The following is a 112,816-nucleotide window of genomic DNA, read 5'->3' on the forward strand; positions in this document are numbered from 1 at the left end:
GTCTTGGTCATCCTGGCTAGAAAGCTCGCCAGAGTCGCATTCGCCTTGATGAAAACTCAAGGCGAGTACATCAGCAGAAGGACATAAAGGCATTGCCCTAAACCATAGAATCTCCTACGCAAGTGCTCTGTGGGAGTGGTCTAGCCGCGATGACCGATTTCATCGGTGCAAACGCACCCCAAGGACATGCAATGAACGCGATAAAACAACCCGTCAAACCCGCCGCCGAGCGCGCGCCGTCCTATTACTCGGCCTCGCTCAATTTCGAGAGCGACTACCCGACCCTGCAAGGCAGCGTGACCGTTGACGTGGCCATCATCGGCGGCGGTTTCACCGGCATCGCCACGGCAGTGGAGCTGGCCGAGCGCGGCCTCAAGGTGGCCGTGGTGGAAACCCACAAGGTCGGCTGGGGCGCCAGCGGGCGCAACGGCGGCCAGGTCACCGGCAGCCTCTCCGGCGACGAAGCCATGCGCAAGCAGATGCGCAATACCCTGGGCGAGGCCGTGGACGATTTCATCTGGCAGCTGCGCTGGCGCGGCCACGCGATCATCGAGCGTCGAGTGGCCAGGTACGGCATCGCCTGCGACCTCAAATACGGCCATCTGCATACCGCGATGAAAGCCAGCCATCTGGACGAGCTCAAGGCCACCCATGACGAAGCGCTACGCCGCGGTATGGCGGGCGATGTCAGCCTGCTCGACGCCGCTGGCGTGCGGGCGCAACTGGGCAGCGACCTGTACTGCGGCGCGCTGAAGAACACCCGTAACATGCACCTGCACCCGCTCAACCTGTGCCTCGGCGAGGCCAGGGCTGCCGAAAGCCTGGGCGCGCTGATCTTCGAACATTCCGAGGTGCTGGAGATCGTCCACGGTCCGCGTCCGGCGGTGGTTACCACGGGCGGGCGCATCGAGGCCAAGCAGGTGCTGCTGGCCGGCGATGTCTACCACAAGCTGGAGCGCCGCCAGCTCAAGGGCCTGATTTTTCCGGCCATGGGCGGTATCGTCACCACCGCGCCGCTGGGCGAGCTGGCCCGCGAGATCAACCCGCAGGACCTGGCGGTGTATGACTGCCGCTTCGTGCTCGACTACTACCGCCTGACCGGCGATGGCCGCCTGCTGTTCGGCGGCGGCGCCAATTACTCGGGGCGTGATTCACGGGATATCGCCGGCGAGCTGCGGCCGTGCATCGAGCGCACTTTCCCACAGCTCAAGGGCGTGCCGATCGACTTCCAGTGGAGTTGCGCCATGGGCATCGTGATGAACCGCATCCCGCAGCTGGGCAAGCTGTCCGGCAACGTCTGGTACTGCCAGGGCTATTCCGGCCACGGCGTGGCGACCAGTCACATCATGGGCGAGATCATGGCCAAGGCCATCACCGGTGACCTGGAGCAGTTCGACACCTTCGCCGCCTGCAAGCACATCAAGGTGCCCCTGGGCGACCAGCTCGGCAACCCGATGCTGGCGGCGGGCATGTGGTACTACCAGATGCTGGAGAAGCTGCGCTGACGGCAGTTCGCCAGGGTGATCGTCACCCTGGCAACACTGATTCTTAGTCGTCGCGTTCGGCCTTGGCCGCACTCTCCGGCAAGAACCAGTTGAGCACCAGCGCACAGATGCCGCCGGTGGCCACGCCGGATTCCAGCACGTTGCGCAGGGCCGCCGGCATATGGGCGAGGAACTCCGGTACCTGGGAAACGCCGAGGCCGAGGGCCAGGGACACGGCGATGATCAGCAGCGCGCGGCGGTCCAGCTCGATGCCGGCGAGGATGTTGATGCCCGACGCCGCCACGGCGCCGAACATGACCATTGCCGCGCCGCCGAGCACCGGCTCGGGCACGGCCTGGATCACGCCGGCTACGGCCGGGAACAGGCCGAGAATCACCAGCACCAGGGCGATCCACACACCGATGTGGCGGCTGGCGATGCCGGTCAGCTGAATCACCCCGTTGTTCTGGGCGAAGATCGAGCTGGGAAAGGTATTGAACACGCCGGCCAGCAGCGAATTGACGCCGTTGACCAGCACGCCGCCCTTGATGCGTTGCATCCACAGCGGGCCTTCCACCGGCTGGCGCGACACCTTGCTGGTGGCAGTCACATCGCCGATGGCTTCCAGGGACGTCACCAGGTAGATCACCAGCATCGGGATGAACAGGCTCCACGAGAAGCCCAGGCCGAAGTGCAGCGGCGTCGGTACCTGGAACAGTTCGGCCTGGTGCATGCCGGTGAAGTCCAGGCGGCCCAGGTAGCCGGCCAGCGCATAGCCGACCAGCAGGGCGATGACGATGGCGCAGCTACGCATCCACACCACCGGGATGCGGTTGAGCACCACGATCACCGCCAGCACCACGCCGGACAGCAGCAGGTTCTCGCCGTTGGCGAAGGTGCCACCCGCCATCGCGCCGTAGCCGCCACCCATGCTGATCAGACCGACCTTGATCAGCGTCAGGCCGATCATCAGCACCACGATGCCGGTCACCAGCGGGGTGATCAGCTTCTTCACGAACGGCAGAATGCGCGAGATGCCGATCTCCACGAACGAGCCGGCGATCACCACGCCGAAGATCGCCGCCATCACGCCTTCCACCGGCGTGCCCTGCTTGACCATCAGCGCGCCGCCGGCGATCAGCGGGCCGACGAAGTTGAAGCTGGTGCCCTGTACCACCAGCAGGCCCGCGCCCAGCGGCCCGAAGCGGCGGCATTGCACGTAGGTGGCGATGCCGGAAATCACCAGGCTCATGGACACGATCAGGTTGGTGTCGCGGGCCGACACGCCCAGCGCCTGGCAGATCAGCAGGCCCGGCGTGACGATCGGCACGATGATCGCCAGCAGATGCTGCAGGGCGGCGAGGATGGCCACCAGCGGGCGCGGGCGGTCTTCGAGGCCGTAGATCAGTTCGCCGTTACGCGGGGAGTCACCTGGTTGCATAGTCGTGATCGCCTGGAAAAACGGCGGATTCTACTGCCTGCAAAGGGCAATCCCAAGTAGCGGTCGACCGGGTGATCGAGGTCCGGCTATCGGCGCGTTTTGCTGTAACCGGAGTCGCCTTGTGCTAGCGCTGCCGCTCTAGCTCGCGGCTGTGACAGGCGGCTCTAAGCTAATCATTAAATGTTATTGGAAGGATATTTTTTATAACCATAAATTTCTCGCAACAGCGCCACTGAGGCGCAGGCAGCCGGGACGGCTCGGTGCCCATTGCGAGGAGTTGCTCATGAAACATGCCTTAAAGACCCTGCTGCTCGCCGTCGTGGCTGCCACCAGCCTGCAGGCCCAGGCGGCCGATATCGTGATTGGCTACCAGACCGGCGTCGACCCGTCCAAGGTCGCCCAGGCCGACGGTGCCTACGAGAAAGCCATCGGCGAGAAGCTCGACTGGCGACGCTTCAATTCCGGCCCCGAAGTGGTGACCGCCCTGGCGTCCGGCGACGTGCAGATCGGCAACCTCGGCTCCAGCCCGCTGGCTGCGGCCACCTCGCGAAAATTGCCGCTGGTGACCTTCCTGGTCGCGGCGCAGATCAACGCCGCCGAGGCGCTGGTGGTACGCAACGGCAGCGGCATCGACACACCCGAGCAGCTGGTTGGCAAGACCATCGCCACGCCGTTCGTGTCCACCTCCCACTACAGTCTGCTCGGTGCCCTCAAGCACTGGAACATCGACCCGAGCAAGGTGAAGATCGTCAACCTCAACCCCGCCGAGATCAACGCGGCCTGGAAGCGCGGTGATATCGATGGCGCTTTCGTCTGGTCGCCGGCCCTGGGCGAGATCAAGCGCAGCGGCAAGGTGCTGACCGATGCCGCCGAAGTCGGCAAGTGGGGCGCGCCCACCTTCGAGGTGTGGGTCGCTCGCAAGGATTTCGCCGAGAAGCACCCCGAGGTGCTTGCCGAGTTCGCCGGCGTGACATTGGGCGCTTTTGCCGACTACCAGGCCAACGCCACCAAGTGGACCGCCGACTCCGAGCAGGCCAAAAAGATCGCCAAGCTGATCGGCGCCAATGCTGCCGATGTTCCCGAGTTGCTGGCCGGCTCGACCTATCCCGATGCGCAGCAGCAGGTGAGCGCCGAGCTGTTGGGCGGTGGTACCGCCAAGGCCACTGCGCGCACTGCCGAGTTCCTCAAGGAACAGAAGCGCATTCCCGCCGTCCTGCCGGACTACTCGCCCTACGTGAGCGCCGAGTACGTGCCCAAGGCGCAGTGAACCCGAATCACCTTCACGACAGGTTTGCCCCTCTTCGGAGGGGCTTTTTTAATTGAGGAGTCGACCATGAGCCGACTGAATGCCGAGCGGGTCAGCTTGAGCTTCGAGCGCCGCGGTGCTGCGCAGGTGATCCTGGATAACTTCGACCTGCAGATCGACAAGGGTGAGTCGGTGGTCGTGCTCGGCCCGTCGGGCTGCGGCAAGTCGAGCCTGCTCAACGTGCTGGCCGGTTTTCAGCCAGCGGACAGCGGCCGTGTGCATATCGACGGCAAAATCCTGCAAGGCCCGGGCGGTGAGCGCGGCGTGGTGTTCCAGGACGACGCGCTGATGCCCTGGCTGGATGCCCTCGACAACGTCGCCCTGGGCCTGCGCCTGCGGGGTCTGAACAAGGCCGAGCGCCATGCGCGGGCGCGGCAGGTGCTGGAGCTGGTCGGCCTGGCCAGCCATGCCCACCATCAGGTCGGCGAGCTGTCCGGCGGCCAGCGCCAGCGCCTCGGCCTGGCCCGCGCGCTGGCAGTCGATCCGGATTTCCTGTTGCTCGACGAACCCTTCGGCGCCCTCGATGCACTGACCCGCGAGCGTATGCAGGTGCTGCTGCTCGACGTCTGGAAGCGCACCGGCAAGGGCCTGTTCCTGATCACCCACAGCGTCGACGAGGCGCTGTTCCTGGCCACCGATCTGATCGTGCTGGATGGCCCGCCCGCCCGTGCGGTGCTGCGCCGGCAGTTGCCGTTCGCGCGCCGTTACACCGCCGGCGAGCCGGTACGTTCGATCAAGGGCGATCCGGCTTTCGCGCAGTTGCGCCAGGAGTTGCTCGATATCTTCCTGCAGGAGCCTGCCGACCATGCCTACTGAAGCGCTACGCAGCACTCTGAACGTCCGCCGTCGCCACCTTGTCATCGGCCTCGACCGCCGCCGCGGGGCCGCCTTCGGCACCCTGGCCGCGCTGGCGAGCCTGTGGTGGCTGGCCACGCACCTGGGCTGGATCGATACCATCTTCCTGCCGGCGCCCGAGCAACTGCTGGTGGCGCTCAAGGGCTTGCTGCACGACGGCTACCTGGACGCCACCCTGTGGCAGCATCTGAGCACCAGCCTGTGGCGCGTGCTGGTGGCCTTGCTGGCGGCGGTGATCACCGCCGTGCCGCTGGGCATCGCCATGGGCCTGAACCCGACCCTCAACGCCGCGCTCGACCCGCTGGTGGAGTTCTACCGGCCGATTCCTCCGTTGGCCTATCTGCCGTTGATGGTGATCTGGTTCGGTATCGGCGAGCTGTCCAAGGTGCTGCTCATCTACCTGGCGTTGTTCGCGCCGCTGCTGATCGCCACCGTGGGCGGCGTGCGCCGCGTCGACAAAGCGCGTATCCAGGCGGTGCGCTGCCTGGGGGCCAGCCGTCTGCAGGTGGTGCGCCACGTGATTCTGCCCAGCGCGTTGCCGGACATCCTCACCGGGCTGCGCATCGCCCTCGGGGTGGGCTGGTCGACGCTGGTGGCTGCCGAGCTGATCGCCGCCAATCAGGGCCTGGGTTTCATGGTGCAGTCCGCTGCGCAGTTCCTCGCTACCGACGTGGTGGTGGTCGGCATCCTGCTGATCGCCGGCATCGCCCTGGCTATCGAGCTCGGTTTGCGGGCTCTGCAAAAACGTTTCGCGTCCTGGAGTTGAGCACATGACTATCCAATTCGAGCGGATCGGCCAGGCCCTGGGCGCCCGCGTCACCGGTATCGATCTGGCGCAGCCGCTGACACCCGCCGACCATCAGGCGCTGCATCAGGGTTTGCTCGAACACCAGGTGCTGTTCTTTCGCGATCAGTTGCTGACGCCCGCGCAGCAGCGCAATGCTGCCGCGCTGTTCGGCGACCTGCACATTCACCCGATCTACCCGAAGATCGCGGAGCAGCCGGAAATCCTGGTGCTGGATACCGACCTCAACGACCTGCGCGACAACGCCCTGTGGCATTCGGACGTGTCGTTCATCCAGTCACCGCCGCTGGGCTCGCTGCTCAGCGCCCGGCACGTGCCGCCCCACGGTGGTGACACGCTGTGGGCCAGCTGCTCGGCGGCATACGACGCGCTTTCCGCGCCGATCCGCGGGCTGCTCGACGGCCTGACCGCGGTGCATGACCTGGCCCTGTCGTTTCCGCTGGAGCGCTTCGGCAATACCCCGGACGCCCTGGAAAAATGGAACGCCGCCCGCGCCGCCAATCCGCCGGTGATCCATCCGGTGATTCGCGTGCACCCGGAAACCGGGCGCAAGGGCCTGTTCGTCAGCGAGGCGTTCACCACGCGCATCAACGAGCTGGAGCCGGGCGAAAGCACCGCGCTGCTGCAGATGCTCTTCAAACAGATCGCCCGACCGGAATTTTCCGTGCGCTGGCAATGGCGCCAGGGCGACCTGGCCTTTTGGGACAACCGCCTGACCCAGCACTACGCCTGCGACGACTACCGCCCGCAGCGGCGCATCATGCACCGCGCGACGATTCTCGGCGATCGGCCGTTCGGCTCGGGCGCCGCGTCGGCCTGAGCCGTCCGCCAATCCCTGGCCGCGTCGTAAGCGCCACTCCCGAGGACCCATCAGTAAGCGATGATGCCGTGCCGCCACGCCTGTTTATGCTGGCGTAGTGACGTCGTGCTCAATACCGCTCTCCCTCGCAAGCGAAAACCTGAACTTAGCAGCGTCCTCCAGTGACTGATTGATTAAGGGCGATCAGCCCACCTGAATTCACAGCCCTGGAGGCGAATATGTCGGATCATCACACCTACAAGAAGGTCGAGCTGGTTGGCTCGTCCACTTCGAGTATCGAAGATGCCATCAACAATGCCCTGGCCGAGGCCAGCAAGAGCATTCGGCATCTGGAGTGGTTCGAAATCACCGAAACCCGTGGTCACATCGCCGACGGCGCAGTGGCTCACTATCAGGTAACCCTGAAGGTTGGCTTCCGCATCGCCAACAGCTGATCGCGGGCATCGCAGCCGCACGACTTGCCAGACCGGCAATCAGCGGCTTTCATTGAGCCGGGCCAATTTCAGCCCGGCGTTGTTCACTGGTACGAGGGAGCGTTTGTGATGAAGAACGTGTTGTTTGCAGCAGCCCTGATGGCATTCGCTGGCTCGACCTTCGCGGCGGCCAAAGACTGCGAAACGCTGAAAGGCGAGATCGATGCGAAGCTCCAGGCCAAGGGCGTTGCGTCCTACACCCTGGAAATCGTTGATAAAGGCAGCGTGACCGACCGCCAGGTCGTGGGTACCTGCGGTGGTGACACCAAGGAAATCGTCTACCAGCGCAACTGATGACGATGGCCTGAAGCCGGCTCGCAGCCCTCTGCGGTGCCGGCTTTTTATTGCCTGCAATTTGCCATGAGGTGGCCTGAGCTGGACGGGAGGCGTAGGATAAGACCTACTGTTTTACTCGGATAAGGCCCCGGCGTTATCCATCAGCAAGGATCTTTTCATGTCCGCACTCGCCAAACTTCCTTTCTCCGTTCTCGATCTGGCACCGATTCGCGACACCGGCAGCGCCCAGCAGGCGCTGCACAATTCGCTGGCGCTGGCCCGGCACGTCGAGTCGCTGGAATTCAACCGCTTCTGGGTCGCCGAGCACCACAACATGGATGGCATCGCCAGTTCGGCCACCGCCGTGCTGCTCGGCTACCTGGCCGCCGGCACCTCGCGCATCCGCCTGGGCTCGGGCGGGGTGATGCTGCCCAACCACGCGCCGCTGGTGGTCGCCGAGCAGTTCGGCACCCTGGCGACCCTGTATCCGGGACGCATCGAGCTGGGCCTGGGCCGCGCACCCGGCGCCGACCAGTTCACCGCCCATGCGCTGCGCCGCGAGCGCTCCGGCAGCGCCGACGACTTCCCGCAGGACGTTACCGAACTGCAGCGCTATCTCGGCCCGCGCACCTCGGATCAGCGTGTGATCGCCATGCCTGGCAGTGGCACCAACGTGCCGATCTGGTTGCTCGGCTCCAGCCTGTTCAGCGCCCAGCTGGCCGGTGAGCGCGGCTTACCCTATGCCTTCGCTTCGCACTTCGCGCCGCGCTACGTACATGAGGCGATCCGCGTCTACCGCAACGCTTTCAAACCGTCCGAGGTGCTCGACAATCCCTATGTGATGCTCGGCGTGCCACTGCTGGCCGCCGATACCGACGAGCAGGCGCAGTACCTGGCGACCTCCGCCTATCAGCGCATCCTCTCGCTGATCCGCGGCCAGAGCCTGGTGCAGCGCCCGCCGGTGGAGTCGATGGAAGGTTTGTGGTTGCCCCATGAGCGCGATGCGGTGGGCAGCTTCCTGGGTATGGCGGTGATCGGCGGGCCGCAGAAGATTCGTGCGCGCCTGGAGGTATTGCTGGAGCAGACCGAGGCCGACGAGCTGATCTTCACCTGCGACCACTACGACTTCGCCGACCGCCTGCACGCCTTCGATATCCTCGCCGGCCTGCGCTGAGCAGCCGGTCACCCGGCAAAAAACTCGAACTTGCCCGGCCGCTGTCCCTCTGAATTCTGTACCCCTTATCAACAGGAGCGTAAAGATGAAGAAGACAGCATCGGCCCACTGGCAGGGCGGCATCAAAGATGGCAAGGGCACCATTTCTACCCAGAGCGGTGTGCTTTCCGAACAGCCTTACGGCTTCAATACCCGCTTCGAAGACAAGCCAGGCACCAACCCTGAAGAGCTGATCGGCGCGGCCCATGCCGGCTGTTTCTCGATGGCACTGTCCAAGGAACTGGGCGAGGCGGGCATGACTGCCGAGAGCATCGACACCAAGGCCGAAGTGACCCTGGACAAGCAGGACGGCGGTTTCGCCATCACCGCCGTGCATCTGTCGCTGAAAGCCAAGATCCCGGGTGCTGACCGCGCTGCCTTCGAGAAAGCAGTGGAAACCGCCAAGACTGGTTGCCCGGTATCCAAGGTGCTGAACGCCGAGATCACCCTGGAAGCCGTGCTGGAAGCCTGATGGTTCCCCCTGAGCCGCATTGCGCGGCTCAGTCGCTTTTATCCCCTCAGATTAAAAAGTGCCGCAGCGCAGATTCTTGCCCTGCGCCAACGCGTTGCGGTCAGCATCGTAGAGCACGGTATAAGCACGCATCGCTGCCGAGCGGGCCTCGACGCGATAGCGCTGACCAGCCTTGAAGTCGTCATAGCGAATTCGCACATCACAGGTCAGCTGCTGCGGCTCTGAGATCATCGACACGCCACCGCCGCCAGCAATCTCGAAGCGATAGCGCATCTCCAGTTCATGGGCGCCAGGGGTTACCTGGAAATAGCGGCCGTCATTGACGCGCTCGCGATCCAGGCGCTCGGCCATCAGCAGGTCGATACCTTCGCCCTTGAGATCGATCCATGCCATGTTCGGATCGGCAGCCGGCAGCGGCGACGCACAGGCGCCGAGGAGCAGCAGGCTGGCAAGCAGGAGGGGCTGGCGCATGGTAGTGTCTCCCGGTGAGACGATTCATGGATGACGGCAGTATCGCGCAAAGCGGCCGCGACTTCGCGGTAGGATGAGCCGATCCCCTTTGCATGACGACCGCCATGTTCAAGCAGTGCATTTCTTCTGTAGTCGACCTGTCGCGGCGCGCCGCGGTTCCCCTTTTGGCCTCGGCGCTGGCCGGCTGCAGCACGGTCGATTATTACGGGCAACTGGCCCGTGGGCAGCTGCAATTGCTGAGCGCGCGTCAGCTGGTGCAGGCGCTGATCGAGGATCCGGCCACCGAGCCGAAGTTGCGCGAGCGCTTGGAGCTGTCCCAGCAGGCGCGGCGCTTCGCCAGTGAGAAGCTGGCGTTGCCGGATAACCGCAGCTACCGACTGTATGCCGATCTGCACCGCCCCTTCGTGGTGTGGAACCTGTTCGCCACCGACGAGTTCTCGCTGCAGCCCCAGCTGCACTGCTTTCCCATTGCCGGCTGCGTGGCCTACCGCGGCTTCTACGAGCAGAGTCGGGCCCGTGGCGCGGCGGCTCTGCTCAACGCCCAGGGGCTGGATACTTATCTGGGCGGCGTGGAGGCCTATTCGACCCTAGGCTGGTTCGATGACCCGATCCTCAACACCATGCTGCGCTGGAGCGATGAGCGCCTGGTGGCGGTGATCTTCCATGAGCTGGCGCACCAGCAGTATTACCTGGCCGGCGACACGGCGTTCAACGAGTCCTACGCCACCTTCGTCGAGCAGGAAGGTTTTCGGCAATGGCGCACGGCGCGTGGGCTGCCGGCGCCCAAGGAGGTCGGCGTGCAGCCCCGCGAGCAGTTCACCTCGCGGGTGCTGGCCAGCCATGCACGCCTGGAAAAACTCTACGCCAGCGGCCTGGATGCCGAGGCGATGCGCGCCGGCAAGCAGGCCGAGTTCGAGCGCCTGCGCGCCGAGTACCGACAGCTCCGCGCCAGCCAGTGGAACGGCGTCGGCTACTACGACAGCTGGATCGACGGGCCCCTGAACAACGCCAAGCTGTTGCCTTTCGGCCTCTATGATCAGTGGGTTTCAGCCTTCGCCGGGCTGTTCGCCGAGGTGAATGGCGACTGGCCGACGTTCTACCGGCGCGTCGCCGAACTGGGCGCCTTGCCGCAAACGCAACGGCAGATACAACTGCAGGCGTTGTCCGTTGTCCGAGAGTAGGGTCCGAATAACCAGACGCAGAGGAAGGTCGTGATGAGAGGATGGATGGTAGCGATGCTCTTGCTAGGCATGCTCAGCAGCAGTGCCTGGGCGTCGCCCAAATCGTGCGAGGAGCTCAAGAAGGAAATCGAGGTCAAAATCCAGGCCGCGGGCGTCACCAGCTATACGCTGGAAATCGTGCCCAACGAAGAGGTCGAGGATGACGCCATGGTGATCGGCACCTGCGACGGCGGCAGCAACAAAGTGATCTACCAGCGCAACGACCTGACCGGCTCGCGGATGATGTAGCGGCCTGGCCCGCTATCGTTTTAGCCGACGAACGCCTGGTGCAGCTGAGCCAGTGTCTGCACATGGTAAGCCGGGCGCTCGCCAGCGAGCTCTTCCAGGCTGCCGAACCCGTAACCCACCGCCACCGCCTGCAAACCGTTGCTGTGGGCGCCGATCAGGTCATGCTTGCGATCGCCGATCATCAGCGTATCCGCCGCATCCAGACCTTCCTGTTCGAGCAGGTGGGCGATCAGCTCCACCTTGTTGGTGCGCGTGCCGTCCAGTTCGCTGCCGTAGATGGCCTTGAAGTAACGGGCGAAGTCGAAGTGACGGGCGATCTCGCTGGCGAATACGGTGGGCTTGCTGGTGGCGATGTACAGGGTGCGGCCCTGCGCCTGCAGCAGCTGCAACAGCTCGATCACGCCGTCGAACAGCTGGTTTTCATACAGGCCTACCTCACGGAAACGATCGCGGTAGTGGTTCACCGCCTCCCAGGCGTGGGCTTCGCTGAGGCTGTAGGTGTGCATGAAGCACTGCAGTAGCGGTGGGCCGATGAAGTGCTCCAGTGCCACCAGGTCGGGCTCGTGGATATCCAGTTTCGACAGCGCATATTGCACCGAGCGGGTGATGCCCTCACGCGGGTCGGTGAGGGTGCCGTCAAGGTCGAAGAGAACGGTGCGCTGCTGCATGTCGGGGTATCCGCTGGCCTGAATCGGTGCGGATTGTCCCGCACCGCAAGGCGCAGGGGCAAATCAGGCAGCGAGTGGACGGTAGACCCAGCGTAGGCTCAGGTGGGTCAGCGGCCAGAGCATCGCCAGCAACAGAACGCCGAACAGCACCATCAACACCAGCACCAGAAACTCCGAGCCGGCATACAGCGCTACCAGCAAGACGAACGCCAGCACGGCGGCCACCAGCAGCCAGATCGCCATGCACAGCAGTACGCTCGCCAGCAGACGGCCAACGGCCAGCCTTGCCAATTGCGCCGGCAGCGAGCGGTAGGCAGCAATCATCGCCACCAGCCCATACACCAGGCCGACCACGTTGCTAAGCCCCAGCAGCCACTCCATGCCGTAAGGGCTGATCATGTGGGTGGGCAGTAGCGTCAGCAGCTTGGTGTAGAACACGATGAACAGCAGGCCGAAGGCCAAGGCGGCTTCACCGCGGCTCACCTGGGTAAGGCCGCTCTGGAACTGGCCCGCGCGGCGCATCAGATAAAGGCTCAGCCACAGCGGCAGCAGCGTCGCCAGCATGAACGAAACCAGGTTCAGCGGCAGCATCAGCAGCGTGGGCGAAAGGCCGCTGGCGTTTTCATACAGTGAAGGCGCCAGCTGAGCCCACAGTAGGTTGTAGAGCAGACCGACCACGAAAATGGCAATCAGATACAGGCCCACGAACAGCGCGACAAGCAAAGCCGGGCGGCTGACATCCACCAGGCTGTGGCGCTGCAGGTAATAGCGGGCGAGCAGCAGCGCACTGCAGCCGTCGACGGCCAGAGCGCTGAGCCAATAACCGCCCAGCTGCCACAGGTTGTTCAGGTAGGCCTGGAAATACTCCGGCTCCAAGGTCAGCCACATGATGACCCAGCGAATGACGATGCTGGCCGTGCAGCACGCGAGCGCCGTGAACAGCAGGCGCATGGGCAGTTGCGACCCTTGGCGAGCTTCATGGGAAGCGCCTGGCTCGGCCGGATTAATCGCGTAGGGATTGACCATGAAGGTTCCTGATTAGACTGGAGAGCTACGGTTGACGGTATGGCAATTCAGGCGGTGCCTTATCGCGGCGGTGGCGGCAGCCATTGCGAGCGGCCGAACCGATCGCGCAGCCAGGTGAGCGGCCACATGAAGGCCGACAGAATCAGCAGATACTCGAAGAACCGAAAGGGCACCACTATCCAGCTGCTCAGCTCACCCACCCGCTGGCCGCTGGCATCGACGAAGTGGAAGTCGTAATTCACCCCGGTACTGGCGCCGCCGTGGGAGACGATCTCCCGGGTCTGCAAATGCGCGCCTGCCGGGGCGAACAGCCACTCCAGCGGCTTGTTGTAGACCGGGTTGCCACGGGCATCGAGGAGCATGGCGACATAGGCGGTGATGGCTATCAGTAACGCCGCCGCCACCGGCTTCGCCCAGGTGACGCGACCCTTCCAGGCAATGGTGGCGAATATCAGCAATACCGACACGCTGGCTACGCCATCGATAAAGATCGCCCCCGTGAAGAACAGGTAGAAGGCCAGGCCAATCAGGCAGAACCCGCCGATCGCGGCGGTGGCGATGGCGAAGATGTAGAGAACGGTCAGGAAGTTGGAGCGTGGTTTTTTCATGGGGGCGATTCTAGCGCAGGGCAGAGTGGTTCAGGTGCCGTCGGTATGCAGCCGGTGGGTGCCGCACTGCACGCAGCGAAACAGGTAGCCGGTCGGGCTGTCATCCGCGCTCAGCGCCTGCACATAGGCAGGAGAAAGATCCTGCAGATCACCTGTCAGTTGCGGGCGAAGCTGTTCTATCTCGGCAGCACCGACATACCCGATGAACTGGCACAGCTGCCCGCAATGCACCAGCCATTCGGCCTGCTGCCAGGCCAGGTAACCCGGCGTGCGGTCACACACCTCGGCGATCAATTCTTCACCCGGGGCGTTAGCCGAGGCCGATGGGTCCGGTTCCCAGCCTTCGATGCACAACTCGTCGTTGAATTGCCCTTCGTAATACCTGGCGGCGCTGCCATCGGCGATGCACCAAGGGCAGAGGTAGTCGGGTTTTTGTATGGCGTAGAACGGACCTTGGTACTTCCAGTCGCGCTGCTCGCCGCAGCACGCGCAGGTGCCGGCTTCTCGCTCGAACAGGTCCAGCTGATAAACATTGGGATGCAGGCGGAAGGTGGGTAGATCCTGTGTCACTGGTCATTTCCCGCTGGGTATTGGATCGTTGACAGGCTTCGGCGAAAGCCATGAAGGTAAGCACTGTACCGGTATTTCTGGAGTATTGGATTTGATGGCCAAGCGTAAGCGCAAGACCTTGCCCAAGGATTTCGGCCAACTGCTTGAGCAGGCCTCACTCGAGGAGCTGATTGCCGTGTTCGACCAGTGCGAACTCGAGGCTACCGGCGGCTACAGCAAGAGCACGGCACTGGGCTTCTACAACTGCCCTGATGAGCTGGTGCGCTGGCTGGTTGAACAGGGCGCGGGCATTGATGCCCGCGACACCTATCAGCGTACGGCGTTGCACCATCGCAGCTCCAGCTGGAAGGGCGGCGTTGATCTGTTGCTGGATCTGGGTGCCGATATAGAGGCGCAGGACTACCAGGGTGATACGCCACTGCATGCAGCAGCCAAAAGTCACAAGGTGCAAGCGCTCGCTGCGTTGATTCGTCGTGGCGCTGACATCGATGCCAGGAATCGTCAGGGGCATGGCGTACTGCAGATCGCGCTGGCCACCACCAGCAACGCCGACATCGAGGCAACCGCGAAGATTGCCCAGATCCTGCTGGATGCAGGCGTGCCGGCAGACGATGCCATGCTGGCCGAGGTGCAGCGTATTGGCCGTGAATTCGAATTTCACCGCGCAGGCTTCAACCCGGACTATCTCGAGGCGACGGATGCAGGACTGGCCTGTCTGTATGGCCTGTTCGGCGTCACGCCTGTCGCCTCGCGCCAGCTTCACGATGGCAAGGCTGCCATCAGTGTCGCGGACGGCCCCTGGCACAACCAGCACCAGCAACTCTGGCAACTGCTGGTGCCATCTAACGGCCCGGCCGCCACCGTGCAGGGTGAGGTGATTCGCCTCAGCGGGCGTATTTCCCGAGAAATACATCACAACGGTGCGGCCAACTGGGATGCCGACTTCAAGGCCATGTTGACGGCGCTGGTCCGTCATCTGGGTAATGCCGTGCCGCTGCCGCCTGGCGAGCTGGCCGAAGCCCAGGCGCTGGCGGCCGCGCTGTGCGGCGGTGACGATGACGTTGCACGTACAGACCGGCTCAGTGCGCTGGCAGTGCAATGGGTAATCGCCAACCCGCAGCCTTTGTCGTTGCCTCTACCGGCTTACCGCCGCTGAGCGGTCCTGGACTGACCGGCGAGTAGCCGGCTCAAGCGTTGCGTCAGAGGAGCGCGCGCCTTGCGGGTTTTGAACACGCCAGGCACGTGCAGCAGCATGGCGGCCCAGCGGTAGTCACGCAGCTTGCGGTCGCTGGACAGCAGATAGTCGCGCAACTCCAGAGCCGACTCGCGGTGGTAGGCCCAGAGCAGATGGTGCTTGTAGTCCACGGCGTAATACGCCTCGCCTGGCCAGGCCAGCTGGTGGCGACTGCGCAGGCCGCAGGGGGCACAGATCAGGGCACCGAGCGTATGGCCGTACTGTTGGCGCAGGTAGCGCGAATGGCACCAGTCCGCTGCCTGGTAGCCCTCGGGTAGATCATGTAGCGCCTGCCGCGGGTCACCGTGCAACCCTTGGAAGTACACGGCCATGTGCTGGAAATGACCATCGCGGCTGGGGCGTAACTGGTACTCGAAGGCCGAATGAGCCTTAAATAGCGGCACCTCCAGCTTGCGTCGTATCACCCGTGCTTCGGCGAATTCGAACGAGGCTTCGCGGCTGCACCGGGGGCAGCGTACCGCCAGTTGATAAGGCATCGGGTTCCATTCGTAGAGCCCGGTCACGGCTTGCTCTCGATCAGCTGTACCCAGGCATCGACTTTTAACTCGGCCCAGGGCGCCAACTCGACCTGCGGCAGGTAGATACTTTCAAGGCGCAGTTGGTGTGCGGATGCTGCATCGGTATGGCGCGCCGTGCGGGCACGGTGAGGATTGTTCATGGGCATGACAAGGTCTTCGAGGTGGCGAAAAGGTTGGCTCAGCCGTCGAACCAGCTGTCGTGAATCCCTTTGGAGCGCCGGTACAGCAACAGTCCGATCCTGGCGCCCAGCACAAGCACAACGAAGATGCCTACCGTCAGCCAGCTGTCACCAAAGTAGTGCTCCAGCACGACGTAAAGCAGCGCCACGGGAATGAATAGCGCGGTGTAGATCAGGTAGCGTTTGATCACTGGGGTGGACACTCCTCTTGCTCGTCTTTCAATGGGCACTTGACCACGGCCTTGCCTGTTTGCCATGCCGCCTGGACTGCCACGGCCTCCTTGATGGTGCTACGGTGCGCGGCCTTGCGCGCCGCCAGCTTGGCCGCGCGGTTGGCGGTATTGGCAGCTTGGCCGGAGAGTGCTCTTAGCGCCTTGCTCGACTGGTAGACCGTCTTGCCAGTGCTCAGCATGCCGGGGGCGACGGTGCCAATGGCCGCCGAGGCCGCTACGTGTTTCCAGTTGATGTCGATGCAGCTCAGTTTGATATCGGTCAGCGAACGGTCATTATCCCAGTTGTCCTTCATTTGGCCGATGATCTGCTTACCGCCTTGCATGCCCACCTCGATGGCGGCACCTAGTGCCGCGCGGCCAAGGAAGCCGGCCACGATTACCAGTGGCACGATCAGGCCAGTGGGGTCGTAGGCCACCACCGGGTTGGCATGGGCGTATTGGTAGGGATTGGCGCCTCCTGCGAGGCCAATAGGATCCTGGCTGGTATAGCGACCCAGCTCCGGTAGATAGTAACGATGACGGTTGTAGTACAGCCCGCTCTCCCTATCGTGGTACTGGCCCTGGAACCGGACGGGTTGGTCACCCGGGCCGGTTTCATCGCGCACGGCGAGCCAGTCGTCAGGCTCGGCGTGCCAGTGCTCCAAGCCTCCGTCGTCACTAAGGCGCAGGGGCGTGCCGATCTGGTCATTGTGGAAGAAAGTGATGTGCGGGGCTTCCATTGCCGGCCGACAGGCATCGGGCAAGGCCTGGCCCTCCAGCGCCAGTGTGCGGCGTACCTGCAACAGCTCTTCGCTTTGCGGCGTGCACCGTTGCTGCAGACGTAGCAGAGGTACGTAGCTACCGGGCTCGTGTACCAGCGTGCGAACCTGCGTGTCGTCGACCTCGGCACATTGGCGATCGTCGTCCCAGCCGAAGCGCGTCAGCGTGTCATGGTCTCCGCGGCGTACCAGTTTGGTAATGCGTCGGCCCAGACCATCATAGCGGTACTGGGCCTCCAGGCTGCTGCCATCGGCCTCATAACGCGTGAGCTGCACCAGCCGCTGCGCACCGTCGTAGCCCAGCAGCAGGCGGCTGCCATCGGCGCCAATGCGTTCAACCAGATTGCCGGCGGCATCGAAGCGATACTGGTTTCCACCATAGCGCGTGACGCGATTGCCTACCCACATCGTATTGACCTGAGAGGGCCCTGTTCCTTGTCGCTGCTCCGTGTGCTGGTAGCCGGAGCGGTACAGCTCATTGTGTTGATGACTCGACTGTCCTTGGCCGCCAGCCAGCTCGTCGAGAAGGTCCAGGCGATTTCCCGCGGGGTCAAAGTAATAGCGGTACGGGGTGGCGTGGCCCTGCTGGCTGGCGACCAGACGCCCGCCGGGCTCGTACTGGTAGCGGCGAGGCAGGTAGTGGTCATCATCGACGGCCGTCAACTGACCCCAGGCATCGTGTCGATAACGGCGTTGCCAGCCGGCGCCTTTGGCGGCGCTGAGCCGCTGTTGGGCTAGCCGGCCCAGCGGGTCGTAGCCTTGCGTTTGTTCGAACAGCACGCCGGGCTGGCCCAGGCGACGCGCATCACGGTGTCTCTCGCGGTGTAGTGCATCACGTTCGAAAGCCATCTCCACATGAGCCACACGTATGCCGTGGAGATGCCCGGGGCCGTAGGTCAACCAGGCCAGCGGTGGGGCGTCGCCGTAGCGGCTGAGTTGGCGCACGCCCTGCTCATCGTGCTCATGGGCAACGTCATAGACCCAGCCATCGGCATGAATCTGGTTTTCCAGACAGAGATTGCCAGCTTTGTCGTAGACCAGATGAACCTGGCATTCGGGATTGCTGACACTGGCCAGGCGACCATCGGCGTGCCAGCAATAGCATTCACGGCTCGGTGCCGCGAAAGGCGTGCCTGGCAGCTCGCGGGCGATCAGGCGACCATCGCGATCATAGGCATAGCGGGTTTCCAGGCCGTCGGCATCCACTCGCGCTATGCATTCATCGGCGGCATTGTACTGATAACGCTGCACGCGACCGTCGAAGCCGGTCTGTTCCACCAGGCGGTCCACGGCATCGTAGACGAAGCGGGCCTGTGCACCGTTTTCATCGATCATGGCGCACAAGCGTCCGGCCGCATCGTAGCGATAATGCTGCGTGCGGCCAGCTGGGTCGGTCGCCTGTACCAGGCGACCTGCATGGTCCCAGACGAACTGAGTGGCATTGCCAGCGTCGTCGCTGATCGCGATCTGCCGGCCCTGAGCGTCGTAGCGATAGTGCAGGCGGGTTCCATCGGCAAAGATCACTGCCGTTACTTGGCCGAGTGCATCGTATTGCCAGCGGGTAATCTGCCCTAGTGCATCTTGGCTGGCGACAAGCTGTCCTTCTGCATCGTATTCGTAGCGGGTTGTATGGCCAGAGCAGTCGGTGTGGCTGGTCAACTGGCCAAGCGTGCTCCACTGCAAGATGCGCACGCTACCCGTGGGAGTTGTGATGGAGGTCGGGCGATCCGGGAGCCTGAGGTCACCATAGGTGTAGTGCGTCACGCCTGAGGGGCCTTCGACACGCAGCACGTTGCCTCGCGTATCGCGCTCGAAGCGCCAGGTTCGCCCCTCTACATCCACCAGTTCATCGAGCAGGTCGGTTTGCTCGTTGATAACCTGGCGATAGCGGTGCCGAGCCGGCGACTGCTCTTCGCGCAGACGCCCCTGGCCGTCGAGTCGCCGACGTGTTTCGCGGCCAAGTGGATCGCGGAAAGCCACTTGGCGGCCGAACAGGTCGTATTCGAACTCGAACCTGCTGCCATCGGCGCGCGTCAGCGCCGTCCAGCGCTGTTCTCCACTCGCACCCGTGAAGTGGTAGCGCTCCATACGCCCGAGGCTGTCGACGACCTTGGTGCTGTCTTTCTGGTAGTGGAACTCGCGAACCAGACCGTCCTTTTCGGTTTGCCGTATCACCCGCCCGGTAGGTGTATGCTCGTCCCATTCGTAGCGCACCTCCAGCCCGCCCGGCTCGCCGTGGGCGATCATGAGGTGATTGCACCAGGCGAACACCCTGACCACTTCGCCCTGGCGATTACGCACCGCGATTAGGTCACCGCTGTCGTTGAATTCATAACGCACCAGCCAGTCGAGGCCAGGTGCCTGTGGATCGATGATCGGCGTGGGGCCGGCATGGCTGGCGAGTACCACACCGAACAAACGCATGCCGTCGTCGTTATCGCCGGGCGCGCAGACCATCTGGTAGACCAGCACATAGCTGCGCCCGGCGCTGTCGCGGATGCTGGTCAGATGCCCCCGCTCACCCCAGACATATTCCGTGCGATAGCCATTGCGTCCAAACGTGGCATGCAGACGCCAGACACCGTCAGACTGGCGTTGAAACTGGTAGTGGTCGTTGCCGTCGAGCAGGAATATCGCGCCTTCGTCTCGCTGCTGAGGCTCAGCTATTGCGGCCCAGCGGGCGCCCCATGGTTGCCAGGGCTGGGCTGATGAGTCATTCAAGCCACCACGGCGGATCCACAGACGTTCGCTGCCGGAATAGAAGGACATTCCAGGCGCCAGGGGGGGAAAGCTGATGCGCCGTGCCTGAGCATCCACCAGCACACAGGCCTGTTCGCTCAGCTCCAACTGCATGCTTTCGCCTAGCAGCCACCAGCCTTGCCCCAGGCTGCCCACACGCGCATTACTGGACAGATAACCGCGCGCGAATGTGAAGGTGTCCGGGGCGGTGAGGGCGAAATCGATCTCTTCAGGCAGCAGCTTGCAGCCCAGCATCGGGTTGACGGGCTGGCCGACACTCGGCAGGCAGGCTGATACGCGATCTGCGATCCCCACCGCGGTGCTGCCCACATGCACTGTCGGCGAGCCTGTGGCGATCACCCCGCCGGCGACCTTTTCGCCGACATGGGATACCGGCAGACCGGAACCACTCATAACCCAATTCCCCGGAACGGGTTTGGCGCAGCTTGCTCGGATTCACCAGGTCGGGCGCCGTAGACGCGCTGCGCATGCGATGTACCGACTGTCGCGATCAGGCTTCTCAACCTATCCATCCGCTGCGATGCCCCTGCATTAACAGTTGATATCCACCTTCGGCGAGAGGATCTCGATCTCGCCGGCGGTGATGCGGATGGTGCTCTGCCCACAGCTCAGGCGGATTTCCTGGTCGGCAGTCAGTTCGATGGTCTGGGCGCCGAGGCGAATGCTCTTGCCGTCCAGGGTGACGCTGGAGCCCGCGTCGTTGCCGCCAACGCTGATGGCGTACTGTTCACCCACCGAAGTGGTTTTCTTCTTCGCCACCTGGGTGCTCTGATTGAGGCCCACCAGGGTGTTCATCATCATGCCGACGTTGAGGCTGTAGCCCAGGCCGACGTTTTCCATGCGCCCCATGCCGACGTTCTGCAGCGAGGCCATGAGGATGGTCTCGGATTTGTTCATGCCGATCTTGACCGTCTCGTTCTTGTCCACCGTCTTGCTTCGGTTGCCATGCACGGTGATGGTCTCGTTTCGATCCACGGTCTCCGTGCGGTCGCGCTTGACCTTCACGGTCTCGTCGTTGTCGATGGTCTTGCTGCGGTCGTGGCCGACCCAGTGGGTCTCGTCGTTCTCGACCTCGATGTCCTGGTTTTTCTCGGCGTGGATGAACAGCTGCTCTTCGCCCTTCTTGTCCTCCATGCGGATTTCATTGAAGTTGGCCGGCGTGCCACCCTTGCTGGAGCGGCTTTTCACCCCGCTCTGGGTGGCATTGGCGGGCAGGTCGTAGGGCACCGTCTGCTCGGCGTTGTAGACGCGACCGGTGATGATCGGCCGGTCGGGATCACCTTCCAGAAAGCTGACGATGACTTCCTGGCCGATGCGCGGAATCTGGATCGCGCCCCAGTTCTTGCCCGCCCAGTTCTGCGACACGCGAATCCAGCACGAGCTGTTCTCGTTGGATTGGTCGTGGCGGTCCCAGTAGAAATGCACCTTCACGCGGCCGTATTGGTCGGTCCAGATTTCTTCGTCCCTGGGGCCGACCACCATGGCGGTCTGCGGGCCCTGCACGATGGGCTGCGTGGTCAGCGGCAGCGGGCGGAACACCTGGCTGGCGTCGATGCAGGTCAGTGCGCTGTCGAACTGGAACGCCACGCTGTCGCTACCGCTCTCGTAACGCTCCTGGGTGATCAGGTAGTCGGCGGCGACGATCAGGTATTCGCGGTTCTGATCCTCGCGCGGGTAGCCGGTCATGCTGAACAGGTTGCCGGCGCCGAGCCCCCGTGCGTTGGTTTTCAGCTGCACCCGCTCATGCTGGGTGTGGATGGCCTCGATGCGGTTGCGGGCGTATTGCTCGCCGTCCTTGCTCTGCACGTATTCGCCCGGGTAATCGTAGAGCGGATAGTCGGCGTTGCTGTGGGCGCGGGCGATGCTGGAGCGTACTTCCAGGCGCGCGCTGGGGCGCTGGAAGTCGTAGTCGTTGAGCTCCAGGGAGCCGGGCTGCACCTCGCGCGCCATGCGCCAGTCGTGAATGTGGTCACGCTCGCGCATCTGGTCGTCGAGTGGGTAGAAGGGCACGCTGGCATAACCGGGCGCCGTGTGGTGGGCGCCGTAGGCATCGCAGAGCACCAGCACGTGACGGGATTTCTCGTGGCGGAAGTAGTAGTAGATGCCTTCCTGCTCCATCAGCCGGCTGACGAAGTCCAGGCTGGTCTCGCGGTACTGCACGCAGTACTCCCACTCGCGGTAGGAGCGGGTCAGGGCATCCTCGAAATCGGAGAAGCCCAAGTCGCGAAACACCTGCTTGATGATCTCCGGCACCGTCTTGCTCTGGAAGATCCGGCAATCGGAGGTGCGCGACAGCAGCCACAGCCAGGGCTTGAGCGTCACCTGATAACTGGCGAACTGGCCACGGTGGGCGGTCTGGCTGCAGCGCGCGACGATGCCATGGAAATAGCGGTCGCTGCCGTCGGCCAATTGCACGGCCAGGCCCATGGGCTTGCCGAGCAATGCGTCCAGCGACAGGCCGTCATCTTCAGAAATCAGCGCCAGCTCATGGCTGAATGGCCGTCCCAGTTCGTCGTGGCCCTCGAGCCGCTCCAGTACCAGCGTGTCACCGCCCAGGGGGCTGGTGATCACGGCCATGCGGGCTGCCTGGGTGATTGCCATCATCTTCCCCTATCGATTACTGCGCAGCTGCGAACTCATAGTGCAGATCCTGGTTCTGTACGCTCACCTGCACGCCGGCGAGCGGCTTGCCTTCGAGCAGGCGGCCGAGGAACTCGCGGCTCATGTCCGGCAGCATGCTGTTGGTGAGGATCGCGTCGATCTGCCGGCCACCGCTCTCGTTCTCGGTGCAGCGCGACACCACCAGGTCGACCACCGCATCGTCGTAGCTGAACGGCACCTTGTGGGTGCTTTCGATGCGCTTCTTGATGCGCTCTAGCTGCAGGCGGGTGATGGCCTTGAGCATGTCGTCCGACAGCGGGTAGTAGGGGATGGTCACTAGGCGGCCGAGCAGGGCCGGCGGGAAGATCTTCAGCAGCGGCTCGCGCAGCGCCTTGGCGATGCCTTCGGGCTCGGGCATCAGCTCGGGGTCGCTGCACAGCCCGGCGATCATCTCGGTGCCGGCGTTGGTGGTCAGCAGGATCAGGGTGTTCTTGAAGTCGATCTGGCGGCCTTCGCCGTCCTCCATCACGCCCTTGTCGAATACCTGGAAGAAGATCTCGTGGACGTCCGGATGCGCCTTCTCGACCTCGTCGAGCAGCACCACGCTATAGGGACGACGGCGTACCGCTTCGGTCAGTACGCCGCCCTCGCCGTAGCCGATGTAGCCCGGTGGCGCGCCCTTTAGGGTGGACACTGTGTGGGCTTCCTGGAACTCGCTCATGTTGATGGTGATGACGTTCTGCTCACCGCCATACAGGGCTTCGGCCAGGGCCAGGGCGGTCTCGGTCTTGCCCACGCCGGAGGTGCCGGCGAGCATGAACACGCCGATCGGCTTGTTGGGGTTGTCGAGCCCGGCGCGGGAGGTCTGGATGCGCTTGGCGATCATCTCCAGGGCGTGGTCCTGGCCGATGATGCGTTTCTTCAGGTGCGCATCCAGCTTGAGAACGGTCTCGATCTCGTTGCGGGCCATGCGCCCGACCGGGATGCCGGTCCAGTCGGCGACCACCGAGGCCACGGCCTGGTAATCGACGGTCGGCAGGATCAGCGGGTCTTCGCCTTGCAGGGCGCTCAGGCGGCTCTGCAGATCGGTGAGCGTGCTGCGCAGGGCGGCGTGCTCCTCGTCGCTCAGGCGGGCAGCGCCGGCCTCGCGGCTGGTGTCGTCCACCGGTTCGGCGGCGGCGCGCAGGCTGGCGCGGGTGGCCAGCAGCTCGTCGACCAGCGCCTTCTCCTCGCTCCAGCGCGCCTCCAGGCCCGCCAGGCGGCTACGCTCCTCGGCCAGCGCCGATTCGCTGTCGCGGCGGCGGCTGCCGATGTTCACACCGATGGCCTCTTCACGGCCGATGATCGCCAGCTCGGTTTCCAGGGCTTCGATGCGTCGACGGCTGTCGTCCACCTCGGCGGGCACCGCGTGCAGGCTGATGGCCACGCGTGCGCAGGCGGTATCGAGCAGGCTGACCGACTTGTCTGGCAACTGGCGCGCCGGGATATAGCGGTGCGACAGCTTGACCGAGGCTTCCAGGGCCTCGTCGAGAATCTGCACCTGGTGGTGCTTTTCCATGGTCGAGGCGACGCCGCGCATCATCAGGATGGCGCGATGCTCGGAGGGCTCGTCGACCTGCACCACCTGGAAGCGACGGGTCAGGGCCGGATCCTTCTCGATGTGCTTCTTGTACTCGGCCCAGGTGGTGGCCGCCACGGTGCGCAGGGTGCCGCGGGCCAGGGCTGGCTTGAGCAGGTTGGCGGCGTCGCCGGTGCCCGCCGCGCCACCGGCGCCGACCAGGGTGTGGGCTTCGTCGATGAACAGGATGATCGGCTTGGGCGAGCTCTGCACGTCCTCGATGACCTGGCGCAGGCGCTGCTCGAACTCACCCTTCATGCTGGCGCCGGCCTGCAGCAGGCCGACGTCCAGGCTGCGCAGCTCGACGTCCTTGAGGCTTGGCGGTACATCGCCGGCGACGATGCGCAGGGCGAAGCCTTCGACCACCGCCGTCTTGCCCACGCCGGCTTCGCCGGTGAGGATCGGGTTGTTCTGGCGGCGGCGCATGAGGATATCGACCAGTTGGCGAATCTCGTCGTCACGGCCGACGATGGGGTCGAGCTTGCCGCTGCGCGCCTGTTCGGTGAGGTCGACGGTGAAGCGCTTGAGCGCTTCCTGCTTGCCCATGGCGCTCGGCGCGATGGCGCCGCTGGCCTCGCCCGGCGCGGCGCCGGCCTGGAAGCCGTCGGTGGCGGTCAGTGCGTTTTCCGGCGAGGCGCCGACCACTTCGTCGAAGCGCTCGGTCAGGGTCTCGACCTTGAGCTTGTCGAACTCACGGGAGATGGCCAGCAGCGCGTTGCGCAGGCTCGGCGTCTTGAGGATGCCGACGATCAGGTAGCCGGTGCGCACCTGGCTTTCGCCGAACATCAGGCTGCCGTATACCCAGCCGCGCTCGACCGCTTCCTCGACATGGGAGGACAGGTCGGTGATCGAGGTGGAGCCACGCGGCAGCCGGTCCAGGGCTTCGGTGATGTCCTTGGCCAGGCGCGCCGGCTCGATGCTGAACTGGCGGATGATCTGGTGCAGGTCGGAATCCTGCAATTGCAGGATCTGGTGCAGCCAGTGGCTCAGTTCGACATAGGGGTTGCCACGCAGCTTGCAGAACACGGTGGCGGCTTCGATGGCCTTGTAGGCGACGCTGTTGAGCTTGCCGAACAACGCGGCGCGACTGATTTCACTCATTTTCCTGTCCTCTAATTCGGGGTAGTGAGCGGCTGGGTAACGACGTGGTGTCTATCCAGCAGTAGATCCTTTGCATCCTCGCTCGGCTTGCCGAGCCAGGTATCGAAGCCGAGTCGGCAGCCGCCATCCAGCGATGCGGGCGGTACCTCCTCCTGGTTGAGCACCAGGTTGGTGTCCCAGTCCAGCTCCATGCCGACGTACTCGGCCACCCAGGCCGCCAGCTCGGCGAGCAGCGGCTGGTCGGGCAGAAAACGGCGGTATTGCGCCAGGCTCAGCGGGCCGATACGCAGGCGGAATTTGTGTTGCCGGTCCCACACGTGGGTGCCCAGGCACAGGTCCATGCCCAGGGTGCAGGTGCTGGCGCCCAGGCGGCTGTACTCGGGCAGCGGCAGCCACTGGCCGACGTATTCCTCGAGCGCCACCGGCACGCCGAAGTACTCGGCGAGGATCGCCTGCAGGCCATCGGGGTAGCGGGTCTGGGCGGCCAGGTGACCGGTGAAGTAGTAGCGCGCGGCGTCCGGGATCGGGCCCTGGCCGAGCAGGCTTTCAATGCCACGGCCAGACAGCGCGCCGAGGCGCGGCGACCAATAGTCGTCGGTGGCGCGATCCTGGGCCACCGTTGGCCGGGCTTCCGCCCAGGCGCGGTAGAACAGGGTCAGCAGGCGGTGGTTGAAGACGTCGAGAAAGCGCTTGAAAGTGGCGTCGCCGTGGTGGCGCTGGCGCTCGCGGGCGTGCTCGGTGAGGTGGATCGGCAGCGGCCCATTGGGCCCGGTCAGGCCGAAGAAGAACTGCTCGATACGCGGCGTGCCAGTGCTGTCATGGATGACGCTGGCCAGGGTCGAGGGCGCGAAGCCGCAGTCCGGCTTCTGGCCGAGGCGCAGCGGGTCGTCGACCAGGCGCACGGAATGGCCCAGGCGCGGGCTTTGCGGGTATTCGCACTCGATGCGCCGCATGGCCTGGAAGAAGTCGTAGTTCCAGGGCGTTTCGGCCATCGCCGCCAATGTGTTCACAGCGTCGGCCGACATCCGGGCTTGGCCCTCCAGCGCATCACTTCGCCGCGTTCGGTGGTACGCAGCACCGTCTCGGTGAAGCTGTTGATCGACACGTATCGGGTCAGGAAGCGCTCCAGCACCGAACCGAGCAGGAACACGCCGGTGCCGCGGAAGGCGTTCTCGTCGAACTCCAGGCCGATCTCCAGGCCACGCCCGAAGACGATGGGCCCCGGCATCGGCAGGCGCCGCGTGCATGGCTGGGCGGTGACCTTGCGCAGGCCGTCGATCTGCAGCTGCAGGGCGTTGTCGCCGACATCACCGTACAGGCGCAGCAGTTCGCGCAGCGCGGCGGCGCCCTGGCCTTGCTCGCTGAGCGACAGATAGTTGAGCGACAGCTGGCTGATCAGACGCCAGGCACTGGCGTCGTGGGCGCGGCTGGCCCGTGGGCGGCTGGGGCCGGCCAGGCAGCGCACGGCTACCACGGGGGCGCTATCTTCGAGGGTGAAGTCGCTGCGCGTGCCGCCGATCGGCATCGACAGCGGCAGGTCGCGGTTGGTGCACAGTGTGCCGATACCCAATTGGCGCAGGTCATGGCGGTAGGGCGCCTGGTTGGCGTCGACCAGCGAGATGAAGGTCTCGCTGCCCACGTAGGTCGAGCGCGGGCCGTTGCGCCGTTGCTTGCTCGACAGCACGCGAGGCTCGCGGCGCAGGCTGTACCAGGCCTGTTCGCGGCCATAACGCGACGGATCGCGCACCGCATAGAACGGCTGGAACGGCTGCTCGGGGCCGCTGCCGTGGCCGCTGACCTCGGTGACCGAATGGATTTCGAAATCCTGCGGGCGGGTGCGGTCGGCGATGATCTGATGCTCGTGGACGCGATCGCTCAGGTGAATGCGGTCGGCACGGCGGGCGAACAGGTTGATCGCCGGGGTGCAGAACAGCCGGAACTGCTCGGCACCGATGCTGTTTTCCAGGCTGTTGTCGAGGCGGTTGAACAGCACCACGAGCTCCAGTTCCTGGCTGGCGTTGCGCTGCACGGCGCGCTTGAGGCCGGTCAGCTCGACGAACAGGAAACGGTTGGGCAGGGCGAAGTATTCCTGCAACAGGCGATAGCCCTGGAAGGCGCGGGGCACCACCGGCAGGGCGGCGTCCTGGTCATCGAAGCCACGCGCGCGCAGGTTGTCCGGCGGCAGGCGTTCGACCCAGGAACCATCCACGGCACGGACGAACAGTGCGCAGACGTTGCCCATCAGTTGTTCGTAGAGGCGGAACGGCTGCTCGTCGGCACCATGCAGGAAGAAGGTCAGGTTATCCAGATCCAGCGCATTGAACGGCAGCCCGGCACCGGTGCGCAGACGCAGCCGCACGGCGGCCTTGGCGCCCGGTTCGCTGGCCGCCAGGCGGCCGAGCTGGGTACTCGGGTTGCCGAAATAGCTGGCCTGGGTGACCTCCAGCGGCCACAGGGTGACTGGCTGGCAGGTGCGGTATTCGCAGGCGGTCTGCGCCTCGCTGCCCAGGGCACCGCGCAATGAAGCGCCGCGCTCCAGGGTGAAGCCGCTGCTCAGCGAGCCTTCGTTGGGGTCGGCGCACAACTGCACCACGGTCATCGACGGCGTCGGTGCCAGGTAGTGCGGATAGGCGATTTCCAGCAGATTGTGGGTGAAGGTCGGGTATTCGGCGTCGAGTTTGAGCTGCACCCGCGCGGTCAGGTAGGCGAAACCTTCTAGCAGGCGCTCCACGTAGGGGTCGGCGCACTCGACGCCGGACAGGCTCAGGCGGCTGGCGATCTTCGGGAATTCACGGGCGAACTCCTCCGCGCTTTCGCGGATGTGCTGCAGCTCCTGATTGTAGTAACCGAGCAGGCGCGGGTTCATCGGCGTCTCCGTGAGGCGTCGGCGGGCAGTACCTGGACGTGCCCGGTTTCCAGATCCAGTTCGGTGGTCAGCAGCAGACGCAGCGGCATCGGGTGGGCCCAGAGATCGCCTTCGATCTCGAAACTCAGGGAGTTGTGGTTCATTTCCTCGGCCTCCTGGCGGGCGCGCACGCGCAGCGACGAGCGCACGATGCGCGGTTCGAAGTCGGCGATGGCCTTGGTCAGCAGGCGCTCGACCGCAGGAATGTCGATGCTCGAGGCGCTATGCCCGGCCAATGGCGGTAGGCCGAAATTGACCACCGAACTGCCGGCCCGGGTCAGGGCCTCGTCGTCGCTGGTCAGCGGGGCGATGGTGTTGAACAGCCAGGCCAGGTCGCGCAGCACCGAGGCGCGCAGCTGGTTGAGGGTCAGCACGCGCTTGTCGACGCTCTCTGCCGGGTTGCTCGGGTCGTCGTCGAGCAGACGATCGAGCAGGGCGGGCTGCAGGCGCTCCTGACGTTTCAGGTCGGCCATGCCGCAGCATTCCCGTGCTCGAAACTCAGCGTGCGCAGATCGAACAGCGCCTGGTCGCCGCCATCGAAGGCCAGCAGGCGCTGGCCAAGCGGCACGCCGTCGTCCTGCCATTCGGTCTTGCGGGCCAGGCGCAGCGCGCCGTCGCTACTGGCGTGAGTACCCGGGTAGCGGCTGGGGATCAGCGCCACGGTGCTGCCGCCATTGGTCAGGGTCAGCTGGGCCGGCAGCCAGACCAGGTCACGCAAATCACTGGGTGCTTCGACGCTGAGGCTGGCGATATTTTCCATGGGCAGCCAGACGTAGCGGCCGTTGACGATCAGCTCCAGCACCGGGCCAAGGCGCGGGTCGGCGTCGGCCAGCCAGGTGAAGGCGGTGTCATCGAGCTTGCCCGGCACCGCGGCAGCGGCTTCGAAGGCCTGGTCGCGCAGGCTCTGGGCTGCGGCGGCGTTGCCCTGGGCGTCCTGTTCGAGGGCGAGAATCAGCGGCGCGACCCATTCGGCCGGCTGGCCGAGTACCACAGGCGTGGTCTTGCCGGCGAACACCTGCTCGCGCAGGGCTTCGCAGTTCAATGCCGTGCTGTAGGTCTGCACCATCGGCAGGCAGGCAGCATCCAGCTCGCCGGCGACCTTCAGCTGGTTCTGCGCGCGGCTCCATTGGCCCATCACGGCCAGCAGTTGGAACAGGAACACGCGCAATTCGGCCTTGGCGGGTTGCGCCCGAACCTGGTCCTGCAGCGCCTTCAGCGCGTCGTCGAGCTGTGCGTTACGCAGGTATTGTTCGGCAGTCATCGTCGGTCCCTGTACTGGCGCGGTCACCGCGTTCGTGCGGTGATCCTTCGACGCGCTGCGCCTGCGTTGGCAGTGAGCAGCGCATCATCGAAAATTCGTTCTGGTCAGAACCAGCGATGCCCGGCGCAGTGCCGGGCATCGCTGTGTACCCGCAAGGCGGGTGGTGTTACACCTTGACGTTCTGGCGGATGTTCCAGCCGTACTTGACCGGGCCGCCGTCTTTGGCGCCGTCGGCTTTCTGCGGCTGGTAGTCGACCAGCACCTGAGCGAAGTTCAGGGTGACGTTCTCGGTCAGGCGATCTTCGCCACCGCTGCCGCCGGTGCTGATGGATGACACCAGCACTTCCTTCAGGGTGATGATCAGGTACTCGACCTGAGAGTCGCCGCCGGCCTTGCGGACGGTTAGCTTGGCTTCCGGATAGTGCTTGCCGCTGGAGCAGGCCATCATCAGGTTGGGGCTGGATTTGTCGACGTACTTGGTCAGCGACAGATCCTGGATATTGACCTTGCCGGCACCGCCGCCACCGCCAACGTGCATGGAACCGGACTGGCTCATGCCCCAGCTCCAGGCCAGTACGTCGATTTCGTCGGCGTGGGCCTTGTCTTTGGACTCGCCCTTGACGTCGCCAATCTTGATGAACATATCAACAGCCATCATTCCTCCTTTCGTGGCTTTTGCCACTCTGTTTCAGCTACGCCCGCCAATGCGGGCGCCACAGTGACGAGCCTCAGGCCCCCTTGGCCGAAGGCAGTTTGGATACCAGGCGCAGTGACACGGTCAGCCCTTCGAGCTGGTAGTGCGGGCGCAGATAGAACTTGGAGCTGTAGTAACCCGGGTTGCCCTCGATTTCCTCGACCACCACTTCCGCTTCGGCCAGCGGGTGCTGGGCCTTGGTGGTTTCGGTGGAGTGCGCCGGGTCACCGTCGACGTAGTTGAGGATCCAGTCCTGCAACCAGCGCTGCATCTCGTCGCGCTCTTTGAACGAGCCGATCTTGTCGCGCACGATGCACTTCAGGTAGTGAGCGAAACGGCAGGTGGCGAACAGGTACGGCAGGCGCGCGGCCAGGTTGGCGTTGGCGGTGGCGTCCGGATCGTCGTACTCGGCCGGCTTGTGCAGCGACTGGGCGCCGATGAAGGCGGCCAGGTCGGTGTTCTTCTTGTGCAGCAGCGGCATGAAGCCGTTCTTCGCCAGTTCCGCTTCGCGGCGGTCGGAGATGGCGATCTCGGTCGGACACTTCATGTCCACGCCACCGTCGTCAGTGGGGAAGGTATGCGCCGGCAGGTTCGGCACTTCACCGCCCGACTCCACGCCACGGATGCGCGAGCACCAGCCGTACAGTTTGAACGAACGGTTGATGTTGACCGCCATGGCGTACGCCGAGTTGGCCCAAGTGTACTTGCTGCTGTCGGCGCCGTCGGTTTCTTCCTCGAAGGCGAACTCTTCGACCGGATCGGTCTTCGCACCGTAAGGCTGACGCGCCAGGAAGCGCGGCATGCTCAGGCCGATGTAGCGCGAATCCTCGGAGTCACGCAGCGAACGCCAGCCGGCGTATTCGGGCGTGGTGAAGATCTTGGTCAGGTCGCGCGGATTGGACAGCTCCTGCCACGAGCCCATGCCCATGACCGTCGGCGAGGCCGCGGAAATGAACGGCGAATGCATGGCCGCGGAGATCTTGGCGATTTCGCCTAGCAGTTCGACATCGGGCGGCGACTGGTCGAAGTAGTAGTCGCCCACCAGGCAGCCATAGGGCTCACCACCGAACTGACCGTATTCCTCTTCGTAGAGCTTCTTGAAGATCGGGCTCTGGTCCCAGGCGGTGCCCTTGAATTTCTTCAGGGTCTTGTGCAGTTCGGGCTTGGAGATGTTGAGCACGCGGATCTTCAGCTGCTCGTCGGTCTCGGTGTTGTTGACCAGGTAGTGCAGGCCACGCCAGGCGCTTTCCAGCTGCTGGAAGTCCGGGTGGTGCATGATCAGGTTTACCTGAGCGGTGAGCTTGGCGTCGATCGCGGCGATGATCGATTCCACCGACTTGATGGCGTCGTCGGAGATCAGGTCGGTCTTGCTCAGGGCATGCTCGGCCAGGGTGCGCACAGCGGTTTCCACCGCTTCACGGGCACGCTCGGTCTTGGGTTTGAATTCCTGCAGCAGCAGCGAGGCGAATTCGCTGGTCTGTTCGGAGGTGGCAAGCGACTGTTCGGACGCCTGGGTCTGTTGGCTCATCGTGGCGTCCTCTTAGGCTTGCGGCTCGTTGTCTTGGGGCTTGGGTGCACTGGCCAGGGCCTGCAGCAGGGCCGGGTCCTTGATCGCCTTGATGATCAGCTCTTCGGCGCCGGTCTTGCCGTCCATGTAGGTCAGCAGGTTGGCGAGCTGGGTGCGCGCTTCGAGCAACTGGTTGAGCGAATCGACCTTGCGGGCGATGGCCGCCGGGCTGAAGTCGTCCATGCTCTCGAAGGTGATGTCCAGGCTCAGGTTGCCCTCACCGGTCAGCGCGTTGGGCACGTGGAAGGCCGCGCGCGGCTTCATGGCCTTGAGGCGCGAGTCGAAGTTATCAGCGTCGATTTCCAGGAACTTGCGGTCGGCGACGGCGGCCAACGGCTCTTCCGGCTTGCCGGCGAGGTCGGCCATCACGCCCATGACGAAGGGCAACTGCACCTTTTTCTCGGCGCCGTACAGCTCCACGTCGTACTCGATCTGCACCCGCGGGGCGCGGTTGCGCGCGATGAATTTCTGGCTGCTGGTGGTGTTACTCATGTTGCTCCTCCTGTGCATGGGCACTGGCTTCTGCGGCCAATGGCCGGTAGCTATGTGCGTGGGGCTTCCCTGAAGATCCGCCGCACGTTAGTCGTATTCGGGGCCGCGCAGGTTTTCGAACTGCGACATACCGTCGGGAATCAGATTGCGCACGATTTCCGCAAAATCCGCGGTGACCAGCTTCTGCGCGCGCGTCAGTAAGACCGGGACCGGGCTGGAAGGTTCGTGCTGGGCGTAATATTCGAGCAGGCGGTCGAGGGTGCGCAGCACATCGTCGCGGCTGGCGATGCGACCGGGTGCGGCAGGCGCCTGGCGCGCTGCTGGTGGCGCACTGCTCGCGTCATCAGCGGCGTCGCTGTCGGTGGGCATCTCTTCGCTGTAGGACGAGTCATCGCCGGCCACCGGTGCCTGGTCGTTGAAGATCTGCCGGGTGTGGCGCAGCACCTGCTTGAGGGATTCGAGGTTGGCACTTTGCGCCGAGCCGACGCGATCGCTGAGCAGACCTTCGATATCGGCCAGGGCCGCGGCGGCCTCGTCAAGGGCTACGCGGGTGCTGTTGAGCAGCTCGGCGTCGGTATCCAGAAAGGCGCCACGCAGTTGTTCGGACGACAGGGTTTCGCTGGCGAAGCGCTGCAGGTCGGCGGCATTCAGGGCTGCGCGGATGCTTACCGCACCGAAGGCCCGCGAGCGGGTGATGCTGGCTTCGCGCAACAGCACGATCACCGGCTCGGCGCTCAGCGCATTGAGCGCGTTGATGCGAATGGTCGGGTCGTTGTCATCGTCGGTGTCGAGCTGCGGGTAGACGCCTTCCCAATACTGGGTCAGCAGCTCTCGCACCAGGGTCAGGCCCTGGGCCAGGCCATTCAGGCCCTCGAGGGCGATGGCGCTCTGCAGGTACAGGCTGGCCAGGCGCAGGTCCTTGCTACGGACGAACAGGTCGCTGGCGCGCTCGCGCACCTGGCGCCAGTCCGGCGGCTCGGCAGCGATGACCGACTGGCCCATTTGGCGCTCGGGCTGGCCCAGGGCGAGACGCTCGAGCTCGAGAAATTCGGCGTCGTATTCGAGGTCTTCGCCGTGCGGCGTCTCGTCGGATACCGGGTTGAGCAGGTGCGACACATCCACCACGTAGGTGCTCTCCATGTCAGGCCCAGGGGTCGAATGAGCGCTCGCCGCCTAACAGCCTGGCGGCCCGTGCTCATGACGAAAAGCGGCGAAATGCCACTATTCAGGCGGGGTTCGGTGCAGATCGGCGCCATTCTCTGAGCGGCCTTTGAGCATTGTCAAGCGAGGGCAAGGCGGTAGAAACTGTAGTGATGCACAGTATTTCGGTCTTCTGTGCGGTGACTCACAACCGCCTCGAATTTATTCCCGTCCGACCATTGAACCGTCTTGATTAAGGGAAAAAAATAGAGCGCTTTGGCTATTGACGATTGTCCTCGTCAATGGCGTTTCTGTTTTTCCGGCCGCACTGCAAGGAGTCGCAATGCCGTTGCGCTTGTTCATCACCACGTACCACAAGCTGACCCCCGGGCAACGGGCGGAGGTCGAGCTCGATCGCGGTGAGCTGAAGATCGGGCGCAGCGCCGGCAACGACTGGGTGCTGCCCGATCCCGAACGCCTGGTCTCCAGCCAGCACTGCGTGATCCAGTACCGCGACGGTACCTACTACATCACCGATACCAGCACCAACGGCGTGATTCTGCAGAACGCTGGCACGCGCCTGCGCCGCGGCAGCAGCGAGCCGCTGGAAGACGGCGAAGTGCTGAAGATCGGCGAGTACGAGATCCGCGTGCAGATCAGTGGGATCAGCGTCGCGCCTGCTGCGCCACCGGCATCCGGCATGGCTGACGATCCGTTCAACAGCTTTGAGGCGCTGCTCGGCCGCACTGCCCAGCCACTGGAAATGCCACCGGTCAATCCTGCGCCGACCGCCCCGGCGCCGCGCCGCGATTCGCCATTCGATACCAAGCCGGATCTGTTCGATTTTCTCAGCCCGCCGCCGGCCGTGGCGCCGTCGGTGTCCGATCACGTGCCGGCCCAGCAGCATGACTTCCGACCGCCGCGCCCGACGCAGCCGGCGCCTGCCGTGGTGCCTGAAGCAGCGCCGTCCTCGGTGATCCCGGCAGACTGGGACCCGTTCGCCGACTTGCAGGCCGCGGCGAAGCCCCAGCCGATTGCCGATCCCTTTGCCGCGCCGCCCAGGGTGGACGCGTTGCAGATTCCGGACCCTTTCGCCGAACCGCCGCAAGCCGAGGCGCCGCCGATCCCGGATCCGTTTGCCGACCTGGCGCCGATGCCGGCCGTGGAAATCCCGGCGTTCACCTTGGGGCAACCGCCGGTTGAGCCGGTTCAACCGCCGCTGGTTGCCGAGCTGGTGGCGACATCCCAGCCTGCACCTGCACCTGCACCTGCACCGCCGACTGCCGTTGACGATGGCGAGCTGATGGAAGCCTTTCTGCGCGGCGCCGGCCTGCAGCACCTGCGTCTGGACCGCGCGGCGGCCGCGGCGCAGATGGAGGCCATCGGCCGCAGCTATCGGCTGATGGTCGAGGGGCTGATCGATGTGCTGCGCGCCCGTGCCAGCCTCAAGGGCGAGTTCCGCATGGCGCAGACCATGATCCAGCCGGTGCAGAACAACCCGCTGAAATTTGCGCCCAACGTCGACGAAGCGCTGCTCATGTTGCTGCGCCACGACAACCAGGCGTTCATGGCGCCGGACCAGGCGGTGGGCGAGAGCTTCGACGACCTGCGCGCCCACCAGCTGGCGCTGATGGCGGGCGTGCAGGCAGCCATCAAATATTTGCTCGCGCGCTTTGAACCGCGTGAGCTGGAAGGGCGTCTGAACAAGCCGAGCGGGCTCTCGGCACTGCTGCCCAATGGCCGGCGGGCGCATTACTGGGAGTTGTTCACCGAGCTGTACGCGACCATCTCCCAGGAGGCCGAGGACGGTTTCCAGGAGCTGTTCGGCCGTGAATTCAGCCGTGCCTACGAAGAACATATTGCGAGATTGCGAGGCCGTTGAGGCCCTGTGGCCTGCCGCGTCGTGGCGGGCCAGCGGTAACCATCGAGGAAGCGTTATGCCAAGGATTCTGACACTGCTGGTCTTTCTGCTGCTCGGCGCCTGCGCGTCGGGGCCGAAGGAGCCAGCGCCCACCACCGTCGAGCTGCAGCTACAGGCCAGCCGCGACCTCAACCCGGCGCTCGACAGCGCGGCCTCGCCGGTCTGGGTGCAGATCTACCAGCTGCGCAATGCCTCGACCTTTTCCCGTGCCGACTTCTTCTCGCTGGTCGACCGTGCCGACGCCACCCTGGCGAGCGAGCTGATCGAGACCGAGCGTTTCGTGGTGCGCCCTGGCGAAACCCAGCGCAAGTCACTGACCCTCGACGATGCCACCCGCCACCTCGGCGTGGTGGTGGCCTACCGCGCCCTCGACCGTTCGATCTGGCGCCAGGTCATCGAAATTCCTGCCCATCAGGCAAGCGCCCTGCGCCTGCAGCTGGACGCCTATGCCATCAGCGCCGCGCCGCTGACCCCTCTTGAGTGACTGGAGACCCGTTCATGTCCTGGAACAATCGTGTGGTTTGGTCGGAGGGGATGTTCCTGCGGCCGCAGCACTTCCAGCAGCAGGATCGCTACATCGAAACCTTGGTCGAAAGCCGCAATCATGCCGTGCAGCCCGGCGCCTGGGGCTTTTCCCAATTGCTGATCGACAGCGCCCTGCTTGCCCAGGGCAAGCTGGCGATCCTCTCGGCGCGCGGCCTGCTGCCGGACGGCACGCCGTTCAACATTCCCGAGAACGACGCTGCGCCAGCGCCCTTGAACATCGATGAGAACCTGCGCGACGGCATTGTCTACCTGGCCCTGCCGCTGCGCCGTGCCGGCCTGCGCGACACCGTGGAGGCTGGCGAGCCGCTTGGCTCGGCGCGCTACCTGAGCAGCGTGCACGAAGTGCGTGACGACAATTCCTCGCTGGAAAGCCGCGCGCCGGTGGCCATTGGTTCCCTGGCGCTTCGCCTGATCACCGAGCGTGACGGCCTCGACGAGCATGCCGCCGTCGGCGTGGTGCGCGTGGTGGAGAAGCGCGAGGATCGCAGCCTGCTGCTCGACGACAGCTACATCCCGCCGCTGCTCGACGTCAGCGCCTCGCGGCCGCTGTCCGGCTTTCGCAACGAACTGCTCGGCCTGCTGCACCAGCGCGGTGAAGCCCTGGCCGGGCGGGTGGTCGCCTCCGGTGCAGGCGGTGCCTCGGAAATTGCCGATTTCCTGCTGCTGCAACTGGTCAACCGCGCCCAGCCGCTGGTTGCCCACCTGGCGCGCATCGCCCCGCTGCACCCGGAAGTGCTGTACCGCGAACTGGTGGCGCTGGCCGGTGAGTTCTCGACCTTCACCGCCGCCGAGCGCCGGCCGGGTGAGTACCCGGTATACGAACACGACGACCTGACCACCACCTTCGCTCCGGTGATGCTGGCGCTGCGTCAGGCACTGTCGATGGTCATCGACAGCCGCGCGATCCCGATTCCGATCATCGAGAAATCCTACGGCGTGCACGTGGCGATGCTCGCCGACAAATCGCTGCTCGATTCGGCCAGCTTCATCCTCGTGGTGCGCGCCGATGTGCCGGGCGAAAGCCTGCGCGGGCATTTCCCGCAGCAGGCGAAGATTGGCTCGGTGGAGCACATCCGCGATCTGGTCAACCTGCAGCTGCCGGGTATCGGCCTGCTGCCGCTGCCGGTGGCGCCGCGCCAACTGCCGTACCACGCGGGTTCCAACTACTTCGAACTGGACCGGGGCAGCGATCACTGGAAACAGCTGATCCACTCCGGCGGTTTCGCTTTCCATATCGCAGGCCAGTTCCCGGGCCTGAATCTGGCCTTCTGGGCCATCCGAGGCTGACGCGCGATGACCATCGACGATCCATTTGGCGCCTTGCCCGGCCAGCCCGGCAAGGGCAGCGACCCGGCTAACGACCGCACCATGATCATGCCACGCCCTGGTGGCCGCGCGGCTGAGCCGGCGCGCCCGGCTCCCGCCGGTTCGCCACCGCCACAGATGCCCAGCGCGCCGCCGCTGGCCGCCCGTGGCCTGGGCCTGAACCCTATCGAAGCGGCGGCCGGCCCCATGCTGGCGCTGCTGACGCGCCTGCGCAGCACCATTTCCCATCCCGCGCCGGCCAGCCTGCGCGCCCAGCTGCTCGGCTACCTGCGCCAGTTCGAGGACAAGGCCCGCGCCGCCGGCGTGGCCCAGGACGAAGTGATGCTGGCGCGCTACGTGCTGTGCACCGCGTTGGACGAAGCGGTGATGAGCACGCCCTGGGGCAGCAGCAGCGAGTGGAGCAAGCAGAGCCTGTTGATCACCCTGCACAACGAGGCGTGGGGCGGCGAGAAGGTGTTCCAGCTGCTCGACCACTGCCTGCAGAACCCCCGCCAACGCCTCAACCTGCTGGAGCTCCTGTACCTGTGCATCAGCCTTGGCATGGAAGGTCGCTATCGGGTCATGCAGGACGGCCGCAGCCAGCTCGACGCCTTGCGCGAGCGAGTGGCGGCGACCATCCGCAGCACCCGTGGCGAGATCGAGCGCGAGCTGTCGCCGCACTGGCGCGGCCTGGTGGTCGCCCGTGATCGTCTGCGCCAGTTCCTGCCGCCCTGGGTGGCCGTGGCCATCGGCCTGGCAATCCTGCTGGTGCTGCTGTTCGGCCTGCGCATGAAACTGGCCGCCGAGGCCGAGCCGGTGTTCCGCAACCTGCATGCCCTGGGCGACGTGCCGGTGCAGACCATCGACCGCCCAGCGCAACAACCGCGCATCGTCGAGCGACCACGCCTGGCCGGTTTCCTGGCCGAGGAGATTCGCGCCCAGAAGGTGGCGGTGGAAGATGCCGTCGACCGCTCGGTAGTGACCATCCGCGGCGACCAGCTGTTCGCCTCCGGCAGTGCGACCATCGCCGATGACTTCCAGCCGCTGCTGCTGCGCATCGCCGAGGCGATCCGCAAGGTCAACGGCCAGGTGCTGGTCACCGGCCACAGCGACAACCGGCCCATCGCCACGCTGCGTTACCCGTCCAACTGGAAGCTATCGCAGGACCGCGCCCAGCAGGTGATGGACGTGCTGGTGGCCAAGACCGGCCAGCCCGCGCGCTTCCGCGCCGAAGGGCGCAGCGATACCGAGGCGGTGGCCTCCAACGACACGGCAGAGGGCCGCGCGCGCAACCGCCGGGTGGAAATCACAGTTTTTGCGGAGGGCGTCGAGTGAAGGCGTTTTTCGGTTTCATGGCCCGTTGGGTCATGCCGGTGCTGGGCCTGGTCGCGCTGGCACTGGTGATCTGGTTCATCGGCCCGTTGATCGCCATCGGCGGTTTCGAGCCACTGGCGAGCAGCACCGCGCGCTGGACGCTGATCATCCTGCTGTTCGCCGCTTGGGCAGCCTGGCGGGTGATGCGCATTATCCAGGCACGGCGCAATGCCGCCAAGGTCATGCAGGGGCTCGTCGAAGTGGCGCCGGACCCCACCAGCGTGGCCACCGCCGAGGAGCTGGCCACCCTGCGCGAGCGCATGGACGAGGCCCTGGGCCTGCTCAAACGCGCCAAGCTGGGCGGGGGCGAGCGGCGCAATCTCTACGAACTGCCGTGGTACGTGATCATCGGCCCGCCCGGTTCCGGCAAGACCACCGCCCTGGCCAACTCCGGGTTGCGTTTCCCGCTTGCCGAGCAGATGGGCGCCGGTGCCGTGCGCGGCGTGGGCGGAACCCGCAATTGCGATTGGTGGTTCGCCGACGAGGCCGTCTTGCTCGACACCGCCGGGCGCTATACCACCCAGGACAGCCACGCCGCGGTCGACAAAGCCGCCTGGCTGGGCTTTCTCGACCTGCTGAAGAAGCAGCGTTCGCGCCGCCCTATCGATGGCGCCTTCGTGGCCATCAGCCTGTCCGACCTGCTGCTCGGCAGCGAAAGCGAGCGCGCGGCCCACGCGGTGGCCATCCGTTCCCGGGTCCAAGAGCTGTATACCCAGCTCGGCGTACGTTTCCCGGTCTATGTGATGCTCACCAAGCTGGACCTGGTGCCCGGCTTCATGGAGTTCTTCGAGGGCCTGAGCAAGGAAGAGCGCGCCCAGGTCTGGGGCATGACCTTTACCCTGGACGACGGCAAGAGTGCCGAAGGCCCGCTGCAGGTGTTGCGCAGCGAGTTCGACGCGCTGGAGGCGCGCCTCAACGAGCGGCTGGTCGAGCGCTTGCAGCAGGAGCGCGATCCGGCGCGGCGCGACCTGATCTACGGCTTCCCGCAGCAGTTCGCGGCGCTGCGCGAAGCGCTGGCCGGTTTCCTCGATGGTGTGTTCAAACCCAACCCGTACGAGGAGCGAGTGCTGCTGCGCGGGGTGTACCTGACCAGCGGCACCCAGGAAGGCAGCCCCATCGACCGGCTGATCGGCGCCATGGCCCAGAGCATGAGCCTGGATCGTCAGCACCTGGCGCGCCAGACTGGCACCGGGCGCAGCTATTTCATCGAACGCCTGCTGCGTGACGTGGTGTTCGGCGAGCGTGGCCTGGTCGGCGCCAACCCCAAGGTCGAGCGGCAGAAGCGCTGGCTGGCCCGCGGGGTGATCGCCGCGACCGTGGTGCTGGTGCTCGGTACCGCCGCCGTCTGGTTCGCCAGCTTCCGCGCCAACCAGGCCTACATCGCCGCCGTGGATGCCCGCGTGCAGCCGCTGCGGGGCGAGCTGCAGGCGCTCAGCCCGGCGCAGCGCGAGGTGCTGGCGGTGCAGCCGCTGCTCAATGCCATCCGCAACGTCAGTGGCGATGCGCCGAGTTGGGCCGAGGGCTTCGGCCTGTACCAGGGCGACATGCTCGACAGCGAGGCCTCCAGTGTCTACCGCAAGCTGCTCATCGCGGTCATGGCGCCGCGGGTGCTGGCGCGCCTGGAAGAGCAACTGCGCACCGGCGGCAATTCGGACTTCCTCTACGAAGGGCTCAAGGCCTACCTGATGCTCGGTGAAGCCGAACGCTACGACGCCGACTTCATCAAGGCCTGGATCGCCCTGGACTGGGACCGCAGCCTGCCGCGCGACCTGCTGCCCGAGCAGCGTGAAGCGCTCAACGCGCACCTGGCGGCGCTGTATGACCGCCAGCCGCCGGTGGTGCGCCTCGACGAGCACCTGATCGAGGACGTGCGCCGCCAATTACAGCGCCTGTCCGTCGCCCAGCGCGCCTACGACCGGGTCAAGCGCCAGAAGCTGCCCGATGGCATCCCCGACTTTCGCATCAGCGAAGCGGCCGGGCGTGACGCCGCGCTGGTCTTCACCCGCAAGAGCGGCAAGCCGCTGAACGAGCCGCTCAGCGGCTTCTACACCCAGCGCGGTTACCGTGAAGCCTTCCTGGTCGGCAGCGCCAGCCAGGCCGGTACGCTGGCCGAGGAGCAGTGGGTGCTCGGCCGCAGCCTGGACGATGGTCAGAACGCCGCCGCCCTGGCCCTGGAAGTGCGCCGCCTCTATGTGCAGGACTACATGCGCCAGTGGGATGCGCTGCTCGCCGACCTCGACTTCGTGCCGGTGACCAGCGTCGCCCAGGCCGCCGACGTGCTGCGCGTGCTGTCCGGCCCGACTTCGCCGCTCAAGAAGCTGCTGCAGGCAGTGGCCAAGGAAACCGACCTGCAGAAGGAGGAGCGCCTGGTCGCCGAGAAGCTCAAGGAGCGTGGTGGCGATACCGTCGACCGTCTCAAGCAGCAGCTCGGTTCGCTGGTCGGGCAGTCGGAAGAGGGCGCGGCCCAGGTGCTGGCCACCGAGATGGATCCGATCACCGCGCACTTCGCCGAGCTCAACGGCCTGGTCGAGGACGCTGACGGCCAGCCGCCGGCCATCGATGCGCTGCTGCAGGACCTCAACGCGCTGTACGTGCAGGTCAGCGCCATGAGCGGTGCCAGTGGCGATGCGCTGCTGGGCGAGTCGCGCAACCAGACCACCGCGGCCGCCGACCAGGTACGCCTGAGCGCCGAGCGTCAGCCGCCGGTGGTGCAGGGCTTCCTGAAGTCGGTCGTGGGTTCCACCACGGGCACTATGATGGGGGGTATCCGCAACCAGCTGAACGCTGCCTGGATGAGCGAGGTGGTCAGCGTCTACCGCCAGTCCCTGGCTGGGCGTTATCCGCTGGATCGCAGCAGCAGCCGTGACGCGACCCTGGACGACTTCGGTCACTTCTTCGGCCAGGGCGGGGTGCTCGACAGCTATTTCCGTCGCTACCTGCAACCCTATGTCGATACCTCCGCCAGCACCTGGCGCTGGCAGCCCGGCGCCGCGCAGAAGCTCGGCATCGGCAGTGGTGTACTGCAGACCTTCCAGCGCGCAGCGAGCATTCGTGAGGCGTTCTTCCGCTCCGGGGGTACCCAGCCGATGGTGCGTTTCGAACTGCGCCCGGTGGCCATGGATTCCGCCATCGAGCAGTTCCAGCTCGACCTCGACGGCCAGCAGTTCAGCTACGACCATGGCCCGGCACGCCCGGTGGCCATGCAGTGGCCGAGCGCCAACGGCACTGGCGTGGTACGCCTGAACATCTCGCCGGCATCGGTCACCGGTCGCTCGGGCATCACTCTGGAAGGGCCGTGGGCGTGGTTCCGCCTGCTCGACCAGTCGGATCTGGCCCAGGGCAATTCGCCGGATCGCTTCACCCTGCGCATGCGGGTGGACAACGCCAGTATTTCCAGCGAGCTGCGCGCCAGCAGCGCGTTCAATCCATTCCGCCGCCAGGTGGTCAGCGGTTTCAGCCTGCCGGAGCGTCTGTGAGTACACCAGGTTTCTACGGCAAGTTGGCCGTACGGGGAGATTTCATTCATCGCGGCCTGAGCCCGGCGTTCATCGAGGCCTGGGATGCCTGGCTGGCGGCGGGCCTGGCAGCCAGCCGGCAGACCCTCGGCGAAGCCTGGCTGGACGCCTATCTGGTCAGCCCGCTGTGGCGCTTCGCCGTGGCGCCCGGCTTGCTCGGCCCGGACGCGGTATGTGGGGTGATGATGCCCAGCGTCGATCGGGTCGGTCGCTATTTTCCGCTGACCATCGCCCTGCCGCTGCCGGTCGATGCCGATATCGGCCAACTGGTCAGCAGCCGTGACGACTGGTTCGAGCGCGCCGAAGGCCTGTTGCTGTCGACCCTCGACGAGGGCGCCGATGCCGAGGCGTTCGAGCGCAGCGTCGAAGCCCTCGGCAGCCCGCTGCCGGCAACCAGCAGCGAACAGCGCCGGGATGCCAGCGGCGCGACGATCTGGCCGGTGGACACCCCCCAGGATCGCGGCCTGGCCCTGATGCAGCAGGCCTGGAACGGCGCCAGCCTATGGTGGGGCCATGGCTCTGAGCGCGTGGCGCCGGGGCTGGTGCGCTTCACCGGGTTGCCGCCGGCCCAGGCGTTCTGCCGCCTGCTCAGCGAGTCTGCAGGAGGTCAGCCATGAGCCCGTCGAGCGTGACGCGCTACCACTCGGCCAGCCATAGCCATGTCGGCATGGTGCGCAAGATCAACGAGGACGCCTGCCTGGATGCCCCGGACAACGGCCTGTGGGCCGTCGCCGACGGCATGGGCGGGCATGCCAGCGGCGACTTCGTCAGCAGCCTGATCATCGACAGCCTGCGCGCCCTGCCGCCCAGTGCGGTGCTCGACACCTACCGCGGGGCGATCATCGATACCCTGGATCACGTCAACGGGCAGGTTCGCGTCGAAGCCGAGAAACGGGGGGGCGCGACCATGGGCAGTACCGTGGTGGTGCTCGCCGCCCGGGGCGCCGAGGCGCTCTGCCTGTGGGCCGGCGACAGCCGCCTGTACCGGCTGCGCAATGGCGACCTGCAGCCGATCAGCCGCGACCACAGCTACGTGCAGGAACTGGTCGACAGCGGCCTGCTTGACGACGAAGCCGCGCGCAGCCACCCCATGGGCAACATCGTCACCCGCGCCCTCGGCGTGCAGGACGAGCTGGAGCTGGAAACCGCGGCGCTGGAGGTGCGCCCCGGCGACACCTTCCTGCTGTGCAGCGACGGCCTGAACAAGACGGTCGAGGATCATGAACTGCGTGAGGTGCTGGGCCACGAAGACCCCTACCAGATGGTGCGCAGCCTGGTGCACCTTGGCTTGACCCGGGGCGCGCCGGATAATATTACCGCCGTGGTGATCAAGGCCGCGTAGCAGCCTGCTAGGCCGTCACGGCGCTTGCTCAACTCACCATCCAGACATCCGCCGCACCCGGGGCTCCCGGGGTGGCCTCGGAAGACCAGACAGCATGGACATGCAAATACCGGGTTACGACATCGAACGCGAGCTGGGCGATGGCGCGATGGCCGTGGTCTACCTGGCGACCCAGCGCTCCCTCGACCGCAAGGTAGCGCTCAAGGTGATGGCCGCCTCGCTGGCCGCCGACCCGACCTTCTGCGAGCGCTTCCTGCGCGAGGGCAGGACCCTGGCGCGGCTGTCGCACCCCAATACCGTGACCATCCACGACATCGGCAATGTCGGCAGCCTCTATTACATGGCCATGGAATACCTGCCCAACGGCACGCTCAAGGAGCGCATCGCCGCGGGGCTGAGCATCGACCAGGGGCTGGTGTGGATTCGCCAGATCGCCTCGGCCTTGGGGTATGCCCACGCTCAGGGCATGGTGCACCGTGACGTGAAGCCGGCCAACATCCTGTTTCGCGCCGACGGCACCGCGGTGCTCAGCGACTTCGGTATCGCCAAGGCGCTGGACGATCGCACCCAGTTCACCCAGGCCGGCTTCGCCGTCGGCACGCCCAGCTACATGAGCCCCGAGCAGGCCCGCGGCCTGGACATCGATGGCCGTGCCGACCTCTACGCCCTAGGCGTGGTGCTCTATGAAATTCTCACCGGCAAGCTGCCCTATACCGGCAGCGATTCATTGTCCACAGCCCTGGCGCACCTGACCGAGCCGCTGCCGGCGCTGCCCATGGTGCATGGCCGCTACCAGCCGATCCTCGAGCGCCTGCTGGCCAAGGATCCCAGTGCACGTTTCGCCGACGCCGCCGAGCTGATCGCTGCCCTGGATCGCCTCGATTCGCCGACCGACGATGCCACGCTGTTCCAGCCGCTGGTGCTGCCAGGGGCCGAAAAAACCAGCGACATCAGCCCGCCGCCCTTGGCGCCGGTGACCGTGGACATCCCCACCCATGCACCCGCCGCCGAGCCCATGGCAGCGCCGCGCCCGCAGCCGTCGCCGCTGGCCGCTTCTGTACGCCAGGGCAATGCCGGCGCCAGCAGGAAGCCGCTGATTCTCGGCGCCTCCCTGGCGGGCGTGCTGGTGCTGGCCGGTTGCGGCTACTGGCTGTTCGGCTCGGATGCAGCGGGGCCTGCGCCGCCGCCGGTGGCCGGCCAGCCGGCACAGAGCCAGTCGCAGGCCCAGTCCCAGTCCCAGGCACTGGCCCAGCCCAGCGGCGAGGCCGGGCCGATCTCGGCGGCGGCCAACAGTGACGGCGGTGATCGCCCGCTGCTGATGCCCGGCAAGAAAACCCTGTTCCAGCGCGTGCTGACCAAGCCGGGCGCCAAGCTGGCCGATGCGGCTGGCAGCAGCGGTGGCAAGGACATGCCGGCGTTCTCGGTGTTCTACGTCTACGCCCGCCAGGACATCGACGGCCAGCCATGGCTGCAGATCGGCGCGTCCACCGATGGCCGCCGTGACGGTTGGCTGCCGGCCAATGCGGTCAGCGACTGGAAGCAGAGCCTGGTGCTCAAGTTCACCGAACGCTCCGGCCGTTCGCCGGTGATGTTCGTGCGCGATGCCTCGGCCCTGGAGCAACTGCTGGCCGAGCCGGCGCGGGCTCGCAAAGCGCTGCGCGAGGCGCTCAAGGGTACCGGCCACAACGTGGTGGCGGTCGAGCCAGGCGGCAGCGCCGTGCCCCAGGATCAGTTCTACCTGCTGCCGATCTTCGACTCCGAGGAAACCTTCGACGCCAACGGCCAGCCGCTGCAACTGCTCAACGTCGCCTCCATCGACCCGGGCAGCGCCCCGCAAGGCGGGGCCGACAGCACGCCAGCGGCGATGCCGGAAGGCTTCAGGACGGCCATCGTGCTGGTGGTCGACACTTCGGTGTCGATGCAGCCCTACATCGACCGCGTGCGCGACGTGGTGCACGAGCTGCAGGGGCAGATCGCCAAGCGCGGCGACCTGGACAGCGTCAGCTTCGGCATGGTCGGCTTCCGCAGCAACACCAGCAAGACCCCGGGCCTGGAGTACACCGCCAAGACCCTGGTCAGCCTGGAGCAGGGCCGCGATCCCGAGCGCTTCCTGCAACTGGCGCAGCAGATCAAGGCCACCGACGTGTCCAGCCACGACTTCAACGAAGACGCCTTCGCCGGCGTCATGCAGGCGGTCGACGGCATGGACTGGAATGGCTACGGCGGCCGTCTGATCCTGCTGGTCAGCGATGCCGGCGCGCTGCGCAAGAGCGACCCGCTGGGCCTGACCCAGATGAACGAGGCCGAAGTGCGCGAGGCCGCCCTGCGCAAGCAGATCAAGATCTACGCCCTGCACCTGAAAACCCCGGCCGGCAAGCGCAACCATGGCTTCGCCGAGCAGCAATACCGCAGCCTGACCGCCGACCCCAACCCGCGCATCGGCGACCTTTACGTGCCGGTAGCTGGCGGCGACGTCAACGCTTTCGGGCAGAGCGTGTCGCAGATCGGCAACGCCTTCGCCGACCTGGTGCACAAGGTGCGCACCGACAGCAGCCTGCCCGAACCCAAAGGTGGTTCGAGCATCGCTGACAAGTCGGCGGCGGTCGGTTACGCCATGCATATGGATTTCCTCGGCCACCAGAGCCAGGCCCGCGCGCCCCAGGTGGTCACCGCCTGGACCAGCGATCGCGACATTACCGACCCGGCGCTGCCGGCCTTCCAAGTCTGCGTGCTGCTCACCAAATTGCAGCTCAACGACCTGCAACAGTCGCTGCGCATGGTGGTTGACGCGGCGCGGCGTACGCAGAGCTCGCCGAAGGATTTCTTCCAGGAAATCGCCAGCGCCAGTGCGCACATGAGCCGCGACCCCTCGGCGCTGGTCAAGGGCGGCAACCTGGCGCAGAGCGGCGTGCTCGGCGAATACCTGGACGGCCTGCCATACCGCAGCAAGGTGCTGAACATGAGCCAGGACCTGTGGCTGTCGCTCAGCGTCGCCGAGCAGGAAGATTTCATCGACGAGCTGGATTCCAAGATCCGCCTCTACGAAACCTTCCACAATGACACCGCCAACTGGGTTCGCTTCGGCGATGCCGCGCCTGGCGACGCGCTGTACCGCGTGCCCTTGTCGACGTTGCCCTGATGCTCAGCCTCGAGGCGATCAGCAAGACCCGCGGTGTCGACGGGCAGCGCTATCGCCTGGAAATCCCGGTGCTGCAGCTGCGCGCCGGACGACGCATCGCCTTGATCGGCACCAGCGGCAGTGGCAAGAGCACGTTGCTCGACCTGCTGGCCCTGGTGCTATCGCCCGACCCGGGCGGCGTCCAGTGCTGGGACGACGGCGCGCAGTCGCTCGACCTCGCCGAGCTGTGGCGCCAGGGCCGGCATGACCAACTGGCCGCACTGCGCGCCCGAGCCTTTGGCTATGTGCTGCAGACCGGCGGGTTGCTCGGCTTTCTCAGCGTGCGCGGCAACATCCAGCTGCCTCGCGAGCTGCTCGGTCTGCCGCTGGGCAATGCCGTCGAGCAACTGGCCGAGCAATTGGGCATCGCCGATCTGCTCGACCGCCAGCCGGGGCGCCTGTCGGTCGGCCAGCGCCAGCGAGTGAGCATCGCCCGGGCGCTGGCCCATCAACCGGCCATCGTGCTCGCTGACGAGCCGACTGCATCGCTCGATCCACTGAACGCCGAGCGGGTCATGCAGTTGCTGGTCGAGCAGGCCGCTGCCCGAGATCTATGCCTGGTGATTTCCACTCACGATCAGGCGCTGGCCGCACGCTACGACCTGACGCCGATGCAACTGCAGGTCGAGCCCCAGGGTGACGGGCTGGTGGTCGCGCGGCTGGCGGAGTGCGGCTGATGCGCCTGGCGCTGTTCGCCCGTCTGGCCTGGCAGGACTATCGTTGCGACGCGCGGCTATCCTGGTGCGCGATCCTCGCTCTGGTCGCGGTCATTGCGCCGCTGCTGGTGCTGTTCGGCCTCAAGTTCGGCCTGGTCACCACCTTGACCGAGCGCCTGGAACGCGACCCGGCGGTGCGCGAAATCATCCCTCTGGGCGGCGCCCGCTTCAATTTGCAGAGCATCGAGGCACTGGCTTTGCGCCCGGATGTCGGCTTCGTGATTCCGCGTACCCGGCAGATCGCCGCGACCGCCGACCTGCAGGGCCCGGCGCAGATACTCACCGTGGAAATGCTGCCAACTGCGAACGGCGATCCGCTGCTCGATGGCCGGCCGGCGCCTGCAGATGAACATGCCGTGCTGCTCAGCCAGAGCGCAGCGGAAAAGCTCGGCGTGGCAGCAGGTGATGACCTGCCGGCGAATTTCGGACGAAGCGTGGCCAGTCAGCCGCAAGTGGCCCAGGTCAGCCTGCGGGTGCAGGCCGTGCTGCCGGTGACGACCTTTTCCCGGGATGCGCTGTTTGCCTCCCTGAGCCTGCTGGAGGCCGCCGAGGATTATCGTGACGGCCTGGCGGTTCCGGCATTTGGCTGGCCGGGCGAGCAACCGGGCGCGCAGCGCGAGCGCATCTACCCGAGTTTCCGCCTGTACGCCCGGGATCTGGATGGCGTGGAAAGCCTGCGCCAGTACTTCCAGCAGTCGCACCAGGCGGTAGCTACCCAGGCTGAGGCGGTCGCTCAGGTGCGGGCGTTGAGCCGTAATCTGGCGTGGGTGTTCTGGTCGGTGGCCTGCCTGTCCCTGACCGGCGCCTTCGCCGCGTTGGCCGCCGGCACCCTTGGCGCGGTGGCGCGCAAACGCCATGAGCTGGCGGTGCTGCGGCTGCTGGGTTTCCCGGCCGTGGCGCTGGTCGCGTTCGTGGTGCTGCAGGCGCTGTATACCGGCATCGCCGCCCTGGCGCTCTCGGCGCTGCTATACGGCTTGGCCGCCAGCGGGCTGAACCTGTTGTTCCAGTCGGCGCCGGGCGAATATGCTTGCCGACTGTTGCTCTCCCATTATCTGCTCGCAGCGATGGCTACTCTGCTGTGCTGCATGCTCGCCGCCGCTGCCGGTGGCTGGCGGGCGGCTCACCTGGAAGCCTCGGAAGGATTGCGTCATGTATAAGGTGCTCAGCGCCACCCTGGTTCTCTCGTGCCTGGCCGGCGCTGCCTGGGCCGAGCCCGATGCCGATCCGCTCTACAACCCCAAGCCGCTGGCCGGTGACGTCAGCCTGCCGCTGCCTTGCGACGGGCAAATGGTGTTCCGTTACGTCTACGTGCTGGCCAAAGGCGCGCTGGACGATCACGAAGTGACCCTCGGTTACCCGTTCAGCGAGGGTGAGCCCGGCTATCAGCAATCCTTCATTTCCGGTTACCGGCGCGATTACATCAACGGCCAGTTCACCCTCAGTGATCTGTCCAAGGACTGGCAGGCCAAAGTGCGCGGCGAACTGCCCAAGGCCGATGGGGTGACGCCGCTCAAACCGATGCTGTACTTCATCGGCAAATACGAAGTAACCCAGCGCCAGTACGACCTGGTGATGGCCCAGGCGCCGTCCCTGGCTGGCGAGGGCGAGCCGCCGGCCTGCGAGGCGGCGTCCGGGATGGCCGCGCGGTTGCCCAAGGTCAACCTGTCGCGTTTCGACGCCGAGCGTTTCGCCGCGGTGTATAGCGCCTGGCTGCTGAAACACCATCGCGACCTGCTGCCGATCAGCGGGCGCACTGGTAAGGGTGAAGACGGCGGTCAGGCCTTCGTGCGCCTGCCCACCGAAGTGGAATGGGAATACGCGGCCCGCGGTGGTCACGCGGTAAGCCGCCAGCAGCTGGAAGCGCGGCTGTTCCCGCGCCCGGTGGAGGGCAGCGAGAGTGACGGCCCGCTGGGCGACTGGGCAGTCTTCAACCAGGTCGCCGGCGGCACCGGACAGAATGCGCGGCTGCTGCCCATCGGCCTGAAGAAGCCCAACCCGGTCGGCCTGTTTGACGTCATCGGCAACGCCGCGGAAATGGTCCAGGAATCCTTTCAGCTGGTGCACGCCGGGCGCCGTCAGGGCACTTATGGCGGTTTCGTGGTCAAGGGCGGCAATTACCTGGAAGGTGAGATGACCCTGTTCACCGGCATGCGTCGCGAGTACCCGCTGTTCGCGGCCGACGGCACCGAGCAGCGCAACGAGACCACCGGTTTTCGGGTGGCCATCGGTGCGCTTTCTGCGCCGCGTTCGCGATACAAGGAACTGTTTGCGCAATGGAAGGACGAAGGACGAGTCAGCACGCTTACCGATGAGATCGACGAAGACCAGGACGCCACCAAACTGCTCGATGGGCTGATCGCCAACAGCGACGATCCGCAGCTGCGCGATCGCCTGGGGATCGTCAACGAGGAGCTCAAGCGCAGCGTCTCGCTGATCGCCAAGCAGCGTGAGGATGCCGCCGGCAACCTGATTCAGTCGGCAGCCCTGGTGGCCGAAACGATCAACAACTACAACATTCGCCTGACCAATCTTCGCAAGAGCCGTGACGAGGCTCGCAGCGCCAAGGACGAAGCCTCGGCGAAACTGTTCGAAGCGGCCATGGCCAATGGGCAGAGCGCTCTGGACGGTGCTCTGGCGATTTACATCGACAACCTGGCCAACGGCACGCGCTACAGCGATGCGGTGATCCAGGCGCAGTTCCAGCGCACCAAGGAAGAGCTGGCGCGCAAACCGGTACTGGGCAAGAGCCTGGTCACCCGTGCCACCTTGTTCGTGCGCCACGTGGGCGAATACCGCAAGAACCGCAAGGCGGATGCGGATGTGATTCTCAAGCAATTGCTGGCACCCTGATCGGGTTGCCAGCCGTTACGGATAAAGGCACTGGCGAGCGGCCGGTGCCGATTGTGCAAATCAACGGCGTTAGCCGTGACAACGCAGGTGGTGTCACCCGGCCCCGCCTGAATGGAATAAACGCTCACTCAAGTACGAGATCGACGACGATGCAAACTTTCAACAAGGCTCCCGCTTTTTCCTCGATACGCACTGCGCTGCTTTCTGCCGTCACCTGCACCAGCGTGTTGCTGGTCGGCTGCGCCGGTTCGCCAAGTTCTCAGGTCGCCTCGACCACCAAGGCCGAATACTTCCCGCAGTGCTACGAGCCGGTCACCCAGCTGCGCAGCTCCGACGAAGCGATGAGCCGCAGCGTGGCCATCGGCGCCGTTACCGGCGGCCTGATGGGCGCCATCGGTGGTGCTCTGGTCGATGACGAGAAGCGTGGCCGCAATGCCGCCATCGGTGCTGCCGGTGGCGCCCTGGCCGGTGGCGCCCTGGCGTACTACAACCAGCGTCAGCAGCAGATCAGCGACGACAATGCACGCCTGGCCTCCTACGCTACCGACATCGACACCAACAACCAGAACATCGACCGCAACATCCGCTACGCCAGCGCTGCGCAGAGCTGCTATCAGCAGGCGTTCACCCAGCTGCGCGCTGATCGCAAAGCCAACAAGATCAGCGACGCCGATGGCCGCAAGCGCCTGGCCGAGATCGTCAGCGGCCTGAACGAGACCAACGCGCTGCTGGCCAAGGTCGACGGCCGCACCGGCGAGAACGTCAACACCTACACCCAGGCTTACGAGAAAGACCTGCAGACTGTGGGTGTCGAGCGCAAGGAAGTGACCAAGGTGGCCACTGCCAAGCAGCCGAAGCCAACTGCCAAGGTCACCAAGGAAGTGATCACCACCGAGCAATCGCTGCAGAAGGCCCAGGCCAAGCAGAAGGAAAGCCAGCAGGTGGCCAGCCGTGGCCGTACGCTGGTCAGCGACGTGTGCAACAACCCGGACATGGGCGACTGGGCACCGGCCAGCTGCAAGGCCTGATCCACGTCCCATCGAAGAAACCGCGCCTGGCGCGGTTTTTTTATGCCTGGCATTTCTATTTTGTTGTCAGTTGGGCGGGCGAATTGAACGGTAATCTGCACCGGGAATTGATGCCGGTCATTATCGCGCCTGCCTTGCTGGGCAATCATGGCGGGTGCCGAGTGGATAACCAGGCTGTTAGGGTGCCGGAGTGGAGGAACGTGCTAATCGTCGCGTTTGCATCCGCCCATACCGCCCCAAGGTTCGTGCAGAAACGCGCGGCTTGAGTATTTTCGCACTGCCATGCATGACATGGCGGGCGGAACGCCCCGGTTCACAACACTTCTCTTAGCCGTTTGGATGAGCTGATGAACAAGACAATAGTGAGTCTGCTGCTGGCGCTGGGCCTGGTCGGGGCTGCCCAGGCGGCGGGTGACCCGGCCGCAGGGCAAGCCAAGGCGGTGGTTTGCGGGGCCTGTCATGGCGTCGATGGCAACAGCGCGCTGGCCAATTTCCCCAAACTGGCCGGCCAGGGTGAGCGCTACCTGCTCAAGCAGATGCAGGACATCAAATCCGGCGCCCGGCCAGTGGTGGAAATGACCGGCATGCTCGAGCCGCTGAGCGAGCAGGACATGGCCGACGTCGCCGCCTACTTCGCCAGTCAGAAGATCAGCGTGGGGGCGGCCGATCCGGCCCAAGTCGAGCGCGGCCAGGCGCTGTTTCGCGGCGGCAAGCTGGCCGAAGGCATGCCGGCCTGTACCGGGTGCCACGCGCCCGACGGCGCCGGTATCGCCACGGCGGGTTATCCACACCTGGGCGGCCAACACGCCGGTTACGTCGCCAAGCAACTGAGCGCCTTCCGCGAGGGCGAGCGCAGCAATGATGGCGACGCGATGATCATGCGCGATATTGCCGCCAAGCTCAGCAACAAGGATATCGAGGCGCTGTCGAGTTACATTCAGGGCCTGCACTGAGGCGTCGATGGCATTTGCCAGACGGTGAAAAAAGGGTGGCGAAGGCCACCCTTTTTCGTTGGCGAGCCCGCTACAATGTCAGGAACCTGCCGGGTGGCGACCAGTCGAACCAGAGCTGTCCGCAGCACCTTCATCGTTAGGAGTCATGCATGCGTAATCTGATCCTCTCCGCGCTTCTGGCCACTGCCAGCCTGTTCGGTGTTACCGCCCACGCCGCCGATATTGAGGCTGGCAAACAGTACGTCGAGCTGAGCAACCCGGTCCCAATCTCCAAACCCGGCAAGATCGAAGTCGTCGAGCTGTTCTGGTACGGCTGCCCGCACTGCTACCAGTTCGAGCCGACTCTCAATCCCTGGATCGAGAAGCTGCCGTCCGACGTCAACTTCGTGCGCATTCCTGCCCTGTTCGGCGGCCTGTGGAACGTTCACGGTCAGCTGTTCATCACCCTGGAAAGCATGAAGGTCGAGCACCAGGTTCACGACGCCGTGTTCCGCGCCATCCATAAGGAAGGCCGCAAACTGGCTACTCCGGAAGAAATGGCTGATTTCCTGGTCACCCAGGGTATCGATCGTGACGCCTTCCTCAAGGCCTTCAACTCCTTTGGCGTGAAGAGCCAGATGGAGAAGGCCAAGAAACTGGCCATGGCCTACCAGATCAACGGCGTGCCGGTGATGATCGTCAACGGCAAGTACCGTTTCGATATCTCCAGCTCGGGCGGCCCGGAGCAGACCCTGCAGGTCGCCGACTTCCTGATTGCCAAAGAGCGCGCCGCCAAGTAATCGACCTCCGGAGCGCCTGCCATGCTGCGTCGCCGCTCGATGCCCCGTCAGGCTGGCCTGTGTGATCCACAGGTCAACCCCGACTGCACGCCTGACAGCGAGTGGCCGCAGGACGGACGCTTGCGGTTGCTCAGCTTCAACATCCAGGTCGGCATCAACACCGAGCGCTACCATCATTACCTGACTCGCGGCTGGCAGCACCTGCTGCCGCATCAGGGCCGTGCCGGTAACCTGCAGCGCATCGGCGAGCTGCTTGGCGATTACGACATCGTCGCCCTGCAGGAAGCCGACGGTGGCAGCGTGCGCTCCGGCTTCATCAACCAGGTTGAACACCTGGCGCGCATGGGCGAGTTTCCCTACTGGTATCAGCAGCTCAACCGCAACCTGGGGCGTTTCGCCCAGCACAGTAATGGTCTGCTCAGTCGTTTGCGACCGACCCTGCTGGAAGATCACCCGCTGCCCGGCCCGGCCGGTCGCGGGGCGATCCTGCTGCGTATCGGCGAGGGCGACGATGCCATCGCCGTGGTCATGATGCACCTGGCGCTGGGCGCGCGTACCCGCACCCGGCAGTTGGCCTATATCCGTGAGCTGATCGGCGGCTATCGCCACCAGATCCTCATGGGCGACATGAACACCCACGCCATCGACCTGCTTGAGCATTCGCCGCTGCGCGATCTCGGCCTGCTCGCACCCCAGGTCGAGGCGACCTTTCCGAGCTGGCGCCCGCAGCGCTGCCTCGACCATATTCTGCTCAGCCCAGGCCTTGAGCTCGAGCGCTTCCAGGTCTTGGCCCAGCCGATCTCCGACCACCTGCCGGTGGCTGTGGAGATTCGCCTGCCCAATGCCCTCACGCCTTCGTTGACGCCCCGTGTACAGGAGCCCTGAGCATGGCCGACGACGCCAAACGCTGGCGCGAGAAGTACCTTGCCAATATCGAGCAGCAGGAAAAGCTCGAGCGCCGCTGGGACATGCGTGTCGACCTGCTGCGGCGTGGCCTGGTGCGCAGCAGTCTGGCGGCCGAGGGCTCTGACAAATCGGTTGACCAGTGCATGCAGGAACTGCGCGAATTGCTGCGTCGTGATGACATGGACGCCGGCCTCAGCGCACTGATTCCTCGCCTGGAAAAGACCGTTCTGGATTCCGAGCAACGCCGTCAGCAGCGCATCGAACAGGTCGCCAGTGGCATGGCGAGCCTGGTGGCGCAGCTGTTGAAGACGGATTTGCCGAGCGATGTACGCAAGCCGCTCAAGCGCTTTGCCAAACAGGTCGAGCAGCGCGCCCGGCAGTCGCGGGAAATGCCGGCGCTGCTGGCCGAGCTCGGCCAACTACAGCAGCAGGCCTTGCAGGCGCTGGGCGGCGAGCAGGTCGAACGTCCGGGTTTTATCGAGCGGCTTTTCGGTAGCCGTGACAATGCCAGCCCGGCGGCCAACACCGAGCCGGACGCGTCTGCTGCGCCGGTGGCAGTGGGCGAGCAGGCGGCGGCGACTGCCGACGACGAATCTGTCGAGCAGTCAGTGACTGAGCGAGTGATGGCTGAGCCGCAAGCGCAAGCCGTAACTGCCAAAGCGGAGACCGTACCTGCGGTTACCGCCGAAACTGTCTCGCCATCGCCATCGCCATCGCCATCGCCATCGCCATCGCCATCGCCATCGCTGGAAGCTTTCCCGCAGCCTGCCATTCGCCCAGTCCCCGTCTCTGCCAGCGCGCCTGCCGTGGTCAGCCGTGTGATGCTGGACAGCCTGCCGCTGCCGTCCGCCTTGCTGATGCCGTCGCCCGAGGCCAAGGCGGCTGCCGAGCCGGCCAACGAGAGCGTCGCCGTAGCGGAGTCTGCTGAGGAAGTGGCGCTCGAGGCTGTCGTCGTCAATGCGGCAGTTCCGGCCGATCCCGACTATGCGTTATCGCCGGCGCCCGAGCCGGGCTACAGCGCCATCGCCAGCCATGTGGAAGGCAGCCTGCTCAAGTTGCTTGAGGAGTTGCCGCTGCCCGAGCGCCATCAGGGCCAGGCCGATGCATTGCGCCAGCGCATCACCGCTGGCCTGAACATGTACGAGCTGGTGCCGGTACTCGATGACCTGGCCGTGCTGATGCTGGCGATCGCCGATGTTGGCCAGCGCGAGTTCGAGGGCTACCTCAAGCAGCTTAACGAGCGCTTGGCCTCCTTCCAGGGCAGCTTGCAAGACGTCCATACCGACTACACCGAATCCGCTGAGGCGGCGCGTAGTCTGGACAGTGAGCTGCGCCAGCAGGTCGACGGCTTGCACAGCAGTGTGCAAGAGGCCACCGATCTGAACAACCTAAAGGAGCTGGTGGAAAGCCGCCTCAGCGGTTTGCTTGGCACGATGAGCCAGTACCAGCAGCAGCGCGATGCCCGCGAGCTTCAAGTCGGTGAGCGCCTGCAGATTCTGGTCGACCGGGTGGCCAGCATGGAGGTGGAAGCCAAGGGTTTTCGCGACCACCTCGAAGAGCAGCGGCAGAAGGCGCTGCTCGATCCGCTTACCGGCCTGCCCAACCGGGCTGCCTGGACCGAGCGCCTGGATCTGGAACTGGCGCGCCTGCAGCGTTACGGCGGCGACTTGCTGCTGGCGGTGCTGGATATCGACCACTTCAAGCGCATCAACGACGACTATGGCCACTTGGCCGGCGACAAGGTGTTGAAGATCATCGCCGGCGAGCTGTTCAAGCGGCTGCGCAAGACCGACTTCATCGCCCGCTTCGGCGGCGAGGAGTTCGTGCTGCTGATTCCGTCCACGCCTATGGACGGCGGCCTGAAGCTGCTCGACACGCTGCGCACGGCCATCGAGAACTGCCCGTTCCACTTCAAGGGCGAGCGGGTGACCATCACCCTGTCCGGCGGCATCAGCGCGTTCAGCAGCGCCGAGCGTAGCGAGCAGGTGTTCGAGCGCGCCGACCAGGCCCTGTACCGCGCCAAGCGTGGCGGGCGCAACCGCATCGAGGTGGGTTGAGCCTCAGCCGAGGCCTGACCTTGCCGCCATTCATCCCTTCTGTGCGTCAGGCACGCCCGGCGTGTGCCGGTTGTCGCAAAGCGCAGCGCCGGCAGTCGCCTGGCCATCACAGCGCTGCTAGTCTTGCCCTGCCGAACACTTGATAACCAGATCGACTTCTTATGCTAGGGCGCCTCTCACTGCTGCTGGGGCTTGCCGCGTTCGCCTGTCAGGCGAGTGCGCTGACCGTCTACAAATACACCGATGCCAATGGCGTGGTCACCTACAGTGACCAGGCTGCGCCCGGTGCGAAGGTGTTCGTGTTCAGCGATCGCATGGTCGAGAAGCTCGACAATCAGGTGAAGTTGGAAACCCGCAAGCACGCCGCCGGCGAAACCCTGCTGGTACGCAACGACCTGTTCGCGCCGGTGCAGGTGGAACTCAAGCTGGAGCAACTGAGCAACGTCAGTGGCGCGCCGGGCAAGCCGATCAACTGGGTATTGCCGCCGCGCAGCGAAATTCGCCTGGCCACCCTGGCGCCGCTGGACCCGGCCAAGCCGCTGCGCTACACCCCGAAACTCAGCTACGCCCTGGGCGACCCGCGCTTGCTGCCCATCAAACAGGCCTATCCGCTGCCCTGGCGCGGCGGCCCGTTTCGCCTGACCCAGGGCGCCAACGGCCAGTACAGCCACTTCACGCCCAAGGGCCGTTACGCCCTGGATATCGCCATGCCCGAGGGCACACCGATCATCGCCGCGCGCGCCGGTATGGTGGTCAAGACCGAGAACGACCAGAGCGGGCGCGGCACCAACCCATCCGGAAATTTCGTACGCATCCTGCATGACGACGGCACCATGGGCGTCTATCTGCACCTGATGCAGGGATCGGTCAGCGTGCGCGAGGGGCAGCGGGTTGCCGTTGGCGCGCCGATCGGCCGTTCCGGCAATACCGGCAACAGTACCGGCCCGCACCTGCACTTCGTGGTGCAGCGCAACGTCGGCATGGCGCTGGAGTCGATCCCCTTCGAGTTCGCCCAACCGGTGGACAGCCTGCCCAATTTCGCCGTGGGCGGCGACTGAAGCCGTCAGCCCCTGCGGTCAGGCGTTGCTCAGGCGACAGCTCAGCGCGCAGTGATCGGATACGCCAGTGCTCAGTCTGGCGTTTTCCAGCCGATAGCCCGGCGTATGAAACAGCCCATCGACCATGAACGGAATCTCGCCGGCGCGGTGCAGTGAGCCGTCGATGCTGCTGGCGTAGTGCGCCGGTACGCCATCGATGAAGTGCTCGGCGATCAGGTCGAAGGTGGCGCGTCCGCGCGGCGCATTGAAGTCGCCGGTCAGCAGCAGGCCGCCCGCTGCCTGAGCTTGCGCCTGAGCCAAGTTGATCAGTTTGCCGGCGCTTTCGCGCTGGTACGGCGTGGAGCTACCGAGCGGGGTGACGTTGAGGTGGGTAGTGGCGATGCGAAAGCCACCAAGCGTGGCGCTGAGCAGCACTTCGGCGATGCTCCGCGGGTCGGCCACGCGTCGGCCCTCGGCCACAAAGAAAGTCATCTCCTGAATATGCTCCGGGCTGCCCGAGTAGTATTCGGTCGCGACATCGAGCAGCGCCTCGCCACGGGCCAGCATGCCGACGCCCACTACGTTGGCCGGGCCTTCGTCCGGGTAGCGGGCCATCGGGGCGAAAGCCATGGGCGCGCCCATCAGCGCCTCGAAGAACGCAATGTCGCGCTCGCAGACTTCCTGCAGGCAGAGCAGATCCGGGCGTTCACGGTCGATAAAGGCTTCGACGCGACCCAGATGGCGGGAACGTTCGATATTGATGGAGGCGATGTTCAGGGACATGGAATCAGCAGGTGCGAAGAGGGGGCGTGATCAGCCGCGCAGTATACCCGACGGCCATGGCCGACATGCGCCGGCCCCAACGCAAATCGCCCGGCGAGCCGGGCGATTTGTTTACAACAGCGTGATCAGAACGCCAGACCGACCTTCAGGCCGACCTGCTCCTGCTTGAGCTTGCTGCGCTCGGCCAGCTCGGAGTTGCTGTCCAGCTCGTAGCGAGTCTGGGTGTAGTACAGGCTGGTGCTGATCGGCAGGTTGTTGATGCCCTTGTTCCACAGCACGCTCAATTCGCCATACGGGTTGACCTTGTTCTTCAGGTCCACCGAATCGCTGTCGCCATCGACCTTCAGGCGTGCTTCGGAATCCACCGAGTAGCGGGCGCCGACTTCCAGGCGCACGGTGTAGTCGTTGGTCAGGTAGTTGTAGCCCAGGCCGGCCTTGGCGAACGGCGATTTGCTGGTCAGCTTGACGTTGCTGTCCAGCGGGCCGACGTCGTCCTGCTCGATACGGCCCCAGTCGTAACCGCCACCGACCAGCACGTCGACATACTGGTTGCTGCTCAGCGCCGCGCGCAGACCCAGGTCGAGATCGGCACGGGCCGACTTGTATTCCACGTCGTCCTTGTCGCGGTACTGGCCTTCGATACCGGCCTGGTAGATGAAGCCTTCCTGGCCGGTCAGCTTGTTGCCGAAGGTGTAGAACAGGCCGCCCTGGTTCAGGCGCTCCTTGTCGCTGTCGTCATCCACGGTGAGCTTGTACTGGTTGTGGGAGCCGATTACGCCGATGGTCGAGATCGGGTCGGTGATGGAGTCGGCGTAAGCCTGGGACGCGCCGGCCAGGCAGAGGGCGAGGGCGGTTTTCGAAGTAATTCCATTGAGTTGCATGGCTGAATCCTTGGCAGTCTGTTCATGTGATGGCGTACACCGATCCAATCGGTGCACGCGGTGGACTGCCCGGTTTTGCGCAACATTCGAGTATGCCGACGAACGGTCGTAAGTGATTGTTTCAGAAGGCAGGACCCATGACGGCAAGAAGGATAGATGACCGCTTGGTCAGCTTGCGGGAAGGTTTGCGGCGGCACGTTCCCGGGCGCTTACATGCCCGGGAACACGCGGCTTCAGTCGAGCTTGATGACCTTGGCCAGGACGATCTTCGGACCTTTCATCTTCTTGACGATCAGGCGCAGGCCGGCGACTTCCAGGGATTCCTCTTCCTCGGGCACACGCTTCAAGGTTTCGTAGATCAGCCCGGCGAGGGTTTCCGCCTCGATATGGTCCAGGTCGATGCCCAGCAGGCGTTCGAGCTTGAACAGCGGGGTATCGCCGCGCACTAGCAGCTTGCCGGGCTGGTAGGCGAGGATGCCGCGCTCGGTCTTGCGGTGCTCGTCCTGGATGTCGCCGACCAGGGCTTCGAGGACGTCTTCCATGGTCAGGTAGCCAATCACCTTGCCGTCGGCTTCTTCGACCAGGGCGAAATGCGCGCTGCCCTTGCGGAACTGTTCCAGCAGCTCGGACAGCGGCAGGTTGCGGCTGACCTTTTCGATGGGCCGCATCAGCTCGGCCAGGCGCAGGGTCGAAGGCAGCATCTCCAGCAGCGACAGGTGCAGCAGCAGGTCCTTGATGTGCAGCACGCCGACGAACTCGCCCGCGCCTTCATCAAAGATCGGGAAGCGGCTGTACTTGTGGCGGCGGAACAGGCTGAACACCTCCTCCAGCGAGGCGTTGAGTTCCAGGTAGACCAGATCTTCGCGGGAGTTGGCCCAGTCGACCACTTCCAGCTCACCCAGCTCCACGGCGGAGGCGAGCACGCGCATGTCCTGGTCGGTCGGGTCGCTGGCGCGGCTGGAGTGCAGGATCAGCTTGAGCTCGTCGCGGCTGTAGTGGTGCTCGTGGTGGCCGGCCGGCAGGTCCTGGCCGGCGATGCGCAGGATGGCGTTGGCGCTGGCGTTGAGCAGGAAAATCGCCGGGTACATGGCCCAGTAGAACAGGTACAGCGGTGCAGCCGTCCACAGCGACAGCAGCTCCGGCTTGCGGATCGCCCAGGATTTCGGGGCCAGCTCGCCGATCACGATGTGCAGGTAGGAGATGATGAAGAATGCGGTGAAGAAGGCGATGCCGTGGATCAGCTTCTGCGACTCGATGCCGACCGAGGTCAGCAGCGGTTCGAGCAGGTGCGCGAAAGCCGGTTCACCGACCCAGCCCAGGCCCAGGGAGGCCAGGGTGATGCCCAGCTGGCAGGCGGAGAGGTAGGCGTCGAGCTGGCTGTGCACGGTGCGCAGGATATGGCCGCGCCAGCCGTTCTTCTCGGCCAGGGATTCGACCTTGGTGGCCCGCAGCTTGACCATGGCGAACTCGGCGGCCACGAAGAAGCCGTTGAGCAGTACCAGAAAAAGGGCGAACAGCACGAGGCCCATGTCAGCGAAATAACTGGAGAAGGAGACGCTCGTAGAGGGATCCATAAGGGGTTCGTGTGACCGGATGTTGCTAAAGGGTGGGGCCTGGACGGGCGCTTTGCAAGAGGGCTGCGGTCAGTGGCCTGACGCGGCGATCTGCGCCGGCTGGAAATGGCAGGTGAACAGGCTGCCCTTGCCCAGCACGCTGGTGATCTCCAGCGTGCCGCGGTGGCGCAGCAGTACGTGCTTGACGATGGCCAGGCCCAGGCCGGTGCCGCCGGTGTGGCTGGCGCGGCTGGAGTCGACCCGGTAGAAGCGTTCGGTCAGGCGCGGCAGGTGCTTGGCCTCGATGCCGGGGCCGGTGTCCTGCACCGACAGGTGCGCGCCCTGGCTGTCCTGCCACCAGCGAATGCGGATCTCTCCGTCGGCCTGGGTGTACTTCACGGCGTTGAACACCAGATTGGAAAACGCGCTGCGCAGCTCCGACTCGCTGCCCTTGAGCTTGAGGTCGGCGTCTGCCTCCAGGCTGATGCGGTGATTGCGCTCGGCGGACAACGCCAGGGCGTCGTTTCTGATCGCTTGCAGCAGTGTGTCGACTGCCACGGGCTGGTTGTCGGAGGGGTAATCGGTGGCTTCCAGCTTGGCCAGCAGCAGCAGGTCGTTGAGCAGGCCCTGCATGCGCGCGCCTTGCTGCTGCATCTGCTGCAGGGCGCGGCGCCAGCGTGGATTGATGTCCTCGACGTTGTCCTGCAGGGTTTCCACGTAGCCGGAAATCACCGTCAGTGGCGTGCGTAGTTCATGGGATACGTTGGCGACGAAATCCTTGCGCATCTGCTCAAGATGGTGGAGGCGGGTGACGTCGCGCACCAGCATCAGGTGTTCCTGATTACCGTAGCGGGTGATGTTGAGCTGCAGCTGCTTGCGCGGATTGACCGGTGACGGCAGGTCGAGGGGCTCGAGGAAATTGCCGCGCTCGAAGTACTCCTTGAAGCGTGGGTCGCGTACCAGGTTGGTGATCGACTGGCCGCTGTCCTGGGGCGTCTTCAGGCCCAGCAGGGTTTCCGAGGCCTTGTTCCACCATTCCAGATTGCCGTGGCTGTCGAGCATGATCACTGCATCGCGCAGCGCGGCGGTGGACTCCTGCACCCGGTCGATCACTGCCTGCAGGCGGCCGCGGGCGCGCTGGTTGCGGCGCTGCAGGTGGTAGATGCTGTCGAACACCTCGCCCCACAGGCCATAGCCGTCGGGCGGTGGTTCGTCGGGCTGGTGATCCTTGAGCCAGGCGTGCAGGCGCAGCAACTGGCTGAGGTTCCAGAGCAGGTGAGCGGCCAGGCCGATGGCGATGGTCCAGGCATATTCGCCGGTGATCACCCCGGCGACCAGGCAGGCGGTGATCAGCAGTATCAGGCGGCGGGTTATGGCGCCTCGCCAGTTGCTCGTCACGTTTCGCTCATCCGCCGGCGGGTCCCTGTGATGGTCAGTTGCAGGCTATCACTCAGCCCTTGGTGGAAAAACGATACCCGGTGCCGCGTACCGTCTGCACCAGATTTTCGTAGGCCTCGCCCAGCGCCTTGCGAAGACGGCGGATGTGCACGTCGACGGTGCGCTCTTCCACGTAGACGTTGCCGCCCCATACCTGGTCGAGCAGTTGGCCACGGGTGTAGGCGCGCTCCTGATGGGTCATGAAGAATTGCAGCAGGCGGTATTCGGTGGGGCCCATCTCGGCGGGCTTGCCGTCGATGGTCACGCGGTGGCTGATCGGGTCGAGCAGCAGGCCGCCCACTTCGATCGGCCCTTCGTTGTCGCCGGGGCCGGCACGGCGCAGCACGGCCTTGAGACGGGCGACCAGCTCGCGTGGCGAGAACGGCTTGGTGATGTAGTCGTCGGCGCCGACCTCCAGGCCCTGGATCTTGTTGTCCTCTTCGCCCTTGGCGGTGAGCATGATGATCGGAATGTCGCCGGTCAGCTCGTCGCGCTTCAGGCGCCGGGCCAGTTCGATACCGCTGGTGCCGGGCAGCATCCAGTCGAGCAGGATCAGGTCCGGTTTGCGGTCGACGATGATGGCGTGGGCCTGGGCGGTGCTTTCCGCTTCCAGGCACTCGTAGCCGGCCATTTCCAGCGCCACCACGATCATTTCGCGGATCGGCGCTTCGTCATCGACGATCAGGATGTTCTTGCCAACCATGGGTTGAGCCTCTGTTCATTCAACTGTCATGCGGCGCATTAGATAACGGAATTATTGCAGTGATATGACAGCTGTGCGGCAGGCCTCCCGCGCGGTGCTCAGCGCAACGCGTAATCCAGCACGATGCCGACGAATATCGCCAGTCCGGCCCAGTGGTTGTGCAGAAAGGCGCGGAAGCAGACCATCGGCTCGCGCTGGCGGGTGATGTGAAATTCCCAGGCGAAGCAGCCGGCGGCCACCAGCAGGCCGAGGTAGAAGTACAGGCCCAGCTCGAAGCGTGCGCCAGCCAGCAGCAGGCAGAGTAATGCCAGGCCCTGCAGGCCGAAGATGATCACCCGGTCGGCATCGCCGAACAGGATCGCCGTGGATTTCACGCCGATCTTCAGGTCGTCCTCGCGGTCGGCCATGGCGTAGTAGGTGTCGTAGGCCACGGTCCAGATCACGTTGGCCAGCAGCAGCAGCCAGGCCGCTGCCGGCAGCTCGCCGGTCTCGGCGGTGAAGGCCATCGGCATGCCCCAGGAGAACGCCGTGCCGAGCACCACCTGGGGGTAATAGGTGTAGCGCTTCATGAACGGGTACAGCGCTGCCACGCCCAGGGCGCCGAACGACAGCCACACGGTGGTGGCGTTGGTCAGCAGCACCAGGGCGAAACTGAGGGCGATCAGCACGGCGAAGAGGATCAGCGCCTCGCGCGCGGTGACCTTGCCGCTTGCCAGCGGGCGGGCTTTGGTGCGGCTGACGTGGCCGTCGAAGTTGCGGTCGGCGTAGTCGTTGATCACGCAGCCGGCGGCGCGCATCAGCACCACACCGGTCACGAAGATCACCAGGTTCTTGATGCTCGGCACGCCTTCGGCAGCAATCCACAGCGCCCACAGTGTCGGCCACAGCAGCAGGTAGATGCCGATGGGTTTGTCCATGCGCATCAGCTGCATAAAATCCCAGGTGCGCGGATGCAGGCGATTGAGCGATTGCAGCAGACGGATGTACATCGGGCGGTTCTCCTGGCGCGGTGCGCGGATTATACGGCGCCGGATCGGCCGCGGGGTCAGCGGCTCGCCGCCGGCCAGAAGTCGGCCAGGAACACCTCGGCGACCAGCACCGCCAGCGGGCCGCGGCGAAAGCACGAACGCCGCGCCCACAGGTCATCCTGACTGGCTTCCGCCGGCAGCCAGGCTGCCGGGTAACGACACACCTGCAGCTCGCCGCGGGTAAAGGCCTGATCGCTGAACAGCAGCTCGCCGAGGGAGCGACTGCCCAGTTGCTTGAGATCCAGGTTGGAGTCTTCCAGCGCCTTTCGGGCGGCCACGCTGCGAGCGAACACCCAGGGCTGACCGTTGCCTCGCAGGTACACCTCGCGTACCCAGCCCTGGCTGCCCGGTGGTACGCCCAGCGCGGTGCATTCGTCGTCGCGCAGGGCCAGCCAGCCCTCGCACAGCGGCGTCACGCTGAAACCGTTCGCGGACAGTTCGGTCAGCCGCCGGGTCAGGGAGTCCTGGTTGAACAGCCAGTCGCAAACGCCGGCTGTCGGTGCGCTTGGCAATTGGTCGCGGGTAAGCCAATCGGCTGTTTGCAGGGCGGAACAGGGCACGGTGCAGGTTCGCGAGAGAAGGGAGCGCGGAGTCTAGCATGGGCGTTGTGCAGCCCCTGGCATTCGTCGTGCGCGCTTGGCGATAGCGCGGCATTTGCGGTAGCGTGCCCGCGCAATAACCGTGACTAGCGCCGGAGAGCCTGTATGAAGAAGTGGCAATGTGTGGTCTGCGGACTGATCTATGACGAACGCGAAGGCTGGCCCGATGACGGCATCGCCCCCGGCACCCGCTGGGAAGATGTGCCGGATGACTGGCTGTGCCCGGATTGCGGTGTGGGCAAGATGGATTTCGAAATGATCGAAATCAACTGAGTGGGCAGCACCGCCCATCGAGCGTCGTAACAGGAGCAAACAATGAGTGATCCCGTCGTTATCATCGGCACCGGCCTGGCCGGTTACAACCTGGCCCGCGAGTTTCGCAAGCTGGACAGCGAAACGCCGCTGCTGCTGATCACCGCCGACGACGGGCGCTCGTACTCCAAACCGATGTTGTCCACCGGCTTTGCCAAGAACAAGGATGCCGACGGCCTGAGCATGGCCGAGCCGGGTGCCATGGCCGAGCAGCTCAATGCCCAAGTGTGGACGCATACGCGGGTTACTGGTATCGATCCGGGCCATCGCCGCCTGTGGATCGGCGAGGAGGCGGTGGCCTACCGTGATCTCGTGTTGGCCTGGGGCGCCGAGGTGCTCAGCGTGCCCATCGAGGGCGACGCGGCGGATCAGCTGTTCACGGTCAATGACCTGCAGGGCTACGGGCAGTTTCGCCACGCCGTGGAGGGTAAGCGCAAGGTGCTGATTCTCGGCGCCGGCCTGATTGGCTGCGAGTTCGCCAACGACCTGTCTCTAGGCGGCTATGAGGTCGATCTGGTGGCGCCCTGCGAGCAGCTGATGCCTGCCTTGCTGCCGGTCGAAGCGGCGGCGGCGGTGCAGGGCGGCCTCGAAGCGTTGGGCGTGCGCTTTCACCTCGGCCCAGTGGTCAGTCGCCTGCAGCACGCGGCCAGTGCGCTCGAAGCGCATCTGTCCGATGGCCGCACGATTGCCTGCGATGCAGTGATCTCCGCCGTCGGCCTGCGCCCGCGTACCGAGCTCGCCGCCGCCGCTGGCCTGGCGGTGAACCGTGGCATCGTGGTCGACCGTCTGCTGCGTACGTCCCACGAGCACATCTACGCCCTGGGCGATTGCGCCGAGGTCGACGGCCTCAACCTGCTCTACGTCATGCCGCTGATGGCCTGTGCCCGGGCGCTGGCCAAGACCCTGGCCGGCGCGCCGAGCGAGGTGGCCTACGGCGCCATGCCGGTCACCGTGAAGACCCCGGCCTGCCCGCTGGTGGTGTCACCGCCTCCACGCGGCAGCCAGGGTAAGTGGACGGTCGAAGGCAGCGGCGGCGATATCCGCGCGCTGTGCCACGACGCCAGCGGCGCGCTGCTCGGTTATGCGCTGACCGGCTCCGCGGTGCAGGAACGGCTGGCACTCAACCGTGAGCTCCCAGCGCTGCTGGCGTAGCGATCTGCCATCCATTCGACAAAAATGGCCGATTTAGCCTGGTGCGGGGCTGGCGAAGGCCCCCAGAGCGTGCCATTCTCACCAGGCCTGGCCGCAGCGTAGAGCTGTCGGCGCGCATCGGCGCCAGGGCGCGGAACACAACAACAACAAACCGTAAATGAGGCAATCATGCGTAAACCGGAACTCGCCGCCGCTATCGCGGAAAAAGCTGATCTGACCAAGGATCAGGCCAATCGTGTACTCAACGCCGTTCTCGAAGAAATCACCGGGGCATTGAACCGCAAGGACAGCGTCACGCTGGTCGGCTTCGGCACCTTCGTGCAGCGCCACCGCGGCGCCCGTACCGGCAAAAACCCGCAGACCGGTCAGCCGGTGAAGATCAAGGCCAGCAACACCGTTGCCTTCAAACCGGGCAAGGCCCTCAAGGACTCGATCAACTGAGCTTAGGGTCTGTTCCCGTTTCAGCGCGAGCCGCGTTGCCGCGAGAAATGATCTCCGGTTAGGCGCAGGACGCAGGGAATGGTGTCCCCTTGCCAAGTCCTGCAACGACAGCGGAGGTCATTTCCCGCGCAACCCGCAGGGCCGGGCCAATTTTTTCGCGATTCGGCGTTACTCGATGGCTCATTTGGCCTGCCAAACTTCGCATCTCGTGCCTTGCCTCGCGCAAAAATTGGCTCCGGCGCGGCCGTGCGTGAAACGGGAACAGACCCTTGGGTCTGCTGAGATTTCCGCCCGGCCGCGGCGTTGAATTCTCAGCAGACCTTCATCCCTCGCCAGCACGTCCGGCGCACCCAGCTGTCAGGCGCAGGGCGGGTCGCTACAATGCATGGCTCTCCTACCTCTGCGAACAGGCCATGCCATGAAATTTCGTTTTCTTCTGTGGATGCTCGGCCGCCTGATGGCCAAGGCCAGCCGCGATAACCCGGCGTTCCGCCAGCAGCTCGAAGGCCGTGACCTGGTATTCCAGTTGCACACCCTGGACGGCAAGATCGCCCGTCACTTCATCGTCGAGAATCAGCGCATCACCAGCAAGCGCGGCGCTGCCAGTGCGCCGGCCTTCGCCATTGGCTTCAAGGATGCTGCCTACGGCTACGCCACGCTGACCGCTCAGAACAAGCAGCTGGCATTCATGCAGGGCATTCAGAACAAGGACATCCAGATTCAGGGCAACCCTGCGCTGGTGATCTGGTTCCAGGGCCTGACCAAGTACCTGCGCCCTAAAAAGCGCACGGCGGACAAGAAAGCCGCCTGAAAAAACGCCACGGCCCGCGTTAAATGCGGGCCGTGGCGCAGGCGTGAATCAGTTCTGCGGAAATTGCGCGGCGAGATCGCGCAGGGCGACTTCGGCAGCCAGCACCTTGTTGAGCGCTTCTTCGGCTTTTTCCCAGGTGATACCCAGGTTGTCCAGCAGGCTCTGCGGGATCTCGCGCGTCGGGCCGTTGCCGATGCCGTGGTTGTGCAGCAGGCTGACCGCCAGGTAGACGAGGTTCGGATAGGTGGCGTGGTTACCGGTGTAGGTCGGGTCGTGCTGGAAGCGCAGGGCCACGGCGAGCTCTTCGGGCATGTCCCAGTAACGCATCAGCCAGGAACCGATCTGTTCGCGGCTGATGCCCAGCAGGTGCTGCTCGATGTAGCTGTGCGGCAGGTGCGGGTTGACCTCCAGGTGACGGCAGATCAGTGAGAAGTGCGGCGGGAACACGTGGGCCAGCACCAGGTTGCCAAAGTTGTGCAGCAGGCCGGCCAGGTAGGTCAGGCCGGCTTCCGGGCGCTGGGCGCGGGGCATGGCACGGGTCAGACCCTCGATGACGGCGGCGGTGTAGATTGCCTGCTGCCAGTAGGGCGTGGCCTGCTGCGGCTGGTCCTTGGGCAGGCTGAGGGTTTTGCCCAGGGCCAGGCCGAGGGCCAGATTGACCACCAGATCGAAGCCCAGCACGCGCACGATGGCATCTTCGACCGAGCGGATTTTACCGGGCGCGGCGTAATAGGGCGAAGCGGCCCAGCTGACCACCTGAGCGGCCAACGCCGGGTCGGTTTCCACCACACCGGTGATGTCGTCGACCGTAGCATTGGGGTCGACGCGCAGCTTGATGATCTTTTGCGCGGTTTCCGCCAGTGGCGGGATCTCGATGGTTTCTTCCAGGCGCTGCTGGATGCGCCGCGCGGTAAAGGCCTGCACCGCGTGGCTGATCTCTTGGCGGTCGTCTTCAGGACGGCTGAAGTTGGGCCGCACCTTGCTTGCCGGCTCGCCGAAACGCGCGGCGCTGGCTTTGGTCAGCAACCCCTTGAAGGCTTCGGTACCGAATTCCAGAAGCACGCCGGCCTGGCCGGACTGGATGTACAGGCTCGGCACATCGAGCAGGCGCTCGTCGTACAGGCAGGGCGAGCTGGTCAGGGCAGGAATGCCCGGCAGCAGGGCCAGGTCATGCTTGCCCAGCATGCGATTGAGGCGCTCGGGCTTCACTGCCGTGAGCTTGCGGCCGGTCAATTCGGCCAGACGATTGAGGTCGAGCAGCTGATTTTGCGGGAACAGCACCAGCAGGGCACCCACGGTGTCTTCGAGCAGCACGGTCTGCACACGCTGTGCAGCCGGGATGCCGGGTTGGTCGTGGCGAGCCTGATAAGTCAAACCGAGTTTCTCCAGCAGCTGACGGATTACATGGGGCGGTTGGGGTGATGTGTCGGCAATGGCTAATTCAGTCATGACCTATTCCGTCTTCGAGGGGAGCGCAATGTCCCAAGTATAACCAGCAAGCTGATTAGGCGAGTGTGCAAAGCGACCATCGTCCTGTGTTTGCTCACACTTGCCCATATTGTTGCCCGTGGCGCAGCCAGCGCTCGAGCAGCGGGCTGACGTGTTGTGGCCATTGCTCCTGCAAGGCCTGGGCGGCGTCGCGTACCGCCGGCAGCAGGTCGGCGTCACGCATCAGGTCAGCTACCTTGAACTGCAGCAGACCAGTTTGTCGAGTGCCGAGCATTTCCCCGGGGCCGCGCAACTCCAGATCCTTCTCCGCAATGACGAAGCCGTCACAGGTTTCACGCATGATGCCCAACCGTTCACGGCCGATCTGCGACAGTGGCGGGTGGTAGAGCAGCACGCAGTGGCTGGCGGCGCTGCCCCGGCCTACCCGCCCGCGCAGCTGGTGCAACTGGGCCAGGCCGAGGCGTTCGGGATTCTCGATGATCATCAGGCTGGCGTTTGGCACGTCGACGCCCACTTCGATCACCGTGGTGGCCACCAGCAACTGTAGGTAGCCCTGCTTGAACTGATCCATCACCGCCGCTTTCTCGGCCGGCTTCATGCGCCCATGGATCAACCCGACCTGCTGGCCGACCAATGCAGCGGCCAGATCCTCGTAGGTGGTCTGCGCAGCCTGGCAGGTCAGCTCCTCGGATTCCTCGATCAACGTGCACACCCAATAAGCCTGGCGACCTTCGTTGCAGGCCGAGCGCACGCGCTCGACCACTTCGAAACGGCGGCTGTCGGCGACCAGCACGGTGTTTACGGGCTTGCGGCCGGGCGGCAGTTCGTCGAGGATCGAGGTATCCAGGTCGGCGTAGGCGCTCATCGCCAGGGTGCGCGGGATGGGTGTGGCGGTCATGATCAGCTGGTGCGGGCTGAGCCGGCCACCCACGCCCTTCTGACGCAGGGCCAGGCGCTGCTGCACACCGAAGCGGTGCTGTTCGTCGATGATCGCCAGGGCTAGGTTGCGAAAGCGCACCTCGTCCTGGAACAGCGCGTGGGTGCCGACCACCATGGGCACGCCGGCGGCAATCTGCTCCAGGGCAGTGGCCCGCGCCTTGCCCTTGAGCTTACCAGCCAGCCAGGCAGTTTCCAGGCCCAGGGGCTGTAGCCAGCGGGTGAAGTTGATGAAGTGCTGCTCGGCGAGAATTTCCGTTGGCGCCATCAGTGCCACCTGATAACCGGCCTCGATGGCTTGCAGCGCTGCGAAGGCAGCGACCACCGTCTTGCCAGCGCCGACGTCGCCCTGCACCAGGCGCAGCATCGGCTCGTGCTGGCTGAGGTCGTAGGCGATCTCCGCGCCGACGCGTTGCTGCGCACCGGTGGGCTTGAAACCGAGGTTGTCGAGAAACTGCTGGGGCAGGCGCTTGGCCACCGGCAGGCACGGCGCCTGCTGCACCCGGGCGCTTTCGCGCAGGCGCTGCATCGACAGCTGATGGGTGAGCAATTCCTCGAAGGCCAGCCGGTGCTGGGCCCAGTGGCGGCCTTCGGCGAGTTCTTCGAGGTCGGCGTCCGGTGGCGGGCGGTGCAGGTAGCGAATCGCCTGATCCAGCGGCGCCAGGTCGTACTCTTTGGCCAGCTCACTTGGCAGCCAGTCCGGCAGGCTGTGCGGGCCTAGGCGCGCCAGGGCCTGTTCGCTGAGCTGGCGCAGGCGCTGCTGGGTCAGGCCTTCGGTGGTCGGGTAGATCGGCGTCAGGGTCTGTTCGACGGCTGGCGGCTCGTCACCGGTCAGCGCGCGGTACTCGGGATGATAGATTTCCAGGCCGGACGAGCCGGGACGGATTTCCCCGTAGCAGCGCACCTGGGTGCCGCGCTTGAGGCCTTCCTTCTGGGCGTTGCTGAAGTGGTAGAAGCGCAGGCTCAGGGTGCCGCTGCCGTCGCTCAGGCGCACCAGCAGGCTGCGACGCCGGCCCATCACCACATCGGCGCCGGCAACCGTGCCTTCGACCACCGCATCCTGGCCGGGACGCAGCGCGCCGATGGGTATGATGCGGGTACGGTCCTGGTAGCGCAGCGGGAGGTGGAACAGGATGTCCTGCAGGGTTTCCAGGCCGACCTTGGCGAGCTTTTCCGCCAGGGCCGCGCCGACGCCTTTGAGGTCGGTAACGGAAACCGTCGACAGCTCGCTCATCGCGGTCCTCAGGTGTTACGTGGCAGTGGCTTGGCGACCGAGCACAGGCGAATGGAGTCGGCCAGCACTTCGATGGCCTTGGGGCGCGGGAAGCTGGCACGCCAGGCGATGGCCACGGTGCGGAACGGCGCCGGCGGGCTGAGCGGGCGAACCTCGATCACGCCGGGCGCGTAGTGGTGGCTATCGACGGCCGAGAACGGCAGGATCGATACGCCCAGGCCCGAGGCGACCATGTGGCGAATGGTTTCCAGCGAGCTGGACTCCACCGTGGTGTGCTTGGTCTGCTCCTCGCCCTTGCGCAGCGTCGGGCAGGCTTCCAGCACCTGGTCGCGGAAGCAGTGGCCTTCGCCGAGCAGCAGCAGGCTCTTGTCGTTGAGCAGCTTGGTGTCGATGGTCTGCATGGCGGTCCATGGGTGATCCGCCGGCAGCAGCGCATAGAAGGGTTCGTCGTACAGCGGCAGGGTCAGCACGTCGGCTTCCTGGAACGGCAGGGCGACGATGATCGCGTCCAGCTCGCCGGTGCGCAGCTTGTCGCGCAGCACGTGGGTGAAGTTTTCTTCGATATACAGAGGCATCTGCGTGGCCACGCGGTGCAGCTGCGGGATCAGATGAGGAAACAGGTAAGGGCCGACGGTATAGATGGCGCCGATCTTCAGTGGCGCGGCCAGCTGGTTCTTGCCGACCTGGGCCAGCTCGCGAATGCCCTGGGCCTGCTCCAGTACCTTTTGCGCCTGGGTGACGATGCCTTCACCGACGGGCGTCAGGCGCACCGCGCTCTTGCTGCGCTCGAAGATCAGCACGCCCAGCTCGTCCTCGAGCTTCTTGACCCCGACCGACAGCGTGGGCTGGCTGACATGGCAGCGCTCCGCGGCGCGGCCGAAGTGCTGTTCCTGAGCGAGCGTCACGATATAGCGCAGTTCGGTGAGGGTCATAGTCTTTATCCATTGAGATGGCGCCAAGCATAGCCGCTGTCTTCAATGGAACCAACCATTCACGATGGCCAAATGTGTGTTCGTTGAAGGGACACAAATACAAAGGCCCCGGCGATTGCCGGGGCCTTTGTGATGCTGGGGTCAGCGGCGCCCGCCGCGCTCCAGCGAGTAGATGAAGGGCGCGACGATTTCCACGCTGCCGTTCTTGAGCATTTCCGCTGGAGGCTTGGGCAGCGGCTGGGCGCGGCGGATCATCTGTAGCGTGGCGCGATCTAGCGAGGCGCTGCTGGATTTGCCCACCAGTTCGTAGGACAGCACCTTGCCGTTGGCGTCGACCACGAAGCGCAAGCGGTTGAGCCCTTCGAGGCCGCGGCGGCGTGCATCTTCCGGGTACTTCTTGTACTTCGCCAGGTGCGCGAGCAACTCGCCCTGCCAGGTTTTCTCGGCCTTGCTCGGCGTGCTGACCGGTGCCTGCTGCGGTGCAGCCGGCTTGGCTTCGGTCGGCGCTGGCGGCGCAGGTGGCGCCTTTTCTGGCGGCGGCTCCTGGGGCTCCGGAGGCTTGGGCTCGGGCGGTTTTGGCTTCGGCGGCTTGGGTTTCGGCTTTGGCTTGGGCGGCGTGACCGCCAGCGTCGGCTTTGGCGCTTCGGCGATCTTCGGCTGCGGCTCGGGCTCTTCCGGCACCACTTCCGGTGGTGGTGGCGGTGCAGGCTTGGGCGCGGCTGGCGGTAAGGGCTCCAGCTCGACGATCATCGCCGCCGGTGGCGGCAGTTCGATCGGTGTCGCCTGGGGCTGCCAGTACATCGCCCAGAGAAATAGGCCGACGTGCAGGCCGACCACGATGGCCAGGCTGGCAGCCCAGGAAAACGTGCGGCTGGATTTCTTCATTGCGCGCCGACCGTCTCCAGGCCCACCAGACCGATCTTCAGGTAACCGGTGCCGCGCAGGTTATCCATGACCTCCATCAGGTCGCCATATTCGACGCCCTTGTCACCGCGCACGAAGATGGTCTTGTCCTTGTCGCTCTTGGTCAGCTTGTCCAGCGCCGCGCCGAGCATCGCCGGCTGCACCTCGTCATTGTCGAGGTACAGCTTCTTGTCTTCTTTGATGCTCAGGTAGATCGGCTTGTCGGGCCGCGGCGCTGGCTTGGCGCTGGAGGCGGGTAGGTCGATCTTCACGTCGACGGTGGCCAGCGGCGCGGCGACCATGAAGATGATCAGCAGCACCAGCATCACGTCGATGAAGGGCGTGACGTTGATCTCGTGGTTTTCTTGGAGATCGTCGCCGCCGTTTTCGTTGAGATGAAGCCCCATGGTCTTAGCCCACCTTGACCACGTGAGGTTGCTGGGCGCGATCATGAGCCGGCGGCTGCATGTCCAGGTCGCGGCTGACCAGTAGCAGCACCTGAGCCGAAGCGTCGGCGACCTGGGCCTTGTAGGCGCTGATCGAGCGCGAGAAGGCGTTGTAGATGATCACCGCCGGAATCGCCGCGACCAGGCCCAGAGCGGTTGCCAGCAGGGCTTCGGCGATGCCAGGGGCCACCACGGCGAGGTTGGTGGTCTGGGTTTTGGCGATGCCGATGAAGCTGTTCATGATGCCCCACACGGTACCGAACAGACCGACGAAGGGCGCGGTGGAGCCGATGGTGGCGAGCACGCCGGTGCCCTTGCTCATGTCGCGGCCGCAGGCGCCGACCAGGCGCTCGAGACGGAAGCTGACGCGCTCCTTGATACCTTCCTTCTCACGGCTGGTGGCCGAGAGTTTCAGTTCTTCGCGAGCGTCTTCGATGAGGACTTCGCTGAAGCTGTGCTTGGCGCGGGCCTGCTCGCTGGCCTGGGCCAGGTTGCGGGCACCCTTGAGCTCGACGATCTCGCGGCGCAGGCGGCGGCGTGCGGTGACCAGCTCGATGGTCTTGGCGATCCAGATGGTCCAGGTGAGGATCGAGGCCAGCACCAGGCCGATCATCACGCTTTTCACCACCACGTCGGCGCTCTGATACATGCCCCACGGCGACAGGTCGTGGAAGGCTTGTTCGGCTTCGGCAGCAGGATCATTGTCAGCAGCGAATTTTTCAAGAGAGCTACTGAACTCGCGCAGTTTGTCGATGGCTTCCTGAGACGCGCCTTTTTCCATAAGAAATTGGTCGCGAGCCTGGTTCACTTGTTCAGGTGTGGCATCCGGACCAAGCGCATCGATTCTGGCCTGCATTTCTTCTACAAGGCCTGGATCGACTGCTGGTACGGCCGGCGGCGCATCGGATTGTGCGGACGGTTGCTGCGCACTGGTGCCGGCAGCGGTTTGAGCGCTGGATACAGGCTGTGCCGGCGCCGACTGGTCAGCAAAGCCCGCGACCGGGGCCAGTGTCAGGCTGAGCAGCAGGGCGAGAGCGGCGCCGGGGCGTTGCGGCCGAGCGGCGACGGTGGTTGGCTTGGCGCTATGGGCGATAGAGTTCATGCTTGCCGGACCTAAATGTGGAGGGCGGTTATCTGCGCGGCCAATAGAGGCGCACGGAAAAAAAGGCTAAACATTATTGCAAGTAATTCTTGTTCGTGAAAGGGGTGGCGTAACTCTATTACCTTCATGGGTATTTTTTGAACGCTGGACAGCTTGAGAGAGGATCGATGACTAAAGGTGCAAGTGTGCTGATCGCTGGTTGCGGCGATGTGGGCGGCCGCCTGGCCGTGCGACTGCACGAGGCGGGGTGGCAGGTTCATGGCCTGCGCCGCAGTGTGTCGGAACTGCCTGCGGGCATCCTGCCGGTCGCGGGTGATCTGCATCAGGCGGATTGCCCGGCCCAGTGGCCGCAGGGCGAGCTGGATTATCTGGTGTACAGCGCGGCGGCCAGCCAGCATGACGAAGCGGGTTACCGGCAGGCTTACGTCGACGGGCTGCGGCATGTGCTGAGCTGGTTGCAGGCGCGCGGGCAGCGGCCGAAGCGCCTGGTCTTCGTTTCCAGCAGTGGCGTCTATGGCCAGGCGGGCGGCGAGTGGGTCGACGAACGCACACCGGCCGAGGCGCAGAGCTATTCGGGGCGGATCATGCGCGAGGCCGAGCAGGTGGCCTGGAGCAGCGGCGTACCCGCTACCGTTGTACGCCTGACGGGTATTTACGGCCCAGGGCGTGAATGGCTGCTAAAGCAGGTGCGCATGGGTTACCGCGTTGCGGTCGAGCCGCCGCTGTATGGCAACCGTATTCATGCCGATGACGCGGCCGGCCTGCTGGCTTTTCTGCTGCAGGCCGATCTGGCCGGCAAGGCGCTGGATAATTGCTATCTCGGCGTGGACGACGAGCCGGCGCCGCTGCATCAGGTAGTTGGCTGGTTGCGTGAGCAGCTGAGTGTCGAGCATTGGGCAGAGGATGCGGCGGTGCGCCGCTCCGGCAGCAAACGCTGCAGCAATGCCCGCGCCCGGGCGCTGGGCTGGGTGCCGCAATATCCCAGCTATCGCGAGGGTTATGCCGCGGTGTTGCGGGAACGCTGAAGGGAAAGCCCGGAGGCGATGCTCCGGGCCTGCGGCAGGTCAGTCGATGACCAGGATTCCGTCCATTTCCACCTGAGCGCCTTTCGGCAGGGCGGCCACGCCAATCGCGGCGCGCGCCGGGTAGGGCTGCTGGAAGTAACGGCCCATCACTTCGTTGACGGTGGCGAAGTGGGAGAGGTCGGTGAGGAAGATGTTCAGCTTGACCACATCCTTGAACGAGCCACCGGCGGCCTCGATCACCGACTTGAGGTTCTCGAAGACCTGCACGGTCTGAGCTTCGAAGCCTTCCACCAGCTCCATGGTCTTGGGATCCAGCGGGATCTGCCCGGACAGGTAGACGGTGTTTCCGGCCTTGATGGCCTGGGAGTAAGTGCCGATGGCGGCCGGGGCCTTGTCGCTGTTGATGACGCTCTTGCTCATGGAGAACTCCTGGATAGGGCAGCCTCAGGCTGCAAGATGGACGCAGGCAGGCTACAGGCTGGCGTTCTCGGCCTCAAGCCGCGGCAGGCATGGTTGCGCCTTTGGGATAAGCGGTGACGCTTCCAGGCAGCAACACTGCTGAGCAGGGCGCTTCTCTTCAGAGCGGCAATGGTGCGACAGGTCACGCCTTGGTGCGGGTGATGCGCATGACGCCGGGCAGAGTGCGCAGCTTCTTGATCACCCGGGCCAGGTGTACGCGGTCATGCACGCTGACCACCAGCTGAACCACGCTGACGCGGCCGTCGCGCTCGTCCATGCTGATTTTCTCGATGTTGCCGTCGGCGGCGTTGACGCTGCTCGCCAGTAGTGCGATCAGACCGCGCTGGTGTTCCAGCTCGACGCGCAGTTCGACGTTGAATTCGCCGGTCACATCCTTGGCCCAGGCCAGCTGGATGCATTTTTCCGGGTTGTGGCGCACTTCGCTGATGTTCCGGCAGGTGTCCATGTGCACCACCATGCCCTTGCCGGCCGAGAGGTGGCCAACGATCGGGTCACCCGGAATCGGCGTACAGCACTTGGCGTAGCTGAGCACCAGGCCCTCGGTGCCACGGATCGCCAGGGGGCCTTCGGCGTTTGGCAGCTCCTCGCCCTCGCTGGCCAGCAGGCGGCGCGCCACCACGTAGGCCATGCGGTTGCCCAGGCCGATGTCTTCGAGCAGGTCGTCGAAGGTTTCCATGCGGTATTCGTTGAGCACGGCCAGCTGGCGCTCGGCGGGCACCTTGTCCAGATGGGTTTCGAAGCTGGCCAGCACCTTGTTGAGCAGGCGCTCGCCCAGGCTCACCGACTCCGAGCGGCGCTGCAGTTTCAGCGCGTGACGAATATGGGTGCGCGCCTTGCCGGTGACCACGAAATTCAGCCAGGCCGGATTCGGCCGCGCCCCCGGCGCGCTGACGATTTCCACGGTGGAGCCGCTTTCCAGCGCCTGGGACAGCGGCGCCAGGCGGCGATTGATGCGGCAGGCGATGCAGGTATTGCCGACGTCGGTATGCACCGCGTAGGCGAAGTCCACGGCCGTGGAGCCCTTGGGCAGCTCCATGATGCGGCCTTTGGGTGTGAAGACGTAGACCTCGTCCGGGAACAGGTCGATCTTCACGCTCTCGATGAATTCCAAGGAGTTGCCAGCACGCTGCTGCAGCTCCAGCACGCCCTTGACCCACTGGCGGGCGCGGGCGTGGTTGCCCTTGGGCAGCTCGTCCTCGTTGGATTTGTACAGCCAGTGCGCGGCGATGCCGTTGTTGGCCATCTCTTCCATCTCGCGGGTGCGGATCTGGATCTCGATGGGCACGCCATGCATGCCGAACAGCGTGGTGTGTAGCGACTGGTAGCCGTTGGCCTTGGGGATCGCGATGTAGTCCTTGAAGCGCCCCGGCAGCGGCTTGTAGAGGTTGTGCACGGCGCCGAGCACGCGGTAGCAGGTGTCGACCTTGTCGACCACGATGCGAAAGGCGTAGACGTCCATGATCTCGTTGAACGACTTACGCTTGCCGCGCATCTTCTGGTAGATGCTGTAGAGGTGCTTCTCGCGGCCAACCACTTCGCCGCTCAGGCCTTCGCGTTCGAGGCAGTGCAGCAGCGATTCCTCGATGCGCGTGACGATTTCCTTGCGGTTGCCCCGGGCGCGGCGCACGGCGGCGCGGATGCGCTCGGAGCGCATCGGGTGCATGGCCTTGAAGCCCAGATCCTCGAATTCCACGCGCATGCTGTGCATGCCCAGCCGGTTGGCGATGGGTGCGTAGATTTCCAGGGTTTCCTTGGCGATGCGCCGGCGTTTCTCTCCGGACAGCACTTCCAGGGTGCGCATGTTGTGCAGGCGGTCGGCCAGCTTGACCAGGATCACGCGGATGTCGCGGGCCATGGCCATGGCCATCTTCTGGAAGTTCTCGGCCTGCGCCTCGGCCTTGGTCTCGAAGTTCATCTGGGTCAGCTTGCTGACCCCATCCACCAGCTCCGCCACGGACTCGCCGAACTGCGCGTGCAGGGCTTCCTTGGCGATGCCGGTGTCTTCGATCACGTCGTGCAGCATGGCGGCCATCAGGCTCTGATGGTCCATGTGCATGTCGGCGAGGATGCTGGCCACGGCCAGCGGATGGGTCACGTAGGCTTCACCGCTGCGGCGGCGTTGCCCGTCGTGCGCCTGTTCGGCGTAGAAGTAGGCGCGACGAACGAGGTTGACCTGTTCGTCGCCCAGGTAGCCCGAAAGCCTGTCCGCGAGGGCGTCTATGCTCGGCATGGGAGGCTCCCCTGCCGTGCATTGTGCACCTGCGACGTACGCTTTCGACCCGGCATAGGCTTACAGAGGCTCGTTCGCCTCTTCCTCGAAGGCTGCGAACAGCGGTTCTTCTTCGATGATGTCTTCCTGGGCGACGATTTCGGCGTCAACCAGGCCGCTGGCGATTTCGCGCAGGGCGACTACGGTCGGCTTGTCGTTTTCCCAGGCTACTTTCGGCTCTTTGCCGCCAGTGGCGATTTGACGAGCGCGCTTGGTGGCAAGCATGACCAGCTCGAAGCGGTTATCGACGTTGTCCAGGCAGTCTTCAACGGTAACGCGAGCCATGGTGTTCCTCGTAGCGAATGCAAAATTGGCTGGGCCCGAATGGGCGAGCGGACTGAATAGTCTAGAAAAACGCCAGCATTAAGGGAAGCGAAACTCGCTGAGAGGCACGCGTTCGCAACGCCGGGCGGGATTTTGTCGACTTGAATGGGCGGTTTTGCACCGCCCTTCGGCTTCGGCTCAGGCCAGCAACTCGCTCAGCAGGCCGGCATGGCGTTGATGTTGGGCGGTCTGCAGCAGCTGGTTGGCGCGAAACACCGCCCTCAGGTCGCTGAGAGCATGGCTGAAATCATCGTTGATCACCAGGTAGTCGTATTCGACGTAATGACTCATCTCACTGACGGCGTCGCGCATGCGGCGTTCGATGATCTCGCCGCTGTCCTGGCCGCGATTGGTCAGGCGGTGGCGGAGCGCTTCGCGGGTCGGCGGCAGGATGAAGATCGATTTCGCTTGGGGCATCAGCTTGCGCACCTGCTGGGCGCCTTGCCAGTCGATCTCCAGGATCAGGTCGATGCCCTCGGCCAGGGTCTTTTCCAGTGCGCGCTGTGAGGTGCCGTAGAAATTGTCGAATACCTGAGCGTGCTCGAGGAATTCGCCCTGCTCGAGCATGGCGGTGAACTGTGCGTGATCCACGAAGTGGTAGTGCACGCCGTCGACTTCACCTGGGCGCATGGCACGAGTGGTGTGCGACACCGACACGCGAATGTGCGGCTCGCTGTCGATCAGCGCGTTCACCAGGCTGCTCTTGCCAGCGCCCGAGGGGGCGGAAATGATGTACAGCGTGCCGCTGGTGGTGCTCATGGATCAGTCCTGAAACGGTTGGGGTCGGAAGGCGCCTGGGCACCATTATTCGATGTTCTGCACCTGCTCGCGCATTTGCTCGATCAACACCTTGAGGTTGACCGCCGCCTGGGTGCTGCGCGGGTCGAATGCCTTGGAGCCGAGGGTGTTGGCTTCGCGGTTGAGTTCCTGCATCAGGAAGTCCAGGCGGCGCCCGGCTGCGCCGCCGGCCTTGAGGACGCGGCGCACTTCGGTGACGTGGGTGCTCAGGCGATCCAGCTCCTCGGCGACGTCGCTCTTCTGGGCGAGCATCACCAGCTCCTGCTCCAGGCGCTGCGGGTCGAGCTCGGCCTGCATTTCGCGGCAGCGCTCGATGATCTTCTGGCGCTGCGCCTCGAGCATCTGCGGCACCAGCTCGCGCAGGGCGGCGACTTCCTCAAGCATGCTGTCGAGGCGCTCGTTGAGCAGCTTGGCCAGCTCGGCGCCTTCGCGGCCGCGGCCACTCTTCAGCTCGTCGAGGGCATTGCCGAACAGCTCCAGGGCGGCTTTATTCAGCGCTTGCGGGTCGCTGCTATCGGCAACCAACACGCCGGGCCAGCCGAGCACTTCCAGAGGGTTCAGCGGCGCGGGTTGCTTGATCAGTGCGGCGACGCTTTCGGCGGCAGCGATCAGTTGGGTAGCCCGCTCGCGGTCGACCTGCAGCGGCTTGCCGGTGTTTTCTTCGGTGTAGCGCAGGGTGCATTCCACCTTGCCGCGCGACAAACCCTGACGCAGCGCTTCGCGCACCGCGCCTTCGAGATCGCGGAAGGCTTCCGGCAGGCGCAGGTGGGGTTCGAGGTAGCGGTGGTTGACCGAGCGCAGCTCCCAGCTCAGGGTGCCGTTGGCACCTGCCTGCTCGGTGCGGGCGAAGGCCGTCATGCTGTGGATCATGCTGCTTACCTCGGCTTGCTGTAGGGCAAAGGCGGCGATTGTAGCGCACAGCGCCGGTGGCTCCCAAACCCGGTGCGGTGCCATCGGGCAGGCGCGGTCGCGGCCCGGTGGCAACAGCCCCTATAATGCGCGGCAGATTCTACTTGAGAGCAGGTATTTGTTGATGAAACGTCCCAGTGGCCGCGCCGCCGATCAGTTGCGCCCTATCCGCATCTCCCGCAACTACACCAAGCACGCCGAAGGTTCGGTGCTGGTCGAGTTCGGCGACACCAAGGTGATCTGCACCGTCAGCGTTGAGCAGGGCGTACCGCGCTTTCTGAAAGGCCAGGGCCAGGGCTGGGTGACCGCCGAGTACGGCATGCTGCCGCGCGCTACTGGCGACCGTAACCAGCGTGAAGCCAGCAAGGGCAAGCAGGGCGGCCGTACCCTGGAGATCCAGCGCCTGATCGGCCGCTCGCTGCGCGCCGCACTGGACATGAGCAAACTGGGCGAGAACACCCTGTACGTCGACTGCGACGTGATCCAGGCCGACGGCGGCACCCGCACCGCGTCTATTACCGGCGCCATGGTTGCACTGGTGGATGCCCTGAAGGTGATGAAGAAGCGTGGCGGCCTGAAAGGCGGCGACCCGCTCAAGCAGATGATCGCGGCGGTGTCCGTCGGGATCTACCAGGGCGAGCCGGTGCTGGATCTTGATTACCTGGAAGATTCCGCCGCCGAAACCGATCTGAACGTGGTGATGACCAGCACCGGTGGCTTCATCGAGGTGCAGGGCACCGCCGAAGGCGCGCCGTTCCAGCCTGCCGAGCTGAATGCCATGCTGGCCCTGGCGCAGCAAGGCATGGGCGAGTTGTTCGCCCTGCAGCAGGCTGCGCTGGCCGAGTGATGTTTCGCTGACCGAGGAGAGTCGTGATGGATGAGCATAACGCCGTGACGCCTGCTGACGAGCCCAATCGGGATGCGCGCCAGTGGGCGATGATCTGCCACTTCGCGGCCGCCCTCGGCTTCGTATTTCCCTTCGGCAATCTGATCGGTCCGTTGGTGGTCTGGCAGGTGAAGAAGGATCAGCACGGCTTTATCGACGAGCAAGGCAAGGAGGCGCTCAACTTCCAACTGACGGTGGCCATTGCCGGCATTGTCTGCCTGCTGCTGATGCTGGTACTCATCGGTTTTCTGCTGATGGGGCTGCTGTGCATCGGCACCGTGGTACTGACCATTATCGGCGGCATCAAGGCCGGTGAGGGTAAGCATTACCGCTACCCGTTCTGCCTGAGATTGATCAAGTAATCCTCGCCTGATCGCAGAAAAAGCCAGCGCAATGCTGGCTTTTTTATTGAAGTGTAACCAAGTGTTGATTCGCCCGAAGGCGACTCTTAAGCTCTGCCACGAAAACGCCCCATCGAGCTCACAAGGACGCCCATGATCCCCATCAACCCACTGGCCATGATGCTCGGATCATTGTTCCTGCTGGTGTCTCTGGTGTGCGTCGCGGCCCTGGCGGCACTGCTGGTCGCCTTGCTCAATCGCCGTTCCCGGCGCTTTATCCGCTTGCACCCCTGGTGGTTCGGACTGCTGGCCGTATTCCTGATCGCTGGCAGCCTGCCTACCGTCGAGTTTCTGCGCTGGGAGGCCAAACAGTTGGCCGAGCAGCGCGCGCTGAGCCCGCGTCTGGACAGCGAGCAGGTCCTCGGTGAGCTGGTGCTGCCCGCCGGCACGCGGGTGTGGCTGGAGCGCCTGGAGGCGGGCAGGAACCTCAGTGGCGATAACCTGCCCTACGGTTTGCAGAGCCTGCAACGCGCCGAATTCGACAGTCAGCCGCTTATGCTGCAGGGCGCCGCGGTGCGCCGTCTTGATGTCGGCGACCAGCTGGCCGAGGCCCAGCTGGTCGATGATGCCAAATTCGGCGGCTGGCAGTGCTCGGCGCAGGCGCCGGTAACCTTCGGCTATCCGTCCGGTGCGCGCTTCGAGGTCCGTCAATGGCAACTGGAAAGCTGCACGCTGGCGGCCGGCAGCCAGGTGGCCGGCATTACCTGGCCGGAGCCGATGATCGTGCATGCGGTCGGCGAGAGCCGCTGGCAGCTGGAAACCACCGACACCCCGGTGCAGTTCCAGGGGCTCAAGGTGCGGCTATGGAACCTGTGGGTCGACGGCCCTTATGGCGCGCTACAGGACTGGCAGGGCGAGTTGGCCGAGCCTATGCAGCTCGGCCCCATGCAGTACCCGGTAGATACCCGGGTGCGGGCATTCAACGGCAACCTGCTGTTCAGCCCACTGAGCGGGGCGCCGGCTGTCGACCGTCGTGATGGCAAGCCGGTCGAGCCGGATATCTCGGTAGAGCAGCGGGCCGACGGTGAGGTGCTGGGCACCCACCGCAATGGCGATGTGGGCGTGGTCGACTGGTTCAAGGTCGTGCCCTGAGCCGGCTCAGCTGCGATCCGCCAGCACACCGATCAGGAACATCACCACCAGCAGCACCGGCGCCAGGGTGTAATTGTTGAAGTGACCCAGCAATTGAGTGAGCAGCGGCGTCAGGTAGACCAGCGCCAGGCCGTAGCCGACCACGCAGACCGCGACGAATATCAAGGTGCGCAGCACGAAATTGAGGCTGCCTATGCGTCCTTGAATCCAGGCATTGATCGCCGGGCCGAACAGCACCAGCAGGGTGGCCATGAGCCCCAGTGAAATCTCGCTGAGGTGGCCGCGGCCCCAGCGTGACACGGTGGCGATCAGGTCCAGCACATAATCCATGGTTGCTCCTCAGACGTGACGATTGAATCCTGCTGCCTCGGATCATCCGGCGCGCCGTTGGTTCGCAGCGCGGCGATTCAGGGCAGGAAATACTGCAGCAGATCATTGAGAAACAGCTGGCCTTCGCGGGTGGCCGTCAGGCGCGCCGGATCCGCTTGCAGCAGGCCGCGACGCTGGGCCTGTTCGCGGGCCTCGGCCAATTGCTCCAGGGGCAGGCCCGTGCGTTGGCTGAACAGCTCGGCGCTGCAGCCATCGCTCAGGCGCAGCACGTTCATCAGGAACTCGAACGGCAGCTCCTCGGCAGTGAGGAGCCGTTCACCGGCGCTGTAGCGCTTGGCGGAGTCGAGGTAATCCTTGGGCAAGCGGGTTTTCCAGGTACGGCTGATGCGGCCATCCGGCGTACTCAGCTTGCCGTGGGCGCCGGCACCAATGCCGAGGAAATCGCCGAAGGTCCAGTAATTCAGGTTGTGCCGCGCCATGCGCTCGGGCTGCGCGTAGGCCGACACTTCGTACTGGGCGTAACCGTGCTCGGCGAGCAGCGCCTGGCCAGCCTCTTGGATGTCCCACAGGGTATCGTCCTCGGGCAGCACCGGCGGCTGGTTCCAGAACACCGTGTTCGGCTCCACCGTCAGCTGGTACCAGGACAGGTGGGTCGGCGCCTGGGCGATGGCGATGCGCAGGTCGCCCAGTGCGTCATCTAGGGACTGATCTGGCAGGCCGTGCATCAGATCCAGGTTGAAATTGTCGAAGCCGGCGGCGCGTGCCATGTCGGCGGCGCGCACGGCTTCATCGCCGTCATGGATGCGCCCCAGGGCCTTGAGTTTTTCCGCCTGGAAGCTCTGCACGCCGATCGACAGGCGATTGATGCCCAGACGCCGGTAGGCGGCGAATTTCTCCTGCTCGAAGGTGCCCGGGTTGGCTTCCAAGGTGATCTCGATATCGCCGGCGAACGGAATGCGCCGCTCCACCCCTTCGAGCAGGCGGCCCAGGGCCTTGGCGGAAAACAGGCTGGGCGTGCCGCCGCCGAAGAAGATCGAGGTCAGCGGGCGGCCGTGGGCCTGGACCAGGTCAGCGTCGAGATCGGCGAGCAGCGCGTCGACGTAGGCCTCTTCCGGCAGGTTGGGGCCGGCGGCGTGGGAGTTGAAATCGCAGTAGGGGCACTTGCGCACGCACCAGGGAATATGGACGTACAGGGCCAGGGGCGGCAGCTGGAACACAGGCTTCTGGATCACGGCAGGGTGGTTGCGGGGCGCTATCGTGGCACGAGTTGGGCAAACTACCAACGTGCGTGGACGAAACGCCCCATTCGAAAGCGCTTACAAACCCAGGCGCTGCTTGAGCAACTTCATGGCAATGGCGCGGTGGCTGAGCTGGTTCTTGTCGGCCGGCGACAGTTCGGCGCTGGAGCACTGGCGCTCCTCGACCCAGAACAGCGGGTCGTAACCGAAGCCGTGCTCGCCGCGCGCCTCATGCAGGATGCGGCCGTGCCACAGGCCTTCGCAGAGAATCGGCAGCGGGTCGTCGGCGTGTCGCACCAGGGCCAGGCAGCAGACGAACTGGGCGCCGCGCTCGGCGTCCGGCACCTCCTTGAGGGCCGCCAGCAGCTTGGCGTTGTTGGCGGCATCGCCCTGGCCATCGGCGTAGCGGGCCGAATAGATGCCTGGCGCCCCGCCGAGAACATCCACCGCCAGGCCGGAGTCGTCGGCCAGCGCTGGCAGGCCGGACAGGCGCGAGGCATTACGCGCCTTGAGGATGGCGTTCTCGACGAACGACAGGCCGGTTTCCTCCGGCTCCACCTGGCTGAACTCACCGACCGAGCGCAGGCGCACGCGGTCGCCGAGCATGGCTTGCAGTTCCTTGAGTTTGCCGGCGTTGTGGCTGGCGAGGACGAGTTCTGGGAAAGGCATCATGGCTCCGGAAAGAGTTCCTGGTTGAAGTCCAGGCGCTGGCCGTTCACCTGCAGGTTGAACAGCAGCACCTCACGGGATTCGATGGGAAACTGCGCCAGGTAGGAAACGAATTCGCCCTCGCGCTGTTCGACGAAGGTCAGCGCCTGGCCATGGCCCAGCACGTTCTTCACCTCGCCGCTGATCTCTGCTGCCGTCGGCTTGCCGCCGCGCAGTACGCTGATGTTCAACACCCCCAGCTTGGCGCTGCGCACCAGGCCGCTGGCATGGGCGATCTGCGGTTGCAGGTAGTTGGCGTTGAAGGCGCTGTAATACACCTGCAGGTCGCCAAGGCGCTGCATGCGGTTGTCGGCCAGTGCCGGCAGGCTCAGGCACAGGGCGATCAACATGGCGAGCAGGCGCATGGGGCGGCCTAGTTGGCGATGCGCACGTCGTGCGCATTGTGGCCGCTGATGCGGTAGATGCCGATCTCGCCCAGCAGGTTCGGCCAGGCGCGGCTGGCCCAGCCATGCCGGTGCTCGCGGTCCACGGCCAGGCGGTCGAGCACCCGGGCGCTCTGCTGGTGGCACAGGCGTTCGAAGTCCTCGAAGGTGCAGAAGTGGATGTTCGGCGTGTTGTACCAGGTGTACGGGAGGAAGTCGGACACCGGCATGCGGCCCTTGCTGGCCAGGTACCAGCGGCAGCGCCAGTGACCGAAGTTGGGAAAGGTGATGATGCAGGTCTTGCCGACGCGCAGCATCTCGGCCAGCACCTTGTCGGGAAAGTGCAGCGCCTGCAGGGACTGGGTCATGACCACCACGTCGAAGCTGTCGCTGGCGAAGTTGCCCAGGCCTTCGTCGAGGTTCTGTTCGATGACGTTGACGCCCTTGCCGATGCATTGGGCGATCTTTTCCGGGTCGATTTCCAGGCCGTAGCCGGTCACCTGCTTGTTGGCGCCCAGCCAGGCGAGCAGTTCGCCGTCGCCGCAGCCCAGGTCGAGGACGCGGCTGCCGGCAGGAATCCATTCCTGGATGATCTCTAGGTCGGCTCGCATGCTTACACCTCGATCCGTTTCATGTAGCTGGCAAAACCCTGCAGGTAGCGGGGGATCGGCATCAGGAAGGCGTCGTGGCCTTGCGGCGCGTCGATTTCCAGGTAGCAGACGTTCTTGCGGGCGGCGAGCAGGGCGTCGACGATTTCCCGCGAGCGGGCCGGCGAGAAGCGCCAGTCGGTGGTGAACGACATCACGCAAAAGTCCGCCTTGGCCTTGGCCAGGGTCTTGGCCAGGTCGCCGTCGTGCTCGGCGGCCGGGTCGAAGTAGTCCAGCGCCTTGGTCATCAGCAGGTAGGTGTTGGCATCGAAACGCCCGGAGAACTCCTCGCCCTGGTAGCGCAGGTAGCTTTCGACCTGGAATTCCACGCTGTGGAAGTCGTAGTTGAGTTTCTCGTTCTTCAAACCGCGGCCGAATTTCTCACCCATGGCGTCATCGGACAGGTAGGTGATGTGCCCGACCATGCGTGCCAGCATCAGGCCGCGCTTGGGAATCACGCCCTGGTCCTGGAAGTGCCCGCCATGAAACTCCGGGTCGGTGAGAATCGCCTGGCGCGCCACTTCGTTGAAGGCGATGTTCTGCGCCGAGAGCTTCGGTGCCGAGGCGATGGCCAGGCAGTGGCGCACGCGCTCCGGGTAGCTGATGGTCCACTGCATGGCCTGCATGCCGCCCAGGCTGCCACCGACCACCGCGGCCCACTGCCCGATGCCCAGCAAGTCGGCCAGGCGTGCCTGGCTGTTGACCCAGTCTTCAACGGTCATTACCGGGAAGTCGGCGCCGAATGGCTTGCCGGTGGCCGGGTTGATGTCGGACGGGCCGGTCGAGCCGTTGCAGCCGCCCAGGTTGTTGAGGCTGACGACGAAGAAGCGGTTGGTGTCCAGCGGCTTGCCGGGGCCGATGCAGCTGTCCCACCAACCCGGCTTGCGGTCATCGGCACTGTGGTAACCGGCGGCGTGGTGATGGCCGGACAGCGCGTGGCAGATTAGCACCGCGTTGCTGGCATTGGCGTTGAGCTCGCCGTAGGTTTCGTAGATCAGCTGGTAGTCGGCCAGGCTGCGGCCGCAGGCCAGCGCCAGTGGCTCGGAAAACCTGGCGATCTGCGGCGTCACCAGGCCAACGGAGTCTTGAGGAAAAACAGTCGACATCGACTCTGCTCGGCTAAGGAAGGTACGGGAAAGTGCAGCAGTCTAAAGAGCGCGCCTGTCAGCGGCAAGGAAACTGCTGGCCGCGCTGGCTGAGCCCGCTAGCGCGGCATATCCCGCTGCCGGCTACTCGAGGTTGCCGACCGGGCGCGGCATGCCCTTGAGGGTGACCACCTTGGCTTGCCGCTGGATGGGTGCCGGGCGGCGCATCACGCGCAGCATTTCGCCGGCCTGGGTCAGTTGCTGCTTGAGTTCATCGGCATACTGGGCCAGTTGCTGGTGGCGCTGGCGACCGTGCTGGGTGTCCTGGGCCAGGGCCTTGAGGCGCAGCATGTGGCCTTCCAGCAACTGCTTGTGCTCCAGGGTGTGCTGCATCAGCGGCATCAGCGCCTCGTCGGCCCAGCGCTCGGCGTCGCGGCGCAGGCGGCGGTGCAGGCCGATGACTTCCTGCACCAGTGTGGCGAAGAAACGTCGGCCCAGGCTGCGCTGCTCGGTCAGCAGGGTCTTGAGGCGCAGGCGGAAGCGGTCGCCCTTCTTCTGCAGATGGCGCAGTTCGCGCACGTAGTCCGCCAGTTCGAAGCGCGGCGCATCGACCGCCTGCAGCGGGTTCTCCTCGTTGTGCCGGCGGTAGATGGCCTCGACCATGCGGTTGGCCATGTCGGCATCGTGGGACAGGCTGTGCAGGTCGTCCTCGACCGCGGTGAAGAAACCGAGGATCGCCTGGTTGATGCCCAGGGTCGTCCAGGCACCATTGAGCTGACGACGCAGCTGGGCGAGGTGCGCTTCGAGCTTTTCCGCTTGGGCCGAGGTCTTCAGGCGCTCGCCCTGGTTGCGCAGCAGGCGCTGATTGGTGCGCAGCGCCACCAGGCGCTTGTGGTGCAGGGTGTGATCGTCCTTGGTACGGCTGGTCAGCTCCATGAGCATCTGGCCGTTGTCCTGGCGGCGCTCGTCGAGCAGCTCCAGCTGTTCGTTGACCTTGGCCAGGCGCAGGCCGAGCACGTGCTGGCTGTTGTTGAGCATGGCCAGCACCTGGCGCACCACGCGCTCTTCGAGCAGCCGTTCCTTTTGCGCCACGATGCGCTCGCAGAGCAGCGTCTCGAGTTCGGCCATTTGGCTGCGCGCCAGCAATGCCGGATCCTGACGCACCTTGGCGAGCAGCGCCTGCTTGGCCGACAGCGGCAGGATGTCCCGGCCGGCGATGCCCAGATGGCGGGCGGCCTGCATGCGCACCCGCTCGATGGCATTGGCCACGAAGGTGTCGCCGGCCAGGTCGTCCCACAGCACGTCTATCTTGTTCAGCACCGCGTACAGACAGCCCTGGCGCTCCTCGTCGAGGGGCTGTACGTGCTGCTGCCAGATATCCAGGTCGCTGGCCGTCACGCCCGTGTCGGCGGACAGCAGGAAGATCACCGCCTGGGCGCTGGGCAGCATCGACAGGGTCAGCTCCGGCTCGCAGCCCAGGGCATTGAGCCCCGGCGTGTCGAGAATGCGCAGGCCCTGGCGCAGCAGCGGGTGGTCGAAGTTGACGATGGCGTGGCGCCAGGCCGGCACCAGCACCTGGCCGGATTTGTCGGTACTTTCCAGATTGTCCGGGTGAAAGCCGAGGCTGATCGCTTTCTCCACCGGCATCGCCTTGCTGGCGGCGACCTGGGCGAAAGCCTTGGCCATGCCGTCCGGGTCATTGGTGTCGAGGGCGACGTTCACCCAGTGGCGGGGTGTGCGCTTGAACTGCGCCACGCTGGCCTCGGCAATACGCGTCTCGATGGGCAGCAGGCGGATATAGGGCTGCGCGGCGCCCGGATCGAAAAGAATCTCGGTCGGGCACATGGTGGTGCGTCCGGCCTGGGAGGGCAGCAGGCGCTGGCCGTATTCGGAGAAGAACAGGCTGTTGATCAGCTCGGTCTTGCCGCGGGAGAACTCGCCGACGAAGGCCAGGGTGATGTGGTCGGTGCGCAGCAGGCGCAGCGCCCGCTCCAGGCGTGCCTCGACGCCCTCGCTGCTCAGCCGGTTGTGGGCCAGCCAGCTGCGGTAGCGGGTGATCTCGCGGACCAGTTCGCGCTTCCAGGCGACGTACGCATCGACCTGCTCACTGAGACGTTCCATGCTCATCGGTAGGTTCCCTGACAAGGCATCGACTTCGATGCGGGCTGCCGAGCATTATGCGAGGGGCGCAGGCGGCGTCAATGGCGAGTGGGGTGCATTGGCACCTGATGGTCGTTCAGGATGGGCGAGCGGTCAGGCCGAGTTCGCCGGGCAATTTGCTGGGCGCCTGAATGCGCCCCCGCTTCTGGCGGCTCTGCTGGCCGCTTTCCAGGCTGACCTGGCTTTTTGCGACGCCAAAGGCGGCTGCCAGAAAAACCAGCAGGTGGGCATTGGCCTTGCCGTCCACTGGCGGGGCGGTAAGGCGGATCTTCAGGCGTTCGCCGTGCAGCCCGGCGAACGCATCGTTGCTCGCCTTGGGCTGCAGGTGGCAGTCGAGGATCAGCGCATCGCCGTCCCAGCGAAAGAAACTCATCGACTTTTAGAACCTGTTCATGATCTCGCGAGCTAGAGCGCTACAAGGCAAAAACAGGCGAGGACGCGGAGTTTACGAGTTGTAAATGAGCAGTCCGAGCCTGTTTTTAACGCAGTAGGGCCGACGCGCAGCAGATCATGAGAGCTTAGATCGCCAGGCTCAGGCCGCTGAACATGCCGGTACTGATCGCCAGGTTGCGGATCACCAGCATGTCGATCAGGTTGAGGATCAGGAACGCCACGATGGGCGACAGGTCCAGGCCGCCCAGGTTGGGTAGGACGCGGCGGATCGGCATCAGCAGCGGCTCGCAGATCTGGTTGACCAGCAGGGCGGCCGGGTTGTGGGTGCCCTGGGCGACCCAGGAGAGGATCACGCTGATGATCAGGGCGAAGAAGAACACCTTGAGCAGCAAGGCGGTCACGCCAATGATCGACCACACCAGAATCAGCAGCGGGTCGCCGATGCCGACGCCCATGAGCATCAGGGTCAGGGCCATCAGTACGAACTGGACGATCAGCGCCAGCACCAGCGACGCCAGGTCGAGGCCGCCGAGGCTGGGGATGATACGGCGCAGTGGCTTGAGAATCGGGTGGGTGGCGCGCACGATGAACTGGCTGAGCGGGTTGTAGAAGTCCGCGCGAACCAGTTGCAGGATGAAGCGCAGCAGCACGATCAGCAGGTAGAAGCTGCCGATGGTCTGCAGGATGTAAACGGCTGCGGTGTTCAGACCGATCATTGATTGTCTCCTTATTGACCCAGTTGTTCGGCCAGCTCGGCCGAGCGCTGATCGGCGGCCTTGACGGCCTGCTCGACCAGGGCTTCGAAGCCGCCAGCCTGGAATGTCTTGATCGCCGCCTCGGTGGTACCGGCCGGCGAAGTGACGCGGCGACGCAGCTCGGCGGCGTCGACATCGCTGTTCAATGCCATCTGTGCGGCGCCCAGGGCGGTCTGCAGGGTCAGCTTGGCGGCGACATCGCGGGGCAGGCCGAGCTTCTCACCGCTGGCGGTCATCGCCTCGATCAGCAGGAAGAAGTAAGCCGGGCCGCTGCCGGACACGGCGGTCACGGCGTCGATCAGCTTTTCCTCTTCCAGCCACACCGCCATGCCTACAGCGCTGAGCAACTGCTCGGCCTGCTGGCGCTGCGCGGCGCTGACCTGCGCATTGGCGTACAGGCCGCTGGCGCCCAGGCGCAGCAGCGACGGGGTATTGGGCATGCAGCGTACGATGGCCCGCGCGCCCAGCCAGTTTTCCAGGCTGGCGCTGGTGATGCCGGCGGCGATGGAGACGATCAACTGGCCGGCCTGCACATGGGGCGCCAGGTCCAGGCACACGTCCTTCATGACCTGGGGCTTGACCGCCAGGACGATCACGTCGGCGTCACGGCAGGCCTCGGCATTGCTGGCCACCACGTCGATGCCGTGTTCGGCGGCGATCTTCTCGCGCTGTTCGGTGCCGCGGTCGCTGGCGCGGATGGCGCCTGCTGGCAGGCCCTGGGCGAGCAGCCCGCCGATCAGGCTGGCAGCCATGTTGCCGGCGCCGATGAAGGCGATACGGGGAGTGGTCATGGTGAGGTTCCTGTCTGAAGAGTCGAGATCGGGTAATTCAAACCTTGCCGTAATCGCGTTCGCCGAACAGCGCCGTGCCGATACGCACCCAGCTCGCGCCCTCGGCGATGGCCGCTTCGAGGTCGTGGCTCATGCCCATGGACAGGGTGTCGAGATCGAGGTTCAGCGCGTCCCGCAGTGCGCGCAGGCGGGCGAACGCCGCGCGTTGCTCGGCCACGTCATCGGTGGGCGCGGGGATTGTCATCAATCCGCGCAAACGCAGGTTGGGCAGTTGTGTAACCGCCTGTGCCAGGGCAGCGAGTTCCTCGGGCTGGCAGCCGGACTTGCTCGCTTCGCCGCTGACGTTGACCTGCAGGCAGATGTTCAGCGGTGCCAGCTCGACGGGGCGCTGGGCGCTCAGGCGTTCGGCGACTTTCAGGCGGTCCACCGAGTGTACCCAGGCGAAATGCTCGGCAATGGGGCGGGTCTTGTTTGACTGGATGGGGCCGATGAAATGCCAGGTCAGCGGCAGGTCGGCGAGCAGCGCCTGCTTGTCGAGCGCTTCCTGCAGGTAGTTTTCACCAAAATCCCGCAGGCCGGCCGCGTGGGCTTCACGAATCGCTTCGGCGGGCTTGGTCTTGCTCACCGCCAGCAGCCCGACAGAGTAAAAATCTCGCTGCGAGGCTTGCGCCGCCTCACGGATCCGCACACCGACCTTTGCAATATTCTCTGCTATCGTGGACATTACCTGCGCCTGCCGCCTGAGCGTTTCTGCGGGCCTCACGGTAGTCTGCCAAGGGCGTGCTCGCGCAGCCGCCTGGTGATCCGCCAAGGCCCCCATCCTTAAGTTACGCGGCATTCTACCGTCATTAGGGAGTCCCATGGATATCACCGAGCTGCTTGCCTTCAGCGCCAAGCAAGGCGCGTCGGACCTGCACCTTTCCGCAGGCTTGCCGCCGATGATCCGGGTCGACGGCGATGTGCGCCGGATCAACCTGCCTGCCCTGGACCACAAGCAGGTGCACGCGCTGATCTACGACATCATGAACGACAAGCAGCGCAAGGACTTCGAAGAATTCCTGGAGACCGACTTCTCGTTCGAAGTGCCCGGCGTGGCGCGCTTCCGGGTCAACGCCTTCAACCAGAACCGCGGCAGCGGCGCGGTATTCCGGACCATTCCATCGAAAGTGCTGAGCATGGAAGACTTGGGGATGGGCGAGATCTTCAAGAAGGTCTCCGACGTGCCGCGTGGGCTGGTGCTGGTCACCGGGCCGACTGGTTCGGGCAAGTCGACCACCCTGGCGGCGATGCTCGACTACATCAACAGCAACAAGTACCACCACATTCTCACCGTCGAAGACCCCATCGAATTCGTCCACGAGTCGAAGAAGTGCCTGGTCAACCAGCGTGAAGTGCACCGTGATACCCATGGCTTCTCCGAAGCCCTGCGCTCGGCTCTGCGTGAAGACCCGGACATCATTCTGGTCGGCGAGATGCGTGACCTGGAAACCATTCGCCTGGCGCTGACCGCCGCGGAAACCGGTCACCTGGTGTTCGGCACCCTGCACACCACCTCCGCCGCCAAGACCATCGACCGGGTGGTCGACGTGTTCCCGGCCGAGGAAAAGTCCATGGTTCGCTCCATGCTGTCCGAATCCCTGCAGGCGGTGATTTCCCAGACCCTGTTGAAGAAGATCGGCGGCGGTCGGGTGGCGGCCCACGAAATCATGATCGGTACCCCGGCGATCCGAAACCTGATCCGCGAAGACAAGGTGGCGCAGATGTATTCGGCCATCCAGACCGGCGGTGCACTGGGTATGGAAACCCTCGACTCCTGCCTGAAACGGCTGGTTTCCAAAGGCCTGGTCAGCCGTGAAAGTGCCCGTGAAAAAGCCAAGACCCCCGAAAACTTCTGAGAATCTATTCACGACCAGCTGCGCGTCGGCGCTACTGCGTTAAAAACAAGCTCGGAATGCTCATTTACCACTTGTAAACTCCGCTTCCTCGCTTGTTTTTGCCTTGTATCGCTCTAGCTCGCAAGATCGTGAACAGATTCTTGGCCCGGCTGGCGGATCTTCCCTCCGCCGGCAATTGAACATCGCGCCAGCGCATTTAGGTAGGCACCCATGGAATTCGAAAAACTGTTGCGCCTGATGGTCGAGAAGGGCGGCTCCGATTTGTTCATCACTGCCGGCGTGCCACCGTCGATGAAGGTCAACGGCAAGATCATGCCCGTGACCAAGACTCCGCTTTCGCCGGAAATGACCCGCGAAACCGTGCACGGGGTGATGAACGAGCAGCAGCGCCGGGAGTTCGCCGAAAACCACGAGTGCAACTTCGCCATCAGCGCCCGCGGCATCGGCCGATTCCGGGTCAGCGCCTTCTATCAGCGCAACCTGGCCGGTATGGTGCTGCGCCGTATCGAGACCAACATCCCGACGCTGGACGACCTCAAGCTGCCGGAAATCCTCAAGAAGCTGGCGCTGACCAAGCGCGGCCTGGTGTTGTTCGTCGGCGCCACCGGTACCGGCAAGTCCACCTCGCTGGCGGCGATGATCGGCTACCGCAACAAGAACAGCAGCGGCCACATCATCTCCATCGAAGACCCGATCGAATACATTCACCAGCACCAGAACTGCATCGTTACCCAGCGCGAAGTGGGCATCGACACCGATTCCTTCGAGGTCGCGCTGAAGAACACCCTGCGCCAGGCGCCGGACGTGATTCTCATCGGTGAGGTGCGTACCCGAGAGACCATGGACCACGCCGTGGCCTTCGCCGAAACCGGCCACCTGTGCCTGGCCACTCTGCACGCCAACAACGCCAACCAGGCGCTGGACCGGATCATCAACTTCTTCCCGGCGGACCGGCAGAACCAGGTATGGATGGACCTGTCGCTGAACCTCAAGGCCATCGTCGCCCAACAGCTGATCCCCACGCCCGATGGCAAGGGGCGCCGCGCGGTGATCGAAGTGCTGATCAACACCCCGCTGGCTGCCGACCTGATCCGTAAGGGCGAGGTGCACGAACTCAAGGGCCTAATGAAGCGCTCTACCGAGCACGGTATGCAGACCTTCGACCAGGCACTCTACAACCTCTACAGCCAAGGTGAGATCACCTACGAAGATGCCCTGCTGTACGCCGACTCGGCCAACGATCTGCGCCTGATGATCAAGCTCGGCTCGGAAACCGACGGCGAGCACCTGACCAGCATGTCCCAGGGGCTGTCATTGGAAATCAGCGACGAAGATCAGGGGCGGCGGTTTCGCTAAGCGTCTGATTGCTCAGGTCTTACAGAACAAAACCCGCTTCGGCGGGTTTTTTGTTAGCTGCCTTGGGCTGCCTACACAGCAGTGAAGCGCGAAAGCCACCACTCGACCACATCGCCGAGTTTCTGAGCTGCCTACGCGGCAGTGAAGCGTCCACGCGAGCCAGGGCAGCAGCGCCGCTGTTTCTGAGCTGCCTACACGGCAGTGAAGGCGCCGCAATCGCGCGTACTGCTGCTGCATCATTTCTGATCTGCCTATACGGCAGTGAAGATTTTCTGCTCGAGGTGATCTTGCGCCGGGCTTTTCTGAGCTGCCTATACGGCAGCTCAGAAAAACAAGCAGCGCGGCCGGCTTATGGCTGCAAAGTTCACCGCCGCACAGGCAGCACTTTCTCCGCATCCGCCTGGATGCGTTTCCCTGGCCGAGCGGCCACGGCTTCGGCCTGGCCATCGACCTGGGCGCCGGCGCGGGCCTGGCTCATCAGGCGGGGGATCAGCGGGCCTTCCGGCAGGTTGCGCCAGAAGCGCACCGGCATATTGGTTTCCAGCACGCTGCGATTGAGCCGCGCCGGGTTGAAGGTGCTGCCGTAGTAGGCCAGCCACATCGCTTCGTTGCGGTCGTCGGTGCCCTGGGCCAGGCGTTGCCATTCAGGCGGGCAGGGCTTGGCGTGACGCAGCTTCTCGCCATTCCAGTATACGCCGTCATCCGGTGTGGCGATCAGCCAGGTCTGGCGGCCGAGGCGTTCGGCGAAATGGCCCGAGGCGCTGGCCAGAATATCGTGGGCCGGCTCGTGCCAGGCCACCAGTTCCGGTCCACCGGCGCTGGCGTCCCGTGGCTTGAAGCGCAGGAAGGCGTGCAGGTGGTGCGCTTCGCGGCGAACCGCCTTGAGGCGGGTATGCAGTTCGCTGCCGTCGATATCGCCGGCCAGCATGGCGGCATGGTCGCCATTGGCGACGCGCCAGAGGATGCGGTACAGCAACGCCCAGCGTTGCGCACAGCGAAAGCGAGCAGCGTTTTCCAGTTGTTCGATCAGGGCGCGCGGCACCCGCACGGGGCGGTCGGCAGCCGCGGCGGGTTGAGGTGCTTCCAACGCGGCGAACAGATCCTGGTTTTCCTGGCTGTCCTGTACCCAGCTCAGTTGATGCGGCGCCATGCCTTGGCGCAATTTCGCTCGGGCAGCATCCCGCCAGCCGGCGAAACTGCCGTCGAAGTGCACCGCTTGCATCACCAGAGCCCCATCTGTTGCGGCGTTTCGCTCAATTGCTGGCGCAGCACCAGGGATTCGCGGGTCGCCTGAGCCGGGCGGTAATCCTGGGTGACGATAAAGGGCTTGGCTTTTTCCAGCACGCAGCGCAGGCGGCCGACGTCCGCAAAACGGATGCGCTTCTGGCGGCGCAGGGCGACCAGGCGCTGGGCGCTGAGCACGCCAATGCCGGGGATGCGGGCGATCAGGGTCACGTCCGCGCGGTTGAGGTCGACGGGGAAATGCTGGCGATTGTTCAGTGCCCAGGCCAGTTTTGGGTCGATGTCCAGCGCCAGGTTGCCTGGGCCGTCGAGCAACTCGGTGGCCTTGAAGCCGTAGCCGCGCATCAGGAAGTCCGCCTGATACAAGCGGTGCTCGCGCAGCAGCGGCGGCGCCTCGAAGGGGACGCTCTTGGGGCTTTGCGGAATCGGGCTGAAGGCCGAGTAATAGACGCGCTTGAGGCGGAAGTCGCCGTACAGCGACTGGGCAGTGTGCAGGATGGTGCTGTCGTCGGTGGCGTCCGCGCCGACGATCATCTGCGTGCTTTGCCCGGCAGGCGCGAAGGCGGGCGCGCGCTTCTCGCTGTCGGCCTCTTCGACGCCATTGCGAATGGTGCCCATGGCCTGCTTGATCGGCGCCACGCTCTTTTCCGGCGCCAGGCGGATCAGGCTGCTTTCGGTGGGCAGTTCGATGTTCACGCTGAGGCGGTCGGCGTAGCGACCGGCTTCGGCGATCAGCTCCGGCGACGCGTCGGGAATGGTCTTGAGGTGGATGTAGCCACGAAACTCGTGCTCCTCACGCAGCAGCTTGGCGACCCGGTTGAGTTGCTCCATGGTGTAGTCCGCGGAACGGATGATGCCGGAACTGAGAAACAGTCCGCTGATGCAGTTGCGGCGATAGAAATCCAGGGTCAGGGTGACCACTTCCTCGGGCGTGAAGCGCGCCCGCGGCACGTCACTGGAACGACGGTTGACGCAGTATTGGCAGTCGTACAGGCAGAAGTTGGTCAGCAGGATTTTCAGCAGCGCGACGCAGCGGCCATCGGGGGTGAAACTGTGGCAGATGCCCATGCCGTCGGTGGCGCCCATGCCGCTCTGGCCTTTCGAGCTGCGTTTGGGCGCGCCGCTGCTGGCGCAGGAAACATCGTATTTTGCGGCGTCGGCGAGTACCGTAAGCTTTTCGATCAATTCCATGGGTACGATTCGATAGCTGTATTTATGTACAGTATTCGGTAAGCATTCGGTTCCCGCAAGGTCGTCTCGTCGGTGAAAGGCGAAACCTGCGGCGCCGCCATGGATCGAAGCGAATCAACCTGTCTTTTCTGGAGAATCTGATGCAGCGTCCTGATACCCACAGCAAGATCATCGGCTATCTGCTGTGGATCTTCGGCTTCCTCGGTGCGCACCGTTTCTATTACGGCAAGCCGGTGACCGGCACCATCTGGTTTTTCACCCTGGGCCTGCTGTTCATCGGCTGGATCATCGACCTGTTCCTGATCCCGGCGATGGATCGCGAAGCGGACCTGCGCTTCACGGCCGGCCGGCTCGATTACAACGTCGCGTGGATCCTGCTGACGTTCCTGGGCATCTTCGGCGTGCACCGCATGTATCAGGGCAAGTGGATCACCGGGATCCTTTATCTGCTGACCGGCGGGCTGTTTCTGGTCGGCGTGCTGTACGACCTGTGGACGCTGAACAATCAGGTGTCGATCGAGAATGCGCGTAATGGATAAGGGTGAGGGCAGGCATCGCTGCCGGCCCTTGTGGGGCGACAGGGATGCCTGGTTGATGCGGATTATTTCGCGGGCATGGCCCGCTCCCACATGAGCCGGTGGCAGATCAGCCTTGGAAGCTGATATGCCCGTCCACCAGGGTGTAGCGCACCTGGCCAGGCAGGCAGTGGCCCAGGAATGGGCTGTTACGGCCTTTGGAGTACCAGCTCTCGCCGGCCACGGTGGAGGCCTGGGGGTCGAACAGCAGGATATCCGCCGCATCCCCCTGCTTGAGCTGGCCAACCGGCAGGCGTAGTGCCTGCGCCGGGCCGCTGCTCAGGCGGGCGAGCAGGGTGGGCAGGTCGAGCAAGCCGTCCTGCACCAGGGTCATGGCCAGTGGCAGCAGTAACTGCACGCCGCTGATGCCGGGCTCGGTCTCACCGAAGGGCGCCAGCTTGGCGTCGAGTTCGTGGGGCTGGTGATGGCTGGAGATGGCGCTGATCACACCGCTCTTCAACGCCTCGCGCAGGCCGTCACGGTCGGCGCGGGTGCGCAGCGGCGGTTGCACGTGATAGAGGCTGGAAAAGTCGATCAGCGCCTCGTCGGTGAGAATCAGCTGGTACAGCGCCACATCGGCGGTCACCGGCAGGCCGCGAGCCTGGGCATCAGCGATCAGCTGCGCGCCGCGGGCGCTGGTCAGCTGGCTGAAATGCGCACGTACGCCGCTCTGCTCGACCAGCAACAGGTCGCGCGCCAGGGCCACGGTCTCGGCGGTTTCGGGAATCCCCGACAGGCCGAGGAAGCTGGCAGTGGCGCCTTCATGGGCCAGGCCGCCTTCGGCGAGATCGTGGTCCTGGGAGTGGAAGATCACCGTGAGGTCGAAGGTGGCTGCATATTCCAGGGCGCGGCGCAGGGTGCGCGCATTACGGAAATTGTTCAGGCCATTGCCGAACGCCACGCAGCCGGCGTCGCGCAGGGCGACCAGCTCGGCGAGTTGCTCGCCATCGAGCCCCTTGCTCAGGGCACCGATGGGAAACACCTTGGCGTGGCCGGCTTCGCGGGCGCGGTCGAGGATCAGTTCGGCCACCGCCGAGGTATCCAGCACCGGCTTGGTGATCGGCGGGCAGCACAGGCTGGTGACGCCGCCAGCGGCAGCGGCCAGGGTTTCGCTGGCGATGCTGCCCTTGCGGCTGTAGCCAGGCTCGCGCAGGGCGACGGACAGGTCGACCAGGCCGGGTGCCGCGATCAGGCCGCTGGCGTCAAGGGTCTGGTCGGCTTCGAAGCCGGCCGGCGCCTGGCCGATGGCGCTCAGCTTGCCGCCTTCTATATACAGGTCGGCGACCTGATCGAAGCCGCTGCTCGGGTCGATGACGCGGGCGCCGAGGATACGGGTACGCATCAGTTTTGCTCCTCAGCGTTGAGTTGGCGTTGGGCGTTCTGGCCGCTCATGGCCATGGACAGCACGGCCATGCGGATGGCGATGCCGTAGGTGACCTGGTTGAGAATCACCGATTGCGGGCCGTCGGCCACCGCCGACTCGATCTCCACGCCGCGGTTGATCGGCCCCGGGTGCATGACCAGCGCATCGGGCTTGGCCAGCTTGAGGCGCTGCTCGGTCAGACCGAACAGGCGGTAGAACTCGCCCTCGCTGGGTAGCAGGCCGCCGGTCATGCGCTCGCGCTGCAGGCGCAGCATGATCACCACGTCGACATCCTTGAGGCCTTCATTGGCGTTGCTGAACACGCGCACGCCGTAGCTTTCTTCCAGGCCGATGGGCAGCAGGGTCTTCGGCGCGATCACGCGGATATCGGGGCAGCCGAGGGTCTTGAGCGCCAGCATGTTGGAGCGCGCCACCCGCGAGTGCAGGATATCGCCGACGATGGCCACCGAGAGATTCTCGAAGCTGCCCTTGTGGCGGCGGATGGTCAGCATGTCGAGCATGCCCTGAGTCGGGTGCGCGTGGCGGCCGTCGCCACCGTTGATGATCGCCAGGTTCGGGCACACGTGCTCGGCGATGAAGTGGGCGGCGCCGGAGCCGGCATGGCGCACCACGAAGATGTCGGCGGCCATGGCTTCGAGGTTGCGCAGGGTGTCGAACAGCGTCTCGCCCTTGCTGGTCGAGCTGGTCGACACGTTCAGGCTGATCACGTCGGCGGACAGGCGCTGGGCGGCCAGCTCGAAAGTGGTACGGGTGCGCGTGGAGTTCTCGAAGAACACGTTGCACACGGTCTTGCCGCGCAGCAGTGGGACCTTCTTCACGGCGCGGGCGCCGACTTCGAGGAAGGAGTCGGCGGTGTCGAGGATTTCCGTCAGCAGCTCGCGGGGCAGGCCGTCGAGGGACAGGAAGTGGCGCAACTGGCCTTGGTCGTTCAGTTGCAGGGGGCGCTTGGCATCGAGTGCGGTCATTGCGGACGGCCTTGGTCGGAAAGCGTCTGGAGTTCGAGGGTGAAGGGAGCGGGGCCGGACAATTTTACCCGCTGATCGGCCGCCAGTGACAGCGTCGCGCCGACCACGTCGGGGCGGATCGGCAGTTCGCGGGCGTCCAGGTCGAGCAAGCTGACCAGGGTCACGCTGGCCGGGCGGCCGTAGTCGAACAGCTCGTTCAGGGCGGCGCGGATGGTTCGCCCGCTCATCAGTACGTCGTCGATCAGCACCAGGTGTTGGCCTTCGATCTCGAACGGCAGCTCGGACGGTTGCACCTGTGGGTGCAGGCCGTTCTGGGTGAAGTCGTCGCGGTAGAAGGACACGTCGAGCACGCCCAACGGCTCGTCACGGCCCAATTGATCGAGCAGCGCCTGGGCCACCCACACGCCGCCGGTGCGGATGCCGATGAAGCGCGGTGTGCTGATCTGCCGACGGCTCAGATGGCTGCTCAGCGAGGTCGCCATCTGCGGCAGCAGTTCGGCGGGGTTGGGTAGGCTCATCTAAAGCTCCTTGTGGCCGGGTCAGCCCAGGCAGTTTTCTTCCAGCCAGCCCTGCAGCAAGAGGGCGGCGGCCAGCGCGTCGACCGGGCGCTGGCGATAGCCGCCGGTCTGGCCCTGCTGCAGGCGCTCGCCCTTGGCGGCATAGGTGGTCAGGCGTTCGTCGTGGGTGAATACCGGCAGGTTGAAACGACCGTTGAGGCGACGGGCGAACTTCTCGGCCCGTTCGCTCATGTCGCTCGGCGTGCCGTCCATGTTCAATGGCAGGCCGACGACGATTGCATCGGGTTGCCATTCCTTGATCAGCGCTTCGACCTTCTGCCAGTCCGGAACGCCGTTCTGCGCCTTGAGGATGCACAGCTCGCGGGCCGAACCGGTGATCGGCTGGCCGACGGCGACGCCGATCTGCTTGGTGCCGTAATCGAAACCGAGCAGCAGGCGCAGGGATTGTTTGTCGATTTCAGCCATCAGGCGTGGCCCGCCTGGGCGGTGAGCAGGTTGAGGTCGATGCCGAGCAGCGCGGCGGCGGCGCCGAGGCGCTGATCGTAGGGCGTTTCGAACAGAATCGCCTGGTTCGCCGGGCAGGTCAGCCAGGCGTTATCGGCCAGCTCGGCCTCCAGCTGACCGGCGCCCCAGCCGGCATAGCCGAGGGCGATCAGGTGGCTGGCCGGGCCTTTGCCTTCGGCGATGGCGAACAGCACGTCCTGGGAGGTAGACAGACTGAGGTCGCCGAGATCGACGGTAGCCTGGAAGTGCTGGCCCTTGGGGTGCAGCACGAAGCCGCGGTCGGTCTGCACCGGGCCGCCACTGAAGATCGGCAGGCTTTGGCACAGCACCGAAGGATCACTGTCCGGCCGCAGCTGTTCGAGCACGTCGGCCAGGTTCAGGCCGTTGGGGCGGTTGATCACCAGGCCCATGGCGCCCTGGTCGTTGTGATCGATGAGGTAAATCACGGTGTGCGCGAAATTCGGATCGTCCATGTGCGGCATGGCGATCAGGAAGTGGTGCTTGAGAATGCTCGGGCTGGCGTCTTTCATGGCCGTTAGTTTGAAGCTGCGCGGCACAAGCTACAAGCTGCACGTATGGATGAAAACGTCGCGCCGGGGGTCAGTTGCTCGACAGGCGGTCGCCACGCTCGAAACGCCAGGTGCGGATGATTTCCAGGCGGTCGATGTCGGCCAGATCGCCGGTGAACGGCGCGTAGGGCGCGGCCAGGCGCACGATGCGCATGGCGGCCTGATCGAGCACCTGCTCGCCGGACGATTCCAGTACCATCACTTCGTACAGGCTGCCGTCACGGTTGATCGACACCAGCAGGCGCAGGCTGCCGTGAATCTGCCGACGGCGGGCGTCGTCCGGGTAATTGAGGTTGCCGATGCGCTCGACCTTCTTGCGCCATTCGTCCTTGTACCAGGCGCCCTTGTCGCGCATGGTCGAGGCGGCGTTGAGGCGGTGGATTTTCGGGCGCTTGGCGTACTGCTGCACCTGGTCGGACAGCTCGGCCTCCAGGCTGGCGATCTCGGCGGACAGTTGCGCGCTGTCGAAGGACGGCGCCTCCGGACTCGGCGGCGTCGGCTTGGTTTCCTCGCGCTTGGCCGGCGCCTTCTGCTGTTGTGGGGCGCGGGTGGTCACCGCGGCTTTCGGCGCTTCGGGCTTCACGGCGGGCGGCGGCGGTGCGGCGGCGGGCGTCACCTTGCGTACTTCGGTGTCCTGGAAGGGCGCCTGTTCGGTGGTGGTCGGCGCCGCCTTCTTATCCAGGGTGCCGCTGCCCTGCTGGTTGTCCTGGGCGAGGAAATCCGCCTCCTTGGGCTTTTCATCGCTCTTGAAGGTGGAAAGGGTGATTTCCAGCGTCTTGCTGATCTGCCCGGGCTCGGCAAAGGTGAAGCCCACGCCGAGAATCAGCGCGGCGTGCAGCACCGCGGCCAGAAACAGGGTGAAGCCCAGCCGGTCCGCCGGGCGAACGCCGGAGGAGGTGAGATCGGGTGGGCTGGCTGTCGCGTTCATCACGGTCTGTCGTCGGGGCTGTCAACGTTTCGGCACGGTCGTGCTGAAACGTCAGCAGACCCTGGGTTGCCGCGCAGTCTGCCGAGGCGATGTGCAAAAGTCTATGAAGCACTCCGCGCATTGAGCTTTTCGGCAATCTTGTCCATCAACTGTTCGCCGATGCGCGTATCGAAGGCCGCATCGATCTCGCGAATGCAGGTCGGGCTGGTGACGTTGATCTCGGTGAGGCGGTCGCCGATCACGTCCAGGCCGACGAACAGCAGGCCGCGCTCGCGCAGGCTCGGGCCGACGGCGGCGGCGATTTCGCGGTCGCGCTCGGTGAGCGGGCGGGCTTCGCCACGGCCACCAGCCGCCAGGTTACCGCGGGTTTCGCCGCTGGCCGGAATACGCGCCAGGCAGTACGGCACCGGTTCACCGTCTATCATCAGAATACGCTTATCGCCGTCGACGATGGCCGGCAGGTAACGCTGCGCCATGATCTGCTGGCTGCCGTGGGCGGTGAGAGCTTCGAGAATCACCGACAGGTTCGGGTCGCCCTCGCGGTGACGAAAGATCATCGATCCGCCCATTCCATCGAGGGGTTTGAGAATGATGTCACGGTGCTGTCTCGCAAAATCACGCAGAATGTCGGGTCTGCGGCTGACGATGGTCTCCGGTGTGAGCTGCGGAAAGCGTGTGGCGAAGAACTTCTCGTTGCAGTCGCGCAGGCTCTGTGGTCGGTTGACCACCAGCGTGCCGGCTTCCTCGGCCTGTTCGAGCAGGTAGGTTGAATAGACGAATTCGTTATCGAAGGGCGGATCCTTGCGCATCAGGATCACGTCGAGTTCGGCCAGGGGCATGTCCTGCTCGTCACCGAATTCGAACCAGTGCTGGGGATCGGCGAACACCTTGAGCGGAAGTGTGCGGCCGCGAGCGACGCCAGCGGCCTGATAGAGGTCCTTCTGCTCCATATAGAAGAGGCTCCAGCCACGCGCCTGGGCTGCCAGAAGCATGGCCAGCGAGCTGTCCTTCTTGTAGGAAATCTGCGCGATGGGATCCATGACGATGCCGAGGCGAACGCTCATTGAAGTATCTCCGTAGAGGCGGTGCGAAGCAGCCGCGAAGGTAGCAGGGATGGGCGCCAAGGGTGGCGCTGACAGGGCGGCCGGTCAAGGGCGAGCAGGCCGATGGCTTGCATGTGGAGAGTGTGCTACAAAGGCCCAGCGATGGGCCGGGCCCATTGATTTCAGGGCCTCCGGCGCACTGGATATGGCGTAATACAACGACTCACCGAAGTGGTGGCAGGGCAGACATGGAACAGCATTCGGAAGGCTTGAGGGTGATGGTGATCGACGACTCGAAGACGATTCGTCGTACAGCGGAAACCCTGCTGAAAAAGGTGGGCTGTGATGTGATCACCGCAGTGGACGGTTTCGACGCCCTGGCGAAGATTGCCGACACCCACCCGAGCATCATCTTCGTCGACATCATGATGCCGCGTCTGGATGGCTATCAGACCTGCGCCTTGATCAAGAACAACAGTGCCTTCAAATCCACCCCCGTTATCATGCTGTCGTCCAAGGACGGCCTGTTCGACAAGGCCAAGGGGCGCATCGTCGGTTCTGATCAATACCTGACCAAGCCATTCAGCAAGGAAGAGCTGCTCGGCGCGATCAAGGCCCACGTCCCGGAGTTCTCTCCGGTCGAGCAGGCGTCCTGACACCCGGCTGTCGCTACTACCGCCTCTCTTCTATGTATTGGGAAACATCATGGCTCGAATTCTGATTGTTGATGACTCGCCGACCGAAATGTACAAGCTGACCGCCATGCTGGAAAAACATGGCCATCAGGTACTCAAGGCCGAGAACGGCGCCGACGGCGTCGCCCTGGCGCGCCAGGAAAAACCCGATGTGGTGCTGATGGACATCGTCATGCCCGGGCTCAATGGCTTCCAGGCCACCCGACAGCTGACCAAGGATGCCGAAACCAGCCATATCCCGGTGATCATCGTGACCACCAAGGATCAGGAAACCGACAAGGTCTGGGGCAAGCGCCAGGGCGCCAAGGACTACCTGACCAAACCGGTGGACGAAGCTACGCTGCTGAAAACACTGAACGCGGTGCTCGCCGGCTGAGGCCGCGCCCGCGACACGACAAAAGAAGAAGGTCACGACAGGCATGTCAGAGACACGCACCCCCTTTCAGATCCTTCTCGGTATCGAGCAGCGTTGCCGCGCGTTGGCAGCGGGCTTGCCATCGCAGCAGGTGGCGGTGCAGACCTGGAGTGGCATTGGCTTTCGCATGGGCGAGCGGTTTTTCGTCGCACCGATGGGTGAGGTCGGTGAAGTGTTGCACGAGCCACGACATACCTTGCTGCCCGGTGTGAAAAGCTGGGTCAAGGGCGTTGCCAACGTGCGCGGACGATTGCTGCCGGTGATGGACCTGTGCGGCTTTTTCGGCGGCGAGCTGTCGCCCTTGCGCAAGCAGCGGCGGGTGCTGGTGGTCGATCACCAGGACATCTTCGCCGGCCTGACGGTCGACGAGGTGTTCGGCATGCAGCATTTTGCGGTGGATACCTTCTCCGAGCAGTTGCCAGCGCTCGAGGCGTCCATCGCACCGTTCATTCACGGCGTGTTCCAGCGCGAGCAGCCCTGGTTGGTGTTCAGCCCTCATGCGCTGGCCCAGGCACCCGAGTTTGTGGACGTGGCATACAGATAGCTTTTCGGTGGGGGCGGCACAGCCTGCCTTCTGACGTTAGATGGAATTCGAAGTGCGGTAGGGTCCAGGCGGGGGCCAGATAATGAAAAAAGTAATCTCCAACAACGTGCTGGCGGGGACACGGGTCGGTGGGCTCGTGGCGGGGCTGTTCGTCGTCCTGATCGTTTCGATCGTGATGCTGTTCGCCAACTTCGCGTACATGAACACGCAGAGTAACCACGATACCGAGTACCTCGGTCACGCCGGTGAGCTGCGCGTACTGTCCCAGCGTATCGCCAAGGACGCCACCGAATCCGCCGCGGGCAAGCCCGAAGCCTTCGCGCTGTTGCGCGATGCGCGCAACGACTTCCAGAAGCGCTGGGCCTACCTGACCGATGGCAATGCGCAGAGCGGCCTGCCAGCAGCGCCCGCTGATGTACAGGCGCAGATGGCTGCCGTGCAGCAGGACTGGGACGCGCTGCGCCAGAACGCCGACGCCATCCTGGCCAGCGAGCAGACCGTTCTGTCGCTGCACCAGGTTGCTGCCACGCTGGCCGAAACCATTCCGCAACTGCAGGTCGAGTACGAGGAAGTGGTCGACATCCTGCTGGAGAGCGGCGCGCCCGCTGCCCAGGTATCGGTTGCCCAGCGTCAGTCGCTGCTGGCCGAACGTATTCTCGGTTCGGTGAACAAGGTGCTGGCCGGTGACCAGGATTCGGTTCAGGCCGCCGATATGTTCGGTCGCGACGCCAGCCTGTTCGGCCGGGTGCTCAGCGCCATGCAGGAAGGCAACGCCGCCATGGAAATCACCAAGGTCAGCGACCAGGAAGCCCTGGAGCGCCTCGGCGAGATTTCCGAGCTGTTCGAATTCGTATCCGGCTCGGTGGACGAAATTCTCGAGACCTCGCCCGAACTGTTCCAGGTTCGTGAATCGGCCAACACCATCTTTACCGTTTCGCAAACCCTGCTCGACAAGGCCTCGGCGCTGTCGGCGGGTTTCGAAGGCCTGGCCGACGGTCGTTCGCTGAACACCATCGCCGGTTATGTGTTGGGCGCCCTGGCACTGGGCTCGATTCTGATCATCGGTCTGGTGATGGTGCAGGAGACCAACCGTCGACTGGCCGAAACCGCCGAGAAGAACGAACGTAACCAGACCGCGATTCTGCGTCTGCTCGATGAGATCGCCGACCTCGCCGACGGTGACCTGACGGTGGCCGCGACGGTAACCGAAGACTTCACCGGTGCCATCGCCGACTCCATCAACTACTCCATCGACCAGCTGCGCGACCTTGTCGCGACGATCAACATGACCGCCGTACAGGTGGCCGGTGCCGCCCAGGAAACCCAGGCCACCGCCATGCACCTGGCCGAGGCATCCGAGCACCAGGCCCAGGAAATCGCCGGGGCCTCGGCGGCAATCAACGAAATGGCCGTGTCGATTGACCAGGTATCGGCGAACGCCTCGGAGTCCTCCGCGGTAGCGGAACGTTCCGTAGCCATCGCCAACAAGGGCAACGAAGTCGTACACAACACCATCACCGGCATGGACAACATCCGTGAGCAGATCCAGGACACCTCGAAGCGAATCAAGCGCCTCGGTGAATCGTCCCAGGAGATCGGTGACATCGTAAGCCTCATTAACGACATCGCCGACCAGACCAACATCCTCGCACTGAATGCCGCGATCCAGGCCTCCATGGCCGGTGACGCAGGCCGAGGCTTCGCCGTGGTAGCGGACGAGGTACAACGCCTCGCCGAACGTTCCTCCGGCGCGACCAAGCAGATCGAGGCGCTGGTAAAGACCATTCAGACCGACACCAACGAAGCCGTTATCTCCATGGAACAGACCACCTCCGAGGTGGTACGCGGTGCACGCCTGGCGCAGGACGCCGGTGTGGCCCTGGAAGAGATCGAGAAGGTATCCAAGACCCTCGCCGCGCTCATCCAGAACATTTCCAACGCGGCACGTCAGCAGGCATCGTCTGCCGGCCACATCTCCAACACCATGAACGTGATTCAGGAGATCACCTCGCAGACCTCGTCCGGTACCACCGCCACCGCCAAGAGCATTGGTAACCTGGCCAAGATGGCCAGCGAGATGCGCAATTCGGTGTCCGGCTTCAACCTGCCAAACGACGGCGAGCAGGCGTGATCGTCTGCCGTCTGGCGCATTGAGCGATGCACCAGGCGGCGGGCGGGTGCTCGAGCGAGGGCTTCAACATGCAGTCAGGCGTCTGGGCCTTGCAGCCAGTGGCGGACATGTCCGCCAACGAGTTCCGCGACTGGCAACAGTTGCTGGAGTCGCGCCTGGGCATGGTGGTCAACGAACAGCGCCGCATCTTCCTGCAGACCAACCTGAGCACGCGCATGCGCGAACTGGGCATCGCCGACTATGCCGCCTATTACCGGCAGGTCACCGATGGCCCGCGCGGTGCCGTGGAATGGGCCAATCTGCTGGATCGGCTGACCGTACAGGAAACCCGCTTCTACCGGCATCCGGCGTCGTTCGAGGTGTACCAGGCGTACCTTGCCCGGCGCGGTGAGCAGGGGCTGGACAGGCCCCTGGCGATCTGGAGCGTGGGTTGCTCCAGCGGTGAGGAGCCCTATTCGCTGGCTATCGGCGCCAGCGAAGTGCTGGGATCTGAGGGGCGCTTTGGCGTTACCGGCACCGATATCAGCCGCAGCGCCCTGGCCAAGGCCCGGGAGGGTTTGTACGACGGACGCAGGCTGCAACCCATGGACGAAGCGCTGCGTGCGCGCTATTTCGCGCAGCATGGCGATGGATGTTTCAAGGTTTTGCCGGAACTGGCCGCACGGGTGTGCTGCGCCAGGCTCAACGTGCTGGAGTTGGACAAGGCGCCAATGACCGGCATGGACGTTATTTTTTGCCAGAACTTGCTGATCTATTTCCGCCGCTGGCGACGCCGCGAGATCCTCAACCGCCTGGCCGAGTGCCTGGCGCCAGGTGGCTTGCTGGTGATCGGGGTGGGCGAAGTGGTCGGCTGGCAGCATCCGGACATGCTTCCGGTGGCCGATGAGCGAGTGCTGGCGTATACCCGCAAGGGCTAAGAGACGGAGTGTGTATGGGTGATCGGCACGACTATGTCGCCCTGGAGTGGGTCAAGGGCGAAATCGCGGAAACCCTGAAGCAGGCGCGACAGGCACTGGAGGCGTTCGTCGAGAATCCGCAGGATTCGACACGCATGCGCTTCTGCCAGACCTACGTGCATCAGGTTCACGGCACCCTGCAGATGGTCGAGTTCTTCGGCGCGGCCTTGCTCGCCGAGGAAATGGAGCACCTGTCCCAGGCGCTGATCGACGGCCGCGTGGCCAACCAGGGCGAAGCGCTGGAAGTGCTGATGCAGGCCATCCTGCAGCTGCCGGTGTACCTGGACCGCATCCAGACCGCACGCCGTGACCTGCCCATGGTGGTGCTGCCGCTGCTCAACGACCTGCGCGCCGCGCGGGGCGAGAAGCTGCTGTCGGAAACCAGCCTGTTCTCGCCTGACCTATCCGCCCGTGCTGCGGCGCTGTCGCCCGAGTCGCTGACCCAGCTGCGCACCGCAGAGCTACCGACCCTGCTGCGCAAGCTGCGGCAGATGCTGCAGGTGGCGCTGGTAGGCGTCATTCGCCAGCAGGACATGGACACCAACCTCGGCTACATGGCGCGGGTGTTCGCACGCCTGGAAACCCTGTGCAAGCACTCGCCCCTCGAGTCGCTGTGGCAGATCGCTTCCGGCGTCGTCGAAGGCCTGTCCAACGGCAGCATCGCCAACGGCACCTCGGTGCGCACGTTGCTGCGCCAGGTCGACAAGGAACTCAAGCGCCTGACCGAACAGGGCGCCGACGGCATCAACCAGAGTGCTCCGGACGAACTCACCAAGAACCTGCTGTTCTACGTCGCCAAGGCCTCGCCGCAGTCGCCGCGCAACCAGGTGCTGCGCGAGCGCTACAACCTCGACGAAGCGCTGCCCGACGATGGCGTGGTCGATGAAGAGCGTGCCCGCCTGGCCGGCCCCGACCGCGATGCCATGCGCTCGGTGGTTGGCGCGCTCTGTGAAGAGCTGGTGCGGGTCAAGGACAGCCTCGACCTGTTCGTGCGCAGCGACCGCTCTCAGGTCAGCGAACTGCAGGCCCTCTCGGTGCCGCTCAAGCAGATCGCCGATACCCTGGCCGTGCTCGGTTTTGCCCAGCCGCGCAAGGTCATCGTCGACCAGCTCGACGTGGTACGCGCCCTGACCGAGGGCGCCCAGTCGCCGAGCGACGCCGTGCTGATGGACGTCGCCGGTGCGCTGCTCTACGTCGAAGCGACCCTGACCGGCATGGTCGGCCAGAACGACGGCAACAAGCGTGAAGAAAGCCACCTGCCGACCACTGATGTTGGGCAGATTCATCAGCTGGTGATCAAGGAAGCGCGCACCGGCCTGGAACAGGCCAAGGACGCGATTATCGAGTTCATCGCCTCGCAGTGGAACCACGACCACCTGGCCCGCGTGCCGGAGTTGCTGACCCAGGTGCGTGGCGGTCTGGCGATGATTCCGCTGGAGCGCGCCGCGGCGCTGCTCAATGCCTGCAACCGCTATATCCAGGAACAGCTGCTGGCCCGCAAGGCGGTGCCGAACTGGCAGAACCTCGACACCCTGGCCGATGCCATCACCAGCGTGGAGTACTACCTGGAGCGTCTGTCCGAAGACCACGCCACCCAGGGTGATCTGATTCTCGACGTCGCCGAGGAAAGCCTCGGGGCGCTGGGTTATCCGCTGCAGGACGCGCCGTCGATTCTCGATGCGCCTGCCGAGGACGAGCCGGCGCCGCTGGACGACCCGCTGCACGATATCGACGTGCTGGCCGCGCCCGCTATCGAAAGCGCTGACTCGGATACCGCGGCTGAACCGGTCGCCGAGCTGCCCGTGCTGGACGAGCCGGCTTTCGAACAGCCGCAGCTGGCCAGTGAGCCGGTCGACCTGGCTGGCGATGTGGCCGATACGCATTGGCCGCAGGAGGAGCAAGCTGCCGAGCTGCCTGAACTGCATGACGAGGTGATCGAGCCTGGCGAGCAGGCGACCGAGACGCTGGTCGAGACTGCAGAAGCCGACAGCTGGTCGCTGGCCGACGAGCAGCCCCTGGCGCTGACGCCTGAGCCAAGCGACGCCGCGACCAACCCCTACGCACTCGACCTTAGCGAACTAGACGACGACCCTTACGCCGATGCCAAGGCCGCGGTGGCCGACGACGCCTGGTCGCTGGATGACGCCGAGCTGCTGGACGAAGCGCCGAGCACCGCGAGGCAGGATGACGACTTCCTGCTCTCCGCCGAGCCGCTGGAGCTTGGTGAGCTGGAGACTTTACCGGTTGCCGAGCAACCCGCTTCCGTCGCCGATGACGAGTGGTCCTTCGATCTCGATGATCAGCCGGCCGCCGCGCCCGAGCCGCACGGCCGTGCCGAGGATGAGCTGTGGTCGCTGGACGAGCTGCAAAGCGATCTCGAATCTGTCGATGCCGAGCCGACCGTCGCCGAGTTGCCGGCCCTCGATCTGCCGAACCAGGGTTTCGAAGAGCAGCCGCTGGAACTGGAATCCCTGGATCTGGATGCCGGCGACGAGCCGCAGTGGAACGAAGTCGACCTCGACGAGCTGCAACTGCCGGAAGTCGAGCTACCCGGCCTGCCCGAAGCGCCTGTAGTCGAGGAGCCGGCTGCCGAGAAACCGCTGTCCATGGCCGACGTGATGGCCGCGCCTGTGCAGGCGATCAACCCGCCGGCGGCGGATGTGCCGCCCAGCCTGCTGCCGCCGCCTGCCGATGAAGAGCCCATCGATGAAGAACTGCGTGAAGTCTTTATCGAGGAAGCTGGCGAGGTGCTGGAAACCATCGCCGAATTCCTGCCGCGCTGGTGTGCCGACACCGAGGATCGTGAGGCCCTGACCGAAATTCGCCGCGCCTTCCACACCCTCAAGGGCAGTGGCCGCATGGTGCGTGCGCTGGTCATCGGCGAGCTGGCCTGGTCCATCGAAAACCTGCTCAACCGCGTGCTCGACCGCAGCATCCTGCCGGGTGACGAGGTCAAGCAGGTGATCAACCAGGTCGTGGCGCTGACGCCCGAGCTGGTCGACGAGTTCGCCGCCCAGGCCCAGCGTCAGCGTGACGATGTCGACCGCCTGGCGGCCGACGCCCATGCGCTGGCCAAAGGGCTGAGCCTCCCAAAGCATGACGCCCCGGCTGCTGCGGTAGCCGAGCCCGCGGGCGAGATCGAGGCTGCCGCACCTGTTCATCCGCAACCTGTGCATGAGGAACCGGCGGGGCTCGACCCGCAGTTGCTGGAGATATTCCGCAACGAGGCGGAAACCCACCTCGACACCCTGGCCGCATTCCTCGATGACTGCGCCCGGGAGATGCCGCAGCCGGTCACCGACGACCTGCAGCGCGCCCTGCACACGCTCAAGGGCAGCGCCTACATGGCCGGCATTCTGCCGATGGCCGAAGTGGCAGCGCCGCTGGAGAAGATGGTCAAGGAGTTCAAGGTCAACCTGGTGCCGCTGGACCTGGCCGAAGCCGAGGTGCTGGTCGAAGCCCAGGCGCTGTTCCGCCAGGGCCTGGCCCAGTTGGAAAACGACCCGCTGCGCCCGATCCCTGGCACCGACGCCTTCCTGGAGCGCGTTCGCCAGCTGCACGAGCAGCGCCTCGAACACGCCCAGAGCCAGCGCCAGGACGAACACGGCGAGAGCCGCGATCCGCAGTTGATCAGCATCTTCCTGGCCGAAGGCATGGACATCCTGCTGGACGCCGAAGACCTGCTGCGCCGCTGGCGCACGCAGCCGTCCGAGCGCCAGGAACTCAATACCCTGCTGGAAGAGCTGACCACCTTGGGCCGCGGCGCGGAAATGGCCGAGCTGCCGCAGATCGACGAGCTCTGCGAGGCGCTGCTGGATATCTACGGCGCCGTGGAAGACGGCAGCCTGGCGGTCAGCGAGCGCTTCTTCGACGAAGCCGAGCACGCCCACGAAGCGCTGGTCAGCATGATGGATCAGGTCGCGGCCGGCCTCGAAGTCACGCCCAGCCCCGAACGCGTGGCCGCCTTGCGTGCGCTGCTCGATGAAGCGCTGGATCCGGCCAAGCTGGCTCTGCTGTCCGGCGACGTGCCGGGCCTGCAGGTGGTCGAGCTGGAAGAGGCGACCCGTGCACTGGAAGCGTCTGAAGTAGCCGACGAGCCGCTCGAAGGCGCCGTAAACGCAGCCGAGTCGGATGACAACGAACTGGAGTCGATCTTCCTCGAAGAGGCGGTGGACATCCTCGACAGCGCCGCCGGCAATCTGCAGCGCTGGCTGGCCGAGCCCGACAACCGCAGCCTTGCCTCGTCGCTGCAGCGCGACATGCACACCCTCAAGGGCGGCGCCAACATGGCCGGCGTGACGCCGATCAGCGCCCTGGCCCATGAGCTGGAAGCCCTTTACGAAGGCCTCGTGGATCGCCGTTACGGCGTTTCCCCGTTCGCCACCGACAGCGTGCAGCAGGGCCATGCACGGCTCGGCGATATGCTCGCCAGCCTGCAGGCACATCAGCCGGCGCAGCCTGCCGATGAGCTGGTCGAAGCCATTCGCCAATTCCGCCAGCGCGGCGGCCAGGATGAGCAACCTGGCGAGCCCGAGACATCGATCGTGGCCGAGCCGGTCGAGCACCCGGATGCCTGGCCTGAACCGGAGCCCGAAGCGCCGGCCGCCGAGCCCGTCGCGGAAATCGTCGAGCCGCCGGTGGTGCGCGCTGAGCCCGCTCCGCAAGCCACGGTGCACAGCGACCGCGACCCCGAGTTGGTGGAGATCTTTCTCGAGGAAGGTTTCGACATCATCGACAGCGCCGGCGCGGCCCTGACGCACTGGATGGACGACGTCGACAACAGCCTCGATCTGGAATCCCTGCAGCGCGACCTGCACACCCTCAAGGGCGGTGCGCGGATGGCCGAGATCCGTGAGATCGGCGATCTGGCCCACGAGCTGGAGTTCCTCTACGAGGACCTCGGCAACGGCCGCCTGCGCCCCAGCCCGATGCTGTTCGAGCTGCTGCACGCCTGCCACGACCGCCTCGCCGAAATGCTCGACGCGGTGCGCTCGCAGCGCGCGGTACCCAATGGCGACGAGCTGATCGAAACCATTCGCCGCCTGCGTGCCAACCCGGACGAGCAACTGAGCATGCCGCGCGCCGTGCCGATGCATGCCGCGCCGCAGGAAACGTTCGATGCCGATGGCGACGAAATCCTCGATATCTTCCTGGAAGAAGCCGACGATCTGCTCGAAGCCATGGAAGCCGGCATCGGCCGCTGGGAAGAGCGCCGTGACGATGCCAGCTGCATCGACGATCTGCTGCGCATCCTGCATACCCTCAAGGGCGGTGCACGCCTGGCCGGGCAGAAGCAGCTGGGCGACCAGAGCCACGACCTGGAACAGCACCTGACCGAAGCGCAGACGCAAGGCGCGCCCTGGCCGGATAGCCTGTTCCTCGACGTGCAGTCCGGCTTCGAAGGTCTGCAGAAGAGTCTCGACGAGCTGCGTCTGCGCCTGCAGCAGCAACCCGAGGACGAACGACCAGCCGCCGAGCCGCAGCAGCCGCAGCCGCAGCCGGTGGTACGCACGGCGACCTCCATCGTCGCTGCCAGCGAGCAGCCGGTGGTCGCGACCGAAAACCGCGTGCTGCCCTTCGTGCAGCGCGCCGAAGTGGCCGCCGAGGAGGCCGCCTCGCGGCGTGCCCCGCAGGAACTGGTCAAGGTGCCCGCCGATCTGCTCGAAGGCCTGGTCAACCTGGCCGGTGAGACCTCGATCTTCCGTGGCCGTGTGGAGCAGCAGGTCAGCGACTTCGGTTTCACCCTGAGCGAGATGGAAGCCACCATCGACCGGGTGCGCGACCAGCTGCGCCGCCTGGACACCGAAACCCAGGCGCAGATCCTCAGCCGCTACCAGGCTGAGGCCGAGCGCGCCGGTTACGAGGAGTTCGACCCGCTGGAGATGGACCGCCATTCCCAGCTGCAGCAGTTGTCGCGTGCCCTGTTCGAGTCGGCCTCCGACTTGCTGGACCTCAAGGAAACCCTGGCCTCGCGTAACCGCGA

Annotated in this window: 103 protein-coding genes and 1 pseudogene (1 of these 104 cut by a window edge); 46 read left to right on the plus strand and 58 right to left on the minus strand. The window is 64.9% G+C overall.

Translation table 11 applies throughout. The features are described 5' to 3' along the window. Nucleotides 1-191: 191 nt before the first annotated feature. The gene (locus FB481_RS05235) at nucleotides 192-1,505 is read left to right on the plus strand and encodes an FAD-binding oxidoreductase (RefSeq protein WP_147175295.1); all 1,314 of its coding nucleotides are present in this window, start codon (nucleotides 192-194) and stop codon (nucleotides 1,503-1,505) included. 43 nt (nucleotides 1,506-1,548) lie between these two features. On the opposite strand, the gene FB481_RS05240 is transcribed toward FB481_RS05235, so the two are convergent. Continuing rightward, on the minus strand, nucleotides 1,549-2,925 hold the full coding sequence (locus FB481_RS05240) for a uracil-xanthine permease family protein (protein ID WP_147175297.1): 1,377 nt from the start codon (nucleotides 2,923-2,925) through the stop codon (nucleotides 1,549-1,551). 283 nt (nucleotides 2,926-3,208) lie between these two features. Between FB481_RS05240 and tauA the strand changes: the two genes are divergently transcribed. The 8 genes from tauA to FB481_RS05280 all read left to right on the plus strand — a co-directional run bounded on the left by tauA (nucleotide 3,209) and on the right by FB481_RS05280 (nucleotide 9,145). Beyond that, nucleotides 3,209-4,192, plus strand: a complete 984-nt coding sequence (gene tauA / locus FB481_RS05245) for a taurine ABC transporter substrate-binding protein (RefSeq protein WP_372239544.1) — start codon at nucleotides 3,209-3,211, stop codon at nucleotides 4,190-4,192. Nucleotides 4,193-4,258: 66 nt separating this feature from the next. Further along, nucleotides 4,259-5,047, plus strand: coding sequence for a taurine ABC transporter ATP-binding protein (locus tag FB481_RS05250; RefSeq protein WP_147175301.1), 789 nt, complete (start codon nucleotides 4,259-4,261; stop codon nucleotides 5,045-5,047). Beyond that, nucleotides 5,037-5,852, plus strand: a complete 816-nt coding sequence (tauC, locus tag FB481_RS05255) for a taurine ABC transporter permease TauC (RefSeq protein WP_147175303.1) — start codon at nucleotides 5,037-5,039, stop codon at nucleotides 5,850-5,852. Before FB481_RS05250 ends, tauC begins: the two co-directional genes overlap by 11 nt. Nucleotides 5,853-5,856: 4 nt before the next feature. Continuing rightward, nucleotides 5,857-6,711 (plus strand): taurine dioxygenase, encoded by an 855-nt coding sequence (tauD, locus tag FB481_RS05260; protein WP_147175304.1) that lies wholly within the window; start codon nucleotides 5,857-5,859, stop codon nucleotides 6,709-6,711. A 218-nt stretch (nucleotides 6,712-6,929) separates the two neighbouring features. After that, on the plus strand, nucleotides 6,930-7,145 hold the full coding sequence (locus FB481_RS05265) for a dodecin (RefSeq protein ID WP_013789361.1): 216 nt from the start codon (nucleotides 6,930-6,932) through the stop codon (nucleotides 7,143-7,145). 108 nt (nucleotides 7,146-7,253) lie between these two features. Then, nucleotides 7,254-7,478, plus strand: coding sequence for a DUF1161 domain-containing protein (locus FB481_RS05270; protein WP_093500659.1), 225 nt, complete (start codon nucleotides 7,254-7,256; stop codon nucleotides 7,476-7,478). A 160-nt stretch (nucleotides 7,479-7,638) separates the two neighbouring features. Continuing rightward, nucleotides 7,639-8,634 carry an LLM class flavin-dependent oxidoreductase gene (locus FB481_RS05275; RefSeq protein ID WP_147175306.1) on the plus strand — a complete coding sequence of 332 codons (996 nt, stop codon included), beginning with the start codon at nucleotides 7,639-7,641 and terminating at the stop codon, nucleotides 8,632-8,634. Nucleotides 8,635-8,719: 85 nt separating this feature from the next. After that, nucleotides 8,720-9,145 (plus strand): OsmC family protein, encoded by a 426-nt coding sequence (locus tag FB481_RS05280; RefSeq protein ID WP_075928408.1) that lies wholly within the window; start codon nucleotides 8,720-8,722, stop codon nucleotides 9,143-9,145. A gap of 51 nt (nucleotides 9,146-9,196) precedes the next feature. Here the strand turns inward: FB481_RS05280 and FB481_RS05285 are convergent, their stop codons facing one another. Beyond that, on the minus strand, nucleotides 9,197-9,616 hold the full coding sequence (locus tag FB481_RS05285; RefSeq protein ID WP_147175308.1) for a hypothetical protein: 420 nt from the start codon (nucleotides 9,614-9,616) through the stop codon (nucleotides 9,197-9,199). 104 nt (nucleotides 9,617-9,720) lie between these two features. Between FB481_RS05285 and FB481_RS05290 the strand changes: the two genes are divergently transcribed. Continuing rightward, nucleotides 9,721-10,797, plus strand: coding sequence for an aminopeptidase (locus FB481_RS05290; RefSeq protein ID WP_178109848.1), 1,077 nt, complete (start codon nucleotides 9,721-9,723; stop codon nucleotides 10,795-10,797). A 33-nt stretch (nucleotides 10,798-10,830) separates the two neighbouring features. Further along, the gene (locus tag FB481_RS05295; protein ID WP_147175312.1) at nucleotides 10,831-11,085 is read left to right on the plus strand and encodes a DUF1161 domain-containing protein; all 255 of its coding nucleotides are present in this window, start codon (nucleotides 10,831-10,833) and stop codon (nucleotides 11,083-11,085) included. A 20-nt stretch (nucleotides 11,086-11,105) separates the two neighbouring features. On the opposite strand, the gene FB481_RS05300 is transcribed toward FB481_RS05295, so the two are convergent. The 4 genes from FB481_RS05300 to FB481_RS05315 all read right to left on the minus strand — a co-directional run bounded on the left by FB481_RS05300 (nucleotide 11,106) and on the right by FB481_RS05315 (nucleotide 13,957). After that, on the minus strand, nucleotides 11,106-11,753 hold the full coding sequence (locus FB481_RS05300; protein WP_147175314.1) for an HAD family hydrolase: 648 nt from the start codon (nucleotides 11,751-11,753) through the stop codon (nucleotides 11,106-11,108). Nucleotides 11,754-11,816: 63 nt separating this feature from the next. Next, the gene (locus FB481_RS05305; RefSeq protein WP_147175316.1) at nucleotides 11,817-12,779 is read right to left on the minus strand and encodes a hypothetical protein; all 963 of its coding nucleotides are present in this window, start codon (nucleotides 12,777-12,779) and stop codon (nucleotides 11,817-11,819) included. Between the two features lie 59 nt (nucleotides 12,780-12,838). Beyond that, nucleotides 12,839-13,387, minus strand: coding sequence for a hypothetical protein (locus tag FB481_RS05310; protein ID WP_147175318.1), 549 nt, complete (start codon nucleotides 13,385-13,387; stop codon nucleotides 12,839-12,841). Nucleotides 13,388-13,417: 30 nt separating this feature from the next. Then, nucleotides 13,418-13,957 (minus strand): CbrC family protein, encoded by a 540-nt coding sequence (locus tag FB481_RS05315; protein ID WP_147175320.1) that lies wholly within the window; start codon nucleotides 13,955-13,957, stop codon nucleotides 13,418-13,420. A 94-nt stretch (nucleotides 13,958-14,051) separates the two neighbouring features. Between FB481_RS05315 and FB481_RS05320 the strand changes: the two genes are divergently transcribed. Then, entirely contained in the window at nucleotides 14,052-15,113 is a 1,062-nt protein-coding gene (locus FB481_RS05320; protein WP_147175322.1) for an ankyrin repeat domain-containing protein, read from the plus strand. Here FB481_RS05320 and FB481_RS05325 read toward each other — a convergent pair. The 14 genes from FB481_RS05325 to tssA form a co-directional block, all read right to left on the minus strand. Continuing rightward, entirely contained in the window at nucleotides 15,101-15,715 is a 615-nt protein-coding gene (locus FB481_RS05325) for a hypothetical protein (RefSeq protein ID WP_147175324.1), read from the minus strand. The two genes, FB481_RS05320 and FB481_RS05325, sit on opposite strands and share 13 nt — an antisense overlap. Further along, nucleotides 15,712-15,870, minus strand: a complete 159-nt coding sequence (locus FB481_RS23160; RefSeq protein ID WP_167363083.1) for a hypothetical protein — start codon at nucleotides 15,868-15,870, stop codon at nucleotides 15,712-15,714. The genes FB481_RS05325 and FB481_RS23160 overlap by 4 nt, the downstream gene beginning before the upstream one ends. A gap of 38 nt (nucleotides 15,871-15,908) precedes the next feature. Next, nucleotides 15,909-16,100 (minus strand): hypothetical protein, encoded by a 192-nt coding sequence (locus FB481_RS05330; RefSeq protein ID WP_093500637.1) that lies wholly within the window; start codon nucleotides 16,098-16,100, stop codon nucleotides 15,909-15,911. Next, nucleotides 16,097-20,053 (minus strand): RHS repeat-associated core domain-containing protein, encoded by a 3,957-nt coding sequence (locus FB481_RS05335; protein ID WP_147175325.1) that lies wholly within the window; start codon nucleotides 20,051-20,053, stop codon nucleotides 16,097-16,099. Before FB481_RS05335 ends, FB481_RS05330 begins: the two co-directional genes overlap by 4 nt. A 138-nt stretch (nucleotides 20,054-20,191) precedes the next feature. Continuing rightward, nucleotides 20,192-22,261 (minus strand): type VI secretion system tip protein TssI/VgrG, encoded by a 2,070-nt coding sequence (gene tssI / locus FB481_RS05340; protein ID WP_147175327.1) that lies wholly within the window; start codon nucleotides 22,259-22,261, stop codon nucleotides 20,192-20,194. Between the two features lie 16 nt (nucleotides 22,262-22,277). Further along, the gene (gene tssH / locus FB481_RS05345) at nucleotides 22,278-24,980 is read right to left on the minus strand and encodes a type VI secretion system ATPase TssH (protein WP_147175329.1); all 2,703 of its coding nucleotides are present in this window, start codon (nucleotides 24,978-24,980) and stop codon (nucleotides 22,278-22,280) included. An 11-nt stretch (nucleotides 24,981-24,991) separates the two neighbouring features. Then, nucleotides 24,992-26,005 carry a type VI secretion system baseplate subunit TssG gene (gene tssG / locus FB481_RS05350; RefSeq protein ID WP_147175331.1) on the minus strand — a complete coding sequence of 338 codons (1,014 nt, stop codon included), beginning with the start codon at nucleotides 26,003-26,005 and terminating at the stop codon, nucleotides 24,992-24,994. Beyond that, complete coding sequence (gene tssF, locus FB481_RS05355; RefSeq protein WP_147175333.1) at nucleotides 25,987-27,846, minus strand: type VI secretion system baseplate subunit TssF; 1,860 nt, start codon at nucleotides 27,844-27,846, stop codon at nucleotides 25,987-25,989. The genes tssG and tssF overlap by 19 nt, the downstream gene beginning before the upstream one ends. Further along, the gene (tssE, locus tag FB481_RS05360) at nucleotides 27,843-28,358 is read right to left on the minus strand and encodes a type VI secretion system baseplate subunit TssE (protein ID WP_013789375.1); all 516 of its coding nucleotides are present in this window, start codon (nucleotides 28,356-28,358) and stop codon (nucleotides 27,843-27,845) included. Before tssE ends, tssF begins: the two co-directional genes overlap by 4 nt. Continuing rightward, on the minus strand, nucleotides 28,346-29,146 hold the full coding sequence (locus FB481_RS05365; protein WP_147175335.1) for a type VI secretion system accessory protein TagJ: 801 nt from the start codon (nucleotides 29,144-29,146) through the stop codon (nucleotides 28,346-28,348). Before FB481_RS05365 ends, tssE begins: the two co-directional genes overlap by 13 nt. A gap of 166 nt (nucleotides 29,147-29,312) precedes the next feature. Further along, the gene (locus tag FB481_RS05370; protein ID WP_013789377.1) at nucleotides 29,313-29,801 is read right to left on the minus strand and encodes a type VI secretion system tube protein Hcp; all 489 of its coding nucleotides are present in this window, start codon (nucleotides 29,799-29,801) and stop codon (nucleotides 29,313-29,315) included. Nucleotides 29,802-29,874: 73 nt separating this feature from the next. Continuing rightward, nucleotides 29,875-31,368 carry a type VI secretion system contractile sheath large subunit gene (gene tssC, locus FB481_RS05375; RefSeq protein WP_147175337.1) on the minus strand — a complete coding sequence of 498 codons (1,494 nt, stop codon included), beginning with the start codon at nucleotides 31,366-31,368 and terminating at the stop codon, nucleotides 29,875-29,877. A gap of 12 nt (nucleotides 31,369-31,380) precedes the next feature. Further along, nucleotides 31,381-31,899, minus strand: a complete 519-nt coding sequence (gene tssB / locus FB481_RS05380; protein ID WP_013789379.1) for a type VI secretion system contractile sheath small subunit — start codon at nucleotides 31,897-31,899, stop codon at nucleotides 31,381-31,383. Between the two features lie 87 nt (nucleotides 31,900-31,986). After that, entirely contained in the window at nucleotides 31,987-33,024 is a 1,038-nt protein-coding gene (gene tssA, locus FB481_RS05385; protein WP_147175669.1) for a type VI secretion system protein TssA, read from the minus strand. A gap of 358 nt (nucleotides 33,025-33,382) precedes the next feature. Here tssA and tagH point away from each other — a divergent pair, with 358 nt between their 5' ends. The 17 genes from tagH (at nucleotide 33,383) to FB481_RS05470 (ending at nucleotide 56,567) form a co-directional block, all read left to right on the plus strand. Further along, the gene (tagH, locus tag FB481_RS05390) at nucleotides 33,383-34,921 is read left to right on the plus strand and encodes a type VI secretion system-associated FHA domain protein TagH (protein WP_147175339.1); all 1,539 of its coding nucleotides are present in this window, start codon (nucleotides 33,383-33,385) and stop codon (nucleotides 34,919-34,921) included. Between the two features lie 55 nt (nucleotides 34,922-34,976). After that, the gene (gene tssJ, locus FB481_RS05395) at nucleotides 34,977-35,444 is read left to right on the plus strand and encodes a type VI secretion system lipoprotein TssJ (protein ID WP_093500617.1); all 468 of its coding nucleotides are present in this window, start codon (nucleotides 34,977-34,979) and stop codon (nucleotides 35,442-35,444) included. 14 nt (nucleotides 35,445-35,458) lie between these two features. Then, nucleotides 35,459-36,793: a type VI secretion system baseplate subunit TssK gene (gene tssK, locus FB481_RS05400; protein WP_147175341.1), complete on the plus strand. Its 1,335-nt coding sequence runs from the start codon at nucleotides 35,459-35,461 to the stop codon at nucleotides 36,791-36,793. A gap of 6 nt (nucleotides 36,794-36,799) precedes the next feature. Then, on the plus strand, nucleotides 36,800-38,146 hold the full coding sequence (locus tag FB481_RS05405) for a DotU family type VI secretion system protein (protein WP_147175343.1): 1,347 nt from the start codon (nucleotides 36,800-36,802) through the stop codon (nucleotides 38,144-38,146). After that, nucleotides 38,143-41,661, plus strand: a complete 3,519-nt coding sequence (gene tssM, locus FB481_RS05410) for a type VI secretion system membrane subunit TssM (protein ID WP_178109839.1) — start codon at nucleotides 38,143-38,145, stop codon at nucleotides 41,659-41,661. Before FB481_RS05405 ends, tssM begins: the two co-directional genes overlap by 4 nt. Next, a complete protein-coding gene (gene tagF, locus FB481_RS05415; RefSeq protein WP_147175344.1) occupies nucleotides 41,658-42,317 on the plus strand; it encodes a type VI secretion system-associated protein TagF in 660 nt (219 codons plus the stop codon). Before tssM ends, tagF begins: the two co-directional genes overlap by 4 nt. Continuing rightward, nucleotides 42,314-43,042 carry a PP2C family serine/threonine-protein phosphatase gene (locus tag FB481_RS05420; RefSeq protein ID WP_147175346.1) on the plus strand — a complete coding sequence of 243 codons (729 nt, stop codon included), beginning with the start codon at nucleotides 42,314-42,316 and terminating at the stop codon, nucleotides 43,040-43,042. Before tagF ends, FB481_RS05420 begins: the two co-directional genes overlap by 4 nt. Nucleotides 43,043-43,136: 94 nt before the next feature. Beyond that, nucleotides 43,137-46,181: a serine/threonine-protein kinase gene (locus FB481_RS05425; RefSeq protein WP_147175348.1), complete on the plus strand. Its 3,045-nt coding sequence runs from the start codon at nucleotides 43,137-43,139 to the stop codon at nucleotides 46,179-46,181. Next, nucleotides 46,181-46,897, plus strand: a complete 717-nt coding sequence (locus FB481_RS05430; protein WP_147175350.1) for an ABC transporter ATP-binding protein — start codon at nucleotides 46,181-46,183, stop codon at nucleotides 46,895-46,897. Before FB481_RS05425 ends, FB481_RS05430 begins: the two co-directional genes overlap by 1 nt. Further along, nucleotides 46,897-48,093, plus strand: coding sequence for an FtsX-like permease family protein (locus tag FB481_RS05435; RefSeq protein WP_147175351.1), 1,197 nt, complete (start codon nucleotides 46,897-46,899; stop codon nucleotides 48,091-48,093). Before FB481_RS05430 ends, FB481_RS05435 begins: the two co-directional genes overlap by 1 nt. Then, complete coding sequence (locus tag FB481_RS05440; protein ID WP_147175353.1) at nucleotides 48,086-49,786, plus strand: SUMF1/EgtB/PvdO family nonheme iron enzyme; 1,701 nt, start codon at nucleotides 48,086-48,088, stop codon at nucleotides 49,784-49,786. Before FB481_RS05435 ends, FB481_RS05440 begins: the two co-directional genes overlap by 8 nt. A 149-nt stretch (nucleotides 49,787-49,935) precedes the next feature. Beyond that, nucleotides 49,936-50,814: a type VI secretion system-associated lipoprotein TagQ gene (gene tagQ / locus FB481_RS05445; RefSeq protein ID WP_147175355.1), complete on the plus strand. Its 879-nt coding sequence runs from the start codon at nucleotides 49,936-49,938 to the stop codon at nucleotides 50,812-50,814. Nucleotides 50,815-51,161: 347 nt separating this feature from the next. After that, complete coding sequence (locus FB481_RS05450; protein WP_093500598.1) at nucleotides 51,162-51,767, plus strand: cytochrome c; 606 nt, start codon at nucleotides 51,162-51,164, stop codon at nucleotides 51,765-51,767. Nucleotides 51,768-51,916: 149 nt separating this feature from the next. Beyond that, on the plus strand, nucleotides 51,917-52,546 hold the full coding sequence (locus tag FB481_RS05455) for a thiol:disulfide interchange protein DsbA/DsbL (RefSeq protein ID WP_093500596.1): 630 nt from the start codon (nucleotides 51,917-51,919) through the stop codon (nucleotides 52,544-52,546). 21 nt (nucleotides 52,547-52,567) lie between these two features. After that, a complete protein-coding gene (locus tag FB481_RS05460) occupies nucleotides 52,568-53,431 on the plus strand; it encodes an endonuclease/exonuclease/phosphatase family protein (protein ID WP_178109840.1) in 864 nt (287 codons plus the stop codon). 2 nt (nucleotides 53,432-53,433) lie between these two features. Beyond that, on the plus strand, nucleotides 53,434-55,509 hold the full coding sequence (locus tag FB481_RS05465) for a GGDEF domain-containing protein (protein ID WP_147175357.1): 2,076 nt from the start codon (nucleotides 53,434-53,436) through the stop codon (nucleotides 55,507-55,509). A gap of 161 nt (nucleotides 55,510-55,670) precedes the next feature. Then, nucleotides 55,671-56,567: a M23 family metallopeptidase gene (locus tag FB481_RS05470; protein WP_147175359.1), complete on the plus strand. Its 897-nt coding sequence runs from the start codon at nucleotides 55,671-55,673 to the stop codon at nucleotides 56,565-56,567. An 18-nt stretch (nucleotides 56,568-56,585) separates the two neighbouring features. Here the strand turns inward: FB481_RS05470 and FB481_RS05475 are convergent, their stop codons facing one another. From FB481_RS05475 to FB481_RS05505, 7 genes are all read right to left on the minus strand, one after another. Then, nucleotides 56,586-57,329: an endonuclease/exonuclease/phosphatase family protein gene (locus FB481_RS05475; RefSeq protein ID WP_147175361.1), complete on the minus strand. Its 744-nt coding sequence runs from the start codon at nucleotides 57,327-57,329 to the stop codon at nucleotides 56,586-56,588. Nucleotides 57,330-57,454: 125 nt separating this feature from the next. After that, nucleotides 57,455-58,210, minus strand: a complete 756-nt coding sequence (locus tag FB481_RS05480; RefSeq protein ID WP_147175363.1) for an outer membrane beta-barrel protein — start codon at nucleotides 58,208-58,210, stop codon at nucleotides 57,455-57,457. Nucleotides 58,211-58,443: 233 nt separating this feature from the next. After that, a complete protein-coding gene (locus FB481_RS05485) occupies nucleotides 58,444-59,784 on the minus strand; it encodes a hemolysin family protein (protein ID WP_147175365.1) in 1,341 nt (446 codons plus the stop codon). Between the two features lie 69 nt (nucleotides 59,785-59,853). Beyond that, on the minus strand, nucleotides 59,854-61,161 hold the full coding sequence (gene phoR / locus FB481_RS05490; protein ID WP_147175367.1) for a phosphate regulon sensor histidine kinase PhoR: 1,308 nt from the start codon (nucleotides 61,159-61,161) through the stop codon (nucleotides 59,854-59,856). A 52-nt stretch (nucleotides 61,162-61,213) separates the two neighbouring features. Then, complete coding sequence (gene phoB, locus FB481_RS05495; RefSeq protein ID WP_013789402.1) at nucleotides 61,214-61,903, minus strand: phosphate regulon transcriptional regulator PhoB; 690 nt, start codon at nucleotides 61,901-61,903, stop codon at nucleotides 61,214-61,216. 98 nt (nucleotides 61,904-62,001) lie between these two features. Continuing rightward, the gene (gene ubiA / locus FB481_RS05500) at nucleotides 62,002-62,892 is read right to left on the minus strand and encodes a 4-hydroxybenzoate octaprenyltransferase (protein ID WP_147175369.1); all 891 of its coding nucleotides are present in this window, start codon (nucleotides 62,890-62,892) and stop codon (nucleotides 62,002-62,004) included. Between the two features lie 56 nt (nucleotides 62,893-62,948). Further along, nucleotides 62,949-63,491, minus strand: a complete 543-nt coding sequence (locus tag FB481_RS05505; RefSeq protein ID WP_147175371.1) for a chorismate lyase — start codon at nucleotides 63,489-63,491, stop codon at nucleotides 62,949-62,951. 144 nt (nucleotides 63,492-63,635) lie between these two features. Here FB481_RS05505 and FB481_RS05510 point away from each other — a divergent pair, with 144 nt between their 5' ends. The 4 genes from FB481_RS05510 to FB481_RS05530 all read left to right on the plus strand — a co-directional run bounded on the left by FB481_RS05510 (nucleotide 63,636) and on the right by FB481_RS05530 (nucleotide 66,246). Further along, nucleotides 63,636-63,803, plus strand: coding sequence for a rubredoxin (locus tag FB481_RS05510; RefSeq protein WP_093500578.1), 168 nt, complete (start codon nucleotides 63,636-63,638; stop codon nucleotides 63,801-63,803). Between the two features lie 42 nt (nucleotides 63,804-63,845). After that, on the plus strand, nucleotides 63,846-64,994 hold the full coding sequence (locus FB481_RS05515) for an FAD-dependent oxidoreductase (RefSeq protein ID WP_147175373.1): 1,149 nt from the start codon (nucleotides 63,846-63,848) through the stop codon (nucleotides 64,992-64,994). Between the two features lie 168 nt (nucleotides 64,995-65,162). Further along, nucleotides 65,163-65,435, plus strand: a complete 273-nt coding sequence (locus tag FB481_RS05520) for an HU family DNA-binding protein (RefSeq protein ID WP_013789407.1) — start codon at nucleotides 65,163-65,165, stop codon at nucleotides 65,433-65,435. 418 nt (nucleotides 65,436-65,853) lie between these two features. Further along, nucleotides 65,854-66,246, plus strand: a complete 393-nt coding sequence (locus FB481_RS05530) for a helicase (RefSeq protein ID WP_147175377.1) — start codon at nucleotides 65,854-65,856, stop codon at nucleotides 66,244-66,246. Nucleotides 66,247-66,294: 48 nt separating this feature from the next. Here FB481_RS05530 and FB481_RS05535 read toward each other — a convergent pair whose 3' ends face one another. The 6 genes and pseudogenes from FB481_RS05535 to exbB form a co-directional block, all read right to left on the minus strand. Then, on the minus strand, nucleotides 66,295-67,695 hold the full coding sequence (locus FB481_RS05535) for an aminoacyl-tRNA deacylase and HDOD domain-containing protein (protein ID WP_093500572.1): 1,401 nt from the start codon (nucleotides 67,693-67,695) through the stop codon (nucleotides 66,295-66,297). Between the two features lie 94 nt (nucleotides 67,696-67,789). Then, nucleotides 67,790-69,865, minus strand: coding sequence for an ATP-dependent DNA helicase RecG (gene recG, locus FB481_RS05540; RefSeq protein ID WP_147175379.1), 2,076 nt, complete (start codon nucleotides 69,863-69,865; stop codon nucleotides 67,790-67,792). A gap of 8 nt (nucleotides 69,866-69,873) precedes the next feature. After that, nucleotides 69,874-70,797 carry a hydrogen peroxide-inducible genes activator gene (locus FB481_RS05545; RefSeq protein WP_147175381.1) on the minus strand — a complete coding sequence of 308 codons (924 nt, stop codon included), beginning with the start codon at nucleotides 70,795-70,797 and terminating at the stop codon, nucleotides 69,874-69,876. 141 nt (nucleotides 70,798-70,938) lie between these two features. Beyond that, nucleotides 70,939-71,682 carry an energy transducer TonB gene (locus tag FB481_RS05550; protein ID WP_093500566.1) on the minus strand — a complete coding sequence of 248 codons (744 nt, stop codon included), beginning with the start codon at nucleotides 71,680-71,682 and terminating at the stop codon, nucleotides 70,939-70,941. Beyond that, nucleotides 71,679-72,107, minus strand: coding sequence for a TonB system transport protein ExbD (exbD, locus tag FB481_RS05555; protein WP_147175383.1), 429 nt, complete (start codon nucleotides 72,105-72,107; stop codon nucleotides 71,679-71,681). The genes FB481_RS05550 and exbD overlap by 4 nt, the downstream gene beginning before the upstream one ends. 4 nt (nucleotides 72,108-72,111) lie before the next feature. Next, nucleotides 72,112-72,879: pseudogene (exbB, locus tag FB481_RS05560) on the minus strand (tonB-system energizer ExbB); the annotation flags it as partial. Between the two features lie 536 nt (nucleotides 72,880-73,415). On the opposite strand from exbB, the gene FB481_RS05565 reads away from it, so the two are divergent. Next, on the plus strand, nucleotides 73,416-74,273 hold the full coding sequence (locus tag FB481_RS05565; protein ID WP_147175387.1) for an SDR family oxidoreductase: 858 nt from the start codon (nucleotides 73,416-73,418) through the stop codon (nucleotides 74,271-74,273). Between the two features lie 39 nt (nucleotides 74,274-74,312). On the opposite strand, the gene FB481_RS05570 is transcribed toward FB481_RS05565, so the two are convergent. The 5 genes from FB481_RS05570 to FB481_RS05590 all read right to left on the minus strand — a co-directional run bounded on the left by FB481_RS05570 (nucleotide 74,313) and on the right by FB481_RS05590 (nucleotide 79,014). Further along, entirely contained in the window at nucleotides 74,313-74,693 is a 381-nt protein-coding gene (locus FB481_RS05570; RefSeq protein ID WP_013789416.1) for a RidA family protein, read from the minus strand. A 181-nt stretch (nucleotides 74,694-74,874) separates the two neighbouring features. Then, nucleotides 74,875-76,983 carry a bifunctional GTP diphosphokinase/guanosine-3',5'-bis pyrophosphate 3'-pyrophosphohydrolase gene (spoT, locus tag FB481_RS05575; RefSeq protein WP_093500558.1) on the minus strand — a complete coding sequence of 703 codons (2,109 nt, stop codon included), beginning with the start codon at nucleotides 76,981-76,983 and terminating at the stop codon, nucleotides 74,875-74,877. Between the two features lie 60 nt (nucleotides 76,984-77,043). Further along, on the minus strand, nucleotides 77,044-77,307 hold the full coding sequence (gene rpoZ, locus FB481_RS05580) for a DNA-directed RNA polymerase subunit omega (RefSeq protein ID WP_013789418.1): 264 nt from the start codon (nucleotides 77,305-77,307) through the stop codon (nucleotides 77,044-77,046). A gap of 177 nt (nucleotides 77,308-77,484) precedes the next feature. After that, on the minus strand, nucleotides 77,485-78,105 hold the full coding sequence (gene gmk, locus FB481_RS05585) for a guanylate kinase (RefSeq protein ID WP_147175389.1): 621 nt from the start codon (nucleotides 78,103-78,105) through the stop codon (nucleotides 77,485-77,487). A 45-nt stretch (nucleotides 78,106-78,150) separates the two neighbouring features. Further along, nucleotides 78,151-79,014, minus strand: a complete 864-nt coding sequence (locus tag FB481_RS05590) for a YicC/YloC family endoribonuclease (RefSeq protein WP_093500554.1) — start codon at nucleotides 79,012-79,014, stop codon at nucleotides 78,151-78,153. A 163-nt stretch (nucleotides 79,015-79,177) separates the two neighbouring features. Here FB481_RS05590 and rph point away from each other — a divergent pair, with 163 nt between their 5' ends. From rph to FB481_RS05605, 3 genes are all read left to right on the plus strand, one after another. After that, nucleotides 79,178-79,900: a ribonuclease PH gene (gene rph, locus FB481_RS05595; protein WP_093500552.1), complete on the plus strand. Its 723-nt coding sequence runs from the start codon at nucleotides 79,178-79,180 to the stop codon at nucleotides 79,898-79,900. A gap of 26 nt (nucleotides 79,901-79,926) precedes the next feature. Then, nucleotides 79,927-80,301 carry a DUF4870 domain-containing protein gene (locus tag FB481_RS05600; protein WP_147175391.1) on the plus strand — a complete coding sequence of 125 codons (375 nt, stop codon included), beginning with the start codon at nucleotides 79,927-79,929 and terminating at the stop codon, nucleotides 80,299-80,301. A gap of 132 nt (nucleotides 80,302-80,433) precedes the next feature. Beyond that, the gene (locus FB481_RS05605) at nucleotides 80,434-81,432 is read left to right on the plus strand and encodes a hypothetical protein (RefSeq protein WP_147175393.1); all 999 of its coding nucleotides are present in this window, start codon (nucleotides 80,434-80,436) and stop codon (nucleotides 81,430-81,432) included. Nucleotides 81,433-81,438: 6 nt separating this feature from the next. Here FB481_RS05605 and FB481_RS05610 read toward each other — a convergent pair whose 3' ends face one another. From FB481_RS05610 to FB481_RS05660, 11 genes are all read right to left on the minus strand, one after another. Beyond that, on the minus strand, nucleotides 81,439-81,762 hold the full coding sequence (locus FB481_RS05610; protein ID WP_147175395.1) for a DUF3392 domain-containing protein: 324 nt from the start codon (nucleotides 81,760-81,762) through the stop codon (nucleotides 81,439-81,441). Nucleotides 81,763-81,839: 77 nt separating this feature from the next. Continuing rightward, nucleotides 81,840-82,994: a radical SAM family heme chaperone HemW gene (hemW, locus tag FB481_RS05615; RefSeq protein ID WP_147175397.1), complete on the minus strand. Its 1,155-nt coding sequence runs from the start codon at nucleotides 82,992-82,994 to the stop codon at nucleotides 81,840-81,842. A gap of 84 nt (nucleotides 82,995-83,078) precedes the next feature. Then, nucleotides 83,079-83,672: an RdgB/HAM1 family non-canonical purine NTP pyrophosphatase gene (gene rdgB / locus FB481_RS05620; protein WP_093500542.1), complete on the minus strand. Its 594-nt coding sequence runs from the start codon at nucleotides 83,670-83,672 to the stop codon at nucleotides 83,079-83,081. Then, entirely contained in the window at nucleotides 83,669-84,073 is a 405-nt protein-coding gene (locus FB481_RS05625) for a DUF4426 domain-containing protein (protein WP_147175399.1), read from the minus strand. Before FB481_RS05625 ends, rdgB begins: the two co-directional genes overlap by 4 nt. An 8-nt stretch (nucleotides 84,074-84,081) precedes the next feature. Next, the gene (metW, locus tag FB481_RS05630; protein WP_093500538.1) at nucleotides 84,082-84,702 is read right to left on the minus strand and encodes a methionine biosynthesis protein MetW; all 621 of its coding nucleotides are present in this window, start codon (nucleotides 84,700-84,702) and stop codon (nucleotides 84,082-84,084) included. 2 nt (nucleotides 84,703-84,704) lie between these two features. Further along, complete coding sequence (locus FB481_RS05635; RefSeq protein ID WP_075959572.1) at nucleotides 84,705-85,844, minus strand: homoserine O-acetyltransferase; 1,140 nt, start codon at nucleotides 85,842-85,844, stop codon at nucleotides 84,705-84,707. 123 nt (nucleotides 85,845-85,967) lie between these two features. Next, nucleotides 85,968-87,950 carry a dynamin-like GTPase family protein gene (locus tag FB481_RS05640; RefSeq protein WP_147175401.1) on the minus strand — a complete coding sequence of 661 codons (1,983 nt, stop codon included), beginning with the start codon at nucleotides 87,948-87,950 and terminating at the stop codon, nucleotides 85,968-85,970. A 109-nt stretch (nucleotides 87,951-88,059) separates the two neighbouring features. Continuing rightward, entirely contained in the window at nucleotides 88,060-88,356 is a 297-nt protein-coding gene (locus FB481_RS05645) for a DUF167 domain-containing protein (protein ID WP_147175403.1), read from the minus strand. A 145-nt stretch (nucleotides 88,357-88,501) separates the two neighbouring features. Further along, the gene (locus FB481_RS05650; protein ID WP_093500531.1) at nucleotides 88,502-89,092 is read right to left on the minus strand and encodes a YggT family protein; all 591 of its coding nucleotides are present in this window, start codon (nucleotides 89,090-89,092) and stop codon (nucleotides 88,502-88,504) included. 11 nt (nucleotides 89,093-89,103) lie between these two features. After that, nucleotides 89,104-89,922, minus strand: a complete 819-nt coding sequence (proC, locus tag FB481_RS05655; protein ID WP_147175405.1) for a pyrroline-5-carboxylate reductase — start codon at nucleotides 89,920-89,922, stop codon at nucleotides 89,104-89,106. 37 nt (nucleotides 89,923-89,959) lie between these two features. Beyond that, entirely contained in the window at nucleotides 89,960-90,646 is a 687-nt protein-coding gene (locus FB481_RS05660) for a YggS family pyridoxal phosphate-dependent enzyme (RefSeq protein WP_147175407.1), read from the minus strand. Nucleotides 90,647-90,782: 136 nt separating this feature from the next. On the opposite strand from FB481_RS05660, the gene FB481_RS05665 reads away from it, so the two are divergent. Beyond that, a complete protein-coding gene (locus tag FB481_RS05665; RefSeq protein WP_013789435.1) occupies nucleotides 90,783-91,817 on the plus strand; it encodes a type IV pilus twitching motility protein PilT in 1,035 nt (344 codons plus the stop codon). A gap of 210 nt (nucleotides 91,818-92,027) precedes the next feature. Continuing rightward, nucleotides 92,028-93,173, plus strand: a complete 1,146-nt coding sequence (locus tag FB481_RS05670; protein WP_093500525.1) for a PilT/PilU family type 4a pilus ATPase — start codon at nucleotides 92,028-92,030, stop codon at nucleotides 93,171-93,173. A gap of 364 nt (nucleotides 93,174-93,537) precedes the next feature. On the opposite strand, the gene FB481_RS05675 is transcribed toward FB481_RS05670, so the two are convergent. Both FB481_RS05675 and FB481_RS05680 read right to left on the minus strand, forming a co-directional pair. After that, a complete protein-coding gene (locus FB481_RS05675; protein WP_147175409.1) occupies nucleotides 93,538-94,395 on the minus strand; it encodes a TIGR03915 family putative DNA repair protein in 858 nt (285 codons plus the stop codon). After that, on the minus strand, nucleotides 94,395-95,606 hold the full coding sequence (locus FB481_RS05680) for a putative DNA modification/repair radical SAM protein (RefSeq protein ID WP_147175411.1): 1,212 nt from the start codon (nucleotides 95,604-95,606) through the stop codon (nucleotides 94,395-94,397). Before FB481_RS05680 ends, FB481_RS05675 begins: the two co-directional genes overlap by 1 nt. A 137-nt stretch (nucleotides 95,607-95,743) precedes the next feature. Here FB481_RS05680 and FB481_RS05685 point away from each other — a divergent pair, with 137 nt between their 5' ends. Continuing rightward, entirely contained in the window at nucleotides 95,744-96,145 is a 402-nt protein-coding gene (locus tag FB481_RS05685; protein ID WP_167363091.1) for a TM2 domain-containing protein, read from the plus strand. Nucleotides 96,146-96,251: 106 nt separating this feature from the next. On the opposite strand, the gene FB481_RS05690 is transcribed toward FB481_RS05685, so the two are convergent. The 7 genes from FB481_RS05690 to gshB all read right to left on the minus strand — a co-directional run bounded on the left by FB481_RS05690 (nucleotide 96,252) and on the right by gshB (nucleotide 102,113). Continuing rightward, nucleotides 96,252-97,523 (minus strand): dihydroorotase, encoded by a 1,272-nt coding sequence (locus FB481_RS05690; protein ID WP_147175413.1) that lies wholly within the window; start codon nucleotides 97,521-97,523, stop codon nucleotides 96,252-96,254. Beyond that, entirely contained in the window at nucleotides 97,523-98,530 is a 1,008-nt protein-coding gene (locus FB481_RS05695; protein WP_147175415.1) for an aspartate carbamoyltransferase catalytic subunit, read from the minus strand. Before FB481_RS05695 ends, FB481_RS05690 begins: the two co-directional genes overlap by 1 nt. Next, entirely contained in the window at nucleotides 98,527-99,048 is a 522-nt protein-coding gene (gene pyrR / locus FB481_RS05700; RefSeq protein WP_147175417.1) for a bifunctional pyr operon transcriptional regulator/uracil phosphoribosyltransferase PyrR, read from the minus strand. The genes FB481_RS05695 and pyrR overlap by 4 nt, the downstream gene beginning before the upstream one ends. Before the next feature lie 21 nt (nucleotides 99,049-99,069). Continuing rightward, entirely contained in the window at nucleotides 99,070-99,513 is a 444-nt protein-coding gene (gene ruvX / locus FB481_RS05705; RefSeq protein WP_075959559.1) for a Holliday junction resolvase RuvX, read from the minus strand. Next, a complete protein-coding gene (locus FB481_RS05710) occupies nucleotides 99,513-100,082 on the minus strand; it encodes a YqgE/AlgH family protein (RefSeq protein ID WP_147175419.1) in 570 nt (189 codons plus the stop codon). The genes ruvX and FB481_RS05710 overlap by 1 nt, the downstream gene beginning before the upstream one ends. 70 nt (nucleotides 100,083-100,152) lie before the next feature. Beyond that, on the minus strand, nucleotides 100,153-101,049 hold the full coding sequence (locus FB481_RS05715) for an energy transducer TonB (protein WP_075928479.1): 897 nt from the start codon (nucleotides 101,047-101,049) through the stop codon (nucleotides 100,153-100,155). A gap of 101 nt (nucleotides 101,050-101,150) precedes the next feature. Beyond that, on the minus strand, nucleotides 101,151-102,113 hold the full coding sequence (gshB, locus tag FB481_RS05720) for a glutathione synthase (protein WP_147175421.1): 963 nt from the start codon (nucleotides 102,111-102,113) through the stop codon (nucleotides 101,151-101,153). A gap of 227 nt (nucleotides 102,114-102,340) precedes the next feature. Between gshB and pilG the strand changes: the two genes are divergently transcribed. From pilG to FB481_RS05750, 6 genes are all read left to right on the plus strand, one after another. Then, entirely contained in the window at nucleotides 102,341-102,748 is a 408-nt protein-coding gene (gene pilG, locus FB481_RS05725; protein WP_013789447.1) for a twitching motility response regulator PilG, read from the plus strand. Nucleotides 102,749-102,797: 49 nt separating this feature from the next. Next, entirely contained in the window at nucleotides 102,798-103,163 is a 366-nt protein-coding gene (gene pilH / locus FB481_RS05730; RefSeq protein WP_013789448.1) for a twitching motility response regulator PilH, read from the plus strand. Between the two features lie 43 nt (nucleotides 103,164-103,206). Next, nucleotides 103,207-103,746 carry a chemotaxis protein CheW gene (locus FB481_RS05735; RefSeq protein WP_027903969.1) on the plus strand — a complete coding sequence of 180 codons (540 nt, stop codon included), beginning with the start codon at nucleotides 103,207-103,209 and terminating at the stop codon, nucleotides 103,744-103,746. Between the two features lie 82 nt (nucleotides 103,747-103,828). After that, nucleotides 103,829-105,877, plus strand: coding sequence for a methyl-accepting chemotaxis protein (locus FB481_RS05740; protein ID WP_147175423.1), 2,049 nt, complete (start codon nucleotides 103,829-103,831; stop codon nucleotides 105,875-105,877). 68 nt (nucleotides 105,878-105,945) lie between these two features. Beyond that, complete coding sequence (locus FB481_RS05745; protein WP_147175425.1) at nucleotides 105,946-106,794, plus strand: protein-glutamate O-methyltransferase CheR; 849 nt, start codon at nucleotides 105,946-105,948, stop codon at nucleotides 106,792-106,794. A 14-nt stretch (nucleotides 106,795-106,808) separates the two neighbouring features. Further along, a protein-coding gene (locus FB481_RS05750) for an Hpt domain-containing protein (RefSeq protein ID WP_147175427.1) crosses the window boundary here: on the plus strand, nucleotides 106,809-112,816 show its 5' portion. 1,489 nt of this gene lie beyond the right edge of the window; only the first 6,008 of its 7,497 coding nucleotides appear in the window; the start codon lies at nucleotides 106,809-106,811; the stop codon falls past the right edge of the window.

The organism is Pseudomonas sp. AG1028 (genome assembly GCF_007993955.1).
GTDB lineage: Bacteria > Pseudomonadota > Gammaproteobacteria > Pseudomonadales > Pseudomonadaceae > Aquipseudomonas > Aquipseudomonas straminea.

Excerpts from the sequence above, each read along its gene's own strand:
- FB481_RS05235 (WP_147175295.1), top strand. The coding sequence starts at position 192 with ATGAACGCGATAAAACAACCCGTCAAACCCGCCGCCGAGCGCGCGCCG.
- FB481_RS05240 (WP_147175297.1), bottom strand. The coding sequence starts at position 2,925 with ATGCAACCAGGTGACTCCCCGCGTAACGGCGAACTGATCTACGGCCTC.
- tauA (WP_372239544.1), top strand. The coding sequence starts at position 3,209 with ATGAAACATGCCTTAAAGACCCTGCTGCTCGCCGTCGTGGCTGCCACC.
- FB481_RS05250 (WP_147175301.1), top strand. The coding sequence starts at position 4,259 with ATGAGCCGACTGAATGCCGAGCGGGTCAGCTTGAGCTTCGAGCGCCGC.
- tauC (WP_147175303.1), top strand. The coding sequence starts at position 5,037 with ATGCCTACTGAAGCGCTACGCAGCACTCTGAACGTCCGCCGTCGCCAC.
- tauD (WP_147175304.1), top strand. The coding sequence starts at position 5,857 with ATGACTATCCAATTCGAGCGGATCGGCCAGGCCCTGGGCGCCCGCGTC.
- FB481_RS05265 (WP_013789361.1), top strand. The coding sequence starts at position 6,930 with ATGTCGGATCATCACACCTACAAGAAGGTCGAGCTGGTTGGCTCGTCC.
- FB481_RS05270 (WP_093500659.1), top strand. The coding sequence starts at position 7,254 with ATGAAGAACGTGTTGTTTGCAGCAGCCCTGATGGCATTCGCTGGCTCG.
- FB481_RS05275 (WP_147175306.1), top strand. The coding sequence starts at position 7,639 with ATGTCCGCACTCGCCAAACTTCCTTTCTCCGTTCTCGATCTGGCACCG.
- FB481_RS05280 (WP_075928408.1), top strand. The coding sequence starts at position 8,720 with ATGAAGAAGACAGCATCGGCCCACTGGCAGGGCGGCATCAAAGATGGC.
- FB481_RS05285 (WP_147175308.1), bottom strand. The coding sequence starts at position 9,616 with ATGCGCCAGCCCCTCCTGCTTGCCAGCCTGCTGCTCCTCGGCGCCTGT.
- FB481_RS05290 (WP_178109848.1), top strand. The coding sequence starts at position 9,721 with ATGTTCAAGCAGTGCATTTCTTCTGTAGTCGACCTGTCGCGGCGCGCC.
- FB481_RS05295 (WP_147175312.1), top strand. The coding sequence starts at position 10,831 with ATGAGAGGATGGATGGTAGCGATGCTCTTGCTAGGCATGCTCAGCAGC.
- FB481_RS05300 (WP_147175314.1), bottom strand. The coding sequence starts at position 11,753 with ATGCAGCAGCGCACCGTTCTCTTCGACCTTGACGGCACCCTCACCGAC.
- FB481_RS05305 (WP_147175316.1), bottom strand. The coding sequence starts at position 12,779 with ATGGTCAATCCCTACGCGATTAATCCGGCCGAGCCAGGCGCTTCCCAT.
- FB481_RS05310 (WP_147175318.1), bottom strand. The coding sequence starts at position 13,387 with ATGAAAAAACCACGCTCCAACTTCCTGACCGTTCTCTACATCTTCGCC.
- FB481_RS05320 (WP_147175322.1), top strand. The coding sequence starts at position 14,052 with ATGGCCAAGCGTAAGCGCAAGACCTTGCCCAAGGATTTCGGCCAACTG.
- FB481_RS23160 (WP_167363083.1), bottom strand. The coding sequence starts at position 15,870 with ATGAACAATCCTCACCGTGCCCGCACGGCGCGCCATACCGATGCAGCA.
- FB481_RS05335 (WP_147175325.1), bottom strand. The coding sequence starts at position 20,053 with ATGAGTGGTTCCGGTCTGCCGGTATCCCATGTCGGCGAAAAGGTCGCC.
- tssI (WP_147175327.1), bottom strand. The coding sequence starts at position 22,261 with ATGGCAATCACCCAGGCAGCCCGCATGGCCGTGATCACCAGCCCCCTG.
- tssH (WP_147175329.1), bottom strand. The coding sequence starts at position 24,980 with ATGAGTGAAATCAGTCGCGCCGCGTTGTTCGGCAAGCTCAACAGCGTC.
- tssG (WP_147175331.1), bottom strand. The coding sequence starts at position 26,005 with ATGTCGGCCGACGCTGTGAACACATTGGCGGCGATGGCCGAAACGCCC.
- tssF (WP_147175333.1), bottom strand. The coding sequence starts at position 27,846 with ATGAACCCGCGCCTGCTCGGTTACTACAATCAGGAGCTGCAGCACATC.
- tssE (WP_013789375.1), bottom strand. The coding sequence starts at position 28,358 with ATGGCCGACCTGAAACGTCAGGAGCGCCTGCAGCCCGCCCTGCTCGAT.
- FB481_RS05365 (WP_147175335.1), bottom strand. The coding sequence starts at position 29,146 with ATGACTGCCGAACAATACCTGCGTAACGCACAGCTCGACGACGCGCTG.
- FB481_RS05370 (WP_013789377.1), bottom strand. The coding sequence starts at position 29,801 with ATGGCTGTTGATATGTTCATCAAGATTGGCGACGTCAAGGGCGAGTCC.
- tssC (WP_147175337.1), bottom strand. The coding sequence starts at position 31,368 with ATGAGCCAACAGACCCAGGCGTCCGAACAGTCGCTTGCCACCTCCGAA.
- tssB (WP_013789379.1), bottom strand. The coding sequence starts at position 31,899 with ATGAGTAACACCACCAGCAGCCAGAAATTCATCGCGCGCAACCGCGCC.
- tagH (WP_147175339.1), top strand. The coding sequence starts at position 33,383 with ATGCCGTTGCGCTTGTTCATCACCACGTACCACAAGCTGACCCCCGGG.
- tssJ (WP_093500617.1), top strand. The coding sequence starts at position 34,977 with ATGCCAAGGATTCTGACACTGCTGGTCTTTCTGCTGCTCGGCGCCTGC.
- tssK (WP_147175341.1), top strand. The coding sequence starts at position 35,459 with ATGTCCTGGAACAATCGTGTGGTTTGGTCGGAGGGGATGTTCCTGCGG.
- FB481_RS05405 (WP_147175343.1), top strand. The coding sequence starts at position 36,800 with ATGACCATCGACGATCCATTTGGCGCCTTGCCCGGCCAGCCCGGCAAG.
- FB481_RS05420 (WP_147175346.1), top strand. The coding sequence starts at position 42,314 with ATGAGCCCGTCGAGCGTGACGCGCTACCACTCGGCCAGCCATAGCCAT.
- FB481_RS05425 (WP_147175348.1), top strand. The coding sequence starts at position 43,137 with ATGGACATGCAAATACCGGGTTACGACATCGAACGCGAGCTGGGCGAT.
- FB481_RS05430 (WP_147175350.1), top strand. The coding sequence starts at position 46,181 with ATGCTCAGCCTCGAGGCGATCAGCAAGACCCGCGGTGTCGACGGGCAG.
- FB481_RS05435 (WP_147175351.1), top strand. The coding sequence starts at position 46,897 with ATGCGCCTGGCGCTGTTCGCCCGTCTGGCCTGGCAGGACTATCGTTGC.
- FB481_RS05440 (WP_147175353.1), top strand. The coding sequence starts at position 48,086 with ATGTATAAGGTGCTCAGCGCCACCCTGGTTCTCTCGTGCCTGGCCGGC.
- tagQ (WP_147175355.1), top strand. The coding sequence starts at position 49,936 with ATGCAAACTTTCAACAAGGCTCCCGCTTTTTCCTCGATACGCACTGCG.
- FB481_RS05450 (WP_093500598.1), top strand. The coding sequence starts at position 51,162 with ATGAACAAGACAATAGTGAGTCTGCTGCTGGCGCTGGGCCTGGTCGGG.
- FB481_RS05455 (WP_093500596.1), top strand. The coding sequence starts at position 51,917 with ATGCGTAATCTGATCCTCTCCGCGCTTCTGGCCACTGCCAGCCTGTTC.
- FB481_RS05460 (WP_178109840.1), top strand. The coding sequence starts at position 52,568 with ATGCTGCGTCGCCGCTCGATGCCCCGTCAGGCTGGCCTGTGTGATCCA.
- FB481_RS05465 (WP_147175357.1), top strand. The coding sequence starts at position 53,434 with ATGGCCGACGACGCCAAACGCTGGCGCGAGAAGTACCTTGCCAATATC.
- FB481_RS05470 (WP_147175359.1), top strand. The coding sequence starts at position 55,671 with ATGCTAGGGCGCCTCTCACTGCTGCTGGGGCTTGCCGCGTTCGCCTGT.
- FB481_RS05475 (WP_147175361.1), bottom strand. The coding sequence starts at position 57,329 with ATGTCCCTGAACATCGCCTCCATCAATATCGAACGTTCCCGCCATCTG.
- FB481_RS05480 (WP_147175363.1), bottom strand. The coding sequence starts at position 58,210 with ATGCAACTCAATGGAATTACTTCGAAAACCGCCCTCGCCCTCTGCCTG.
- FB481_RS05485 (WP_147175365.1), bottom strand. The coding sequence starts at position 59,784 with ATGGATCCCTCTACGAGCGTCTCCTTCTCCAGTTATTTCGCTGACATG.
- phoB (WP_013789402.1), bottom strand. The coding sequence starts at position 61,903 with ATGGTTGGCAAGAACATCCTGATCGTCGATGACGAAGCGCCGATCCGC.
- ubiA (WP_147175369.1), bottom strand. The coding sequence starts at position 62,892 with ATGTACATCCGTCTGCTGCAATCGCTCAATCGCCTGCATCCGCGCACC.
- FB481_RS05510 (WP_093500578.1), top strand. The coding sequence starts at position 63,636 with ATGAAGAAGTGGCAATGTGTGGTCTGCGGACTGATCTATGACGAACGC.
- FB481_RS05515 (WP_147175373.1), top strand. The coding sequence starts at position 63,846 with ATGAGTGATCCCGTCGTTATCATCGGCACCGGCCTGGCCGGTTACAAC.
- FB481_RS05520 (WP_013789407.1), top strand. The coding sequence starts at position 65,163 with ATGCGTAAACCGGAACTCGCCGCCGCTATCGCGGAAAAAGCTGATCTG.
- FB481_RS05530 (WP_147175377.1), top strand. The coding sequence starts at position 65,854 with ATGAAATTTCGTTTTCTTCTGTGGATGCTCGGCCGCCTGATGGCCAAG.
- FB481_RS05535 (WP_093500572.1), bottom strand. The coding sequence starts at position 67,695 with ATGACTGAATTAGCCATTGCCGACACATCACCCCAACCGCCCCATGTA.
- recG (WP_147175379.1), bottom strand. The coding sequence starts at position 69,865 with ATGAGCGAGCTGTCGACGGTTTCCGTTACCGACCTCAAAGGCGTCGGC.
- FB481_RS05545 (WP_147175381.1), bottom strand. The coding sequence starts at position 70,797 with ATGACCCTCACCGAACTGCGCTATATCGTGACGCTCGCTCAGGAACAG.
- FB481_RS05550 (WP_093500566.1), bottom strand. The coding sequence starts at position 71,682 with ATGAAGAAATCCAGCCGCACGTTTTCCTGGGCTGCCAGCCTGGCCATC.
- exbD (WP_147175383.1), bottom strand. The coding sequence starts at position 72,107 with ATGGGGCTTCATCTCAACGAAAACGGCGGCGACGATCTCCAAGAAAAC.
- FB481_RS05565 (WP_147175387.1), top strand. The coding sequence starts at position 73,416 with ATGACTAAAGGTGCAAGTGTGCTGATCGCTGGTTGCGGCGATGTGGGC.
- FB481_RS05570 (WP_013789416.1), bottom strand. The coding sequence starts at position 74,693 with ATGAGCAAGAGCGTCATCAACAGCGACAAGGCCCCGGCCGCCATCGGC.
- spoT (WP_093500558.1), bottom strand. The coding sequence starts at position 76,983 with ATGCCGAGCATAGACGCCCTCGCGGACAGGCTTTCGGGCTACCTGGGC.
- rpoZ (WP_013789418.1), bottom strand. The coding sequence starts at position 77,307 with ATGGCTCGCGTTACCGTTGAAGACTGCCTGGACAACGTCGATAACCGC.
- gmk (WP_147175389.1), bottom strand. The coding sequence starts at position 78,105 with ATGAGCACCACCAGCGGCACGCTGTACATCATTTCCGCCCCCTCGGGC.
- FB481_RS05590 (WP_093500554.1), bottom strand. The coding sequence starts at position 79,014 with ATGATCCACAGCATGACGGCCTTCGCCCGCACCGAGCAGGCAGGTGCC.
- rph (WP_093500552.1), top strand. The coding sequence starts at position 79,178 with ATGAAACGTCCCAGTGGCCGCGCCGCCGATCAGTTGCGCCCTATCCGC.
- FB481_RS05600 (WP_147175391.1), top strand. The coding sequence starts at position 79,927 with ATGGATGAGCATAACGCCGTGACGCCTGCTGACGAGCCCAATCGGGAT.
- FB481_RS05605 (WP_147175393.1), top strand. The coding sequence starts at position 80,434 with ATGATCCCCATCAACCCACTGGCCATGATGCTCGGATCATTGTTCCTG.
- FB481_RS05610 (WP_147175395.1), bottom strand. The coding sequence starts at position 81,762 with ATGGATTATGTGCTGGACCTGATCGCCACCGTGTCACGCTGGGGCCGC.
- rdgB (WP_093500542.1), bottom strand. The coding sequence starts at position 83,672 with ATGATGCCTTTCCCAGAACTCGTCCTCGCCAGCCACAACGCCGGCAAA.
- FB481_RS05625 (WP_147175399.1), bottom strand. The coding sequence starts at position 84,073 with ATGCGCCTGCTCGCCATGTTGATCGCCCTGTGCCTGAGCCTGCCGGCA.
- metW (WP_093500538.1), bottom strand. The coding sequence starts at position 84,702 with ATGCGAGCCGACCTAGAGATCATCCAGGAATGGATTCCTGCCGGCAGC.
- FB481_RS05635 (WP_075959572.1), bottom strand. The coding sequence starts at position 85,844 with ATGTCGACTGTTTTTCCTCAAGACTCCGTTGGCCTGGTGACGCCGCAG.
- FB481_RS05640 (WP_147175401.1), bottom strand. The coding sequence starts at position 87,950 with ATGAGCATGGAACGTCTCAGTGAGCAGGTCGATGCGTACGTCGCCTGG.
- FB481_RS05645 (WP_147175403.1), bottom strand. The coding sequence starts at position 88,356 with ATGAGTTTCTTTCGCTGGGACGGCGATGCGCTGATCCTCGACTGCCAC.
- FB481_RS05650 (WP_093500531.1), bottom strand. The coding sequence starts at position 89,092 with ATGATCGGTCTGAACACCGCAGCCGTTTACATCCTGCAGACCATCGGC.
- proC (WP_147175405.1), bottom strand. The coding sequence starts at position 89,922 with ATGACCACTCCCCGTATCGCCTTCATCGGCGCCGGCAACATGGCTGCC.
- FB481_RS05660 (WP_147175407.1), bottom strand. The coding sequence starts at position 90,646 with ATGTCCACGATAGCAGAGAATATTGCAAAGGTCGGTGTGCGGATCCGT.
- FB481_RS05665 (WP_013789435.1), top strand. The coding sequence starts at position 90,783 with ATGGATATCACCGAGCTGCTTGCCTTCAGCGCCAAGCAAGGCGCGTCG.
- FB481_RS05670 (WP_093500525.1), top strand. The coding sequence starts at position 92,028 with ATGGAATTCGAAAAACTGTTGCGCCTGATGGTCGAGAAGGGCGGCTCC.
- FB481_RS05675 (WP_147175409.1), bottom strand. The coding sequence starts at position 94,395 with ATGCAAGCGGTGCACTTCGACGGCAGTTTCGCCGGCTGGCGGGATGCT.
- FB481_RS05680 (WP_147175411.1), bottom strand. The coding sequence starts at position 95,606 with ATGGAATTGATCGAAAAGCTTACGGTACTCGCCGACGCCGCAAAATAC.
- FB481_RS05690 (WP_147175413.1), bottom strand. The coding sequence starts at position 97,523 with ATGCGTACCCGTATCCTCGGCGCCCGCGTCATCGACCCGAGCAGCGGC.
- FB481_RS05695 (WP_147175415.1), bottom strand. The coding sequence starts at position 98,530 with ATGACCGCACTCGATGCCAAGCGCCCCCTGCAACTGAACGACCAAGGC.
- pyrR (WP_147175417.1), bottom strand. The coding sequence starts at position 99,048 with ATGAGCCTACCCAACCCCGCCGAACTGCTGCCGCAGATGGCGACCTCG.
- ruvX (WP_075959559.1), bottom strand. The coding sequence starts at position 99,513 with ATGGCTGAAATCGACAAACAATCCCTGCGCCTGCTGCTCGGTTTCGAT.
- FB481_RS05710 (WP_147175419.1), bottom strand. The coding sequence starts at position 100,082 with ATGAAAGACGCCAGCCCGAGCATTCTCAAGCACCACTTCCTGATCGCC.
- FB481_RS05715 (WP_075928479.1), bottom strand. The coding sequence starts at position 101,049 with ATGAACGCGACAGCCAGCCCACCCGATCTCACCTCCTCCGGCGTTCGC.
- gshB (WP_147175421.1), bottom strand. The coding sequence starts at position 102,113 with ATGAGCGTTCGCCTCGGCATCGTCATGGATCCCATCGCGCAGATTTCC.
- pilG (WP_013789447.1), top strand. The coding sequence starts at position 102,341 with ATGGAACAGCATTCGGAAGGCTTGAGGGTGATGGTGATCGACGACTCG.
- pilH (WP_013789448.1), top strand. The coding sequence starts at position 102,798 with ATGGCTCGAATTCTGATTGTTGATGACTCGCCGACCGAAATGTACAAG.
- FB481_RS05735 (WP_027903969.1), top strand. The coding sequence starts at position 103,207 with ATGTCAGAGACACGCACCCCCTTTCAGATCCTTCTCGGTATCGAGCAG.
- FB481_RS05740 (WP_147175423.1), top strand. The coding sequence starts at position 103,829 with ATGAAAAAAGTAATCTCCAACAACGTGCTGGCGGGGACACGGGTCGGT.
- FB481_RS05745 (WP_147175425.1), top strand. The coding sequence starts at position 105,946 with ATGCAGTCAGGCGTCTGGGCCTTGCAGCCAGTGGCGGACATGTCCGCC.